Raw genomic sequence first — 115,343 nt, forward strand, 5'->3', positions numbered from 1 at the left:
GAGTTGTTTTACCGTGGTCAACGTGGCCGATAGTACCAACGTTAACGTGCGGTTTTGAACGTTCAAATTTTTCTTTAGACACGACTATATTCCTTAATATCGCTCCCTCAAATAGAGGGAGCGTAAACTAAATTGAACTCGAAAGGATCTTATTTCGCTTTACGAGCTTCGATAATAGCCTGAGCGACGTTGCTAGGCGCTTCGCTGTACTTCAAGAACTCCATAGAGTAAGAAGCACGACCCTGAGTTTGTGAACGCAGGTCAGTTGCATAACCGAACATCTCAGCCAGTGGTACTTGAGCACGGATGATCTTACCGGTAGGCAGATCGTCCATACCTTCAACCATACCACGACGACGGTTTAAGTCACCGATAACGTCGCCCATGTAATCTTCTGGCGTTTCAATCTCAACTTTCATGACTGGCTCAAGCAGAATTGGCTTAGCTTTCATGAAGCCGTCTTTAAATGCCATTGATGCGGCGATTTTAAACGCGATTTCTGAGGAGTCAACATCATGGTAAGAACCATAATGTAAACGAGCCTGAATATCCACAACAGGATAACCTGCTAATGGACCAGATTTCAGCTGTTCTTGAATACCTTTATCAACAGCTGGGATGAATTCTTTAGGAATTACACCACCAACGATATCGTTGATAAATATGTAGTTCTCTTCACCACCTGCTGGTAATGGAGACAGGTCAATAACAACATGACCATACTGACCACGACCACCAGATTGTTTCGCGTGTTTACCTTCGATATCAGTTACTGTATCACGAATAGTTTCACGGTAAGCAACCTGTGGTTTACCTACGTTCGCTTCAACTTTAAATTCACGACGCATACGGTCAACTAACACGTCTAAGTGCAGCTCACCCATACCAGCAATGATAGTCTGACCAGTTTCTTCGTCACTTGATACGCGGAAAGATGGATCTTCCTGAGCCAGACGGTTCAGAGCGATACCCATTTTTTCTTGGTCAGCTTTAGTCTTAGGTTCGATAGCAACAGAGATTACTGGCTCTGGGAATTCCATACGTTCTAAGATGATTGGTGCTTCAATTGCACACAGAGTATCACCTGTAGTAACGTCTTTCAGACCGATAGCAGCAGCGATGTCGCCTGCACGAACTTCTTTAATTTCTTCACGCTTATTAGCATGCATCTGAACAATACGGCCAAAACGTTCTTTTTTGTCTTTAACCGGGTTCAGAACTGTGTCACCTGAGTTTACAACACCAGAGTACACACGGAAGAATGTTAAGTTACCAACAAATGGGTCAGTTGCGATTTTGAATGCCAGAGATGAGAATGGCTCTTCGTCGCTTGAATGACGTTCTGCTGGAGTATCTTTACCGTCTGGTAACATACCTTTGATTGCAGGAACATCTGTTGGTGCTGGCAGGTATTCAATTACCGCATCCAGCATTGCCTGAACACCTTTGTTCTTAAATGCAGAACCACAGGTAACCAGGATAATTTCGTTATCTAGAACGCGTTTACGCAGAGCAGCTTTAATTTCTGCTTCTGTCAGTTCTTCACCGCCCAGATATTTGTCCATCAGTTCTTCTGATGCTTCAGCAGCAGATTCAACCAGGTTGTTGTGCCATTCTTCAGCTAAATCTTGCAGATTTGCAGGAATGTCTTCGTATTCGAAGGTAACACCTTGGTCTTCTTCATTCCAACGGATTGATTTCATTTTAATTAAATCAACAACACCGGTGAAATTTTCTTCAGCGCCTACTGGGATTTGCAGTGGAACTGGGTTTGCTGCCAGACGTGTTTTGATTTGTTCAACAACACGCAGGAAGTTTGCACCCATACGGTCCATTTTGTTAACGAACGCGATACGTGGTACATGATATTTGTTAGCCTGGCGCCATACTGTTTCTGACTGAGGCTGAACACCACCAACTGCACAGTAAACCATAACCGCGCCATCAAGAACACGCATAGAACGTTCTACTTCGATTGTGAAGTCAACGTGACCTGGGGTGTCGATGATGTTTACACGGTGAGGCTCAAACTGTTTAGCCATACCAGACCAGAATGCAGTAGTTGCTGCGGATGTGATAGTAATACCACGTTCCTGCTCCTGCTCCATCCAGTCCATTGTTGCTGAACCTTCGTGAGTTTCACCAATTTTATGGTTTACACCGGTATAAAACAGAATACGTTCACTTGTAGTGGTTTTACCGGCATCGATGTGCGCACTAATACCGATATTACGGTAGCGTGCTATGGGGGTTTGACGAGCCATTTTTTCCTCTCTCGTGGGCGTTCAATTCAGGTAAAGGACAGCAGAGCTGTCCTGAAAAGAGTTGCAATACTCCGTGGATTACCAACGGTAGTGTGCGAACGCCTTGTTTGCATCTGCCATACGGTGAACGTCTTCACGTTTCTTAACAGCAGCGCCTTTGTTTTCAGCCGCATCAGATAATTCATTTGCCAGGCGAAGAGCCATGGATTTATCACCGCGTTTACGAGCAGCTTCAACAATCCAACGCATTGCTAATGCATTACGACGAACTGGGCGTACTTCAACTGGAACTTGGTAAGTTGAACCACCAACACGGCGGGATTTAACTTCCACAGTAGGACGTACGTTATCTAATGCGATTTCGAACGCTTCCAGTTCAGTTTTGCCTGAACGCTGAGCCAGGGTCTCAAGCGCATTATATACGATAGATTCTGCAGTAGATTTTTTACCGTCTACCATCAGAATGTTTACAAATTTGGCCAGCAGTTCTGATCCGAACTTAGGATCTGGCAGAATTTTACGTTGACCAATTACACGACGACGTGGCATGGAAATACTCCGTTTAAATTCAGGGTTGTCCAAAACTCAATGAGTTTATTTTGACATTAATAGTGAAAAATGTTTGGCCTTACTTAACGGAGAACCATTAAGCCTTTGGCTTCTTCACACCGTACTTAGAACGAGCTTGTTTACGGTCTTTAACACCGGAACAGTCCAGCGCGCCGCGAACAGTGTGGTAACGCACACCTGGTAAGTCTTTAACACGACCACCACGGATTAAGATTACGGAGTGTTCCTGCAAGTTGTGGCCTTCACCACCGATGTAGGAAGAAACTTCGAAACCGTTAGTCAAACGCACACGGCATACTTTACGCAGTGCTGAGTTTGGTTTTTTTGGAGTGGTAGTATATACACGAGTACATACGCCACGTTTTTGCGGGCAAGCTTCCAGAGCTGGAACGTTGCTTTTAACAACTTTCGAGCTACGAGATTTGCGCACCAGCTGGTTAATAGTTGCCATTTAAAAAAAGCTCCTGGTTTTTGCTTCGTAAACACGGATTTGAACTCTGTCTTGTCAACAAGACAAAACATGAGGACGCAGAATTTTATTGCTGACGGGCTCATGTGTCAAGAATTATACAGCAATTCTACGCTCCCCAATGAATTTGTTGGGGGTGTTTTACCGTTAAATCGACAAAATCACCATAATTGATGAGTTTAATATGATGAGATACTTGATCTTTTAGGCCTCTTGCCAAAACATCATCAATTAATGCGTAAACTGAAATTTGCTGTTGAAGACAATATTTTAATAAGGGATTCTCTTCAAGGACTGCCAGTACACCATCTTGTATTAACAAAACATCATCTTCTTTTGTCAATAAAGATAAAAAAGCCTCTAAATCACTTTGATAAATAGAGACGGAATAAGTATACAACATAACCGTTCAACCTTCCTGACTAACTTCTGTATTAAAAGCGTAATACCACATCATATTCACTCAATTTTTGAGCAATATCTTGTTGGGATATCACCTGCGCATCCAATACAAAAGAAGTTTGAGAGGATAATCCACGATGAACCATGTCTTTTAGTGATATATAGACGTTTGTCACATCATACAAGGGTAGCACTTTGAATGTTGCAGCATGATGACGTGACAATACCCCTTCAGGCTGTTGATTTTCAACAAGTTGAAACACACCATCAGAGATAAAAAAAACACCAATATCTTCTGTTAATGCAGAGGTTGCAAGTAAAGCATCTAAACCTTCTCGCCCTGCACTATTACCATGAGGTGCTTGAGTAAAAAGGAATGCAACTGAATTCATTTTCTTCATTAAAATTGCACCACACGAGAACAAGTCAGCATAGCTTGAGCCAGTGAACCCAAACCACTTAATTCAAATTCAGGTGCCATGTTATAGTTCACTATTTCCAGCTCTTTGGCCTGCTGTTCATCGATAATTCCTCTACGCAATGCGGCAGCAACACAAACATGTAAGGGAATTTGATGTTTTTTCGCCAACGAAACCCACGCTTTAGGAAGATCAAATTCATCATTTGCAGGCGATACCAATTTATTGGCATTCACAACACCTTCTCTATAGAAGAAAATTTGTGTAATTTGATGCCCTTTTTCAATAAGGGCATTTGCAAATAAATAGGCACTTGAAGCTTGTTCAGTTCCGTAATGAGGCCCCGTAACCACTAAACAATATGTCAAGGAACTCATAATGTTACCTTATTCTCCATTTTTAAACTGGCGAATATAAAGATACACAGTATGTTTTGAAATATTTAAGCGGTCTGCAACCTGATTAATGGCATCTTTAATATCAAAAATACCTTTCTCATAAAGGCTTAACACAACTTGCTTATTCTTAGCATTATTCGCGACTTCACGATCATTATTTACTTCTTCAATCGTGAACTCTAATGTTTGAGCCACTAAATCATCAACTGATGAGGCAAAGTTAACATCAGATGCAACTTCATGTGTTTCTTCAGGAATAAAGGTTTTGATTACTTCAGAGAATGGAACATCAAGGTTCATATTGATACACAATAAACCAATGACTCGACGATCACGATTACGAATAGCAATCGTGATCGATTTCATCAATGCACCACTTTTCGCTCTAGTAAAGTAAGCCTTTGAAAAACTTGAATCTTCATCTGTAATATCATGTAACATTTGTAATGCCAAATCGGTAATTGGAGAACCAATCTTACGACCAGTATGTTCTCCATTCGCGATTTTAACCGCTGAACATTTCAAATCTTCCAGAGAGTGCAATACGATTTCGCAATGATTGCCAATGAGCATTGCCAAACCATCCACGGCAGCTTCATAAGACTTTAGTATTTCGTGATCAGTTTGAGTAAAAGGTCGGCTATCTAGTTTTTCAAACTCGCTGCTGTCACCATTAAATAACGGGCTAGACATTTGATTAATAATCCTTAAAGGCTTTAATTATGATAATGACTTGAGGTTCTATTTTTTATAACGATTCGTCATTGCGGATCAATTCAATATTGAAAAAATTTAAATATAAAAACAGAATTAAGAACGATTCTGACGTTAGATCGCCAGAAGATCTACGTCAAGTGACTTAAAATAAGAGCTTTGTGATAGGTCACAGCTTTTTTCATTTTTCTTCATATTTTGTACTCATCCCCTCTTTTTATTTTTTGAAAAATGCCTTTTTTAGGAGTGAGTGGGATAAAAATTGACTCTATTAAATAGATTACCTATATTCCAATTTATTGTTATTTTAACGAATAATTAATCCCGCCAATATACTGATGAAATGCCAATCTCAGTAAACTTCATCAATAATAGGATTAATTTCTGTTGCATCTATACCTATTGAGAGCCTCGCTTCCCCGGCCGATGAAAATCAATACAACAGTTATTGTTGCAACTTACATTGCTTGATTGATTTGCTTGATAACGTAGTTAACCAACATCGATATAATGATATGTTTTTTATATTTATTCATTGATATTTTATCAATTAGCTAATGATCACTAAAAATAATCAAGCTCTCTTATTGCTTATTTTATAGGTATATCATCATGTACTTACGTCAATATTGGGCAAAATTTGGTCCAACGACATTATTCGTTTTATTGTGGAGTAGCGGCGCTATCTTTTCTCGCTGGGGCTTAGATAATGGTAGCTCATTTGCTATTTTAACTTGGCGTTTTATTATCGCATTAGCATTTCTCTCTTTTTTGTGTATTCAGCGCCATCGTTTTTTACCCCCCAAAGGAAGTCGTTTAAAAACGGCATGGGTCGGCTTACTAATTATTGGTGGCTATTCCATCTGTTATCTTTTAGCTCTCGCTAATAGCGTTACCCCGGGAATGTTAGCCACAATTATGGGCGTTCAACCGATTATTACACTATGGATAATAGAACGTAATTTTACAGCAACACGGCTACTAGGGCTTTTAATCGCCTTAGCTGGATTAGTGTTAGTCGTTGCCCAAAGTTTATTTAATACAGCTTTCTCATTGACCGGAATGATTTATGCTTTAGTTGCACTACTTTGTATGAGCTTTGGTGCAATCTCACAGAAAAAACTGCAATTAGCACCAATGGATGCTCTGCCATTACAATATGTTGTTAGCCTAGTATTGTGCTTATTATTTGTGCCATTCCAACCTTTTCATGCCTCATTAGACATAGGCTTTATCATTCCTGTGCTTTGGCTTGCCGTGATCATTTCTGTTGTTGCTCAATTGCTATTATACCGCTTACTCTCAAGTGGTAACTTAGTTAATGTTACAAGCTTATTCTATTTAGTACCCGGAGTGACGGCCTTAATGGATTATATTTTCTTGGGCAATAAGATGTCGCTACTTAGCTTGGCAGGAATGGGGGCTGTTATTATTGGTTTGCTGTTTGTATTTAAAAAAAACAATACAATCATTATTAAAGAAAAAATCGATTAATACTATATAAGTTAATAAATTATATACGTTAATAAATTATGTATTAGAAACAAAAATGCTGACATAAATGTCAGCATTTTTTCTTTAGAAATAAATTACTTGTCGCTTTCAACACTCAGTAATTCAATTTCAAACACTAAGGTTGAGTTAGCTGGGATACCGCTAGTTGCACGTTGTCCATAACCTAATTCAGGTGGAATAACTAATTTGATTTTACCGCCTTCTTTGATGTATTTCATACCTTCAGTCCAACCAGGAATAACGCTCTTCAGGCTGATTGTCAGAGGTTCTTTACGATCATAAGAGCTATCAAATTGTTTACCATCAATCAGCATACCCTTGTAGTTTACAGTAACACGGTCAGCATCTGTTGGTGTTTTTCCTTTACCCGGATTTTCAACTAAATACAGTAAACCGGATTTGGTTTTTACCACACCTTTTTCAGCAGCAAATTCTGTGCGGAATTTATCACCAGCAGCTTTGTTTTCAGTCGCTTCTTTTTCCATTTTTGCCGTTGCTGCAGTACGGACTTGATCTTCAAAAGCCGCTAATGTTAATTCAATTTCAGCATCTGACAATTTAGATTTACTATTAAATGCATCCTGAACACCTGCTAACAGTTGTTTAGAATCTAAAGTGATACCAATATTTTTTTGTTCTTGTAATGCAGCTTCCATATAGCGACCCATCGACGCACCTAACGCATAGGCATTTTGCTCATTTTGAGTTTTAAATGCGCTATTTAGTGTTGGCACTTTAGCGGCTTCTTCAGCGAATGCATGCGGTGCACTGAATGCGAAGGCTAAACTAGTTGCCAACAACGTCGTTTTTATTAAAGATTTCATCCCATTCTCCAGTATATGTTAGTGAGTCGCGACGTTTTGCAAACGATCAACATAGATCTTCACCAAAACGTTTTGCATCACTTCTTGCTGCCGTTGCGGTATATACTCGTCATACTTCAAGTTGTCGCGTTGTTGACTGAGTTTATTTACACGAGTCACATACGATGTATGCGTTCTTAGTGACTTATTCACTTGTCGCCTAGTCGCACCTCGAATATTTAGAGTATAAACCTCATCCACGGGTAGCAATTTTATATGAATTTAAAAAATTTGCCGACACTCTTAACAGTTAATGTTAGGATTTTTGTCAGCACAGAGTGCTACCACATTAGCAAAATAGTCTTTTATCTCAAACCAGATTTATGTCTTCCTGTGTATATATCAGTAAATAAGATTAAATTTCGCAAGTTTGTTAATCATAGTCGTCGTAATAGGACATTTTAAAGGAGGAAAAACACAATGGATATTAAGGAAGTAGAGCGATTGCTCATTCAATTAGAAAGCAAAGTTGCTTTCCAAGATGCGACTATTGAAGAATTAAATCAGGTGGTCACACAGCAACAAATTGAAATTAGTCGCTTTAAAGAAGCCTTAAAAATTGTTTCTGAGCGTCTAAAAAATTCTCAAACCTCAATACTTGCTAGACCTGAGGATGAAACTCCTCCACCTCACTATTGAGTTGTTGTTCGCTGTTAATATCAACGCTGAAAACAAAAAAGGAGCGCTTAAACGCTCCTTTTGATCTTTTCAAAGAAAGATTAGTGCTGACAACCACAACCGCCATTGCCGTGGCCGTGACCACCGTGACCATGACCGCCGCCACAGCATCCACCTTCTTCACCGTGTGAATGACCATGACCGTGACCACCGCCACAGCATCCGCCTTCTTCACCGTGACCGTGGCCACCACAACATTCGTGCTCTTCTTCTTCACCATGTACGTGACCGTGAGCTAATTCTTCTTCAGTCGCTTCACGAATTGCAACGATTTCAACATGAAACTTCAGGTTTTGACCTGCTAACATGTGGTTACCATCAACAATAACTTCGTCACCTTCAATACCTGTAATTTCTACTGGTACTGGACCTTGGTCAGTATCGGCCAGAAAACGCATCCCCACTTCTAACTCATCAACACCCACAAAAACATCTTTTGGTACACGTTGAACTAAGTTTTCGTCATATTGACCATATGCATCATCAGAAGCAACTTCTACGTCGAATTTTTCACCAACTTCTCGACCTGTTAATGCATTTTCTAAACCACTGATTAAAGAACCACGGCCATGCAGATAGTCTAACGGTGCGCTCACCGTGGACTCATCAACTAAAACACCGTCTTCTGATCTTACTTGATAAGCCAGACTAACTACCAAGTCGTTTGCTACTTTCATGACATCTCCTACATACCCGTGGGCAAAATTTTCCCGATTGTAACGAAAAATAAATCTTCTGTATCGGGTTATATCAAAAAACCTATAATTATTGTGGTGTAAAGATCCCAATGACTTGTTCATTTTCACGAACAAGTGAGTTAACTTCCCCCTCTGTTTGCCGTTGTTGATGGCCACATTTCGCACATTCCACAATATCCACTTTATCTTCACGCCACATTTTAAGTGTATCTTGAGCTTGACAGTGTGGGCACACAGCTCCTGCAATAAAGCGTTTACGGGTTGCAGACATGGGGGCAGTTCTCCTATTTATCAATAGATTTTTTTTCTTGATGTATTTGAGGAATGTCTTCTGTTAAAGATTCATCCCAAACATCAGGCTGATGGTGCTCTTGACGAATCTCTTCACTAAAGAGTTCCTCAAGTTCCCGCCTCGCCTCTTTTACTCGTGAAACGTTAGAGACTTCTTCAGGAGATTCATCCACCAGCTTTCTCAATAAGTTAATATCCAGACGACGAAAATGCTGTTGTGCCCGATAAGCTTGATGAGGATGCATGCCTAAGTTAATTAACGTTTTACGTCCTAATTCTAAGGCACTAGAAAATGTTTCTCGGCTAAAATCTGTCACCCCCGCTTTGAGCAACTCATGAGCCTCAACACGACCTCTTGCCCTTGCAATAATATGCAAGTTAGGAAAATGATGTTGGCAAAGATGAACGATTTCCATCGTAGCTTCGGGCTCATTACTGGTGATAACAATAGTTTTAGCATGCTCAGCACCAGCAGCACGTAATAGATTGAGATCGGTGGCATCACCGTAATAAACTTTATAGCCATATTTACGCATGGTGCTTATACTGCCGACATCATGCTCTAATACCGTGACATTAACCTTGTTCGCCATTAATAAACGCCCTACAACCTGTCCCATTCGACCAAATCCGACAAGAATGACCTCAGGGTGGTTATTTTCAACAAAGGGCTGTTCGTCCGTTTTAGCTTCATTATAACGACGAGCAAACACAGCGTCTGTCATTTGCATCACAACAGGCGTTGTCATCATAGAAAGTGTGACAACAACCAACAATAATGCCATTTGCTGACTTTCTAATACGCCCATTGCCATAGATGTCGAGAAAACAACAAACGCAAATTCCCCACCTTGGCTTAATACAGCTGAAAATTGTAAGCGTGTAGAAAAGCGTAATCTGGCTAACCAAGCGATACTATAAAGTATCAATGCTTTTACAATAACTAGAACTAAGACACCCAATAATACTTGGGGAAGATAACGCCATAAAATACCGATATCTAAAGACATACCGACAGAGATAAAAAAGAGTCCTAAAAGTAGACCTTTAAAAGGTTCAATAGAGATCTCCAATTCATGTCGATATTCTGAATCTGCCAATAACACTCCCGCAATAAAGGTTCCCATTGCCATTGAAAAACCTAGCGTTTCCATAAAAATAGCGGCACCTAATACCACAAGTAGCGCAGCAGCAGTAAAAACTTCCCTTACTCCAGATTTCACAACTAAGCGTAGGAGTGGACGTAATAAATAACGCCCACAAATCAGCAATCCAGCAAAAGCAGCCACTTTCAAGCCAATTCGATACCAATCACTGCTTGCCGTTTCTCCGGCTAACAAAGGAATAACGGCAAGGATAGGAATAACCGCCATATCTTGGAAAAGCAAAACAGCAAAACCTAATTGCCCACCTTCATTATGATTCATTCCTTTCTCATTCATAAGTTGCAATGCCATCGCCGTAGAAGACATCGCAATACCCAATCCACCAATAACGGCAGCCTGCCATGAGAAAGAAGTAAAAACGAGAATGAGCCCAGAAAAAATAGAAGCAGTTAATACCACCTGCATTGAACCCACACCAAAAATGGCGCGTCTCAATTCCCATAACTTAGCTGGATTTAATTCCAAACCAATAAGGAACATTAAAAAGACCACACCTAACTCAGCAAAATGTAAGATATTGTCGACATCTTTAAACAGTCCTAATCCCCATGGTCCAATGGCAATACCGGCAATCAAATAACCGAGTACTGCACCAATTTTAAGACGTTGGGCAATAGGTACCATAACTACAGCGGCACACAGGAAAAAGAGCACAGCTTTAATCATCCAATTATCTTCCATTAAGCTTGCTCCCCTTCAAGTGGCGCACTTAACCAATGGCGATAAGCTTCACCAATATGGGTCAGTGTTGTTTTAGATTGTTGTCTTGCTGAATACACAATCATTGGTGATAGCCAGCGCATACCACACATTTCTGCCATTAATTCCAATGGGCGTAATAATTCCGTGAGTGTATAGTGATTCTTCCCATTATGTTGATAAGCTTGCTCTGGCTCGCCCGTTGTAATAACACAACGAAATGACTTACCCTTTAATTGCGCTCTACCTGCTTTGTTAGCAAATGGCCGAGTTAACACTCTGTCTTGCCACTCTTTTAATAATGCTGGGCAACTATATGTTTGCAACGGAAATTGAAAAACGATCACTTGGTGCTGACATAACAAAGATTGTTCATGGTGTATATCAATAAAAAAATCAGGATAAGTAGCATATAAATCATGGATAGTTATATTCTCTAAATCCCTCACCGCTTTTAATAACGCTTTATTGGCAATTGATTGGCGCGGCTCGGGATGAACATACACCAGCAATACATTTGATGCGTTTGACATCATTCCTCCTTACAAAACGTGTCAGAAACTGTTTTTTCCGTTACCATGCACGCATTGTGACCAACTGTTACGAACAACTTACTCTATATATTAATTTACATACTCTTAATAGACGATATTTATGATTGTTTTTTCTTCTTTGCAAATTCGCCGTGGTGTCAGAGTGTTACTGGACAATGCCAGTGCAACCATTAATCCAGGGCAAAAAATTGGTCTAGTCGGTAAAAATGGCTGCGGCAAAACCACATTACTTTCTTTATTGAAAGGTGAACTTCAAGCTGAAGCAGGCAATGTCACCTATCCTAGTACATGGTCAATGGCATGGGTTAACCAAGAAACACCGGCACTTGATGTACCTGCTATTGATTATGTTATTGATGGTGATAGAGAATATCGCCAGTTAGAACAACGATTACAAAAAGCTAACGAGATAAATGATGGCCACGCCATTGCACTAATACACGGGCAATTAGATGCAATAAACGCATGGACAATACAATCTCGTGCAGCGACCTTACTAAATGGTTTAGGTTTTAGCCAACAGCAGCTTAGTGAACCTGTAAAATCATTTTCAGGTGGCTGGAGAATGCGTTTAAACTTAGCACAAGCGCTGATTTGTCGTTCTGATTTACTACTACTCGATGAACCCACCAACCACTTAGATTTAGATGCTGTTATTTGGCTAGAAAAATGGCTGAAAAGCTACACTGGTACACTTATTTTAATTTCCCATGACCGTGATTTTCTTGATCCTATCGTGGATAAAATATTACATATCGAGCAAGAAAAAATCTTTGAATATTCGGGTAACTACTCTTCGTTTGAAATGCAACGTGCAACCAAACTCGCACAACAACAAGCTTTATTTGAAAATCAACAAGCCAAAATTGCACACTTACAGAGTTTTATCGATAGATTTAAAGCAAAAGCGACAAAAGCAAAACAGGCTCAAAGCCGTGTCAAAATGCTTGAACGAATGGAACGAGTCGCGCCGGCACATTCAGATAACCCATTTCAATTTAGTTTCCGTCAACCTGAAAGCTTACCTAATCCACTTTTATCAATGGAGAAAGTCAGCGCGGGTTATGGTGAAAAAGTTATTCTTAATGACATCAAACTCAATTTAGTTCCTGGCTCACGTATTGGATTATTAGGACGTAATGGCGCAGGTAAATCAACACTGATTAAATTACTTGCAGGCGAAATTCAACCATTACAAGGGAAATTAGCTCTTTCTAAAGGTATAAAACTTGGTTATTTTGCCCAGCATCAATTAGAGTTTTTACGTTCTGATGAATCGGCACTACAACATTTAACTCGTTTAGCGCCCAAAGAGACTGAACAAAAATTACGTGATTACTTGGGAGGATTCGGCTTCCATGGCGATAAAGTCACTGATGCTTGTGGTCAATTTTCTGGAGGAGAAAAGGCTCGTTTGGTCTTATCCCTTTTAGTTTGGCAACGTCCTAACTTGTTATTAATGGATGAGCCAACAAACCACCTTGATTTAGATATGCGCCAAGCACTGACCCAAGCTTTAATTAGCTTTGAAGGGGCAATTGTAGTCGTATCGCATGATAGACACTTATTACGCTCTACCACTGATGATCTCTATCTTGTACACGATGGTCAAGTTGAATCATTTGATGGCGATCTTGATGATTATCAACAATGGTTAGTTGATCAAAATCGCCAAGAGACTCAGGCCAATAAGAGCCAACAAGATAACGACAATACCACGACAACGGCCAATTTAAGTGCTCAAGATAGAAAAGAGCAAAAACGCAAAGAGGCTGAATTTAGACAACAAACCCAACCTTTACGCAAGAAACTCACAACATTGGAAAGCAAGATGGATAAATTAAGCCAAGAGCTTAGTGATATCGAAACAGCTCTTTCTGATAGTGGTATTTATGATGCTAGCCGTAAGAGTGAGCTTTCTGATTGCTTAAGCCGACAAAGTGTTACGAAATCCGCACTAGAAGAAGTGGAAATGGAGTGGATGGAGTTACAAGAAACACTGGAAGAAATGACAAACACATTTGAAGCTCAATAATACAACGCAATTTATTAATAAAGGAACTATTTAAGTGGAATAGCTCCTTTATTTTTGCCCTGCAATTCATTCTGAAAATTTATACAATTCATTTCACTTACGGTATTTATATCATTTTACAATAGCACGATTTACACAAAATATAATCTCACTCTATCCGACAATAATCCAATAAAAATAGTTATTTAACATTTATTCTCCACCTATTTATATTAAGTAAGAGAAATAAATTCTTTCTCACTAAAGTTTTTAACATTCCAGCCGAATTAATCATTCTGCTAAGTGGACCTCCCACTTACCAAAGATAAGTCAAAGCTAATAGGTAGGGTTATGTTAAAACGAATTAAAATCTCTCAAGGTTTAATGTGTGTCCTGACTCTGTTTTGTATTATTCAGATCATTTCTGGAGTACAAAGCATTCACGATGCCTACCAGACTCAAAATAAACTCACGAAAATTTCATACAGTTTCGATCAACTACGCACCATGGATAATACCTATGCGGAGTTGAATACATTACGTACTGATATTATTGCACAAGCATTTAGCTATATTTCAAATCCTCAAACCGAGGATGCAAACATTACCGCATTTATGCAAACCATGCCTGCGCGTAAAGCACAAGTTGATGCATTAATGAATGAGTATGTTGAGCTATCCGCGCAAACAGGTTTCGATCAGCAACGTATGGCGCAGATCAAACAGCTCTATCAAAAGAGCCGCGCTGATCTTGATTTACTGGCACAGTATTTAAATGAACGTAACACTAACGCGGTTCGTTTAATTTTAAAAAGCCCTGCAAACACTAACTTTACGAATTCATTGTATGAAGCCACAGACTTTATTACCGATGAAGTGGTTAACCCTTCAGTGATTGAAGCAGAAGATAATTACCATCGCATGTTGTGGATAGCATCACTCTTTATGAGTATCTTCCTCATCTTTACCGCCTTAGTGCTTATTTGGATCCGCAAATACATTATTGTACGCATTAACCAAATGATCGCCTATCAAGAAGCAATTGCTAAAGGTGATTTAGTCAGTCACATTGATATCGATGTTTCAGGTAAGAGTGAAATCGATCAGCTCATGTTTGGCTTACAGCAAATGCGCGCTCAATTAAAAGAGATGGTAAGCTCTATTCGAAATACTAGTGCAACTATTTACACTGGTGTACAAGAAATCACCGCAGGTAATAATGACTTATCAAGCCGAACAGAAGAGCAAGCCAGTGCATTAGAAGAAACGGCGTCCAGCATGGAGCAGATGACCGCAACGATTCGTAATAACACTGAAAGCGCTCGTGAAGTAACAGAGCTCGTTATGAGCACTGCCGATATTGCCGTTCAGGGTGGTGAGCATAGTAATAAGATGGTCATGACAATGACCGACATCGCCGATCGCTCACAAAAAATTGGTGAAATCACTGCGGTTATTGATGATATTGCTTTCCAAACCAATATATTAGCCCTTAACGCTGCCGTTGAAGCAGCCAGAGCTGGTGAACAAGGTCGAGGTTTCTCTGTTGTAGCAAGTGAAGTTCGTAATTTAGCACAGCGTAGTGCAGAAGCAGCAAAAGAAATCAAAGAGCTAATTGAATCAACAATATTACGTGTTAGACAAGGTAACGATCTCGTCGAACAAGTCAGTCTATCAATGGGCGAAATTGTGACATCTGTTAATCATGTCTCGGGTTCGATGAAAGAGATTTTATCGGCATCAGAAGAGCAAACGCGCGGTATTACACAAATCAGCCTTGCTGTTAATGAGATGGATAAAGCAACTCAGCAAAATGCAGCGATGGTTGAACAATCAACCGCAGCTTCTGCCACATTAAGTGAACAAGCAAGTATATTGGATACTATTGTGAATACATTTAAAGTTGGGCATGAAAAAGTTGCCCCCGTGAAAGCAATATTGCCTACATTATCAGCTAAGTCACAAGATACTGAAACACTTAAAACACCAACAATCAAAACCAATAATCATGAAACAGACGATAATTGGGAAAGCTTTTAATGAAATCTCTCACACAACATCGTACGAGAGCACTGTGTAGAAAATAGTCCAAAGCATATAACAAAACCTCTACCTACCCTACTCCCAGTGATTTTTCTGGGAGTATTTCGTCTGTTATCGTACATAAACGCCCAAAACAGATCGTTTTTCATACAAAATAAAGAATTTTTTTAAGAAAAATTAAGAGCGTTTATGAAATTGAAAATTTTATTTTACTTATCATAAGATAAAAAAATAAATAAAAATAAAATACTGCTTATTATCGTTTTAATATTAAACAATGCATTATTAACATTTATATATTAGCAATTAACACAAAAAATAAGTAAGGCAATATACTTATGGTTTTTTCTATTAATCATTAGAAAATTTTAGCCATTAGCTGACAATTAAAGCTAAAAAAAGAAATATAAGTTGTCTTTACTATCAAACTGAGTAGAAAAGATAAAGTTTTTAAATATCTAGCCGAATAAGTTTAATTGATAAATAGTTATCGCTCCTTGCTGTGTGTCCTATAAACCAATTAAATAGGTAAGGCTATGCTGAAACGAATAAAAATATCTAATGGCTTAATGTTTATCTTAATACTGTTTTGCGCTATTCAACTTTTTTCAGGTGCAATGAGTATCCGTGATGCGAGTTTAACAAATAAACGGATCTCACAATTAGCGAATGGTTTTGAACAGATAAAAACGATGGATTATGGTTATGCTGAGTTAAATAAATTACGTGAAGATATGCTAAATGTTATGTTTGAAGCTCATCTCACACCCGATATAGCAGAAAATAAAACCTCTGATTTCCTTTCCTCTTATCCACAAAGAAAACAAGAAGTTATACGTATTATTACCGAATATTTTACGGCTACCGAAGAAGCCGATTTTGATCCCGAAAAAATAGAGAGCATGAAAAAACTCTTTAATCGTGTACTTTACGACCTTGATCAACTTGCATCATGCCTAGAGATCCGCGATTACTACGGTTTTCAATCTATTTATGCACATAATACCAATGAACGCTTTACTCAATCCCTTTATGAAGCAACAGATTATCTCAGTGATAACGTTGTTACTCACGCAATAAAAGCCGCTCAAGGTAATTATGAACGTTCCTTGGTCTTAGCTTTTGTCTTTATGTTTATTTTTATTCTTTTCACTATTCTTGTTGTAGTTTGGATACGTCGAAATATTGTTTTACGTATCAATCAAATTGTCGATTATATGTCGGAAATTTCACAAGGAAATTTATTAGAAAATAAAGATGTCACAGCAAAAGGAAATAATGAAATCGACCAATTAATTACAGGTATTCAATATATGCGTACCGAACTGTCATTAATTGTGAATGCGATCCGAGGGACAAGTCATCATATTTATACAGGTGTTCAAGAGTTATCAGCAGGAAATACCGATCTATCTTGTCGTACTGAAGAGCAAGCGAGTGCATTAGAAGAAACCGCCTCAAGTATGGAACAACTCACAGCAACAGTGAGAAACAATACAGAAAGTGCTCGTGAAGTTTCACACCTTATCAGTCAAACCTCCAATATTGCCAGCAAAGGGGGCGATGTCACCAATAGAATGGTGAAAACGATGACTGACATAGCCGATAGCTCACAAAAAATAGGTGAAATCACTGCCGTTATCAATAGCATCGCCTTCCAAACCAATATTCTCTCGTTAAATGCTGCGGTTGAAGCAGCCAGAGCGGGTGAACAAGGCCGAGGTTTCTCAGTCGTGGCAACCGAAGTCCGGGAACTGGCACAGCGTAGTGCCGAAGCTGCAAAAGAAATCAAAGAGCTAATTGATGCCTCTATTAGCCGTGTTCGTCATGGTAATGATCTTGTTGAACAAGTTAGCATTTCTATGGGAGAAATACTGACATCTGTAAAACATGTTGAAGATTCAATGACTGAAATTTTATCTGCGTCAGAAGAACAAACTCGAGGTATTACTCAAGTGTCTCTTGCTGTCACTGAAATGGATAAAGCTACACAGCAAAATGCAACGATGGTTGAACAATCCTCCGCTGTTGCCAGCTTATTGACTGAAGAAGCAGGTAATCTTGAGCAAATCGTTGAACAGTTTAAAACAGCGGAAAGTGAACAGTTCAATAAAAAGGCACAACACAAAGCAAGAGAAAAACAGTTCTCATCTGAAAAATTACTACAGACAAAAAATGAGGAAATAAAAAATACAGCCAAAGATGAAGTGAAAGAGAGAAAATCGGCAAAAGAAACAGCGACTGTAAATGACGATGAAGATGATGATTGGACAAGTTTTTAACCCATTAATTTGGTCATAATAAAAACGTGATTTAGATAAACAGAAGACACCTATTTTTAGTCGGTGTCTTCTATTTTTTAACTTATGACAAATTAATGAAATACATTGATTGCACTAACTAAGTAGTTAGTTTGTACTTTCATTTCACCTGAAATCATTGAGGCTTTGGAAACATAATTCGCATTTTCATGCGTAATCGATTCTAATTTTTCAACCGCACGACCAAGCTCTTTTAACCCCGCACTCTGCTCTGATGAGGCAAGACTAATTTCACCAATTAAATCAGTCACATTTTTAACATGCACCACAATATCTTCCATAGTCCCGACTGTTTCATTGACTTGCTTTGAACCGACTTTGATATTGCTACTTGAAGCACTGATCAAGGCTTTGATCTCTTTAGCCGCTTCTGCACTACGCTGTGCCAGTTCCCGGACTTCGGTTGCCACGACTGAGAAACCTCGACCTTGTTCGCCTGCCCTAGCCGCTTCTACAGATGCATTAAGTGCAAGAATATTAGTTTGGAAGGCAATGCTATCAATAACACCAATGATATTACTAATACGATCAGAGCTTTTCGCAATATCATTCATTGTATTAACAATACTATCCATTGCACTACCTCCTTTTATCGCAGCCTCACAAGTGATATTAGAAAGACTGTTTGCCTGCCCCGCCGTTTCACTATTGCTGCTTACCGCTGTCGTTAATTCATTCATGGTCGAGGCAGTTGCTTCAACATTACTGGCAGTTTGCTCCGTTCTCACATACAGATCGCGATTACCTGCGGCTAATTGATCACAAGAGATATCGACTTGATGAATTTGATGGCTCACATCACTAACTAACCAACGAAACATACGCCCTAATTGATTAACTGAACGCTGTGTCATACCCACTTCATCAATACGATTTATATAGGTAACGTTATGTTCATCGCCAGTTGCAACACGATTTGCTTGTTCATTAAGCAGTCTAATTGGCTTAACAAGCTGAAAATAGAGAATACGCTCATTTGCCATCAGTAATACCAGCAAAATCATAATATGCATAAAAAGAGCATACCCCGATAAACCAGCAAACCATGCACTTAACAACATGAAAGGTAGGGGTAATAGGATAAAAAAACGGAGTCGTTTTTTTAATGAAATGGTTTGATTCCATGAGCGCCAACATTGCCATCCTTTATAAACAAAAGCGCCTTTTAAAAACCTATGTGAAGGATACTTACCTTGATTAAATGCAGCATAAAGTGCTGAAGCCTGTGCTATTTCCTCTTTTTTTACTGAAGTCCTTACCGACATAAAACTTTGAATTTTACCCTGACGTATAATTGGGGTGATATTCGCTCTTACCCAATAGTAATCCCCATTTTTACGTCGATTTTTCACGATCCCAGTCCAAACTTCTCCTTGCTTTAACGTTTGCCACATATCCTTAAAGACTGCTGAAGGTATATCTGGATGCCGAACAATATTGTGGGGTTGCCCCACAAGCTCTTCCATTGAAAATCCACTGACTTCAATAAAGTCCTCATTGGCATAAATAATATTGCCATCAAGATCTGTCGTCGACATCAGTGTTGCGTTTTCAGATACCGGGTATTCTCGCTGTGTCACCGGTTGATTGTTACGCATTAGTTACTCTCCTCGATATTGAAATCAAAACATCTCAACAAAAAAAGACTGCCTAAATAACTATCGTTTCGGCCGTTAAGAGAATAACTTTAGTAATAAGTGTAAATACCTATGTTTAAATATTAGTTTTTTGAATCAGTTCAAATTTTTTAATTATCCAGGCTATTAATTAATGCCTGTGAACTCAATACTAATGTCTTCGCACACTCATCGCGTTTCTTTAATAACGCCATGAAAATAAGGTCAGTGATCGTGTTTTGTGCTGTACGTGAAGAGATTGAAGCGCTTCGCCACTCCCCCTCATCCGCAATTGTTTCTAATATATAATCAGAAATTTGGCCCAATGGTGAATGTTTTTCTCCTGTAATAGCAATGATTTTAGCTCCCTGTTTTTTAGCCACAGAGGCCGCAACCAACATGTCTTTTCTTTTACCGCTATAAGAAATTACAATCTGTAAATCCTTTGGACTTAACATCTGAGCAACAGATATTTGTACATGATGATCTGTTTCAATCAGCGTTGTTATTCCTATTTTTTGCAATTTATAACTTAGATCTCTTGCAACTAATCCTGAACCACCAATACCAATAATTTGAACACGTTGTGCTTCATCAATAAGCTGAACGACTTTTTCAAAATGAAGATAATTAATTTGACGAGTCGTATCACAAATTGAATTACTTTTCTCTTGAGCGAGTTTCTGAGCAATAACAACTAAACTATCATCGGCATCTATTTGGTTATGTAATATATTAGAGTTTGTTCCTGGATTCGCATTTTTCCTGCCAAGATCTTCACTGATTGCAAGTTTCAAAGAAGGAAAACCTTTAAACCCTATTTTTTGGCTAAATTTAACAATTGCCGATTGACTCACCCCCATAATTTGAGCAAGTTGTTGTGAGGAAAGAGTCACTGTTTTTTCCGGATTGTCTAAAATATAGTCTGCTATTTTGCGCTGATTTGTAGCCATACCTGGCTTTATCCAGGCAATTTTTGTTAATGTTGGCATAATGACAATATCCACTTCGAGTTCTATATAGTTATATCTGGAATAGTTCTTGGTACAGCGTTTACTACCTAAAAAAATTAAAATTTTAGAATAAAATCAATTAAAAATAGAAAATGAACAATAATAAAGTATAGGGGAAATTACCTTATTATTGGAATACTTATTTTTATAATTGTTTTATAATTATCTTTTCAATCCAATCTATGTTTATCGCCCCGAGATTTTTATAATACTTAATTTATTTTTCTCTCTTTTTTTAATAATAATTTATTCTTTTAGGTCAATAGGACGATATAGGCTTATTCTATTTACATTTAATTATTTATTATTTTTAAATATTTTCATTAAGTTAACAACCTTTCAAAAACATAAACGTAATATAATTTATTTTAAAAAGAAAACCATCAAAAAAGAATAAATAATTCTCTATAAAATAGTTATTTTTACATTTAAATTATGTAAATAATAAAAAAATAAAAAATCAAGTAGCTAAATAATAGGATTAGCATCGCGACTAAAAATTTAGTCATCTGTTTATATAAAGTCGTATTTTAACACGAATAATTGTGTCAGTGGGCGATCGTAGCTCTCTCTTTTTATAGCGGAATACTCTTTTTTTGATACATACCAAAAGATATCATTTCAACCAATCTTAAAAAAACATTATTTACAGCAAAAAAGTTTTATTAATTATTGATTTTAAACTATTTTATTAATTTACTCTATCCAGATCAAAGGTACACAGAGCGCCGTTAATAATCCCATTAAGATATTGAAAATAAACCATGTACGTCTGCTTTGTAAAAATAGGCTAATCAATGTTCCGCCTAATATCCAAACAACACCCGCAACGAAATTAACAATAACCATAACAATACTAATAGTAATAATCGAACTAAAATAAGCATCGCCTGATAAACTGAAGCTTCCTACAGCACCTAATCCCATCATCCACGCTTTTGGATTTAGAAATTGCAATAATCCACCCTGAAACCAACTTACTGCCTGTAAGGCTTTTGCTGGAATATCTAAACGCTGATAAGATGGTGCCGCGGTTTTCCAAGCAAGCCAAAGCAAATACGTACTCCCAACTATTTTCAATCCGATATGCAGAGCAGGATAAATTATCAATAAAGTGGCAACACCAAATGCAGAGCTCAATAAAACGCATTGCATACCTAACATAATGCCAGCCATTAGTTTTAACGAGCCTTTAAAGCCTACATTTGCCCCTGATGAGGTAAGCAGTAAGTTGTTTGGTCCGGGTGTTATCGCGGCAATAAACAGGAAAATAGTTAAGGAAGAAATAAGGCTAATTGTCATGATAAAGACTCAAAAATGTGACAGGCGTTTTATTTTCACCGAAAATAGCAGTATGTTATTTAGCAAACAAGTGTTAATTCATTTTGATAGACGGAAAATATGTCTCAATACTTTAATCCAATGCGTTGGGCTAAAAATCCACACTTACAGACGCTCTTACCAAGAATTGTACGTAGAACGCCACAATTGACGCCACACTGGCAACGACTCAATCTTCCAGACAACGATTTTGTTGATTTAGCGTGGAGTGAAGATCCGACAACGGCACTCAATAAACCGCGCTTAGTCATCTTTCATGGCTTAGAAGGTGGATTTAGCAGCCCTTATGCTCACGGCATGTTAACCGCAGCAAAAGAGAGAGGCTGGCTAGGTGTTGTGATGCACTTTAGAGGATGTAGTGGTGAACCCAATAGACAAAACCGTATTTATCACTCAGGTGAAACGGAAGATGCTCGCTACTTCTTAAATTGGTTGAAAAAGGAATTGGGTGAGCAACCTACAGCTGCGGTTGGCTATTCTCTTGGTGGAAATATGCTTGCCTATTATCTAGCGGAAAGTGGTGAAAATGCGGTTGTAGATGCGGCCGTTATTGTCTCTGCACCATTAATGCTAGAACCATGCTCAACAAAAATTGAACATGGCTTTTCTCGTTTTTATCAATGGTATCTGTTAAAAGAACTCAAAAATAACGCAACACGAAAACTTATTCGTTATCCAGAGTCCTTACCGATCAGCTTATTGACGATAAAATCCATCAAAAAACTACGCCAATTTGATGATCTTATTACCTCTAAAATTCATGGCTTTAAAGATGCGTTAGATTATTATCGCCAATGCAGTGCATTACCTTTATTAAACAAAATAAAGAAAGCCACGCTTATCATTCATGCTAAAGATGATCCATTTATGTCTGCAGATGTGATCCCTGATGTCAGAACACTCCCCAATAATATTGAATATCAACTTACAGAATTTGGTGGACATGTGGGATTTGTTGGTGGAAAACTATCAAAACCAGTGATGTGGCTTGAAAGCCGAATACCTGACTGGTTATCCGCTTATTTGGAGAAAACCCAATGATAATTCCTTGGAATGAGCTTTCCACAGAGACACTTGATAATCTTATTGAAAGTTTTGTTTTACGAGAAGGCACTGATTATGGTATCCAAGAGAAAACGCTTGAACAAAAAGTCGCCGACGTAAAAAAACAACTTAAATCTGGTGAGGCCGTGTTGGTTTGGTCTGAACTTCATGAGAGCGTTAATATTATGCCTGCATCGCAGTTTCGCTCTGATTAGTTATTCAAAGCAAGCGATGCATCGCCATCAATAAGGGCCAACCTTATTTAGCAAAAGGATAACCTATGTCAATCAAGCATCCTATCATCGCAGTGACTGGCTCAAGTGGTGCAGGAACTACCACAACAAGCCAAGCTTTTCGTAAAATATTCCAACAACTCAATGCAAATGCCGCATTGATTGATGGCGATAGTTTCCATCGCTATACCCGTCCCGAAATGGATATGGCGATAAGAAAAGCCAGAGAACAAGGTAGACATATCAGTTATTTTGGCCCTGAAGCAAATGATTTTAGCTTACTGAGCAAAACATTAAGTCAATATAGTGATACTGGGCAAGGTCAATCTCGCAAATATCTACACTCTTATGATGAAGCAACACCTTACAATCAATTACCAGGAACATTTACCCCTTGGGAACCCTTAGCCGATAATACTGATGTTCTCTTTTATGAAGGATTACATGGTGGCGTTGTTACCAACGAGCATAATGTAGCTCAACATGTTGATTTATTGGTCGGTGTTGTTCCTATCGTAAACCTAGAGTGGATACAAAAGCTTATTCGAGACACCACAGAAAGAGGACACTCGCAAGAGGCAGTAAGAGACTCAGTTGTACGCTCAATGGATGATTATATTAGCTACATTATTCCTCAATTCTCACGCACTCACATTAATTTCCAGCGAGTCCCAACTGTTGATACTTCGAATCCTTTTTCTGCTAAAGCAATTCCCACTCTGGATGAAAGCTTTATTGTTATTCGTTTTCGAGGCTTAACCGATATTGATTTTCCCTATTTACTTGCAATGCTACATGGCTCATTTATGTCGACAATAAACACGATTGTTGTACCAGGAGGGAAATTAGGATTAGCGATGGAATTAATTATGGCGCCATTAGTCAAAAAATTATTAAATGGCGAAAAGATAAGTTAACCAAAATAAAAATTATCTCTATAAAAATAATATCCCATTAATTAAGGGATATTATTTTTCAAATTAAACTTTATTTTAAAATATCAAAATTAGTCAGCATTTTTTATTTCAAATGAATGCGTAATATTGGCTGCTTTTCCTAGCATTAAAGAAACAGAACAATATTTTTCTGCCGATAATTGAACCGCTCGTTCTACAATTTTATCCGTTAACTCTTTACCTGAAACAATAAAATGTAAATTGATATCAGTAAATAAACGAGGAGCTTCTTCACGTCGTTCTGATGTTAATTTTACTTCACAATCAGTCACTTGGTGACGACCTTTTCGTAAAATGCTTACAACATCAATAGCGCTACACCCACCCGCAGCAATTAAAACCATTTCCATTGGGCTTGGGGCTTTATCTCCTGAATTCCCATCCATCATAATTTGATGGCCAGATGAAGATTCACCGACAAAAGATAAATCTTCAACCCACTTAACTCTCGCTTCCATTTATTTTCCCCTAAAGATGACAGAAACTAAAAGAGTACATTCTCATAATTCAACTAGCAATTAGCAAATAGGTTTATTATGCTGACTGCGTAAAACGAGACTTAATGCACTAATTGTGTTAAAAACAATATCTGCTTGATGATAGTGGTTAAGATCAATGCATTATTTTCTCATTTATTATAATCTATTCCATATTAACTTACCGTGTTCTCAGGAAGTTAATAGGTAAAGATAGGATTTTTAAGCACGCTGTCTCAAAAGGGAACCTATCCGTTTTGAAAGGCTGCATTTAACGTACAGAGGATAACGCGAATGGTTCTCGGCAAGCCGCAAACAGACCCGACTCTTGAATGGTTTTTGTCACACTGCCATATTCACAAATATCCATCCAAGAGCACGCTGATCCACCAAGGTGAGAAAGCGGAAACACTTTATTATATTGTTAAAGGTTCCGTGGCTGTTCTTATTAAAGATGAAGAAGGAAAAGAGATGATCCTCTCCTACCTAAATCAGGGGGATTTCATCGGTGAACTTGGATTATTTGAAGAAGATCAAGAACGTAGTGCATGGGTTAGAGCAAAAACAGCCTGTGAAGTAGCAGAAATTTCCTATAAAAAATTCCGCCAATTAATTCAGGTTAACCCTGATATTCTGATGCGCCTTTCTGCTCAAATGGCGAACAGATTACAAACGACATCAGAAAAAGTAGGTAATCTTGCTTTCCTTGATGTAACAGGTCGTATTGCACAAACCTTATTAAACTTAGCAAAACAACCCGATGCAATGACGCATCCTGATGGCATGCAAATTAAAATTACACGTCAGGAAATTGGTCAAATCGTTGGTTGTTCACGCGAAACTGTAGGCCGTATTCTGAAAATGTTGGAAGATCAAAACTTGATCTCCGCACACGGTAAAACTATCGTTGTTTACGGGACTCGCTAAGTTTCCCTCTCGAACAAACAATAGCCCATAAAAGGGCTATTGATATACTTTTGTATAAGCCCCATCTTCGTTGATGGGGTTTTTCGTTGATACTACCCTTTTACAAATTCTGCAATAGCCGCTTTTAATGCCACCATTCCTTCTTGTAGCTCTTCTTGAGTAATAATTAACGATGGTGTAAAACGCATCACATCGGCTCCTGCGTTTAACATCATTAAACCATGTTTGGCTGCAAGACCGAGTAACTCTTTGGCTTTACCTTCATATTGCGGTGCCAATTGTGCACCAATCAATAAACCTTGTCCTCGAATTTGCGAAAAGACATTATACGTTTGATTGATTGCCACCAGTTCATCCACAATCCATTGATAACGCTTTTCTACACCTTCAAGTACTTCAGATGTATTAATTAAATCAAATGCAACATTACCCACTGCACAAGCTAATGGATTACCACCATAAGTTGTACCATGAGTCCCTACGCCCATGACAGAAGCTATCTCATCTGTTGTTAACATCGCACTGAGTGGAAAACCACTCCCTAGCGCTTTTGCAGTTGTAATAATATCGGGTGTCACATCATAGTTCATATAGGCGAAAAGCTTACCTGTACGCCCCATACCTGTTTGTACTTCATCAAGGACAAGCAGAGCTTGATGCTTATCGCACAACTCTCGTAGCCCTCTCATAAACTCAGGTGTTGCTGCTGTTACGCCACCTTCACCCTGAACTGGCTCTAAAACAATGGCACATGTGTGATCATCTATTACTGCTTTAACAGCCTCTAAATCATTAAAAGGAACATGTACGATATCAGCGGGCTTAGGGCCAAAACCATCGGCATATTTAGGTTGTCCACCAACAGATACTGTAAACAACGTTCTGCCATGAAATGCATGGTGAAAAGCAATAATTTTAGTTTTATAAGGACTATGGCGAGTGATGGCATAATGGCGAGCCAATTTAAATGCTGCTTCATTCGCTTCTGCGCCAGAATTGGCAAAAAAGACACGTTCTGCAAATGTGTTATCTATTAATTTTTGAGCTAAACGTAATGCAGGTTCATTAGTAAAAATATTACTAACATGCCAAAGTTTTTCACTTTGTTCTTTCAAGGCTTGATTTAGAGCCGGATGAGCATGCCCCAATGCTAAAACAGCAATACCACCAGCAAAATCAATATACGATTTTCCCTGCTGATCCCAAACACGACTCCCCACCCCTTTGACAGGAATAAATTCTGCGGGTGAATAAATTGGCAACATTACTTGATCGTAAGTTGCCCTGTTAATGCTTTGCTTTGTCATTACCCCACCTGATCGTTATTCACATTCAATATGAAAATATAATCACTAAATATGAATAAAAAATCAAATGTGGTTTTGTATAAAAAGACGTTATTTCACTATTTAAATGCTATCCATTTAATATTTAAGGAAATTATTTAATAGCTCATGCCCTTGTTCACTTAAAATACTTTCCGGGTGAAATTGAACCCCTTCAATTGGTAGAGTACGATGGCGAATTCCCATAATTTCATCAACATTTCCATCATGTTGGCTCCATGCCGTCACTTCAAAAGGTACAGGCAATGTTGTCGCATCAATCACTAAAGAGTGGTAACGCGTCACACTTAACGGTCGATTAAGCCCTTTAAAAACACCTTGTTGATTATGATGTATTAATGAATTTTTACCATGCATCACTTCTCGCGCTCTAACAACCGACGCACCAAAAGCTTGCCCTATTGCTTGATGTCCAAGACAAACACCAAGAATAGGAATTTCACCGGCAAACCGCTGTATAGCCTCAAGAGAGATCCCAGCTTCATCAGGAGTACAAGGTCCTGGCGAGATCACAAGATGTGCTGGCATCATCTTTTCTATCTCTTTAAGTCCGATCTCATCGTTACGCTTAACAACAACCTCAGCACCCAATTCACAGAAATACTGATAGAGGTTGTAAGTAAACGAATCGTAATTATCAATAAGTAACAGCATATTAGCCTATCCGACTGATTTTCTTATCATTATCTATTTTATTACTATTTTAAAGCGAGTGTAGATTTGCCAAAATAGCTCGTTGTTTAACCGACTTGGGTACAACAAAGCCGATTATCATAGCACAGGTATAAAATATGAATAGTAAGCAAGAAAACCTGCTGGTTTATTGCGCAATAACAAGAATGACGATAATTGATGATGAATAGAGTGATTAATAGTGTAATGAATACTTATTGCAGGAGATCACACGAAAAAAAGAAGGATAAAAATATTTTTTTCGTACTAAAACCCCCGGAATGAAAACATTCATTCCGGTTTATATGCTTTCTATCTTATTAGAATAAGTAAATATCCTATCCTAATAATGCGTTTATTGTTTTACAACTTCCGCAGATAAAATAGTGACCGTTTTTACTGGCACATTTTGGTAAGGTCCAATATTCCGAGTCGGTGTTTGTGAAATTTTATCAACTACATCCATTCCTTTCACAACTTTACCAAAAACAGCATAGCCAAAATCACGTTGACCGTGATCTAAAAATGCATTATCAGCCACATTAATAAAGAACTGGCTGGTTGCGCTGTCTTTATCTGACGTGCGCGCCATGGCAATAGAACCTTTTACATTACGTAATCCATTGTCGGCTTCATTTTTAATTGGCGCTCTGGTTTGTTTTTGCTGTAAATCAGCAGTAAAACCACCACCTTGAACCATAAAACCAGGAATAACGCGATGAAAAGTAGTGCCGTTATAGTACCCATCTTCAACATACTGAATAAAATTTTTCGTTGTAATTGGCGCTTTTTTATTATCCAGTGATATTTCAATATTACCTTCAGAGGTGACTAATTTAACGAAGGTTTCTCCCGTTGCCATTGCAAAAGTCGCTGTTGTTAAAGTGCAAGCGGTAACGAAGGTGACAAGAAAACGTTTTAACATGCAGGGATCCTTTACTTTAATAGTCTACAACTTACTTAATATGCAGCGATTCTAATTCGCTGAGGTAAATAGTGCCAATCATTTACCTTTATTTACGCTCAATAAGTCTAATTACGTTATAACAGAGTAAATTTTAATTTTTAATCGCTGTTATAAGTCATTAAATTGCGCCAAAATAGAGCAAATAAATATTTTAGATATTCATTTTCATGCAAAATTGAAATGAGTATGCATGAAAAGCCGCATTATTTCAGAGAGGTTTATACCATAATGACCCAATTTAATTACCAAAAAGCACATTTCATCATCAGTGCACCTGATATCCGTCATTTACCGCCAGATTCAGGAATTGAAATTGCCTTTGCGGGTCGCTCTAATGCCGGTAAATCCAGTGCTTTAAATGCGTTAACCCAACAAAACGGATTAGCCAGAACCAGTAAAACCCCAGGCCGTACTCAATTAATCAACCTTTTTCAAATTGAAGAAGGTTTACGCTTAGTCGATTTACCAGGCTATGGCTATGCCCAAGTTCCTGAGGAAATGAAGCGTAAATGGCAACGCTCTTTAGGTGAATACCTACAAAAAAGAGAGTGCTTAAAAGGTGTAGTTATTTTAATGGATATTCGTCATCCATTAAAAGATCTCGATATGCAAATGATTGACTGGGCTGTAGGCTCAGAGCTACCTACTCTCGTTTTACTGACTAAAGCAGATAAACTAGCATCAGGCGCGCGTAAAAAGCAGCTCATGAGCGTACGTGAAGAACTAGCAAATAAAGTAGGTGATATCCGCGTAGAATATTTTTCATCATTGAAAAAAATTGGCATTGATAAACTACGTAACACGCTTAATGAATGGTTTTCAGGCTCAGAAGAGCAACCTATAAATGATGATAACGCCTAATTATCTTCTTTTTCTCAACGATAGCGCTCTGATCTTCTTTTGATAAAAGGGAAATCACTTTTCCCTTTCACTTCTCGCACAAACCATATCAGTGAATTTTAGATAAAAAAATGCCCCAGTCGAAATAAAGTCGACTGGGGCAGCTAATATTCAGCTAAATCCGATTACGTGAAGTAAAAGGTCTGAAAGATAGAACATCTTACCTCTGTACCCTACGAGAGATAATGTACTCTATTTTATTGGTTAATAAAAGCCCTTTTGTAATTTTTTTTCACATGCAGACACGATTCAGCTATGTATTTATGTATTCAAATCATAAATAAATGTAGTTTAATTACATAATTATGAGACTTTAATCACTCGCATGAATATGATTAAAAATAGAACAAATCACACAAAAGGTGCGGTTTCTCCTTAATGATTTTGTGATACGCTTATCGCGAGACCGTAGTAAATATGTAATTAGCGATAAAATGAGGTATCCATGGCTGTATTACCGCTCCTGCGTTTTCCAGATGAGCGTCTGCGCAGAGTCGCAGTACCAGTGGAAAAAGTAGATGACGAAATACGCACATTAATCGATAACATGATTGAAACCATGTATGCAGAACGAGGTATTGGCTTAGCAGCACCTCAGGTTAATGTATCTAAACGCATTGTTGTAATTGATGTTTCTGAAAACCGAGATCAACCGATTGCACTTATCAATCCTGAAATTATCAGCACTGAAGATGAAGTGATGGATATGATGGATGGGTGTCTATCTATTCCAGATTCTTTTGCGCCAACACAGCGTTACCGTTTCTTAAAGGTTAAGGCATTGGATAGAAATGGTGATGTAATTGAACTAGAAGCCTCTGATTTGTTTGCAGGCTGCATTCAACATGAGTTAGACCATCTTGATGGTAAACTCTTTATTGACCATTTATCTCCGTTAAAACGTCAACGTATTGAGAAAAAACAGAAGAAATTGAGCAAACTGCTAGACTCACAAGTTGCTTAATTATTCACTTATCTCTTTTTCACATTTTGATAAGTTTTGACATAAAAAAGCTCGGTATTAACCGAGCTTTTTCTTTTAGTACACAGAAATTTGATAACCCAGTTAAAAATTAATGTGCTTCATCCCAGTTATTACCAACACCCACTTCAACTTTCAACGGAATAGCTAATTCCATACTACTTTCCATCAATTTATGGATCATGGTGTTTGCGTTCTCTAGGTAAGACTCGCGCACTTCAAACACTAATTCATCATGTACTTGCATAATCATATGCACATCAGCAGGACATTGATTGCAAATCCAATTATCCACAGCGATCATTGCTTTTTTGATAATATCCGCCGCTGTACCTTGCATTGGCGCGTTAATCGCTTCACGCTCTGACGCTTTACGGCGAATTGCATTCTTTGAATTAATTTCTGGTAAATAGAGGCGACGACCATCTAAGGTTTCAACATAGCCTTGTTCAGAAGCTTGTTTACGTGTACGTTCCATATAGTCCAAGACACCAGGATAACGTTCAAAGTAAAGATCCATATAACGCTGAGCTTCTCTTCTCTCAACACCAATCTGTTGTGATAAACCAAATGCACTCATGCCATAAATAAGACCAAAGTTGATCGCTTTCGCACTACGACGTTGTTCAGAGGTTACTTCCTCTAAAGGAATACCAAATACTTCAGATGCCGTTGCACGGTGAATATCTTTACCTTGAGCAAAGGCATCTAACAAACCTTTATCTTGCGATAAATGCGCCATGATCCGTAATTCAATTTGTGAATAGTCGGCAGCCACAATTTTAAAACCTTCACGCGCAATAAATGCTTGGCGAATTCGGCGTCCTTCTTCATTTCTTACTGGGATGTTTTGAAGATTTGGATCACGAGAAGATAAACGCCCCGTTGCCGTCACCGCTTGATGATAGGAAGTATGTACACGTTTCGTTTTGCTATTCACCATTAATGGCAATTTATCCGTATAGGTAGATTTTAGTTTCGCCAGACCACGATGCTCTAAAATTAAACGAGGTAATTCATGACTATGCGCTAATTCTTCCAATACTTCTTCATTGGTAGATGGTGCCCCTTTTGGGGTTTTCTTGATAACAGGTAATTGCAGTTTATCAAATAAGATTTCTTGTAACTGTTTAGGTGAAGAGAGATTAAATTCTTGCCCCGCTAACGCAAACGTCTCTTTTTCAATTTCAGCTAAACGCTGTGTGATCTCTTGAGATTGAACTGCTAACACTTGAGCATCAATTAATACTCCCTTGCGTTCCATTCTAGAAAGCACTGGGACTAATGGCATTTCAATATCGCAGTAAACATGTTTAAGAGGCTCAATAGCTTCTATTTGAGGATATAGCGCTTGATGGAGTAATAAAGTAATATCGGCATCTTCAGCAGCATATAACGTTGCTTGCTCAACCTCAATTTGGTTAAAAGTCAGTTGACCTTTACCTTTACCCGCAATCTCTTCAAATGTTGTGGTTTTATGATTTAAGTGCTTTTCAGCCAAAGTATCCATATCGTGTCGATTACTTACGCTATTTAATATGTAAGATTCCAACATCGTATCAAAATGAATACCGTTTAATTCGATACCTTCATTTTCCATAATGCCACGGTCAAACTTCAAGTTCTGCCCAATTTTTAGAATGTTCTTATCTTCTAAAATAGGTTTTAATGCCGCTAGCACATCATCAACAGGAAGTTGCTCTGGTGCATCTAAATACTCATGACGTAATGGAATATAAGCCGCTTTACCCGGTTCAATAGCAAATGACAGCCCCACTAAACGCGCATCAATATTGTTTAAGCTGTCCGTTTCTGTATCGAATGCAAACGCAGGTGCTTTTTTGAGAAGCTCAACCCATCGCGCTAGGCTTTCATGTGTCAAGATAGCTTCATAATTCTCTTGTGTAATAACAGGGAAATTAGCTGATACAGAGGCTTCTTTCGGTTTAACGGCTTCAGAGGTGTAAGGCACAGCAACTTTGTGTGTGCTACGTTGTGCTAACCACCCACCATTTTGAAGATCACTTATCCAGCGTTTAAATTCATAACGCGTGAACATCTCTAGTAATTGCTCTAAATTTGGCTCACTAACCACTAAATCATCAAACGTTTTATCGAGTTCAACATCCGTTTTAATTGTTGCCAACTTATAAGAAAGTTTTGCCACTTTCTCATGCTCTGCCATTTTAGCGCCAAGTGTTTTAGCGCCACGGAAACTCAACGTTGCGATATTATCAAGCTGTTGATAGATATCATCTAAACTACCAAGCCCTTGTAAAAGGCCTAATGCCGTTTTTTCCCCCACTCCCGGAACACCAGGAATGTTATCGGACGAATCGCCCATTAATGCGAGAAAATCAATAATCAATTCAGGAGGAACACCATATTTTTCTTTAACTTCATCAGGGCCTAAAATAACGTTGGTCATGGTGTTAATTAGCGTGATCTTTGGCGTCACTAATTGCGCCATATCTTTATCACCAGTACTTATTAAAACATCACGACCATCTGCTGCCGCTTTTAGTGCCAATGTTCCAATAACGTCATCCGCTTCCACACCTGAAATAGATAACAATGGTAAACCCATTGCTTGCACCATCTCATGTAAAGGCGCTATTTGCTCACGTAAATCATCCGGCATCGGAGGGCGATTAGATTTATATTCCTCATACAACTCATCACGGAATGTTTTACCTTTAGCGTCAAACACAACCGCTACATGACTTGGTTTATACTGTATTATCAGGCTACGTAACATGTTCAACACGCCGTACATCGCACCTGTTGGCTCACCTTGGCTATTGGTTAGTGGTGGAAATGCATGATAGGCGCGGTAAAGATATGAGGAGCCATCTACAAGGATAAAGGGGTTTTCTGCTATCTGGACCATAATCTGTTCATCATTGTTCTGAGGTTCGTTGATATGACTAGAATGCCACATCACAGCCCAATAGACGAATATTACCTGTTCTTAAATGCAGAAATTCGGCTTAAATACTCAATTATTTATTATTAATCGAACTTAACAAAAAGAATAAGTATGAATGATAAGTTAATATTTATTAAGGTCATTTTTGTCAGAGTACATACCCATTAATCTGGCTTGAATTAAAAACAAAGAATAAACAGTAAACTTATTGTGTAATTTAGAAAGTATTTAAGATAGAGCCATTTACTCATCATTAATATTAACGTTCATATTAGTGTCATCTTTTTTATTAAGAATTTATTTTCTAACCAACACCAAAACAACCTGTGGATAACTCTGTGAGTAGTTTTGTAACCCTCTCTATATTAATAAGTTAGCTTTCTTTTCAATTTGTTAACATAAGTAAAAAATCAATCACTTAGCGAATTTATTAAGATATTATAAATTAATCGCTGTATTTTTTATTAATGTGGATAGTTATATTATGACAAAATTATGAAAGTAAAAAAATAGCACTCCTATTTCTTGAGTGCTATTTTTCATATAAATATCTATATACTTTTACTTAATCCATATGGGAAAAGTTAAGCCTATATTATTTTTTCAGCAATAACTGATTCACAATATCAGAATATGTCTTTGCATACTCTTCTGGTGATTTTGCGCTGATACCATCATTTTTCATTTTATATTTACCACCAATTATCATGGCAGGAACACCATTAATTTGGAAATCAGCAACAGCATTTTGTTGTTGGCTAACTAAAGAGTTCACCACAAAGCTATTCATTGCAGCATCATAATCTTCGCCTTTAACGCCAGCCTTAATAAAGGCATTACGGATATCGTCAACAGAACGAATAGATTGAGTTTCTTGAATACCTTTAAATAAAACAGGAGAAACTTGATCTTCAACACCTAAGGCCATTGCCACAGCCCATGAACGTGTTAAATCTTTACCTAAAGGCCCTAAGAAATCAACGTGATAGCGGACAAGATTAGTATTTTCTGGTGCATTCTTTTCAACAGTACTATTGACTTTATACACTTCAGAAAATTGATAACAATGTGGGCAATAAAAAGAGAAAAACTCAACAACATCAGGCGCAGATGCAACAGGTTTAGAAAGGTTAGTGTACTGTTTTCCTTCAGATATATCAGCGGCAGAAACACTGAATGCTAACACCATACTTGCTAACGCCAGCCAAATCTTTTTCATTTCTCATCGTCTCCTAAGAATTAATACATTGGACTAAGTTGTAAAGGAGGCTCATTTAGTTGCTCCACTTGTCCCTTGAATAAGGCTAATTGTTTAAACCAAAAATCTTCTTCTTGAAACCAAACAAAAGCGCGAGGAAAAGCAGGATCATTCCAGCGTTTTAATACCCACGCGAGATAATGCACCATTCTCATTGCTCTTAATGGTTCAATTAATGACAATTCACGTAAATCAAAATCTTGGTATTCATAATAAGACTCAAGGATCGTATCTAATTGTATAACCTGCTCTTGCCGTGAGCCGTTTAATAACATCCAAAAATCTTGTACTGCAGGTCCCATTCGGGAATCATCAAAATCAACCATTACAACTTCATCACGCCACAATATATTACCGGGATGGCAATCACCATGTAGCCGTAACATTTGCCATGCAGAGTCCCCTATTTTAGGACGTACATCATGAATAAGTTTATCTATAACCTCTATAAATTGAGGTTTCAGGTTATTAGGAATTAACGCACTACTTTCAAATTCTAATTTTGGCGCTATCAGATATTCTGCTGTAGAAACTGTCGGTCGATATTCATAACTCTTTTTTCGGCCTATTTGATGAATGCACCCTAATGTGCGTCCAACTTCTTCTAACTGAAATAAATTATCAGTTTCATATGCTCTTCCCCCTATACTAGGGAATATTGCAAAATAAAAGCCACCATCAGAAAGATGAACTGTTTCACTATTAATCATTAAAGGAGCAGCAACAGATACCTCAGCCTCCTTTAATGCTAAAACAAACTCATGTTCTTCTTTTATTTGTTCATACGACCAGCGTTGGGGGCGATAAAATTTCACCACATAACGTTGTCGATGCTCATCTATAAATTGAAAAACACGATTTTCATAGCTATTTAATTCTGTTAACCCTGACTCAGGATAAAAACCAATTTTAACTAACGCGTCCCAAATGTTGTCAGGTGTCAGTCCCTGAAAATTAAATGAGGCAGACATTTCCATTTTCTATCCTGAATTTAATCTTTAATCACACCACGAGCACGTAAAATGGCGGTTTTAAAATCTTCTTCGTAATCTTTTTTCAGTCCTGGGATCACATCTGTCGGCGCTGAACCGCGCATTTTCAGATGGTAAATCAAAATATCATCAGTCAGATCAGATAATTGACCTTTAAAACCCGCTTCATCAGCCAGTTTCTGCAATAATTGAATTAAGTTTAAATCAGAATTTTCTTCCCAAACTGGGTGCAGTAATTCCATAACTTCATTAAGACGGTGACATTTCATACAAAAAATCCTTATTATTAATTACAACAACAAAGTACCAATTATTATCCGATAGAAAAAGGAAACCTCTGTCAATATGCGTAAATATTACGCTTTTTTGATAAAAATTGCTGTCGCTTTACATGAAATCTCATGATGTCGATATTTTTTATTAGTATATCGTCTTTATTTGATAAAAATCGTTCGGAAATTTTAGCCAATTTATTCACAAATATTGAATATGAAAATGAAGAATATTACAGGTGGTATACTTGCAGGTGGTCAAGCGACACGAATGGGTGGAGCTGATAAAGGGCTTCAAATTCTACATGGACAGCCTTTATACCGCCATATAGCCCAAAAACTAGCACCTCAAGTTGATAGCATATTGATTAGTGCTAACCGCAATTTAGAACAATATCGCCAAAGCCAATATCCTGTTATTACAGATGAAATAGAAGGATTTTCAGGGCCTTTAGCTGGCATGCTCACATTATTAAAGCAAGCCCCAACACCTTGGGTTGCCTTTGTACCTTGCGATGTTCCCTATTTCCCTCTTAATTTAGTTGAAAAACTCTATGAGCAAAGAGGCGAAGCATTAGCCGTTTATGTTGATGATGGTGAAAGAGAACATCCTACCTTAGCACTGCTAAATCGTCGTATTATTCCTATGCTAGAAGCTTATTTAGCACAAGGTGATCGAAAATTAATGTTATTTATGAAGCAAATAAATGCACACCCGGTTTTATTCGCGGATCAAGCAAGTGCTTTTATTAATTTAAATACCCCTGACGATATTGAAAAAGCCAATAAATTAAAAAAATAGGAATGAAAAATATGGCACAAGTTGATCTCCCCCTTTTAGGGATCACGGCATGGAGTGGAACCGGTAAAACAACACTACTAAAACAACTGATTCCACAATTACGCAAAAGAGAAATTCGTGTAGGCATGATCAAACACACTCATCATGATATGGATGTGGATAAGCCTGGTAAAGACAGCTATGAACTAAGAAAAGCTGGAGCAGATCAGACATTAGTCGCAAGCCAACAACGCTGGGCATTAATGACAGAAACACCAGAACTACCAGAATTAGATTTGTATTACCTCGCATCTCGTTTTGATGCAAGTAAGCTAGATTTAATCTTAGTTGAAGGATTTAAAGGCGAAACCATTCCTAAAATTGCACTTTATCGCCATATCAACGAGCGTGATTTTAATGATTTACTTGATGAGCATGTTATTGCCGTCGCCAGTGATTGTGATTTAAGAGTGGATTTTCCACTACTAGATATCAATGCACCCGAGGCTATTGCTGAATTTATTGCAGATTGGCTGAAACCGACGAAATAAAAATCGCAAATAATAAAGCGCCCTATAAAGGCGCTTATTATCAATTACATAGAATAAATTAAGCAAAAATAATGGCTTGATAAGGTTGAAGGATAAGATCACCTTGTGCATTTTCCACTATTGGACTGTTATGCAAATAGATATCCTTAGCTTTAATGGTTAGTGCTTTTTCTTCACCACTAAAATTACAATAAATATTGATTGAGTTACCTTTATAAGTACGCTTAAAAGCAATCACATTTTCTGGTGCATCTAATGGAAAAAACTCACCATAAATCAAAATATCACTGATCTCTGAATGACGTCTTAATGCGATCAATTGCTGGTAATAAGCGAAAAGAGAGTGATTATCTTGTGTTTCTCTCTGTGCATTAATATCGACATAGTTAGGATTAACTTTTAACCATGGTTTAGCTGTACTGAAGCCACTATTTAATTCACTATTCCATTGGAAAGGTGTTCTTGAATTATCACGGCTACGGTGATTAAAGTATTCAATGATTTGCTTATCGCTATAACCTAATTTATTACCCCATTCATACAATTTAAAAACATGTAAATCATCATGTTCTTCTAATGTCATAGGACAATTTGTCATACCGATTTCTTGCCCTTGATAAATAAAAGGCGTTCCTCGTTGAGTTAATAAAAATGTCGCTAACATTTTGGCACTAATAGGATTAATGTCTCCTTTAGGGAGGAATTTATTTAATGAGCGAGGTTGATCATGATTTTCTAAATAAGGTGCTCCCCAGCCTACTCGTTGAGTATCTAATTGGCTTTTAATAAATACAGGTTTCAATCTTTCACCTGTAATTGGATTAATAGTGAATGGCTTTTCATTGCGAATATCTAAGTCAGCAATACTAAAATCAAATACCATGGAAAAATAACCATTTTCACCAACATAAGCACGTAAATCTTTCTCAGGCACATCAATTTCTGCAACCGTCATACTATTTGCAGGCTTAAACGTGTTCTCAGCTAATTCAGTTAAGAACTTATCAATACCTGGTTGATTTAAAACCCAAGGCACTAAAGATGCAGAACCATCATCTTTATCAGGTTCAAATTGATATTCAGATAAAGCTTCAGGGGATTTTTTTAAATTACCAATCGCATCAATGCGAAATCCTGCGACACCTTTTTTGATCCAGACGTTTATCATGTCGATAATATCTTTACGTAATTGTGGGTTTTCCCAATTTAAGTCAGGTTGTTCCGGACCAAATGAATTAAAGTACCAGCGATTAGTTTTTCCAACACGACTCCAAACAGAGCAATCAAAATAAGTGCGTAAATTATTAGGAGGAGTCGGCTTATCCCATTGTTTAAAAATATAATAATCGTTATATGGACTATTAGGATCTTCAATTGCCGATTTAAACCATGGGTGCTCATCAGAAGTGTGATTTAATACTAAATCTAATAAAATTTTAATATCACGTTTTTTAGCTTCGCTAATCAGTTTATCTAACGCATTATTATCACCAAAGATAGGATCGACAACAGAATAATCAGCAATATCATAACCATTATCTTTCATTGGCGATTTAAAAATAGGGCATAGCCAAATAACATTTGTACCGAGTGACTGAATATAATCTAACTTCTCTGTGATCCCCGCTAAATCTCCAACACCATCCCCGTTACTATCATAATAACTCTTAGGATAAATTTGATAGACCACTGCTTCTTTCCACCAAGTATTAGACATATTCACCTCACCAAGGTAATTAGCATATATGGAACTGTTCCATATTTAATATAAGATACTATAAGCACTAAAAAGGAGGGTAAGGTAATTAACATACTAAAATGTGAAATAGCTCATACTAAAAAAACACAATTACCTCAATAAAGATGGGTTTGTCATAATCATATTAAGATATATTAGGACATCAACGAATTAAAAGGAGCAACAGCATATTCAATGGCCGGGATCCGTGATGTCGCAAAAAAAGCCAATGTCGCAGCAAGTACTGTTTCCAGAGCATTAAATAACAGTGGTTATGTGTCTCAAGCTGCACGAGAAAAAATAAAAAAAGCGGTAGAGGAATTAGATTATATTCCTGATACTTGGCTAAGAAATTTATATCAACAAAAAAGTGCCGTTGTTGGTGTCATTATTAATAGCCTTGAATACCCTTATTTTGCGACAGTGACACGTTTTATTGAAAATAAACTCGCTGAACATGGCTATAGCATGATGTTATGTGCAACCCAAAATAGCAAAGTACGTGAGCGTATATTTTTTGATATGCTTAAACGTGGTCAGATCGACGGTATTATTGCAGAATATCTATTATTGGATGATAGTGAATATCAGCATATTCAAAGACCCGTGGTAACACTAGATCGTCATCTTCGTGATATTCCATTAGTTTGTTCTGATCACCACACTGGTGGTCGATTAGCAGCAGAACACCTTATTCAAAAAGGTTGCCAAAAAATCCTCTATATTGAAGATAACTCAAGTTATTTATCATCAACCCCTTCATATCAAAGCTGTTTAGCCTTTAAAGAAACGCTTATTCAGGCAGGTATTAAACCTATTCCTTGCAAAGTAAATTGGAAAGAAGAAGAGAAAGACTATTTTCACTCTTTCGCAACAAAAATACTTTCTTTGCATTCAGATATCGATGCTATTTTTGCTGCTGATATTCCTGCCATGGCATTATTTAATGAAGCAACAAGGCGAAATATTGCCATTCCAGAACAATTAAAAATTGTTGCTTATGATGGCAGCCCTTGGTTAAACCAAACACTGCGCCAATTAACTTGTATTGAACAACCCTTTGAAAAGCTAGCTGAAAAAAGCGTAGAAGTGATTAGTACATTAATTGAGAATAAAGAAATAACAGATAATGTCTCTGTTATTCCAGTGAAGTTTATTCAAGGTGAAAGTAGTTAAAATATAGATTAGATTGCTATCGCCGTGTTGGTACAAAGTGGATAAGTTTCAAGATGAGTATAACCATCATAAACAGCAGTACGATAACGAAGTGCTTCTTTGGTTGCGGGATCAGCGCCGACTTGATAATCAATAGACTGAAAAAGCTGAACACTTGTTACAATGTTTTCAATACGTGAAGAGTCTTTTGCTTCCAATATTGGAAGGATATTTATCAATAATTCCTGATCAGGAATTAACTCTCTTACTGTTTTTAATTCAGTAATTGCTGAGCGCACATTGATGCACGCTTTCAATATTTCACGTGTTTCAATAAGTTCCAGATCTGCTGGTAATAGTGGTAGATCATTATAGGGTGTTTTAGGAGACCAGCTCATATGTTTATAAAAACGCATTTTATCGACATATCGCCATAACATATCGATACCATAAAAAAACGCCAAAGAAAGTCCCCCTTCTCTAGCGTTTTAATCGATTATGTTTTACGTCGAAATTGAGTAAAAGCTATCGTTCTTATTTTGCAGGACGAACCGCAATCACTTCAATTTCTACACGCCATGCTGGATTTGCCAGTTTAGCGATTTGGAAAGTTGAACGTGCTGGCAGTTGGTCAGTTTTCGAAGCATCAAAGTACTTAGAATAACCATCCATAAAGCCTTTAAAGTCCATCTCACCTTTAGTTTCTTCACCACCAACTAGGAAGACTTGCATTTTAACAACGTCTTTCATGTCTAGGCCAAGTTCATTTAAGTGAGTTTTGATTTGTTCTAATACACTGATCGTTTGTTCTTCAGTGTTACCATAAGATGCTAATACACCTTCTGGTGCATCTGCTGATTTCTTAGCAGGTACTTTACCGCTTAAGAATACAAGATTGTTACCTGCACTCACTTCAACAGATTCTGAAATAGGCATACCATTTAATTTATGGTGCACAACACCCTCCGCATTCGCGCTTGCTACACCAAAGATAAAAGGCAGGGCAACAAGTAGATTTTTATAACGCATGAAAACTCCTTAACATGTTTAATTTACAGTAAAACAAGGGGTTATTTACTTCTTAAAGCGATCCATACTAAATGGTGTTGGATCAATAACTGGTTTTTTGCCCGTTACGATATCAGCAGTCACTTCACCTGCTGCAGGGCCTTCGGTCATACCCCATACCGTCGCCGTATTAATGACTAGACCAGGGTATTCTTTAACCTCAGAAATAATTGGTAACTCATCGAAGGTTGGGCTAACAACAGCACCCCAACGTTCAACAACTTGTGATTTTTCAAATACTGGGAATTCAGCTTTCATTCTTTGGAATACCGCATCTAAGTGCTCAGTATTTTGTGTTGCTGTTGCAATGCGATATTGTTCAAACGGTGTTTTTTCATCTAATTTCCAAGATGTTGGCATCTTGAATGAATTAAACAAGTCTTCACCGATAGAGAATTCTAATGGTAGCTCACCACCACCTAATAAGTGCATGAACTTAGGCCCCAATAAGAAGCTATCTTTCACAATAGAGCTGGTGAAAATACGCGGTGCGACAGCATAAGTGCCATCGGCTTGTTCACGGAAGTGAATACCATTTGGTAGATGCACGTTACCACGAGGTGCGCCAGGAACACCTGATACACGTTGTTGTGATAAGTAAACATTCAGCGTTGGAATATCAATGCCCATGTTACCCATAAATAAACGTGACCAAATACCACCAGCAAGAACAACGTGAGATGTTCTAATCGCGCCTTTTTCTGTTACAACATCAGAAATTTTACCACCAGCAGTTTCAATGCCCCTTACCGCGCAGTTGGTATAGATTTTTACGCCAATTTGTTTAGCGTAGCGTGCTAATGCAGGTGTTCCTGTTTCGGGATCAACAGAACCTGAGTCTTCTTCAAAAGCAGCAACAGTCCATGGTGTTTGAGCACCAACAAGACGGTTTGATAACTCTTCACCTTTAATAATGCGAGTATTTAATGGTGTATCAAATCCTGCAGTTTCTTTTGCTGTTTTGATCCACGCTTGAGCTTTATCAAATGCTTTTTCATCGGCAAGCGCTTCTACACGACCTTGTGTACGATAACTAGTATCAGCACCAATTTTCTCATTCATTCCGCGCCATAAGATTTTCCCGTAATGGTGCAATGGGAAAATTTCTGGTGATGTTTGATAACTAATAATTTGGCTGTATGCACGGCCAGATTGTTCACCACCAATCTCGCCTTTTTCTAAAATAGTGACACTCATGCCACGTTCTGCAAGGTTGATAGCAGTCATGATACCTTGAATACCACCACCAATAATCACTGCATCAGACTCTTTAGGCAGCGCACCCTCTGTACCTTCGACAAATGATGCTCTAGATTTAGCTTCAACGAATTTGCCATCACGGCGCACCATTGGAACTAATGCAGCACCACCGGCTAAAACACCCGCAGCACCAACACCTAAAAGCAGCTTTCTCCTTGAAATTTTCATCTTCTACCTCAGTAATGGATTTACCATTTATATTTATAATGTTATTCATTTATTGCCTTAAAATTGAATAATACCATAGTTCATTATATTGTTAATAATTATAATTACTTGTTAATCATTTCTTAGAATAACAATATCCATAGATACAATATGGTTACTTCAATCGTTTTTTTTCATAGAAATTCATCACTTAATGAGATAACAATGAGAGTTTTACATTTGTTATTTATTGATAAATAAGGAAATAATGAGAATAGAATAAGTTTTAAATAGAAAAAGTAATTGTTTAAATAATTAACATTTTGATACAAATAACAAGGAGAGACTGTAAAAAATTATTTACAAAACCAGCAAAATCGATAGCACAATTACATAAATAAAAAGATGATCCCAACCCTGCAATAACCTTTTTTTTACAAAATAAGTAATTTCACTTAATAACTGGTTTATTGGTCAGTAAGTAGACGAATATGCTTTTTGGTAAACACATAGAAAAGAGGATGTTTGAGTTCGAAATAGAGTTGGGTTAAGTCAAAATTTTCAATAAAAAAGCCAGAGCATAAACTCTAGCTTTTGCATATTAATACCAAAGTAAGCTGTATTACATGCTTATCTCATCGTAACAAATTCTTCTGCAGCCGTTGGGTGGATTGCCACAGTATCATCAAAGTCTTTTTTCGTGGCACCCATTTTCAGAGCCACAGCAAAACCTTGTAGCATTTCATCCATACCAAATCCAATACCATGAATACCAACAATTTTTTCATCGGCACCAACACAAACTAACTTCATACGACATGGTTGACGATGACGAGTCACAGCACTATACATGGCGGTGAAAGACGATTTATACACTTTAACTTGATCAGCACCATATTGCTCAATCGCTTGAGGCTCTGTTAAACCAACAGTACCAATCGCAGGATGACTAAATACAACTGTTGGAATATTTGAATAGTCTAAATGTTCGTTAGGTTTGTTGTTAAATAAACGCTCGGATAACCGACGCCCAGCAGCAACAGCAACGGGCGTTAATTCAACCGCACCAGTATTATCGCCGACAGCATAAATCCCTTTTACATTGGTATTTTGGAATTTATCGACTTTGATATAACCTTTTTCATTTAACTCAACACCCGTTACTGCCAGATTCAAGTTATCTGTTGCAGGCTCACGACCAATTGCCCAGATTAAAGTATCAACAATCTGCTCTGTACCGTTTTCCAGTTGTAGCGTTAAACTTCCATCTGCATTTTTAATCACAGCTTTAGGAATGGCATGTGTATGTAACTTAGGCCCTTCGGTTTCCATCACTTCTAACAGTGTTTCAACAATTAATGGGTCAAAATTACGCAGTGGTGCATGTTTACGCACAAATAAATGAGTTTCACTACCTAAAGCATTTAATACACCAGCAAGTTCAACAGCGATATAACCCGCACCAACAACAGCAACGCGTTTTGGTAAGGCCTTTAATTCAAAGAAACCATCAGAATTAATACCATACTCAGCACCTGGAATATTAGGTTGAACAGGACGGCCTCCTGTTGCGATCAGAATATTATCAGCCGTGATCTTTTCACCATTGACTTCAATAGTGTTAGCATCAACAAAACGAGCAAACCCTTGGATAACATCAACTTTGTTATTACCTAAAACACGGTCATAAGATTGATGAATACGGTCAATATAAGCCGAACGGCTACTGATGAGTGTATCCCAATCAAAGCGGTTCACCGTAGTGTCAAAACCATAATCAGGACCGTATTGATGAATAGCTTCAGCAATTTGCGCCGCATGCCACATCACTTTTTTAGGTACACAGCCCACGTTAACACAAGTGCCACCTAATGCTTTCGCTTCAATTAATGCACATTTTTGTCCATACATTGCTGCTCTATTAATTGACGCGATACCGCCACTACCGCCACCGATGGCGATGTAATCGTAATGTTTGCTCGTCATTTCTCTGATCCATTTATCTGTAGAAAAATAGGTAACTCACAGGCTAAGTCTTTCATATCATGATATCTATTATGACAAAATTTAAAACATAGCTCGTCAGATTTTAGCTTTTACAGTAATAGGCAAAAACAATAATAAAGATGCTTATTCTGGTACAACCCACTCAACTAATGTATGTCCAATACCCTCAGGAACTAAGGTTTTATGTAACCAAGGGAGTATTGATTTCATTTGTGATTCTAATTTCCAAGGCGGATTAATCACAATCATGCCTGATGCCGTCATCCCGAGTTGATCACTATCAGGTTTCACGGCTAATTCAATTTGTAAAATTTTACGGATCCCTGTTGCTTCAAGCTCTTTTAACATGCGTTTGATTTGCTGACGATGAACAACAGGATACCAAATCGCATAAGTTCCAGTTGCAAAGCGCTTATGACCTTCAACAACACCTTTAACAACAGCAGAATAGTCTTGTTTAAGTTCATAAGGTGGATCAATTAATGCGAATCCACGCCGACTTGGCGGAGGTAACTTAGATTTTAATTGGCCAAAACCATCTTCACGAGAAACTCTAACTCGCTCATCACGAGAAAATTCTGTACGTAATAAAGGAAAATCTGTTGGATGTAATTCTGTTAGCATTAAAGAATCTTGTTCTCTTAGTAATTTACCCGCTAACAGAGGTGATCCTGGATAATAACGCAGTTCCCCATTTGCGTTTAATTCTCCAACCGCTTCAAGGTAAGGCAAAATAAGCTCTGGCACTTCTTCTTGCTGCCATAAACGCGCAATCCCTTCTAAATATTCACCGGTGCGAGTCGCATGAGCATTGGTTAATTGATAACGTCCAGCGCCAGCATGAGTATCAAGATAAAGGAAAGGTTTCTCTTTCTCTTTTAAAGACTCAATGATGAGTGTTTGAACAATATGTTTTAAAACATCGGCGTGGTTGCCAGCATGGAAACTATGGCGATAGCTCAGCATTCTTTATCTTCCGTTAGAAATAAGTATAGCTTAGTAATTAATTTACTCTGAAATAGTGATTGAACTCAGTGTATCAGAAAAAGCCGAACTTCTTCATTGAAAGCGAAAGAAACGTTGTGTCTTAGTCCCCAGCCGTTATGATAAGTCCATATTTCACTTAAGTTTAAATAGGATAGAAAAATGAAAAAATTACTTTTTACTGCCATAACCTTAAGCTTATTCGCAAGCCATGCGTATGCAGATAGATCAATCAATGGCTGTGATATAAAAAAACAGAATATCCAAAAACAAATTGAGTATGCAAAAGCACATGGTAATCAATATCGTATTCAAGGCTTAGAACGAGCATTACAAAATGTTGAACGCTATTGCACACCAGAAAAAGTGGTTGAAAACACCCGCCTTGAATTACGTGAAAAACAACTTGATGTTAAAGAGCGTGAGCTCGAATTAAAAGAAGCACAACTTAAGGGTGATGCAGATAAAATTGCTAAACAAGAAAGAAAGCTAGCTGAAGAAAAAGCAGATTTAAAGGCCATTGAAGAAGAATTAAATCTACTGACAAAGTAATTATCATCAGTAATTAATGTCTACTCCTTATTTGACGCTGAAACGCAGAATAAAACAATAAGTGAGTAGCCATTCTCTTATTAAACCAAACTTAATAGCAGAATTGCTGTATTGGTTTTCTATCTTTTATTAAGTACAAGATTACCTACACCTTTTGGTAGAGCATCATCTACACTTAAGCCAGAACAAACAAATACATCACCTAAAATAGTGGCTAATGACAAGAAGCATAAGGTGTGTAATAGAAATTAAGCTATGATATTTTTGAGTGAAAACTATAGTAGTGACACTCAGTTATTAAAAATGGACAGATCTAATTAAAGAGGATATATGTCAGAAGAGCAACAACCCAAAACAGAGAACGAAAAAACTCAACTGACTCAGCCACTCAAAAAAGGGCTGGAAAAAGGGATCCATGGTGGAAAAAAGGCCATCGGTATTGGAATAAAAATCAGTAATTTTATTACTAACATTCCTTTTATTGCACATCTTATTCGCACTGCCGAACGCTTTACTGACAGAATGGGAAATCAGTTTGGCGCCGCTATTACCTATTTTTCATTTTTATCATTAATCCCCGTATTAATGCTTTCCTTTGCTTGTGCGGGTTTCATTTTAGCCTCAAATCCAGATTTACTCGCTAAATTAATCACCGGTGTCGCAAATAGCATTGACGATCCAACGCTTGCATCTACGGTTCAACAAAGTATTGATACCGCAGTTCGCCAGCGTACAACCGTTGGTTTAACCGGTTTAGCGATTGCACTTTATTCTGGTGTTAATTGGGTGGGTAATTTGCGCCAAGCTATTCTGGCGCAATCGCGCCCCGTTTGGGAAAGAAATAAAGAAGAACAAGAGAAAATCTATTTCCGTTATTTTCGTGACTTTTTAGCGCTAATTGGCTTACTTTTCGCGTTAATTTTTACTATTACGCTAACATCTGTGGCGGGTTCAGCCCAAAGAATGATTGTTCATACATTGGGATTAGACGGTATTGAATGGCTAACGCCAGTATGGACAACAATAGGTTTAACTATTTCCATCACTGCAAACTACTTACTCTTTTTATGGATATTATGGATCCTACCTCGCCATCAGCCAAAACGAATTTCACTTATTAAAGGCACACTTATCGCTGCTATTGGTTTTGAAATATTGAAATCAGTCATGACATGGATGCTACCGAAAATCGCAAGCTCACCTTCAGGTGCTGCATTTGGTTCAGTGATAGGTTTGATGGCTTTCTTCTACTTTTTTGCCCGATTAACACTCTTTTGTGCCGCGTGGATCGCCACTGATGGCCCAAATATGCGTAAAGAACAGTTGTCTGAAACGCAATCAACATCTTAACTTTATGATAAAACTATATGGTTAATTCCCTACATTAACCGTCTATAAATAACATAATAAGGAAAAACAATGCCATACGTTAATATTAAAATTACACGCGAAGGTGCAACCGCTGAGCAAAAAGAGCAACTGATTGCGGGAGCAACACAACTTTTGGTTGATGTATTAGGCAAAAATCCAGCAACTACCGTTGTAGTCATTGATGAAGTTGAAACAGATAACTGGGGAATAGGCGGTAAAACAGTAACAGAATTACGAGCAGCAACAAAAAGTAAATAAAAAGTTTCTGCAATATAAATAAAGGGTGTCAAAGTACACCCTTTTTGCTGATTTATTTTCCTGACAGATAAGGAAGTAACTATGGTTAAATCAATGACTGATGCTTTTCATGCTTTACCTTCAGCAAGCGCTATCTATATTACAGGTGCAGGCATTCAGTACCCTTTTGGTATGGCTCACGGGTTTGCTGACGAAAGTACCCAGAAAAAATTAACTGTAGATACCCCCTTTCGCATCGCTAGTAATACAAAAACCTTTCTCGCAGCCGCTTTTTTACGTTTATGGGAACAAGGTGCTTTATCCCTTGATAATGATATAACTAAATATTTAAGTGCTAATTATCAACAGACATTATTAGAGCTAGGGTATGATCTTAAAACCATTACACTACGCCATTTATTAAGCCATAGCAGTGGTTTACTCGATCATGCAAATGAATCTTACCTTGAAGAAGTGATTAAAGATCCCTCTCATAAATGGACACGAGAAGAACAAATAGCGCGCTATGCTCAACAAGGCTTTCCCATTATTCCTGCGGGAAAACGCTTCATTTATTCAGATACTGGATACATTTTGTTAGGTGATATCCTTTCTCAGTTTATGAGAAAAAATATGGCCACCGCTGTTCGTGAATTATTGCATTTTCAAGACTTAGATTTACCACAAACGTGGTGGGAAGATTTAGAACAACAACCTAAGCATCCTAAAGCGCGAGCTAGACAATTTGCAGGTGAGCATGAAGGTACTCATATTGATGCCTCAATGGATGCTTTTGGCGGTGGCGGGCTTGTGATGACAACCCTTGAGTTAGCTAAATTTACAGCTGACCTCTTCGAAGATAGAGTTTACTTGCATCCATCAACCTTAAAAGAGATGAAATGGCAAGGCTCACATACAGGTGCTGCAAATTATCGTTTAGGTCTAATGGCCGAAGAAACTGAGCTAGGCACACTTTACTATCACCTGGGTTATTGGGGCTCGGCAGCTTACTATTTACCTGAAAAAAAGATTGCTATTGCAGGTTTTACAACTCAAAGAAATAATCGTGATGATCTAATAGCCATTATTAAAGAAGCGTTTAAACGCCTTTAAAATCAAAAAACAAAAAGCCAAAAATGTATCAATAACACTTTTGGCTTTTTGTTTATTTTATGACTGATATATTTTCAATATCTGTCTATCTCTGTTCTATTACTGTTTATTTGGCGCTGTTGTTACCACTGGCGTTGTTACAGCAGACGCAGGTGTATTTGCCGTTTCTGGATGAACTTGCTTTTCAAATTGAATACGTAATTCACCTAAATTTACGGTTGGCGTTTCACCACTTTGTGTTAATACAAAAGCAATATCTTCAGATAAAATTCTTGAAAGTTCCTGATTTAATGTCTCTTTTGTTAAACCCGCTAAAAAGGCTTGGCGTAAACGTTGATATTGTTCAGGAGGAATATCAATAATATTGCTTTGTTGTGATAACAGACGCTGATTAATTAAAATCGCCGTGCTGGTTTTTGCATAACGTGCAAACAACTGAGTTAATTGGAGTTGTTTCTCTTGTTGCAACTCTTGATATAACTCATCGCTGATACCTTGATTACGCAAACGACCTAATTCTTCACCTACCCATGATGCTAACGCAGGAATGTGCGCTGTGGCAGTATCAAGATTTAAAGAACAGCTTGCTCGTTGATATTGTACACGACAATCTATGTTAATCTGAGTGCTGTCGTTTTCTTTACGTTGTTCAAGGCTACGACCTAAATGCACAAAAATCACTTCACGAGCTAAATCACTTAACCAATATTTATTTAACGTGTCAGAGTCTTTTACTGGCGACCAGTCTAAATCCCAAATTAAAGCAATTTGGTCTTTTGCACGCATAGGCTCTTGCACATATAACGTTTCAGGTTTCATATCGGCAAGAACAGGTACTGGAACGGGTGTGACACGCTTACCTGATAGTGATGAAAAGGCCTGATTAATACTTTCAGTTAATAATCGATTATCAACATTACCTGCAACATAAAGCGTCATCATATCTGGGGTATACCAACGTTGCTGATAATCTGACAACTCTTTAGTATTTACAGATTGATTAACAGGTTTTCCCGGATTGTGGCCTTTTAAATTAGAGCCTTCAAGACGTGAACGCCAGATAGGATCTTCAATATTAAGAGGAAACGTTACAATTGGAAGTGGCGATTGCACTGCGTTACGAACCGCATCTTCAGTATATTGTGCAGGCTTAGCAATTCCTGCTAACAATGCAAAAGCATCCTTTAACAGCTCAGGCTGATTATTCGGTAAGCTTAAATTATAAACAGTAAAATCATATGAAACGATCATTGGAGGCAGCGGATAGTCAGGATCTAACGCATTTTTCCATAAATTATCGCGTTTTTCTGGTGTTAAACCTGTATTTTCCAAAACGTTAAGTTTGGACACTAAGGATGAAAAACCCGTTTCACTGCTTTTTTCTGACAAAGAGCCCGTATTGACTAATAAACGGATCTGTATTCTATCATTTGGGCGTTGCGGTGTTTGTAAGATTTGCCACTGAAAGCCATTTGCTAGTCGCCCTTCTTGCCAAGCCGGATCAGGCTGTAAAGCCTCCGCTTGAACTTGGCAAACAACAGCGCCAAACATAACGCTTCCCAATAAAATTCGTGTCATTACACCCTGCATGTGAACCTCTGTTGTATTAATCCTTGGTATTAAACCACTTATGAGGTTTAACAATAAGTGCCAAAAGACATGTTAGATGTTGGATATCTATTTTTTGTATTATCATTCTTTATCACCACAGAAACATGAAATAAAATCACTATAGTGATTAGACTCATTATGGCGTAAGAAGGTTCAGGTCTTCGGCAATTTTTGATCAGATTTTTGATGATTATATCCTTTAACCAGCAAACCAATCTCATCATCACAATGTGATTTTGGACAAGATAACGCTGAAACTTGGCTATCTTTATTGAGAGTGACGGCAATTTGGCGTAACGGTTTCACAACAATACGATTAATACACCAACTAATAGCAACCGTTAGAATAAGCCCCATCAACAGATATGTTGTTAGCATCAATGCAACTGTATTACTGGCAAAACGATAAAAACGATTTGTGTCAGCCTGTAAAATGAGATGACCACCATAGGACTTATCATCTGTTGAAGTAATACCTAAAGGCTGTAAAGGAATAACAGCTTCAACGGGAATACCAAAAAGCCAACTTGAGAATTCAGAGACTTCTTTCTTAGGTGCAAAATCTAAATTCATCACTTGCACATTTTCGGGTTGCATGACAATCGCTTTACCCAAAATACCCGTCGCTTTTAGTGCAACTATTTGTTGTTTAGCATCGCTCAAATCTGATCGTAACAATGCATCAGCGAGTGGTTGCTGAATACTTACACCGGCATTAAAAAGCTGATTTTGATAATCTTCACGGCGTTGATCAATCAAATAAACAAGTTGAATACTGATAAAAATAGCAATAGTCACCAACGTAACGCCCGCAACAGCGGCCATCTGTTTTATTGTTAATGAATGTTTAAGATGAGGTTTCATCGTTGCTATTTCCGGTAACCATGCTTGAACAAAGGGGATTATACTGTATTTTTTCGATTATGTATCACTCTCAATAAAGAAAATAACATTATAAAAAGCGCCTATCCATTAAAATGGAAGTAGATAAATATATAATTATTATTATTTGAGTATAGTTATAAGATAAAAATAGTAAAATAAAAATAAAACCTTACTCTCTCTTTATTATTTACAACAAATCCACTTTATTTTAATAAAAAGATACAATTCACTAAAAAGCAGTATAATATATAAAATTAAACGCTACAAACTGCTTATTTCCAAGTTAAAAAACAAGGTTAAGCGTAATGCAATTATTAATAAAAAACATTATTTTCCTTTAATATCATGAGGTTTACACTTTATAAAAAACTACATAAATATAATATTTTATATTTATAAAATTATTATTAGATTGTTTAATTAAAATTAACCAAAAATTATTAAATAAAAAAATAAGAACAATATAAATCAGTATATTGTTCTTATTTAATGAGATAAATTTATTTAAACTATCGCGCTATCTTGCTCCACCGCAAAACAAGCAATAAGCTGACCGTTATACTCTTTTAATGTTGGCTGTAATTGATTACATGGACCAAATGCGCGACGACAACGTGCCGCAAAAGCACAACCTGGTGGCGGATTTAATGGGCTTGGTAATTCTCCCGTTAATTTAATACGCTCTCTTCTTAATTCAGGCGTCAGTCTTGGTGTTGCTGATAATAATGCCTGCGTATAAGGATGTTGTGGGTTTTCAAAAATTTGCGCTTTTGTTCCTTTTTCTACACAACGTCCTAAATACATCACAATAACTTCATCTGCAATATGCTCAACAACCGAAAGATCATGGGAAATAAAAACATAAGAGAGCCCCATGTCTTGTTGTAGATCCATCATCAAATTCAGTACTTGAGCACGAACTGATACATCCAGAGCAGAAACCGGCTCATCCGCTACCACAATGTCTGGATCAAGCATCAAGCCACGCGCAATAGCAATACGCTGACGTTGACCACCAGAAAACATATGTGGGTATCGGCTATAATGTTCTGTTTTTAATCCCACTTTAGCCATCATTGATAATACTTTCTCTTTACGTTCAGAGGCATTCAGTGTTGTATTGATCAATAAAGGCTCTTCTAAAATTTGCCCTACTTTTTTACGCGGGTTCAATGAGCCATAAGGATTTTGAAACACAATTTGGATCTTTTGGCGACGTAACTTCTCAGCCGATTTATCTTTAATTAACAGATTTTGCCCACGATAAGAAAGTTCACCTGAAGTAGGAACCTCAATCATTGTTAATAATCGACCTAATGTGGATTTACCACATCCTGACTCACCAACAACAGCCAACGTTTTACCGCGCTCTAATTCAAAAGAGACACCATCAAGAGCTTTAACTGTTCTTTCTTTTGAAAACAACCCGCCTTTTACGCTGTAATACTTCGCTAAATTAACCGCTTTTAATAAGGGAGTTGATATATTTAGATTAACTTCAGCCATGGGTAGGTTCCCCTGCATTATCTAACGGTGTATGGCACTTCACACGGTGCATTCCTAATTCTTTTAATTCAGGCTCAATCTTATAACACTCATCATGAGCATATGGGCAACGAGGATTGAGTAAACAACCTGTTGGTCGATCATAACGCCCCGGTACAACGCCCGGTAACGATGCTAATCGCGATTTATTACTCGCGAACTCAGGAAGTGCTCTTAATAATGCTTGTGTATAAGGATGACGAGGCGCTTTAAAAATTTCTGATGCTTTTCCGGACTCCACGACTTGCCCCGCATACATCACAATAATGGTGTCTGCCGCTTCTGCCACTAATGCTAGATCATGGGTGATCAACACTAGCGCCATATTTTCTTGTTTTTGTAAATCAAGCAAAAGCTCTATAATTTGAGCCTGAATAGTCACATCCAGTGCCGTAGTCGGTTCGTCAGCAATCAATAATTTAGGGCGACAAGCGATCGCCATTGCGATCATTACACGTTGACTCATTCCCCCCGAAAGCTGGTGTGGATAGACATCTAAGCGAGAAGCAGGATCAGGAATCCCCACCAGCGTTAAAAGGTCGATAGCACGTTGTTTACGCGTTTTACGACTTCCTCCTTGATGGACTTTTAACGCTTCCATAATTTGGTAGCCAACCGTAAAGCAAGGATTTAAGCTTGTCATCGGATCTTGGAAAATCATCGCAACATCAGCACCGACTAAATTGCGTCGTTCTGATTCAGAGATTTTCATCAGATCTCTACCATCAAAATAGAGCTCTTGTGCACTCACTCGCCCTGGGAAATCGATAAGCCCCATAATCGCCAATGAACTGACTGATTTGCCTGAACCTGATTCCCCTACAATACCGACCACTTGCCCTTCTTCAACTTGATAACTAATTCGGTCTACCGCTTTAAACGGAGTATCTTCATTACCAAAGTGAACAGATAATTGATTAATATTTAGCAATGTCATGTTCTTACTCCGTTACTGCTTTAATTTCGGATCAAGTGCATCTCGTAAACCATCACCCATTAAGTTAAAGGCTAATACGGTAAACAAAATCGCCAAACCAGGAAACGTCACAACCCACCATGCACTTTGTGTAAACTGCAACACATCAGATAACATGGTTCCCCATTCAGGTGTTGGTGGTTGCGCGCCCATGCCTAAAAAGCCCAATGCCGCCATATCTAAAATGGCATTAGAAAAACCTAAAGAGGCTTGAACAATTAAAGGTGCAAGGCAGTTAGGTAAGATATTGATAAACATCTGACGCAGTGAACCCGCGCCTGCAACACGAGAAGCAATCACATAATCGCGATTAACTTCAATTAACACAGCAGCACGAGTGAGTCGAACATAATGCGGTAAAGCAACAAAAGTTAACGCGATAGAAGCATTAACAATAGAGGGGCCAAAAATAGCGACCAATACTAACGCCAATAATAAACTGGGTAATGCCAGCATGATATCAACGACACGCATAATGCCGATATCCACAAGTCCACCAAAATAACCCGCGACCAGCCCTAGAATAATTCCTAAAATAAGTGATAGCACGACAACAATACAGCCCACCAATAATGAAAGGCGAGCACCAAACATTAATCGAGAAAGAATATCGCGCCCAACATCATCAGTACCTAGAATAAATTGCCAACTTCCCCCTTCTTGCCAAACAGGAGGTGCTAATAAGAAGTCACGAAATTGCTCATTAGGGGCATGAGGTGCAAGAAAACCAGCCAGTAATGCAATAAGCAACATAATTACAATATAGATTAACCCTACAACGGCACCTTTATTTTGTTTAAAGTAGTGCCAAAATTCTTGGAAGGGCGTCATGGGAGCCGGTGCACTGATGACCGGTGTTACTTTATTTTCAGTCATTATGCATTCCTTATTTTTTATGGCGAATACGAGGATTCACAATGCCATAAAGAACATCAACCAACAGATTGACAAAGATAATCATCGTTGCAATTAAAAGCACACCACCTTGAACAACGGGATAGTCACGTCGCTGTAAGGCATCAATTAACCAGCGTCCTAATCCCGGCCATGAGAAAATAGTCTCTGTTAAGATTGCACCAGCCAGCATTGTTCCGACCTGTAATCCAATAACAGTGACAACAGGCAACATCGCATTGCGTAGTGCGTGGATAAGAATGACGCGAGCGCGGCTTAAGCCTTTTGCTCGAGCAGTACGAATATAATCTTCACCTAATACTTCAAGCATTGAAGAACGCGTCATACGCACAATAACAGCTAAAGGAATAGTTCCTAATACAATGGCAGGTAAAATAATGTGATGAACTGCATCTAAGAAATCCCCTTCTTCACCCCAAATAAAGGTATCAATCAGCATAAATCCCGTAAGTGGATTACTGTCATCTAAAAAGACACTATCAGCGAGGCGTCCAGAGACAGGGGTTAGGTCTAATTTAACAGACACTAACATGATTAACATGATCCCCCACCAGAAGATTGGCATAGAATAACCGGCTAATGACACACTAATCGCAGTATGATCAAAGATAGAGCCACGTTTTACCGCAGCCAAAACACCAACAGGGATCCCAACCGAAACCGCAAAAATCATGGCGCAAACACCAAGTTCTAAAGTGGCTTTAAAGCGAGGTAAAAATTCATCCCATACAGGAATACGACTTTTTAATGAGATACCTAAATCACCGTGGAAAATGCCATTTAGGTAATTGATATATTGTTGCCATAAAGGCTTATCCAGCCCCAACTCTGCCATTAAATAAGCATGTCGTTCTGGAGATAGTCCACGCTCACCCGCCATAATCATTACCGGATCACCGGGAATAAGATGAACGAAAATAAAGGTCAGTAATGTAATTCCGATAAACGTAGGGATCACAAGTCCCAAACGTTGAAGGATAAATTGCAGCATATCCTAATTCTCTTTTCAAACATCAGCTGAAAGATAGCGCTGATAAATCAGGGGAAAGTCCCCTGCGCTCACAGTGTACTGAATGTATTCGTTATTATTGAATAGCGGTGTCTTTCATAAAGAAAGACACCGTACTTAAAGCAACCCAACGATTAGGTATTGCTCTTATTTAAGGGAGACATTCTCGAAGTGATGTTTGCCTAATGGATCAACCACGTAGTTTTCTACTTTTTTACTCACTGGTTCATAAACAGTCGAGTGAGCAATAATTAAAGCAGGTGCTTGATCATGCATCACAACTTGAGCTTGTTTGTAAAGTTCAACACGTTTGTCGTGATCGGCAGTGATCCGTGCTGGCTGGATCAGATCTTCAAATGGCTTATAGCACCATTTTGAATAGTTCGAACCTTGCTCTTTTGCTGCACAGCTAAATAGCGTAGCGAAGAAGTTATCAGGATCCCCGTTATCACCAGTCCAACCCATCATAACCGCTTGGTGTTCACCGGATTTAGCACGCTTGAGATATTCTCCCCACTCGTAACTGACAATTTTGGTTTTAACACCAATTTTTTCCCAATCCGCTTGTACCATCTCAGCCATACGACGAGCATTTGGGTTATAAGGGCGCTGTACTGGCATTGCCCATAAATCAATAGTAAAACCTTCTGCAAGACCCGCTTCTTTTAACAATGCTTTCGCTTTTTCAGGGTTATATTCGTAATCGACGATCTCATCGTTATAACTCCACATTGTAGGAGGAATGAGGTTTTTGGCTTTCTGGCCCGCACCTTGATAAACCGCTTCAATAATGGCGTCTTTATTCACCGCCATACTTAATGCTTGGCGAACTTTTTGGTTATCCAGTGGTTTTTTCTCAACGTTAAAAGAGATATAGCCCACATTTAAGCCAGGTTGTTCTAACAAATTGATATCGCTATTTTGTTTCATCTTCGCAATATCAGCAGGATTTGGGAAAGGCATCGCCTGACACTCACCTTTTTGCAGTTTTGCATATCGAACGGAGGCATCAGGTGTAATAGAGAAGACTAAACGGTCAATATCTGGTTTTTTACCCCAATATTGGTCATTGGCTTTATAAAGAATACGAGAATCTTTTTGATATTGTTGTAATTGAAAAGGGCCTGTACCGATAGGATCAAGATCTACTTTCTCAGGTGTACCTGCTTTCATCATATTATCCGCATATTCAGCAGATAATATGGATGCAAAGTCCATTGCCATATCAGCAATAAAAGGGGCTTCTGAACGAGTTAAAACAAAGCGAACGGTATGATCATCAACTTTCTCGATCTTCTCGATCATGTTGTTCATATCCATTCCGGAGAAATATTCGTAACTTCCACCAGAGACTTTATGGTAAGGGTGTTTTGGATCCATTTGACGCATAAACGTGTACATCACGTCATCCGCATTAAATTCACGAGTTGGCTTAAAAGTCTTACTACTATGCCAATTCACCCCTTTACGTAAATGGAAGGTATACACTTTACCATCATCGCTCACATCCCAGCTTTCAGCTAAGCCTGGAATAATTTCTGTTGTACCCAATTTAAATTCAACTAAACGGTTATAAATAGGCACTGAACTTGCGTCATAGGTTGTTCCTGAGGTAAATAACTGTGGATTAAATCCTTCAGGTGAACCTTCAGAGCAATACACCAATGTTTTAGCCTGCACACCCGCAGAAACAGCTAATGCGAGCAATCCAATTGTGGCGGTCAAAATTCCTGTCTGTTTTTTGGAGCTTTTCATCATTACTCTCCGAAATTGTTCTGTTGTGTTTTGGTTTCCTGTTTAAAAACGGAATACCTTTTTATTTTGTCATTGTTCAATTAACCAACTGTATTCCCTTACGTCAATAAGGTATTAGAAGGTAAAAAGAACTCGTTATAAACACAAATGAAACAAATATCGAACAAACTCAGAATAAAAAAATAAGTATCTGGCTAATATCTAGTCAAAAAAACCACATATCAAAAAATACTTAAGTGAAATAACTATTTTAAAAAAAGCCATAATTTGTGATTGAACGCTTAAATATTAAACGAATATATTGAAATGAAACAAAGAAATGGATGATTTATTCTGTTAGTCCTAAAAAATAGCACCACTACATAGAAGATAATCAGTGCAATACTAAGTTAACTTAAAAAGAGAAAAATACCTTTTTCTCTTTTTAACTACGAGTATGCTATATAACCCAATAATCTATAGTTATTTATCAAATAACTTATAAAATCAATGGTAGAAAATATAAAATAAACGGCCAAAATCAGAAGTTAAATTGGGCATTGAAATTGAACTGTGATCCTGTTGCTTTGCTACTAGAAGGTGCCGATAACGGTATGCTCCATATTAACTGATAACTCAGTTGCTTAAAGCTCCCTTCTAGTCCTGTTGCCGCACCAACCAAATATTTATTTTTATTATAAAAAACGTTTTTTCTCTCTTCTGATACGGAACCATAATCTATTGCAGAGAATAGCATTTGATTATTAAAGGGTGTAAGCCAAGTAACCTTATGTCGGGAAACAAACTGATTTGCATCAGAATAACCTTTGCCTGAGTCAAAACCATACACACTATATAAACCGCCAATATTTGCTTTATCTAATAACCCATCAATATCCGATCGAGTGAGTTGAAACATTATTTCTGGCTGATAAAAAAATAACTGTGACTTAATTTTAAAAGGAATTAACGCTTCTAAATTAATATTAAAGATTGGCACACCATTAAGTGAATCTATCGGAGAAAGTTTAGCGCCAGGAATAAAAACGCTCTGCTTATAATTAAATTTAGTATTAAGATAACCCCCTCTCATAAAACGATAATTTTGCTCAATACCAGCATTAACATAAGGGCTACGACGCTCATGTACTGATAAGCGATAGCCTGACATTTCATTTCGATAAGTGTAATATTGAATTCCTCCTTTTAAAGTCACTGTACGCTGCGTTGAGGGTCTAAACTGACGCTGGATCTCAAAGGAAAGAAGTTGTTGACGCGTTTTTTGTAACTCTTTTGTCGTTTCCGATATTCTACGTTTTGATCCAATATCATAACCAAATAATGTCGCACGCCAATAATGATAAGGCACCTGCCATAAAAAGATCTGCTTTTTGATACCTCTTGATTTTAAGGTATCAAGTTGACTTGAAAGAATAACCATTAATGAGTCATTAAGTTGCGCTAAATTACCAAAGCTTAGCCTTGTAGTACCAAATAGATCCCCGTAAATTTTTTGCTCTTTATTATCAATCGATACCGAGCCCGCCATTGTTCTTTTTCCAACTTGAGAAAGAGAAATTATCGACTCATTTTCTTTTGATGATGGTTCTATCTGAATTTTGACATTACTTTTAGGAACAGCTTTGAAATTTTCAGCGCCCTGTTCAATATCTTTAATATTTAAAATATCGCCTTTTTTTATAGGCATAGCCTGTGAGATCAAATAGTGTTTATCTGTCGCTATGTTGGAAACAATATCTTGCACTCTCCCGACATTTAATATGATATCCAATACCTTATCATCAGCATAAAGATCAACGTTACCCACCTCACTCGTTACATAACCGGCATCATAAAGCATCGCATTAAGAATATTGATATCTTGTTCTAATAATGACTGCGAATGACAATGCCCTATTAATGCAGCTTGCCATTTCGCAACTTGGCGTTGTAATGATGGAGAAGAAAATTCCTCCAAATGATGAATTTTTACCTGTTTGATTGAAAAACATAGCAAAGAAGGCGTGACAAACTCCATTTTATTTTGTTGCGCTAAATTCACTAAAGAGACTCTGTCATTTTGTTGTAGTAAGTCATCTCTAAGTTGTGTCTCTGTTGGTAAATCTACTGGTACGGGAAGATCGATATGACTTTCATTCGCTACAGAGAAAAAGGCACAACACCATAAAATACAGTAGATTAGAATAGACAACTCAATACGCATTCAATTTACACTCTTATATAGGAAATAGGAGTGTTATGTATATTTAAAGAGAAACCAAAAAGATTTATAAAAAACGTCTTTTACCTACATAGGTGCCAATAATGCAACCATGCTTATTTATCTGAAAGTAAAACGAGATGATTAATGAAGAGATGCCCAAAACGACAAAACCCCGCTTTAAAAGCGGGGTTTCTTAATATGGTCGGCGAGAGAGGATTCGAACCTCCGACCCACTGGTCCCAAACCAGTTGCGCTACCAGGCTGCGCTACTCGCCGAAAACGAGGTGCATCTTACTGCCAGAAACCCACTCCGTCAATACTTTTTTAGTATCACCTGACTGTTCGTATGGTTTTCGACCAAAATGGTTGATTTTTAACTTTTTTATCATAAACAAGAGGGGATTTTTAGCGTTATTGTAACAAGCTTAGCTTTCTTTCTTCGCTTTACTATGGCTTTCTTTACGTTATCTATAAAATATGAAGAAAAATAACAAATTTATTCTTAATTATTATCGTCTAATTAGTGTACTTTTTATATAATTCCATTATGTCAAATAAGGTGGGTAATTTAGAGAATGAAACAATGTTGGTGGGGTGTCGCATTACTTTTATTGTCAATCACACTTCCAGCTCAAGCATCTACAGCTCATGCTTGCCGAGTGTACTTTAAAGAAGCGGATAAATTTATTCAGTACATTTCTGAAAGAGAAGATCTAAAACATAATATGCCGGAGATTAAAGCTAACTTCGAGCAAAGCAAAAAACAGATAATGACAGCACCTCTGGCAGAACAAAAAGTGATATGTGACAAGGAAATGCAAGAGCTTAATAGTTTGAATAAAATGTTTGGCCCTAAAGAAGAAACAGCACTAAATAAATAATCAAATAGATAATGACTAAATATAATTACTTATTTAGTATTTAGTCATTAATTTGATATTAATTCTTATTTTCATGATTATTATTCGCCGTTTTACTTTCCAATCTTTTTATACGTTCTTTAGGTGAATTATCACTTTTATCATCACCTTGAGTATAATAATCATAGGGTAATAATAAAGTATCTAATACGGCACTAAAAGGGAGATCGAGAATAACCAATGGCTTCATAGCCCATCCGGTTTCATCATCTTTTAGCATTGTCATGTTATTTTTTGTCCCTGAATAAAGTTCTTTATTCGGGCCTGCATGAGTCATAACACTTGAGCAGCCTGTCAGTAATGTCGTCAAAAATGTGACTAATGTTAAATTTTTACTTGTCGTTCTGAATATCATAGGGCACCTATAAAACGAGAGCTGTAGTCAACGCTTTTTATCATATAGTTAAACCTGTTTTCTCTTATAGGACAAGAGAAAGATGATATAAAAAAGCTTAATTTTTCAGTCATTAAATAAATAATTTTAGTGTAAGAAAGTTTCATTTTATCTAATTAAAAAAAACATAATAATATTATTAATGATTATGTTTTGATGATATTAAAATTCAACCTTCATTATTTTAAATTAACACTTTAACGCTATATTTATCTTTCTTGTCGGTTTGATCTCTATATATGTTGAATCTGTGCGATAAGACACAGCAGTTTTCATTATTCTTTGCCAAAATAGGTTTATCGTTTTAGCTCAAATTTTCTCTTTTTTTAGTTTTTGAGTACAGGATCTTTTTTATGAGTGATATTGCATTAACAATGGTGATGTTGTCATTAGCAGGCGCTCTAGGTCTTTGGATTGGCAATATCAAAATTTATCGGGTCAGCCTAGGGATAGGTGGTGTTCTTTTTGGTGGAATTATTATTGGCCACTTTGCTCAGCGCTATAATTTCTTACTCAATGCACAAACCCTTCACTTTATTCAAGAATTTGGGCTTATCCTTTTCGTTTATACTATTGGTATCCAAGTCGGTCCTGGTTTTTTCTCCTCATTACGTGTTTCGGGCTTAAAATTAAACGCCTTTGCTATCTTAATTATTCTTCTCGGCTCAATCATAACCGCGTCTATTTATCGTCTATTTGATGTTCCTTTACCTATTATTTTGGGTATTTTTTCTGGTGCGGTTACCAATACCCCTTCTTTAGGGGCAGGACAGCAAATACTGACTGACCTGAATATCGACCCAGCATCAGTGGGACAAATGGGAATGGGCTATGCCATGGCTTACCCTATGGGGATCTGTGGCATTCTGCTAGTCATGTGGCTTATTCGTGTGTTCTTTAAAATCAACATTGATGAAGAAGCAAAAGCCTTTAGCAACCAACAAAACAGCACTAAAGATGCACTACATACCATTAATATTGCGATTAAAAACCCCAATCTAGATGGCTTATTAATGCAAGATATTCCTCTGCTCAATGAAGATGCCATTGTCTGCTCTCGCTTAAAGCGCGGAGATAATATTATGGTACCTATGCCATCAACAATTATTCAGTTGGGAGATTTACTGCATATTGTAGGTTCAAAAGAAGATCTGAACAAAGTACGCCTAGTTCTTGGTGAAGAGGTCGATGCTTCACTTTCAACATCAACAAATTTATTGCAATCAGTACGGGTCGTTGTAACGAATGATTCTGTTCTCAGTAAGCGTTTAAAAGATCTGGATCTTAAAAGAAAATACGATGTTGTCGTGACTCGACTGAACCGCACAGGTATCGAACTTATTCCAAGCAATAATAGTATGTTGCAGTTCGGGGATATTCTGAATGTCGTTGGACGCCCTGAGTCTATTGAAGCCATTACAGCTCTGTTAGGTAACGCTCGTCAAAAATTAGAACAAGTTCAAATGCTTCCTGTTTTTATTGGTATCGGTTTAGGGGTTTTACTTGGCTCTATTCCTATTTTTATTCCTGGTATTCCTGTGGCACTTAAACTGGGATTAGCAGGTGGTCCTCTTGTTGTTGCCTTAATTTTAGGTCGTATTGGTACATTTGGTAAACTCTATTGGTTTATGCCTCCAAGTGCGAACTTGGCATTACGAGAGCTCGGTATTGTCATGTTTCTTGCGGTGGTAGGGTTAAACTCTGGCGGTGAATTTGTCGAAACATTAATTTATGGTCAAGGCTTGAGTTGGATTGGCTACGGCATTTTGATTACGCTATTACCGTTATTGATTGTTGGCGTGATCGCCAGAGTCTTCTTTAAGCTTAATTATTTAAGCCTCTGCGGAATGTTAGCAGGTTCAATGACAGATCCGCCGGCATTGGCCTTCGCAAATTCAATTCATAGCTCAAGTGGAGCTGCCGCGCTTTCCTATGCGACAGTGTATCCTTTAGCTATGTTTTTACGCATTATAACACCACAATTAATGGCACTTATTATATGGACTTTGTAGTGAAAATAATAAATATATTAAATAGTTGAACCAAACTTGTTATCAAAATCTACATTTAGCTTAGCAGAGTGATAATTAAGGCAATGAATGGCTCCTATTTAAGCCATAGATTTTATAAATGTCTGTTTTAATAGTTCTCGTGCTAAGAAATTTAGATTGAGACGGATTACTAAATTTTTAGTAATCAATTTCTTTCCGTCAAACTTATGCTCAAAAGTCCTCGTTATTGTCTTTGCCCCTTCTTCTCGCTGAAGGGGCATTTTTATTAGATATTCACTGGCTGATAGATGTTCTCGATTTCTTCAGCCAGAATTTTTATTCCTTTCTCAATCAACTCAGGCTCAGGTACATAATTCATTCTCATACATTGATGAGCATGCTCCCATGAATCTTCTAATCCCGGAAAAAAGTAATGTCCCGGCACCATTAATACACCACGTTTTTTCAAACGGCGATAAAGGTCTTCACAAGACACTGGTAAATCTTTAAACCAAAGCCATAAAAAGATCGCACCTTCAGGCTTATGAATAAGGCAACGCTCTTCAGGTAAATAACGACGAATAATATTAATAGTTTCAAGTACTCGTTGATGATAAAAAGGCCCTATCACATCTTGAGATAACCGCATTAAATCATCGCGTTTTAGCATTTCTAATGCCATTGCAGGCCCAATTCCACCGGGTGCGAGGCTAATAATGCCGTTGACATTTGTAATCGCTGAAATCAGCTCTTCATTAGCGATAATAATGCCACAACGAGCACCCGGTAAGCCTAACTTAGACAGACTCATACAGAGAATAGTGTTGTTATTCCAACAAGGTGTTGCTTGAGTGAAAATAATGCCTGGGAAAGGGACGCCATAAGCATTATCTATAATCAGAGGAATATTATGCCGTTTAGCCAAAGCCTCTAGCTTCTCAACTTCATCATCTGTAATAACATTACCCGTTGGGTTTGTTGGTCTTGAAACACAAATAGCCGCAATGTCATCACTGATTTCAAGATGAGCAAAATCAACATGATATTTAAATTGTCCATTCGGTAACATTTCTATTGTTGGCTTATTCGCAACAAATAGATCTTCTTCTAATCCAGAATCAGTATAACCGATGTATTCAGGGGCAATTGGGAAAAGAATTTTCCGTTTTTTCCCATCTTTGGTTGTGCCACCTAATAAATTAAACAGATAGAAAAAAGCACTTTGGCTACCATTAGTTAATGCAATATTTTTCGCCGAGATATTCCAGCCTAGTTTCTCTTTTAAGCATGCTGCCAACGCTTGTAACATGGCATCCTTACCTTGTGGGCCATCATAGTTACAAACCGCATCACTTAATGAGCCATTTTCTGTCATCTCTTTAAGTAATTGGCGAAAATAGCTATCCATTTCAGGAATATGAGCAGGATTTCCGCCCCCAAGCATTACAGCGCCGGGAGTGCGTATCCCTTCATTTAAGTCTTGCATCAAGCGAGCAATGCCTGAATGCTGAGCAAATTTTTGCCCAAATTGCGATAGTTGAGTCATCTTTGCAGGTATCTTCTATGTTGCTTTCTCGTTAAGAAATACCATACCGCGAGCTTTAATTTGCATCAATAGTTATAATTGAAATGATAAAACAGTAATACTAATATGATTTTACATATTGAAACGCAAAACTAAAAATATTCAAGATTAAAGATAACTCAACTCATGTTTTACTTTTTATTGGTGTTCTCATTCTCGCCTTGGCGACAAAAACAAGAGAGAATATGGTCATTTACCATACCAACGGCTTGCATAAAAGCGTAACAAGTTGTTGTACCAACAAATTTAAAACCTTTTTTCTTTAACGTTTTTGCCATTTTATCTGAGACTTCAGTCGATGCAGGTACTTGGGATATATCGTTCCACTGATTAATAATGGGTTTATTATCAACAAATTGCCAAATAAACTGACTAAAATCTTCACCTTGCTCTTCCATTGCCATGAAAATACGTGCGTTATTAATAATGGCTTTAATTTTTCCTTGATGACGAATAATTGCCGGATCTTGCAGTAAAGCTTCAACATCCTTATCTGTCATTTTGGCTATTTTTTCAGGTGAAAAATCAAAAAAGCAGCGACGAAAACCGTCTCTTTTCTTTAGCACGGTATACCAAGATAGACCAGCTTGTTGACCTTCAAGGCAGATCATTTCAAAAAGCTTATATTTATCTCGTTCAGGTTTACCCCATTCTTCATCATGATATGCCAAATATTCAGGATCACTGGTCACCCAATCACAACGCTGCTTATTCATTTTTTCATTCCTTGTTACCAATAACTTTAATAGCATCATTTATATACTGTATAAATATACATGTAAATAGACAAAAAAAATTCAATCCAATTCTTTGAGCATAGTCATAAACTCAATTAAGGGATTATTTTTTTGATCGAGGGAAAATTGCCCGCATTCCTTGCTGTATATCTTTCGTCTAGAAGGTATACTGAAACCTTTCTTTTTATTCTATGTATCGCCATGCGGATATAACATGCAAAAGTTTGATACCAAAACCTTTCAAGGTCTTATCCTGACACTGCAGGATTACTGGGCTCGCCAGGGCTGCACCATTGTCCAACCATTAGATATGGAAGTGGGCGCAGGCACATCACATCCAATGACTTGTTTACGAGCATTAGGTCCAGAGCCTATCGCTGCGGCTTATGTACAACCTTCACGTCGTCCAACAGACGGACGTTATGGTGAAAACCCTAACCGCTTACAGCACTATTACCAATTCCAAGTTATCATTAAACCATCGCCTGATAATATTCAGGAGCTTTATCTTGGCTCATTAAGAGAGTTAGGTTTAGACCCTACAGTCCACGATATTCGTTTTGTGGAAGATAACTGGGAAAACCCAACTCTAGGTGCTTGGGGCTTAGGCTGGGAAGTTTGGCTCAACGGCATGGAAGTGACGCAGTTTACCTATTTCCAACAAGTAGGTGGATTAGAGTGCAAACCAGTTACAGGTGAAATCACTTACGGCTTAGAACGTCTTGCCATGTATATTCAAGGTGTTGATAGCGTTTATGACTTAGTTTGGTGTGATGGCCCATTAGGCAAAACCACCTATGGCGATATCTATCATCAAAACGAAGTTGAACAATCAACTTATAACTTTGAATACGCAGATGTAGACTTCTTATTCTCTTGCTTTGAGCAATATGAAAAAGAAGCTCGTGAGTTGTTAGAGTTAGAAAAACCTCTGCCTTTACCTGCCTATGAACGTATTTTAAAAGCAGGACACACCTTTAACTTATTGGATGCACGTAAAGCTATCTCTGTGACAGAGCGTCAGCGTTATATTTTACGTATCCGTACTTTAACCAAAGCGGTTGCTGAAGCATATTATGCTTCTCGTGAAGCGCTTGGTTTCCCTATGTGTAAAAAGTAAGAGGCTATCATGACAACTGAGACTTTCCTCGTGGAAATCGGCACAGAAGAATTACCGCCGAAAGCGCTTCGTTCTTTAGCCGAATCTTTTGCTGCTAATTTTACTACTGAGCTGGATAACGCAAATATCACCCATGGTGATGTATCTTGGTTTGCAGCTCCTCGCCGTTTAGCCCTTAAAGTGGCGAATATGGCAAAATCACAAGCAGATAGAACTATTGAAAAACGTGGTCCTGCGATTGCTCAAGCATTTGACGCTGATGGCAAACCAACAAAAGCAGCTGAAGGCTGGGCAAGAGGTAATGGTATTACTGTTGACCAAGCAGAGCGCTTATCAACTGATAAAGGTGAATGGTTATTTTATCGTGCAGAAGTAAAAGGTGAAGCGGTTAATCAATTACTGATTGGCATGGTAAATAGTGCATTATCAAAATTACCTATTCCAAAATTAATGCGCTGGGGCGATAAAGAAACTCACTTTGTACGCCCTGTTCATACTGTCACTTTATTATTAGGTGATACTGTTATTGATGGTGAAATTTTAGGTATCCAAAGCGATCGCGTTATTCGTGGTCACCGCTTTATGGGTGAAGCTGAATTCACTATCGATAATGCGGATCAGTATCCTGAAATTCTTTATGAGCGCGGGAAAGTGATTGCTGATTACGAAACGCGTAAATCAATTATTCTTCATGATGCTCGTCTTGCAGCTGAAAAACTTGGCGGTATTGCAGATTTAAGTGATAGCTTAGTTGAAGAAGTCACTTCACTGGTTGAATGGCCGGTTGTGTTAACAGCAAAATTTGAGGAAAAATTCCTTGAAGTGCCTGCTGAAGCACTGGTTTATACCATGAAAGGTGACCAAAAATACTTCCCTGTTTATGACAAGCAAGGCAATTTATTACCTAATTTTATTTTCGTCACTAATATTGAATCTTCTGATCCACAACAGATCATTAACGGTAACGAAAAAGTAGTACGCCCTCGTTTAGCGGATGCTGAGTTCTTCTTTAAAACTGACCGTAAACAACGTTTAGAAGATAACTTACCACGCCTTGAAACCGTATTATTCCAAAAAGATTTAGGTACACTGCGAGATAAAACAGACCGTATTCAAGCATTAGCTGGCTTTATTGCGGGCAAAATGGGTGCTGATGTTAATAAAGCAACCCGTGCAGGCTTACTGTCAAAATGTGACTTAATGACCAATATGGTGTTTGAATTCACAGATACCCAAGGTGTTATGGGTATGCATTATGCTCGTCATGATGGTGAAGCCGAAGAAGTCGCCGTTGCATTGAAAGAACAATATCAGCCTCGTTTTGCAGGTGATGAATTACCGTCTAATCCTGTCGCTAGTGCGCTCGCTATTGCAGAAAAGATGGATACACTTGCGGGTATTTTCGGTATTGGTCAACATCCTAAAGGGGATAAAGACCCATTTGCTCTACGTCGTGCATCATTGGGTGTTTTACGTATTATCGTTGAGCAAGATTTACCGTTAGATATTGCAGATCTGACACAAGAAGCGGTTCGCCTTTACGGTGACAAACTGACGAATAAAAATGTCGTCAGTAATGTGGTTGAATTTATGTTAGGCCGTTTCCGTTCTTGGTATCAAGAACTAGGCTACAGTATTGATACTATTCAAGCAGTATTAGCACGTCGTCCAACACAACCTGCTGACTTCAATGCGCGCGTTAAAGCAGTCACTTATTTCCGTACATTAGAAGAAGCCTCTGCATTAGCAGAAGCCAATAAACGTGTTTCTAATATCTTAGCCAAATCAGCTGATGTAAAACTAAATGACACGGTTTTAGCTTCTGTCTTAAAAGCGCCAGAAGAAGTTCAGTTAGCGGCTAATCTTTCTGTTTTACAAGATAAATTAGCCCCATTATTTGCAGAGCGTAAATACCAAGAAGCTTTAGTTGAACTGGCTTCATTACGTGATGTAGTCAATAACTTCTTTGATAAAGTCATGGTGATGGATAAAGACGATGCGGTTCGTATCAACCGTTTAACCATGTTAAGTCAATTACGCGAACTGTTCTTAAAAGTCGCAGATATTTCTGTTTTACAATAAGTTGTAAAGCTCAGAAAGCGTAAACCGGCATTGTGAAAGCAATGCCGGTTTTTTTATCAAATATCATTATTTTTACTTGAGTTATCTTTGAGAGGATGATGAACAAGCTCCATAATTCTTATCGATTCTCTATCAATGATATTCACAATAATATGTAATAAATCATCAATATCTTTTGCATGAAAAGATTCAATTTCAGTTTCTATTTCAATAGGAAACCCATTTATTTTACTAAAACTATAACCAAATAGTATAAACCCAGACTCATCACTTACATTTACTTTATCGATATAAATAAGCCTTTCACTATTAATAAATTTAGGACAGTAATGATGATTATCTTTAAATAAGATTTTAATTTTATTATTAGTGATCATTTCTAGTTTTTCGATAACTATGCTTATTTTATTTTCTATTTGTTTTTTTATATCAATGATAGATGATGCCCTATCCAATGAAGCCTTTATCTTTTCAAAAAAATTATTTTCATCGTTCATGTGAAATCCTACAAAATATTGGATAATGATCAAACTTTTTAAAGAAAACATCATCAAGGCAGTGATTGTCATCATTTAGTATCCGATAAAAATCAATCTGCTCGAGATCTAACTTAAAACAGTCTTCTCTCCCATATAAAAATGATGAAGAGAAGATCATTTGATCAAAAACATACCATCGACTCATTGAAGCTGAATTATAATAATACGTACCTAAATTATTTGTTTTCTTATCAGACAAAAGATACCAAAATGGATTAAATAATAACTCTCTTTTCTTTTTTATTATGTGGTAATCTCTCGTTGCATATAATGTATTAATCATCGAATCAGAATAAGGTTCTGTATTATAATCTCCCATACAAATAATTTGAGCATCTTTCCCTTGATTTTCAAATAGCTTATCAATACTATTCCTCAACTCTTGGGCTGCTATACGTCTGATTTTATCATCAGCACTGAGTACTGATGGCCAGTGAGATAAAAAGAGTGTGATTATTTTTTGATTTTCAATCTCTTTAAATACAACACTTACACCTACTCTTATTGTTCTATTATCAGGTTGAAGCTTAGTTAAAAATTTACTTGAGATAAACTCTAACTTACTCATCTTATACATTAAAGATATATCAATAAATATACGCCCTATTCTTCCTGATAAATCAATATATTCCATATTTAATTCACAGGCTAATTGTTTAAAATCTAGGTTTTCTTTTTTAGAAATCTCACAAAGTGCAACTATATCCAGTGCTCTTTTTTTTATCATTTTACCAAGGTATTGTTTTGCTAACCCAATATCTTCTATATTTATTTTCTTATTTGATCTTATTGGTGGAGATAATCCCAGATTCCACCAGCATAAATTCAATTCCATTTTTATATATTATTCCATTAATAATAAATTACTTTTAAATATTACTAGTTATTATCTCACTAAAGTTTATTAACTTAGCACAATAAATAAAAATAGAAAAAACAATAAAATAAATCAAAACAAATAAATATTTTAATTCATATTTTAATTATTAGTTTATTATTAAATATGAAGGTATCTTATTATTTAAGATACCTTTTCAATATATTGTAAAGTTTTACAACCCTGTCTCTACTGTAAATATCTGACGATAACCATCAACATCACGCATAAAGGCAATATATTGGTCATCAGGAGAGAATACGACAGCATCACTACTTGGTGCTTGTGCTGTTTTTTCTGTTAGTCGAGTTAACTCACCCGTTTTCACATTACATAACATCACACTATTATCACAAATAAAGGTGAGATATTGTCCGTTACTGTTCCACGTAAACGCTGACTGAATATCCCAATCCTGCGCGGTGACTTGCTTTATTTCTTTCGTAGTTGGCGAAACGGTATATAACTGCACAATACCATGATCATCTTTCATTAAAAAAGCAATCGCATCGCCTTGTGGCGAGCTTCTTAACCAGTGGCGAGGCTGATTTAAAACACCTGCATATTTTCTATTAGTGGTATTCGTTAGGCGAATTTGATGGATGCCTTTAGCCACTGCTGGCATTGTTGTTTCAGTTCCTGCCAGTGGTTTATCACCTTCAATACTGAAAGCCTGATTATCATCCGGTAAATCCACTAAAAAAATTTCAGAAACTTTATCACCCGTTTCACTCACGGTATCGCCAATAAATGCAATAGCCCAACGTTGTTGTGAACCATCCGCCTTAATATAACCCTGAGTACCAACCCAACACTCTTCATAAGCTTTATTAATTTCATCGCTCCCCTTTTGTGGATGAGCGACGGTTTGGCTTATTACAGTGCAAAAATATTCACCGTCATATTCACGTGGGTGTTTTTTAGCAACGTTAACCGCTTTCAGTGGCACAGCAACAGCGACATTACGTTGATCATATTCGCCACCAAGTTCATGCATAATATGATCATTGTAAGTAAAACTTAAACGTGTGCCGTCGGGACTAAATACATGAACATGCGTACCGCCACGTAATGCACCAGCTTGATAAGGTGATGTCAGTGAACAAGCATCAATATTAAATGCACAGTTGTTTTCTGACTCATCAACAATCACACCTCGTCGATGATGAAAGTCATAATGCCATTCATTATCTGGATTTTCTGGTCCATGAATAAAAGCGTAACGCACAGGCTCTGTTGGGCTTACTGTCACAACACCTGCATGCGCTCCTTGTGTCGCGGTGTAAATGATCTGTTGCTGTTTTGTTTTCGCATGAATTTTTTCTATGGTTAGACCTGTAAAAGATCCTCCATTGGGACGTACATCATAGACTAACCACTGGCTATCTGGCGTCCAAACATTTATATTAGTTAGCTGATGATGACGGCTATCAAACGTAATCTGGTGTTCCTGAAAAGACATATTTATCCTTATCGGGAAATAAATTTCCACATTATAAAAACTAATTAATTTTACCTGGCACTAAAAAAATTCAGTCGAGACTTTTTCGCAAGGTAATTATTCTACCCTCACTAAATAGTCAAAAAATTAGAAAATCATGTTACTTAGTGTTCTCTATATTATTGGTATTACTGCAGAAGCCATGACCGGTGCACTTGCTGCTGGTCGTCGTAAAATGGATGTTTTTGGCGTTATTATTATCGCCTCTGCAACTGCCATTGGTGGTGGCTCTGTCAGGGACATTCTACTCGGCCATTACCCGCTGGGCTGGGTAAAACACCCTGAATATATCGTCACTGTTGCATGTGCTGCTGTTATCACCATGTGGGTTGCTCCGATGATGAAACACTTACAGCGACTCTTTCTTATCTTAGATGCCATTGGTCTAATGGTTTTCTCTATTATCGGTGCACAAATCGCACTCGATATGGAGTATGGCCCAATTATTGCTGCTATTGCCGCAGTGATTACAGGTGCCTTTGGTGGTGTATTAAGAGATATGCTTTGTAATACCATTCCTCTCGTATTCCAAAAAGAAATTTATGCCGGTATCGCTTTTGGTGCTGCGTGGCTTTATATGGGATTACTGTTTTACACACCGTTACCAAGAGACGTCATTATCATCATTACCCTAATTGCTGGGTTAACAGCTCGACTTCTCGCTATTCGTTATAAATTGGGCTTACCTGTCTTTAATTACGAGAATCAAGATTAACGAATCGCTATTTTAACGACAGCGGTTCTTTTTGATTCTGTGGGGTATCTCAAAATATAATCTCTTTTCACTATTGTGATAAAAGGTAATTCCTATCACTGAGCCTTTAATTGTATGTTAATATTGACATAGTTTAATTTTTCTCTTGTTTCTATATTAAGAAAATAGAATGTAATAAGAAAAAAATGGCCCTGTATTAAACATGGGCGCTGTATGTCATTCATTGTATGTGTATACTATATGGGGGATTTGCTCCCTAAACATGTATTTATACTTAATTCTCCAGTCAAATTCAGAAAGTCATCATGATCCAAGGAACACTTTATATTGTTTCCGCTCCAAGCGGTGCGGGTAAATCAAGTCTTATTCAAGCGCTGTTAAAAACACAGCCTTTATATGACACGCAGGTTTCTGTCTCTCATACAACCCGCCCAATGCGACCGGGAGAGAACCATGGTGAACATTACTTCTTTGTTACTGAAGAAGAATTTAAAAGCATGATAGAGAGTGGGGATTTCCTCGAACATGCTTGTGTTTTTGGTAACTATTACGGAACATCCGGCAAAGTTATCAAAGAAATTTTAGCCAGTGGTGTCGATGTCTTTTTAGATATCGACTGGCAAGGCGCACAGCAAGTGCGTAAAGCGATGCCAGAAGCTCGCAGTATTTTTATTTTGCCACCGTCAAAAGAAGAGCTTTATCGCCGACTTCGTGGACGAGGGCAAGATAGCGAAGAAGTGATTACAAAACGTATGTCACAAGCTGTATCGGAAATGGAACATTTTAATGAGTATGATTATTTGCTGATTAATGATGATTTCAATACCGCGCTTGCTGATTTACAATCAATTATTCGTTCTGAAAAATTACGCCTTGATCGTCAAACGCTACGACATGGTGATTTAATCAGCAAATTATTGGCAGACTGAGTTAACTTTCAGTATTATGCCCAGTCATTTCGTTAATGGTGGAGTAACACAAATATGGCACGCGTAACCGTTCAAGACGCTGTAGAGAAAATTGGTAACCGTTTTGACCTCGTTCTGGTCGCAGCACGTCGTGCGCGTCAGTTACAAGTTGGCGCTAAAGACCCTTTAGTTCCAGAAGAAAATGATAAAATGACTGTTATCGCGCTACGTGAAATTGAAGAAGGACTGATTAACGGTAAAATTCTTGATGCTCGTGAACGTCAAGAGCAGCAAGAGCAAGAAGCAGCAGAATTACAAGCTGTTTCAGCGATTGCGGAAGGTCGTCGTTAATCGTTTTATAAAATAGGGGTAGGTCTGCCTTGTACCTGTTTGAAAGCCTGAATCAAATCGTTCAAAAATACTTGCCATCGGAGCAAGTTGAACAACTTAAAAAAGCCTTTATCGTCGCCCGAAATGCCCACGAGGGACAAACTCGTTCAAGTGGTGAGCCTTATATTACTCACCCTGTTGCGGTTGCGTGTATTCTTGCAGATATGCGATTAGACCACCAAACGCTGATGGCGGCGCTGTTGCATGATGTTATCGAAGATACACCTGCAACCTTCCAAGATATCGAAAACCTGTTTGGTAGTACGGTGGCCGATCTTGTTGAAGGCGTGTCTAAACTTGATAAATTGAAGTTTAGAGACAAAAAAGAGGCTCAGGCTGAAAACTTCCGTAAGATGATTATGGCGATGGTAAAAGATATCCGCGTCATTTTGATCAAGCTGGCAGACCGAACTCACAATATGCGCACTCTGGGATCATTACGCCCAGATAAACGTCGCCGTATTGCTCGTGAAACACTCGAAATTTACAGCCCTCTTGCACATCGTTTAGGTATACACCATATCAAAACAGAGCTTGAAGAGCTGGGTTTCGAGGCACTACATCCTAATCGCTACCGTGTAATCAAAGAAGTCGTTAAAGCTGCTCGAGGCAATCGTAAAGAGATGATTAATAAAATCCTCTCTGAAATTGAAGGTCGCCTGACAGAAGCGCATATCGAATGCAAAGTTAATGGTCGCGAAAAACACCTTTACTCTATCTATCGGAAAATGTTGTTAAAAGAGCAACGTTTTCACTCGATCATGGATATTTACGCCTTTCGCGTTATCGTGAAAGAAGTCGATACCTGTTATCGCGTTTTAGGTCAAATGCACAGTCTTTATAAGCCACGGCCTGGTCGAGTTAAAGACTATATTGCAATCCCAAAAGCCAATGGCTACCAATCTCTTCATACTTCACTAATTGGTCCTCATGGAGTACCCGTTGAAGTGCAAATTCGTACAGAAGATATGGATCAAATGGCCGAAATGGGGGTTGCTGCACATTGGGCTTATAAAGAGCAAGGTGAACAACCAGGCACAACGGCACAAGTTCGAGCTCAACGCTGGATGCAAAGTTTACTTGAATTGCAACAAAGTGCGGGTAGCTCATTTGAATTTATTGAGAACGTAAAATCCGATCTCTTTCCTGATGAAATTTACGTTTTCACCCCCGAAGGTCGCATTGTTGAATTACCTACAGGTGCTACTCCTGTCGATTTTGCTTATGCCGTACACACAGATATTGGCCATGCCTGTGTGGGAGCAAGGGTTGATAGACAACCTTACCCACTTTCACAATCGCTACGCACTGGACAAACGGTTGAAATTATTACCGCGCCAGGCGCAAGACCAAATGCAGCTTGGCTAAACTTTGTCGTCAGTTCAAGAGCACGCTCTAAAATTCGACAACTACTGAAAAACCTAAAACGTGAAGACTCTATTAATTTAGGTCGCCGTTTACTTAATCACGCATTAGGTGAGCACAAGCTTGCTGATATTTCAGCTGAAAATATTGAGCGCGAGTTGAAGCGTATGAAGCTTCATTCAATCGACGACTTAATGGCTGAAATTGGTTTAGGTAATACTATGAGTGTTGTTGTTGCGCGTAATTTATTAATTGATAGCCAAAATCAAGATGAAAACGCACAAACCGAAACAACCAATGATGCCCCCCCTAAACTCCCAATTAAAGGTGCTGATGGCGTATTGATCTCCTTCGCTAAATGTTGTCGCCCTATTCCGGGAGATCCTATCGTTGCACATATTAGCCCGGGCAAAGGTTTGGTTATTCACCATGAGTCTTGTCGTAATATTCGTGGTTACCAAAAAGAGCCTGAAAAATTCATGCCTGTCGAGTGGGACAAAGAGATCAACAGCGATTTCATTACTGAAATTAAAGTCGATATGATTAACCACCAAGGTGCTTTAGCAAACTTAACCGCAGCTATTAATGATGCAAATTCAAGTATTCAAAGTATGAATACAGAAGAGAAAGATGGTCGCGTGTATTGTGCTTTTATTCGCTTAACAGCAAAAGACCGAATTCAATTAGCCAATATCATGCGTAAACTTCGTATCATGCCAGATGTTCTGCGCGTTAGCCGTAATAAAAATTAGTCATGAATTCAATTCGATATGCCCGCATCTGCCAAATGATGGCGATGCGGCAGCCTGATCTTACCGTTTGTCTTGAAGAAGTACATAAATCCCATAATGTTGCTGCCGTCATAAGAACGGCTGATGCTGTAGGGATCCCTAAAATTCATGCTATTTGGCCTGAAGAAAAAATGCGGATGTTAGTCTCCCCAGCAGCAGGAAGTAACAGTTGGGTCAATGTAGAAACGCATCCTACTATTACAGACGCAATTAGCGCCTTTCGTGCCCAAGGTATGCAAGTTCTTGCGACTCATCTCTCAGATAAAGCGGTTGATTTCCGTGAGATTGATTACACTCGCCCAACTTGTATTATTATGGGACAAGAAAAAACAGGTATCTCACAAGATGCTATCGCGCTTGCAGATCAAGATATCATTGTGCCGATGATGGGAATGGTACAATCCCTAAATGTTTCTGTCGCCAGTGCACTAATTTTATATGAAGCACAACGCCAACGTCAGGCTGCGGGTATGTATAATCGAACAGAGAGCGCCTTAACAGAAGAAGAACAACAAATTCTTCTTTTTGAAGGCGGATACCCAGTATTGGCAGAAGTTTCTCGTCGAAAAGGGCTGCCTCGCCCATATATCAATGATAGCGGTGGGATTGAAGCACCTGAGTCATGGTGGGCAGAAATGCAAATGACGCAAAAACAACTTAGGAAATTAAAAAAGACGGAGTATTGATCCCATGAAAGGAAAACTGCTTGATGCAATCCCCTTAACCACTCTTCACGGCGTAGGTGCAAGTCAGGCAGACAAGCTGGCAAAAATAGGGCTTGTGACTATTGAGGATTTATTACTCCACCTTCCTTTGCGTTATGAAGATCAAACGCATCTTTATGCTATCAGCGATCTCCTTCCCGGTATTCCTGCCACAGTTTCTGGCGAAATATTAAGAACAGAAGTTAGTTTTGGTCGGCGCAAAATGATGACCTGCCAAATTTCTGACGGCTCTGGAATTTTAACACTTCGCTTTTTTAACTTTACAGCAGCAATGAAAAACAACCTTGCTCAAGGTAAACAAGTCACTGCATACGGCGAAGTTAAACGGGGAAGTCGCGGACCAGAAATTATTCACCCTGAATACAAAATCAAAGTTGCAGGCTCTGAAATTAAACTGCAAGAAACGCTCACCCCCATCTATTCAACAACGGAAGGCTTACGCCAAACATCACTACGTAAATTAATAGAGCAAGCGTTAGAATTACTTGATACCTGTGCAATTAACGAATTATTACCCGATCAATTTATTCACGGTTTGCCCCCACTAGCCACCGCGCTACGTACACTACATAATCCTCCTCCTGATATCGCTTTTGCAGAGCTTGAAAAAGGACAGCACCCCGCACAAAAAAGGCTAATTATTGAAGAGTTACTGGCTCATAATTTAGGTATGCTCAATGCAAGAGCTGGCGCACAATCTTATCGAGCAGAGCCATTGTTTATGCCAAATACGTCAACATTACGTCAGCAATTTCTTGCATCGCTCCCTTTTACCCCTACGAATGCACAGCAACGTGTCGTCAACGAGATAGAAACAGATTTAGAAAAAGACTATCCGATGATGCGATTGATCCAAGGAGATGTTGGTTCAGGTAAGACTTTAGTTGCCGCACTTAGTGCATTGCGTGCGATTGCTAATGGCAAACAAGTAGCTTTAATGGCCCCAACAGAATTGTTGGCAGAGCAACATGCATTAACCTTTAAAAAATGGTTTGAGCCTTTTGGTATCCAAGTAGGTTGGCTAGCTGGAAAACAGAAAGGAAAAGCACGCGAAACACAGCAAAATGCCATTGCGAATGGTGAAGTATCGATCATTATTGGAACGCACGCTATTTTCCAAGAACAAGTTAAATTCCACTCTCTAGCCTTAGTGATTATTGATGAACAACACCGATTTGGTGTACATCAACGCCTCGCATTATGGAAAAAAGGTGAAGAGCAAGGCTTTCATCCTCATCAATTAGTGATGACAGCAACGCCTATTCCTCGAACATTAGCGATGACGGCCTACGCTGATATGGACACCTCTATCATCGACGAATTACCACCGGGACGCACACCTGTTACCACTGTCGCTATCCCTGATACTCGCCGTAATGACATTATTGAACGCATTAGATTAGCTTGCACAGAAGAAAAGCGACAAGCCTATTGGGTATGTACCTTAATTGAAGATTCTGATGTTCTTGAAGCGCAAGCCGCCCAAGTTATCTATGATGAGCTGACAATTGCGCTCCCTGAAATTAAAGTGGGATTGGTACATGGGCGAATGAAACCCGCAGAGAAACAGGCCGTAATGGCCGCTTTTAAAGAAAATGAACTCCAACTTTTAGTTGCAACAACAGTGATTGAAGTCGGCGTTGACGTCCCTAATGCAAGTTTAATGATCATTGATAACCCAGAACGACTGGGGCTAGCACAGTTACATCAACTACGTGGACGTGTTGGCCGAGGCGCTATCGCCTCGCATTGTGTCTTGTTATATAAAACCCCCCTCACTCAAACAGCACGTTTGCGATTGCAGGTATTAAGAGATAGCAATGATGGTTTTGTGATTGCACAAAAAGATCTCGAAATCCGTGGCCCTGGTGAGCTTTTAGGCACTAAGCAAACGGGTAATGCACAATTTAAAGTCGCTGATTTATTACGTGACCAAGGACTTATTCCCGAAGTTCAGCGTATCGCTCGTTACCTACATCAGCACTATCCTAAGCATTCTCAAGCCTTAATCGAACGCTGGCTACCAGCCAAAACACAATACAGCCAAGCTTAAGGTTACTCTATTGTATGGCTTAGCGTGCGTTTAAACACGCCTGTGAGTGATTTTGAAATATCTGTAAGTTAACACCACATAGAAAAACACCTCAATATCGATATTCAACATTGAGGTGTCCTTTGACGTTTTGACGCTATTTTAATTTATAGCAACTAAACTACCCTGCAACGATAGGCGTGAAAAACGGTAGCATCAGATACAGTTTAATCACTATTGCATTCACAATATCAATGAAGAATGCGCCGACCATAGGTACAACTAAGAATGCAAGATGAGACGGTCCAAAACGGTCTGTTACCGCTTGCATATTCGCAATCGCCGTTGGTGTAGCACCTAAACCAAAACCACAATGACCCGCTGCTAAAATCGCCGCATCGTAGTTTTTACCCATGACCCGGAAAGTGACAAAAATTGCATAAAGTGCCATTACACCAGCTTGAACACCAAGGATAACCAACATTGGTATCGCCAGTGAGGCCAGTTCCCATAATTTCAAGCTCATTAATGCCATCGCTAAGAATAACGATAAACTCACGTTACCTAAGACTGACACCGCTCTATCAAAAACACGGTAGAACCCAAGCATTGAAAGGCTATTACTTAAAATAACGCCAATAAACAGAACACACACAAAGGTCGGTAGTGAGAATGCCGTACCTTCTAACAGCTGAGAAAGGAACGTACCTGCCATTAAACAGATAGAGATCATCGCAATCGTTTCTAATAAAACCATTGAAGTGATCATTCGGCCTGTTGTCGGCTTCTCAAACGCAGTTGGCATTTCATGGTCATCGGCGCCTAATCCCGGTGTTGGGATATTTTTGATTAAGTAGCGGGCAACTGGGCCACCAATTAATCCACCTAAAACTAAACCAAAGGTAGCACACGCCATCGCGACTTCAGATGCGCTCATAAAACCATAACTTTCAACGAACGTTTTACCCCAGGCTGCCCCTGTACCATGACCACCTGATAATGTAATAGAGCCCGCCAATAATCCCATCAGAGGATCAAGACCTAACATTTCCGCCAATGCAATACCGACTGTGTTTTGCACTAGCAATAACCCAACAACAACAAAGACGAAAATAAAAAGCGCTTTTCCCCCCGCTTTTAAGCTTGCGAGGTTCGCGTTTAAACCAATTGTTGCAAAGAAGGCTAGCATTAATGGATCTTTAAGTGAGAGGTCAAAACTGACTTCCCAGTCCATAAATGATTTAAATGCTAATAGCAGAACTGCAACAAGTAGCCCACCTGCAACGGGTTCTGGGATCGTATACCGTTCTAAAAAAGGAACAGATTTCACTAACTTACGTCCGATCAAGAGAACCAAAGTGGCCGCAACCAGCGTGCCATAAACATCAAGATGATACATTTATGTACCCCGTCTTATTTGTTAATTTTATATAAAAATACTACGACGCTAAGTTCATCCATAAACAACGCCAAAAGCAGGTATCCCCGATTAGAAAAAAAAACGGAGACAAACACAAGTTAAAACATATAAAAATGTGAGCGCCTCTTATGCATTTTGATAACATCATTTTTACGCAAACGATTGCTTTTGTGGCGCAGATCATTAAAATACGGTTTTTGCCGAATAAGAAATTCACACCATGGTTACTTCAGAAAATCAAAATTTGCCTAAAAATAGTGATGTTTCAATTAAAAAAAACAGCGAACTTCTTTTTGCTTTAGAAGAAAAGCCGCCATTACCACAAACACTTTTTGCAGCTTGCCAACACCTTTTAGCGATGTTTGTCGCAGTTATCACACCCGCAATCCTCATTTGCCAAGCATTAGGATTACCTGCACACGATACTCAACGCATTATCAGCATGTCTTTATTTGCATCAGGCATTGCCTCTCTTATTCAAATTCGGGCATGGGGACCGATAGGTTCAGGATTGTTATCAATCCAAGGAACAAGCTTTAACTTTGTTGCTCCACTGATTATGGGGGGATTAGCACTTAAAAATGGAGGCGCCGATATTCCAACAATGATGGCAGCCCTTTTTGGCACATTAATGGTCGCCTCATTAACCGAAATCATCCTTTCTCGTGTTCTTCACTTAGCAAGACGTATCATTACACCGTTAGTTTCAGGTGTCGTAGTGATGATAATCGGCCTCTCTTTAATTCAAGTTGGATTAACCTCTATTGGTGGTGGTTATGCGGCCATTGAAAATAATACCTTCGGTTCACCACAAAATCTGTTATTAGCAGGCTCTGTTCTTATTGTTATTATTTTACTTAATCGACAAAAAAATCCTTATTTACGTGTTGCGTCTTTAGTTATTGCCATGGCTGTGGGTTATGTTCTTGCTTGGGCGTTAGATATGTTGCCCACACCAGTAGAACATCAAGAAACGCCTTTTATGACTATACCTGAGCCGTTTTATTATGGACTGTCATTTGACTGGCATTTACTTATTCCTTTAATGCTGGTGTTTATGATCACATCACTAGAAACTATTGGAGATATCACGGCAACTTCAGATGTTTCAGAGCAACCCGTTAGTGGTCCTTTGTATATGAAACGGATTAAAGGGGGCGTATTGGCTAATGGAATTAACTCTATGGTTTCGGCATTTTTCAATACCTTCCCAAATTCTTGTTTTGGTCAAAATAATGGCGTTATTCAATTAACAGGCGTTGCAAGTCGCTATGTAGGTTATGTTGTTGCCGCAATGCTTGTTATCTTAGGCTTATTTCCATTCGTTGCAGAATTTGTGCAAAGAATTCCTGAACCTGTATTGGGCGGAGCCACATTAGTCATGTTCGGTACCATAGCTGCGTCTGGTGTACGCATTGTTTCTAAAGAAGCGCTAAACCGCCGAGCTATCATGATCCTTGCGATTTCACTTGCGGTAGGACTAGGCGTTTCACAGCAACCTCAAATATTGCAGTTTGCACCTGATTGGTTAAAAACTTTGCTGTCATCTGGTATTGCTGCTGGTGGTTTAACAGCCATCATCTTAAACCTAGTTTTTCCACCAGAAAAATAATCATTAACTAGTAACAGAATAATAAAGCGCTATTTTCATGATCAAAAATAGCGCTTTATTTATTATATTTAAACCAATGATATTTTTATGAAAGCATTTTCCTGTGAGTTGCGGTAACTATTTAGCTCAATACTGAAAATCAAAGGAAAATAGAATGGCTACACCCTTGACCCCAATTAAAAACCCCGCACTCGAATACTTAAAAAGTCACTCATCTACTAAAGATTTCCATATACAAACTATTGGGCAATTTTTTACTTATCTCAAAGATTCCATTCTTTCATTGTTTAATAGTGATCATAAATTTACTCATTTAGGAAATAAGTCTATTTCTGAGTTCAACTTAGAACATATTAAAACAGACTTAGTGGCGTTTTTAAAAAATCCTTCCCTTAATAATCAGCAAAATAAAGATAAAGAAGGATTCCTAGTATATCAGTTTCAATACTTATCAACACAAGCGGGTATTCTCCCTAATTTTTACGATATTTATCACTCAGGTAGCATTGATCCTAATGAATTAATTTCTCAACTTATTAACTATGGTAATAAATTAAAAAAAGGAGAATTAAATGATAGAGAGCAAAGGCATAAAGGCATTATAGAAAAAATATTGAATCATATTAAAACCAATTTACAACAGAACAATATTCCATCCCACGCAGCATTGATAAAAAAGATATCCTCTATCACAAAAACATAAGCAGTTAAATAATCTTGTTTTATAGAGTGATGAATACTTGAGCATCGTCTAGTTTTCAGGCATAACTGTATACTGTTTTGATGGAGTATAAAACAGGAGACGGGTTATGCGCTGGCTGATGAAAAGTTTGGTATCTCTGATACTTATCGTTATTTTATTTATTATTATAATTTACGCTTTTATTCAGACTCAGTGGGGCGCACAAAAAACCAGTGAATGGCTGACACAGTACACTGACTATGATATTCACTTCTCGGGTATTGAGCATGATCTTATGCAACCCGAGCAAGTCATTGTTTATGATCTTCTCGTTAATCCTAAGCAAGATAAAGCTATAGTATCGGCAAAATCAGCACAAATCCGATTTAATTGGCAATTTTTTACTACCCCTTCTCATCTGCAAAAAATTACATTAGAAAATGGTAATATTGATTTGGCAGACAAAGCACCGTCAATACCATTAAGTGCCGACATATTACAATTTAAAAATATGGCGTTACGTAGTGAAAAAACTGATTTTTCTTTTGATGCAAAAAAAATAACGGGAGGGATCACACCATGGATCCCGACATCAACCGACTTAATTGGAGCCGGTCATTTTCAATTTTCTATTGCTGATGGAATGATAAATAATAATGAATTCAGTAACTTCATTATTTCTGGTCAATATCAACCCAATAATATTCAAATAGAAAAATTGGGTACTCGCCTACTTAATGGCTCACTCTCCTTGAGCGGACAATATCAAGATAATCAATGGAAATTTGATAATGTTTATATGAATGGCTTGCGCTGGCAATCCTCGCAAAACTTTAATGAATTAATTCAGTCTCTCTCTGAATATCCCCGTATTAGCATAAGATCACTCAATATTGTTGATTTAACTGCTGAAGGAAAACAGTGGGCAATTAGTGGTTTTGATGGACAATTTTCTCAGTTTAGTTGGAACAACGACCTTTCATTTACAACTGGCGAATTCAATACAAATGATGTTGTTTTTCAAGATGAACACATCACTGATCTTATTGCAAAACTCAACCTGCAGAACAATCAACTCAATCTAGATAATCTCAGTCTGCGCTATGAAAAAGGCTTAATTAAGCTTTCTGGTCATTGGAATAAAAACAATAAAACCCTCACGATCCAAGATGCCACACTATCAGGCCTTTTATATACACTACCTGAAAATTGGCTCACTTTTTTAGCGAAACCAATAGATAACAAGAGTAATATTCAAAATATCACTATCGAACAGTTATCTATCAACCAATCTATTTTGATTGATATCACGCCGGAATTCCCATTTCAATTCACCAACTTAACAGGAAAACTGCAAAATTTAATGGTGGCAAAAGAAGGTGAATGGGGATTATGGCAAGGCTCAGCCGTATTAAATGCCGATAGTGGTACGTTAAATCGCATTGAATTACGTCGCCCTGATTTAAAAATTGTCACTCAGCAAGATAACGCTATTGTTGAGCAATATTCAGCATTTATTGGTGACGGTATTGTTCGAGGTTCAGCCGGTTTAATACAGTCTAACCAACAACGTCAATTTTCACTGATTGCTAATGGTTTAAATGTACCTTTATCAATACCTTATACATTAGGTTTAAAAACAACCTACTCTGATGATATAGGCCAGTTTACACTAAAATTGAAAGGCGATTTACGTTCAAGCCCAGTGAGCTCAACACTTAATGGCACATTAACTGGAAGTAAAAATGAGCAACAAATACTCAACTCACTGATACAAAATGGCGAGATTATTAATCACCTATAATATTGATCTTTCTTAGGAGCACGGATTGCTCCCTTTATAAAAAGCGTTACAATGCGCTATTGCCCTTTTCTTTATTGTGGAGTTTTCATGTCTGACGAAGATTTTTCCCCTGAAAAAATATCTTTAAATGTGTTTCAACAATCTCCTTTAACTGCACTTGAAGATAACAGCACACTGCTTGTGTGTGATGACAACAAAACTCCGTTATTCTATTGTCTTTCTAAAGAAGACTATGATGCATTGATTGAGCGAGTTATGGATGCAGAACTTGCAGCGATCGTTCTTGAACGTCGCCAAAATAAATTAGATGAGCTAAATTTAGACTAATTTTATCGATGCTATAATTTGTCGTAAATAGAACAAACAAAAAACACCCTTTCAGGTGTTTTTTTGTTTTTATCGCATCTTTAACAATGAAATTAACGTTTTTTCTTTTTACGACCCGGCTGAACAAAACGCTTACGGGAATTATTTTCCGTTTCTTTGGTTTTTGTTTGAGGAATATGAATACCCAATGCTTTCGCATTACTACTGATCTGTTTCTTCGGCTTATTTTGCTTCGCTTTAGGTGGTGCTTCTGATGTTGATTTTTCAATCGCGTCAAAGAGTTTGATCAGCTCATCATCCGTTAGGTCTCGCCATTCACCGACTGGTAATCCAGATAGACTAACATTCATAATACGAATACGTTCAAGCTTAGTGACTTCATAACCAAAATATTCGCACATACGACGAATTTGGCGATTTAACCCTTGAACTAAGGTGATACGAAACACCATCGGCGCTTCTTTCTTAACCTTACATTTCTTAGTTTTTTGTCCCATGATAGGAACACCCGCACCCATTCCACGAATAAACTCATCTGTGATTGGTTTATTCACTGTCACAAGGTACTCTTTTTCATGATCATTACCCGCACGTAGGATTTTATTGACTAAATCACCGTGGTTGGTCAAGAAAATCAATCCTTGTGAATCTTTGTCCAAACGCCCAATTGGGAAAATGCGGGTACTGTGGTTAACATAGTCAACAATATTATCTTTTTCGCCATCATCTGTGGTACTCACAATACCCACTGGCTTATTCAGCGCAATCAAAACCAGCTCAGAGTTATCCTGTGCTTCAATCAATCGACCATTGACTTTGACTTCATCACCAGCAAATACTTGGTCGCCAATACTGGCGCGTTTGCCATTAATAAGAACAAGCCCTTGCTCAATATAACGGTCAGCCTCACGACGTGAGCAGATCCCGCTTTCACTGATATATTTATTAAGACGAGTAGATAAATTGGTGTCCATGCTTCCCTCCGTAAACTGCGAAATATACATCAATTGGATAGGGATAGAAACTCTATAACACCAGCATTCAAGAATAGATTTTTTATACTCTGTTTTTTTAATTAAAAACGCAAAAAATAGAAAAAGTAACCCAAAAGAAAATAGTAATTTCCCTTTAAATTACTTTAAAGATAGCGAGATGAATTAGCACTGCTTATTTTGTGAAGGTAAAACAATATAAGTACCACTAAAAACAGCACCGACACCTTCATCACCACAAATATCAACATCTAGCTTAATTCGTGCCTTGCTCCCTTTCGCTAATCGCCCTAAATCTCCACTTAAATTTTCCATATCGGCAACAGCAGCAGGACGCCCTGATACAGGTTTCCGATAACGAATATGAGCATCCACCAGCACAATATCACCTTGCAATTTATGCTCTTGCATTAATAGCCAAATCAATCCCCAACCCGTTAATGTTGCGAGTGAAAATTGGCTGCCTGCAAAAATAGTGTGATGAGGGTTTTGGTTCCCCGCTTCTGGAATAGTGGTATAAAAACGCGTTCCCGTATATTGAGTAATACGTAACCCCATTTTTTCACTTAATGGGATATGTTGATGCCACTGTTTTTGTAATTCAGCGCACCAATCTGGTCGATGAAGAATATCATCTAAAGACTCAATACTTTTTTTCATAAAAAAGTGCTTAATGGGTGTTGTTTGCGGGCCTGTGACTAGACCACAATTTTCATAACCCAATTTTTCAAAGAAGCTTACAGATTCTTCCCTTGCACTGCACACTATTCGTTTTATACCTTCTTGACGAGCAAGTGATTCTAACGCCATAGCGACTAATGAGCCTAAACCTTTTCCTTGTGCGTCTGTACGCACCGCCATAAAGCGAATAGCACCTTCGTTATCAGCATTGATATAAAGTCGTCCAATCGCAACAGGTTGTCCTGTTTCATCGACAACCATTTGGTGATGTGCAAAGGTGTCATAACCGTCTTTTTCAGAGCCTTCAGGTTGATGTAGAGGTTTACGAAGCATTTCCCAGCGAAAAGCATAATAGGCATCAAATTCTGCCTCTGTTTTTGGGGTTCGTAAATGGTACATATCTGAGCTCCTTTTAACATCACTGCACGTTCGATGTTATACCTGTAACCAAAAGGTGACTGGGCCATCATTAGTCAGTGTGATTTGCATATCCGCGGCAAACTGGCCTGTTTGAGTTTCCAAACCTTGTTGCTGACATTGTTCAATAAAGTAATGATAGAGATTTTTCGCTAATTCTGGGGGAGCGCCATTCGAAAACCCAGGACGCATCCCTTTTTGTGTTTCCGCGGCAAGTGTGAATTGAGATACAACTAACAGACTACCACCCGCTTGTTGCACATTTAGGTTCATCTTGTCATTTTCATCACTAAATACGCGATAGCCACATACTTTTTCACATAATCTTTTGGCTTTCTGTTCGTTGTCGTCTTTCTCTACACCTAATAACACCAATAAGCCTTGATTAATAGCACCGACTGTTTCACCTGCAATATCCACCTTTGCCTGCGTCACTCGTTGAATTAATGCGATCATACTCTCTCCAAAATAAATCAATAAAAAAGGATAACAAACTCAATCCATTGTTATCCTTACGATAGCACTATTCTTCTACTGGGAGAGAAAAATCATAATCTTTGAAGTAATCGATAATGGTATTTTTATCAACCACATGCACTGCTTTCATACCAACCGAAAGAGCTGCATCGACATTAGTTTGTAAATCATCAAAAAAAATGGCGTCTTGTGCTTCAACATCTTCAGACTCCAAAACATACTTAAAGAGTTCAGGATCTGGTTTTCTCATACCAAGATCTTGTGATAGGTAGAGAAAATCAGCAGAAGCTGCGATTTCAGGATAATGCTCGGGCCAGTAATCATGATGCAAGCGATTTGTATTTGATAACACCACAACCCGATGTCCTTGCTCTCTTAATTTATTCATTATATCAATGACTTCAGGTCTTACTGCGATAAAAATAGCCTGCCATCCTTCAGCAAATTGCTCAAAACTTAAGTTCATGCCAAGTTCTGAGTTAATTTCTTCAGCAAATTCGATATCTGTAATATTACCGCGCTCATGTAATTTAAAAACTTCGCCGGCGGTGAAGTTCTTTTTTATACTTGCTAATGGAACACCACTCAGCTTACTCCATACTGCGAATACTCGGTTAAAATCGATATCAATAATCACATTACCCATATCAAAGATATAAAGCATAAATCCTCTCCATAATAGAAAACTCATTTTACTTTAATCATAAATCGCTTTACTGAACAGGCTTAAACGCTAAAAAAGTACAATAATCACACTTAATTTTTTTGTAAAACATAAAACCAGAAGAGGGAGAAATAAAAAAGAGATGAGAAAAAAGAAAGGATTGATAGAAAACTTATGCGGCAGAGATTATTTTCCACCGCATTCGTCTTTTATAGCAACATATACTCATCAAGAGTATAAACTCAGGGCGCTAACGCGCCCTAAGAATTATGTTATCAAAATAACGAATTAGTCTTTGCTACGATAAGCACGACGACGATCGTTTTCTGACAGATAACGCTTACGCAGACGAATAGACTGCGGAGTGACTTCAACTAACTCATCGTCATCAATAAATTCTAATGCTTGTTCTAATGTTTGTTTCAGGTGTGGAGTCAGCGTTGTCGCCTCATCTGTACCAGAAGCACGCATGTTAGTCAGCTTCTTACCAGTTAAACAGTTTACTGTTAAGTCATTAGAGCGAGTATGAATACCAATCACTTGGCCTTCATAAACTTCTGCACCATGAGTAACGAATAATTTACCACGGTCTTGTAAGCTATACAGTGCGTAAGCAACGGCTTTACCTTGGCCATTAGAGATCATAACACCGTTATTACGGCGACCGATTTCACCAGGACGAACATCATCATAGTGACTGAATGTTGCATACAGTAAACCAGTACCTGATGTCATGGTCATAAATTCAGTACGGAAACCAATCAGACCACGGCTAGGAATGATGTAATCTAAACGTACACGTCCTTTGCCATCTGGTTGCATATCACGCATTTCGCCTTTACGCTCACCCATCGCTTGCATCACATCACCTTGGTGCTGTTCTTCAATATCGATAGTCACTTGTTCGAAAGGCTCTTGTTTACGACCGTCAATATCACGGAAGATAACTTTAGGACGAGATACACCTAATTCGTAACCTTCACGACGCATATTTTCAATCAGAACTGACAGGTGAAGCTCACCACGACCTGATACACGGAATGCATCTGGATCTTCAGTTTCTTCTACACGTAATGCTACGTTATGGACTAACTCTTTTTTCAGACGATCTAAAATCTGACGAGAAGTCACAAACTTACCTTCACGGCCACAGAAAGGTGAAGTATTAACACAGAAATACATGCTAACAGTAGGTTCATCAACAGCTAATGCAGGTAATGCTTCAACAGCACCTGTTTCACAAATCGTATCAGAGATATTCAGTTCGCCTAAGCCTGTAATAGCGATGATATCGCCAGCTTCTGCAACTTCAACTTCAATACGTTCTAAGCCTAAGTGACCTAATACTTTACCGACTTTACCGTTACGAGTATTACCTTCACTATCGATGATAGTCACTTGTTGGTTAGGTTTAACCTTACCACGTTTGATACGACCGATACCGATAACACCTAGGTAATTGTTGTAGTCCAACTGAGAAATTTGCATCTGGAATGTGCCTTCCAGATCCACTTTTGGTGGCTCTACATATTTGACAATAGCTTCATATAACGGAGTCATATCTTCAGCCATGTCATTGTAATCTGTTCCCGCAATACCGTTTAATGCAGATGCATAGATAATTGGGAAATCAAGTTGTTCGTCAGTTGCACCTAAGTTTACGAACAGGTCAAATACCTGATCAACAACCCAGTCTGGACGTGCACCAGGGCGGTCAACTTTATTGATAACAACAATAGGTTTTAAGTTGTTAGCAAACGCTTTTTGTGTCACAAAACGAGTTTGTGGCATTGGGCCATCCATCGCGTCAACCAGCAATAGAACGCTGTCTACCATAGACATAACGCGTTCTACCTCACCACCGAAGTCGGCGTGTCCTGGGGTATCTACGATGTTGATACGATAGTCATTCCATTTAATCGCTGTATTTTTCGCAAGAATAGTAATTCCGCGCTCTCTTTCGAGATCATTTGAGTCCATCACGCGCTCAGCAACGGTTTCACGTTCACCGAACGTACCAGATTGCTGTAGTAATTTATCGACGATAGTTGTTTTACCATGGTCAACGTGGGCGATGATGGCGATATTACGCAAGTTTTCGATCACAAAATTTGCCTCAGGCATTGTAGAAATAAGCGCAGTATTGTACACGCTTTAGACGAGAGACTAAACAAGATCACAATAATGATTGCTTAACAATATGCAATTAATTGAATTGTGATCCTTTTCACGCCTCAGAATTTAGTAGTATCCGTTCGATTGCACCAAAATAGTGCAGCTAATTAGGCTTAATTTGCACCAATTTTGTGCAATAATTAAAAAATCACAGGAGATATTCTACACTAAACTTCATCAATACAGTATATATCCCTTTTTAGATAAGTTGGCATGCTTTTCGCAATAGAATTTGGGTGAGCAAAAAATTCACCGAAAAATGTGTAAGGCCACTGCACTCAATAAAACCATTCGCCAGGAGAGTTCCTATGTCCCTTGAACATGTATTATCCATGATTGAAGAACATAAAGTTAAATATATTGACTTACGTTTCACTGATACCCGCGGTAAAGAACAACATCTTACTATTCCGGCTCATCAGGTTAACGATGATTTCTTTGAAGAAGGAAAAATGTTCGATGGTTCCTCTATTGGTGGTTGGAAAGGCATTAACGAATCAGACATGGTACTGATGCCAGACGCAACAACGGCAATGCTTGACCCATTTTTCCAAGATCCAACCTTGATTATTCGTTGTGACGTTTTAGAACCCGGCACAATGCAAGGTTACGATCGCGACCCTCGCTCTATCTCAAAACGTGCTGAAGATTATTTAAAATCAAGTGATATTGCAGACACAGTACTGTTTGGACCAGAACCAGAATTCTTCCTATTTGATGATATTCGTTTCAAAAATGATATTTCAGGCGCATCTTACGCTATCAATGATATTGAAGCGGCATGGAACACCAATACCAAATATGAAGATGGCAACAAAGGTCACCGCCCAATGGTTAAAGGGGGTTATTTCCCATTACCACCGGTTGACTCATCACAAGATATTCGTTCTACCATGTGTAACATCATGGAAGAAATGGGCTTAGTCGTTGAAGCACACCACCATGAGGTAGCAACTGCTGGTCAAAATGAAGTGGCAACTCGCTTTAATACCATGACTAAAAAAGCAGATGAAACCCAAATTTATAAATACGTGGTACAAAACGTGGCTCACGTATTTGGTAAAACAGCGACCTTTATGCCAAAACCATTAGTTGGTGATAACGGTTCAGGTATGCACTGTCATATGTCACTGTCTAAAAACGGTGTAAATCTGTTTGCGGGTGATAAATATGGCGGATTATCTGAAATGGCGCTGTATTACATCGGTGGTATTATCAAGCATGCTCGTGCATTAAATGCATTTACTAACCCAACCACTAACTCTTACAAACGTTTAGTCCCAGGTTTTGAAGCACCTGTAATGTTGGCTTACTCTGCACGTAACCGTTCAGCGTCAATTCGTATTCCAGTTGTCGCTAGCATGAAAGCACGCCGTATTGAAGTACGTTTCCCAGATCCTTTAGCAAACCCTTATCTTGCGTTTGCCGCACAGTTAATGGCTGGTCTGGATGGAATTATCAATAAAATTCATCCTGGTGATGCTATGGATAAAAACCTCTATGACTTACCGCCAGAAGAAGCAAAAGAGATCCCAACTGTCGCAGGTTCATTAGAAGAAGCATTAAATTCATTAGATGCAGATCGTGAATTCTTAACCCGCGGTGGTGTATTTACTGATGATGCTATTGATGCTTATTTAGAGTTATTACGTGCGGATGTTCAACGTGTACGTATGGCTCCACATCCTCTTGAATTTGAAATGTATTACAGCGCTTAAGACTATTTTTATTGATAAACACTTAAGCCTAAATGTAAAACTGTTTTTTTTGCCGTGAAGCTATTTTGCCCATCTTCGGATGGGCACTTTTCTCCCATTTAAGGAGTCAGTCTTTTCACTTACGCATTGGTTCATCAATGTAATAAAGGTAAGATGCACTAAAATGGTGCAATGGGGTATTCAATATGGAAACGGCAGACTTACCTGACAACACATTAATTTTAGACTCATTGATTCACTCTGTATTAGTTATCAACAAAGAGTTTATTATTTGCTACGCAAATCATTCTGCGTTACAGGTTTTAGCACAAAGCCGTCGAAAATTATTTGAAACGCCTTTCACTGCCCTTTTCAGCTATTACTCTTTTGATGCTGATTTAATGCGTGAAACATTAGCGAATGGACAAAGCTTTACTGACAATGAAGTGATATTGGTGGTAAATAACCAATCACACACAATGTCGCTCAGTGCCCAACCGATTTCCGAACAACATATTTTGCTGGAACTGGCGCCTATGGATAGTCAACGCCGGTTAAGCCAAGAGCAGATACAACAAGCCCAGCAAATGGCTGCTAGGGAATTGGTTAGGGGGCTGGCACATGAAATTAAAAATCCGTTGGGAGGATTACGGGGTGCGGCTCAATTGCTAGCAAAATCCTTACCTGATCCTGCTTTAACGGAATATACGCAAGTCATTATTGAACAAGCTGATCGCCTACGTGTGCTGGTGGACAGATTACTCGGCCCCCAACATCCAGGGACAAAAACACATCAGAGTATTCACCATGTTGTTGAGCGCGTTGCTCAACTTATTTCGCTCGAATGTCCTGACAATGTTACCTTACTAAAAGATTACGATCCCAGCTTACCTGAGTTATCACATTACCCAGATCAGATAGAACAAGTACTGCTAAATATTACTCGTAACGCCTTACAAGCCGTTGAAAAAACAGGAGGGACGATTATTTTGCGTACCCGTACGGCTTTTCAAATCACACTGCATGGTGAACGTCATCGCCTTGTTGCTCGTATAGATGTGATTGATACTGGTGATGGCATTCCTCCTCATCTACAAGATACGCTTTTTTATCCTATGGTGAGTGGTAGAGAAGGTGGTAATGGATTGGGGCTCTCTATTGCGCGTAATTTAGTGGATCAACATGCAGGTAAAATCGAATTTACCAGTTGGCCCGGAAATACTGAGTTTTCTATTTATTTACCAATTAAGTAGGAGATAACCAATGCAAAAAGGAAATGTATGGGTTGTTGATGATGACAGCTCTATTCGCTGGGTACTTGAACGTGCCATTTCTCGTGAAGGTATGTCTTGTAAAGCCTTTGAACATGCGAATGATGTGCTTAATGCACTCAATACAGAAATACCTGATGTGTTGTTATCAGACATTCGTATGCCTGATATTGATGGTTTATCTCTTTTAAAAATAATTAAAGAACAATATCCAACTCTGCCCGTTATTATTATGACGGCACATTCTGATCTCGATGCTGCTGTTAATGCCTATCAACAAGGGGCTTTTGATTACTTACCAAAGCCATTTGATATCGACGAAACATTAGCATTAATTGACCGCGCCATTACTCATTATCGCGAACAAAAACAACCGAATACCGACGAAACCTCACTGCAATCAGTTACCGATATGATTGGTGAAGCTCCTGCAATGCAAGAGGTTTACCGTATTATTGGTCGGCTTTCTCGCTCTTCAATTAGTGTCCTTATTAATGGAGAGTCGGGTACAGGAAAAGAGTTAGTGGCACATGCATTACATCGCCACAGCCCAAGAGCATCCTCCCCTTTTATCGCCCTAAATATGGCGGCAATTCCTAAAGACTTGATTGAATCAGAGCTTTTTGGTCATGAAAAGGGAGCATTTACAGGGGCTTCTCAAGTACGCCACGGTCGATTTGAACAAGCGAATGGTGGTTCACTATTTCTTGATGAAATTGGCGATATGCCTCTTGATATTCAAACACGTTTACTACGAGTCCTTGCTGAAGGGCAATTTTATCGAGTCGGCGGTTATGCACCTGTAAAAGTCGATGTGCGTATTATTGCCGCGACACACCAAGACTTAGAAAAGCGGGTTCAAGCTGGTGATTTTCGTGAAGATCTCTATCATCGACTCAATGTAATACGTATTCAGCTACCACCATTACGCGATAGAACCGAAGATATTCCCAGCTTGGCGCGCTATTTTCTGCAAAAAACAGCAAAAGAATTAGGTGTTGAAGCCAAAGTATTGCATCAACAAAGTTTGCAAATAATGATGGAATACAACTGGTCAGGCAACGTTAGACAATTAGAAAATGTGTGTCGCTGGTTAACGGTAATGACGGCAAGCCAAGAGATTATGCCTCAAGATTTACCACAAGAAATTCGCCAACCTGATGAGAAAGCGAAAAATATCAATCGAATTGCTTCTTCTCAACATTGGTCACAACATCTTTCATTATGGGCAGATGAAGCATTAGGGGAAGGAAAAGAAAACATTTTAACAGATGCTCTACCTCAATTTGAACGCACACTATTACTCAGTGCCTTGGCATATACACAAGGGCATAAACAAGATGCAGCAAGATTATTAGGTTGGGGCAGAAATACACTAACCCGTAAATTAAAAGAGTTGGGGATAGAGGAATATTAATCCTCAATCCCTTCATCAATTAAATGACACGCGAAAATTGGCGTTGGCGCATTTGATTTCGTAAATAGGTGTCAAAACACATGCAGATATTACGAATAAGCAAACGCCCGCGTGGTGTAACTTGAATACCGTCTACCGCTATTTCAACTAAACCGTCATCTTTCATTGGCGCAAGTAATTCTAAATCTTCTTTAAAATAGTCATGGAAGACAATATTGTGCATTTTTTCAATATCAGAAAAATGCAGATTAAAATTACAAATTAAGGTTTTAATCACATCACGGCGAATACAATCATCCTGAGTCAAGGATAAACCTCTCCATAGTGCATTTCCTTCACTATTGACTCGCGCATAATACTCTTTTAATACTTTTTCATTTTGCGCATAGTTATCACCTAACATACTTATTGCAGAAACGCCCATGCCTAATAAATCACACTCTTCATGAGTGGTATAACCTTGGAAATTACGGTGTAAAATACCTTTACGTTGAGCAACCGCTAATTCATCATCAGGTTTAGCAAAGTGATCCATACCAATAAACTGGTAGCCGTTTGTTGTCAGTGTAGAAATTGTCTCTTGTAATATTTCTAACTTTTCTTCTGCTAAAGGGAGATCTTCATCTTTAATTTTACGCTGAGCCGCAAATAAATTAGGTAAGTGCGCATAATTAAAAACACTCAATCTATCTGGTGATAGCTCAATAACACGTTTTAATGTAAAGGCAAAACTCTCTTTGGTTTGCTTAGGTAAGCCATAAATTAAGTCAATGCTGGTGGAGTGAAAACCCACTTCACGTGCACGTTCTACCAATGCAAAAATAAAGGCTTCATCTTGCTCACGATTTACTTTTTGTTGCACTTCTTTATTGAAATCTTGCACCCCCATACTCAGGCGATTAAATCCTTCGTAACGTAGATGATCGATAACATCCAGCTCAATTTCACGAGGATCAATTTCAATAGAGAGTTCGGCATTATCAACAAAATGAAAATGCTGACGTAATAGCGAAACCAATCGGCTAATCTGTTGTTTATCCAGAAAGGTCGGTGTTCCCCCACCCCAATGCATTTGAGTCACTTTTCTGTCTTTAAAATAGCGAGCTCGATTAATAATTTCTTTTTCTAAAACATCAAGATATTCATCTGCTTTGTGTTTATGGCGCGTAATAATTTTATTACAACCACAGAAATAGCATAGCTTATGGCAGAAAGGGATATGAATATAAAGCGATAAAGGGCGCTCAAGATAACGTTGCGTTGCTTTGATAAAATCATCATCGCCATATTGCTGATTAAACTCTAATGCTGTTGGGTATGATGTATAGCGAGGACCTGAATAGTTATACTTATGGATCAGGTCAAGATCCCAAATAATTGTTTGTTCTGACATGCCTCTACCTTCCAAAAGTGAACCGCTGATATTTCATACCAGCAAACAGACATTATGAATATCTGAAAGAATAGTGTAACCAATAAATCAGGAACTGAATATGATCGAAAGAGGTATCGCATAAATCTCTATCTTCTTATTGATAGACGATAACTCTCAAATATACGACGTGATGTAAATCACATTATATAAAAATAATCTTACCCATTAAAGATATTCATGAATAAATTAAGTTTATTCAATATGTTAGTCGTTTTAATTCATTATGGAATATCAGAAGAAAACTTTTACACCGAGTTTAAAGCGATATATTACTCAAAATACGATTTAAATTAATTAAATATCTCGTTATATTAGTTTTATTATTCTTTTATTCCCTCTTAATTCGATGATTATAATAATAGTAACATTTATATCTTTACCTAAATTATAATATTACATATCCTAGAGACAAACATTGATTAATATCCAACTAAGTCGTGTTTTGATTTAAATTTGAGGACGATATAAAGAATAAAGGTCGCTATATTACAAGGAAAGATAGCATCCCCATACCTTATCTTATTCTAATAGACGTTTCTCTTATCTAATCAGTCTCTTTTATATACCCGATTATGGATTATTAACCACGGAAGGAAACGGACTAGCAACCAAGGATGGTTTATCTTTTCAATAACGTCACTTCTTTTTATTTACTCTCTATCTCATACTTATTCTATTATTAATATAGGTGGTATTACCTAACATTAAATAAGAATAATTATTATCTGTAAATAAAATAAGGCTCTGCTTATTTTAAACTAATTAAACAGAGCCTTTTCATTATTATGCTTATTTTAGTGCATTTACTTATTCTGCATCTTTACCATAATTAGGAGAACGAGGACCATATAGAATACCGTTCGCATGTCCTGCTGAAAGTAAACGTACACTTGTTATGCCAGCTATTTGGTAGCTTTTGTCTGACACTGTATTCACAATTTGATTCACAACGGCTGAAACCAACATCCCGACTAAACTACCTGATGAACCTTCTGTTTCTGTGCTTGATGCCGTTGCAGAGCTGCTCCACAACACGCCACCATTACGAAGATCAACAAGCTTAGCAGTAACAGTCACTCTCGTATCACTAGAAATAATTTGATATGACGTACCAAACTCAGTGATATCTAAGTATAAAACAGCATCAGCCCCAAAGATTTCACGTAATTTATTAGGACTTACTGCATGAATATCCCCAGCCATGGATAAACCATTTTGCTTAAATGTCTCTTCAACGACAGCAACAGGGAAAACATAATATCCCGCTTCTGCCAAAGGATATGTCACTTGAGATAAGAAACTGTGCCCAGCTCCAACTTCCGTTGTGTGATTTTGAGGCACTAAGACTAAAATACTTTTTGGTTTACTCTGTTTAAATGCCGTGTAATCTGTTTTAACCGGTTGGGTGCACCCCGTTAATACCAACGCAAAAGCCAAGCAAATTAAAGTAAATAAGCGACTCATTTTTGTATTCCTTTATTTTTCATCAGGCGATCCATAAATTCCGCTGATTCAGGGTAAAGTACTTTTTCCTCATTAAATTCTGCCATCGCTAAATCTAACGCGCCCGTCGCACCATATAACATTCCTAAATGCGCATGTAATCCTGGTGGAATACCTAATGATTTAGCTCGAGAAAGCTCAATGCTTTTCTTCAATGCATCAATTTGTGCTTGAGGATCACTTTCACTTTGTTGATAGTATTGATATACCACTTGTTGATAACTGTCCCAGTTATAAAGTGGTTTAGGACCACTTGAACAACCCGTCAGTAAAAATGCGCCCAAAACAAGAGTTATTAATGATTTATACATCGTTATATCCTTATAAACGCGCATTATTTTGAAGGTTGCCAAGCATTACTCTCAATACCTGCAACTAAGTTATTAACCGCTTCACGGATCGCTAAATCAAGCACTTTACCGTTAAGTGTTGAGTCATAGCTTGCTGTTCCACCAAATCCAATGATTTCACGGTTAGAAAGCTCATATTCACCCGCACCTTGAGATGAGAATACCACTTCAGATGTATTCACATTCACAACATTTAAATTCACTTTTGCGTAAGCAACTTGTGTTTTTCCACGACCTAAAATGCCGAATAATTGGCGATCACCGACTTCTTTACGACCAAATTCTGTCACATCGCCAGTGATCACATAAGTGGCGCCTTTCAATTGCTGATTTTGCCCTTTAATGCCAGCTTCTTCTTTTAATTCAGATAAATTAGCTCTGTCTAATACATTAAAACGCCCTGTTTGTTGTAAGTGCGTCATTAAAATAGTTTTGGATTGATTCCCTAATCTATCAACACCATCAGAGAATATTCCATTCATATAACTAGAACGGTTATCAAACTTACCAATAGAAATAGCACTTTTAGTGCCTGTATAAGTTGTGTTATAGGTTGCAACTTTAGCAACATCTACAGAACGTGAAGATTCTGATGCACAGCCTGCTAGTAAGGAAGCCGAAATCATGATCAAACCAAACGATAATTTATTTAAATTCATATTAATAACCCAATAAAGGTGAAATAAACCCATAGATATTCATTCTATTAATTGAAATAGAGTTGATATAAACGGAAGTAATTGCTTTCAGTTTTAACTCGTAGAAGTCACCTTTAAAAACCTCAATGATAATAAGGTTAAAAGGCTATCAACGCTTATTTTATAATATAAAGGCAATCGACAATAGGGAAAATAGAAGATGAATGATAAAAATAATAACAAATAAATATAGAGATAAAACAGAGAATATTTTGTCTATTATTTTTTCAATATCACTTAAGTCAGCTTAATATTAAACCTATAAAAATGGAAGAGAATTTATATTACCTTGCTATTTAATTAATTCTTATAAATATTTTTATCCAAAGAAAACATCTAAACAACGTGTAATAAAAAGGCGATATAACCTATATTAGTTATATCGCGCTTATTATTTTCGTTCTTTTTACCAACTAATATGGTAGCAATAATTGCACTATTAGCGTTTTTTTCCAAATGCTGCGGCTAAAGCATCTCCCATTGCGCTATTTCCTGCATTATTACCATTACTCATTGGCTGACGGTTATTACGAGCTGGTTTTTGCCCTTTGTTATTTCTAACAGAATTCGTGTTATTTGATGACGATGATTTTTTATCACTATCACCCGCAACTTCATCTAAACGCATAGTCAGTGCAATGCGCTTACGAGCTAAGTCAATCTCAAGAACTTTAACTTTAACAATATCCCCGGTTTTCACCACTGTATGTGGATCTTCAATAAATCGATCCGCTAAAGAAGAGATATGAACCAAGCCATCTTGGTGTACACCGATATCAACGAATGCACCGAAATTAGTCACGTTAGTCACAGTTCCTTCGAGGATCATACCACTGACTAAGTCATTCATCGTTTCAACACCTTCAGCAAAAGTCGCCGTTTTAAATTCTGGACGTGGGTCGCGCCCCGGTTTTGCTAACTCTTTTAAGATGTCATTAATCGTTGGTAGACCAAACTGCTCCGTAATAAATGCTCTTGCGTCTACTTGTGAAATTAAAGCACTATTCCCCATTAAATCATCAATTTTTTGATGGGTAGCTTGTAGAATATTTTCAACTATAGGATAGGCTTCAGGGTGAACCGTTGAGGCATCAAGTGGGTTTTTACCATCTCGAATACGTAAGAAACCAGCACATTGTTCAAAGGCTTTTGGCCCTAAACGCGCCACTTTGAGTAACTGTTTTCTATCAACAAAACGTCCGTTTTCATCGCGCCAGCTAATAATATTTTGAGCGATAGATTGGCTAAGTCCTGCAACACGCGTTAATAATGGTACTGATGCGGTATTTAAATCAACACCCACACCATTCACACAGTCTTCCACAACAGTATCCAGTTTTCTCGCTAATAATGTTTGGCTAACATCGTGTTGATATTGACCAACACCAATTGATTTAGGATCAATTTTTACAAGTTCAGCCAACGGATCTTGTAAGCGACGAGCGATAGAAACCGCACCACGGATAGAAACATCTAAATCTGGGAATTCATTAGCCGCAAGCTCTGACGCTGAATACACTGAAGCACCCGCTTCACTGACAATCACCTTTTGCGCTTTCACTTCTGGGTAACGTTTTACGGTTTCAGCAAAAAAACGCTCTGTTTCACGAGAAGCCGTACCATTACCAATCGCCACCAACTCAACGTTATGCTTAATACATAACGCAGCGACACTTGCTGCCGCTTTATCCGCTTGTCCTGTATGCGGATAAATGGTATCTGTGGCAATTAATTTACCTGTGCTATCCACAACAGCAACTTTAACACCGGTACGTAAGCCAGGATCAAGCCCCATCGTGGCACGCATGCCGGCAGGAGCGGCCATCAATAGATCATTAAGGTTACGAGCAAAAACATTAATTGCTTCTTCTTCCGCTTTTTCTCGTAATTGGCTCATCAGTTCTGTTTCAATATGCATTAAAACTTTAATGCGCCAAGTCCAACTTACAACGGCTTTACGCCAGCTATCTGCGGGAAGATTATTTAAACGTAGCCCTAAATGCTCCGTAATCAGCTGTTCACCGTAGCTCTCTTTGGGCGCTTCTTCAAATTGTGGATCTGGATTAAGTGATAATTGAAGAATACCTTCGTTTCGGCCACGAAACATCGCTAATGCGCGGTGAGAGGGAACATTAGCGATAGGTTCATGGTGATCAAAATAATCACTAAACTTCGCCCCTTCCGCTTCTTTACCTTCAATCACTTTGGCAACAAGATGGGCATTTTTCCATAGATATTGACGGACTTTCGCTAATAATCCGGCATCTTCTGAAAAGCGTTCCATTAAAATATAACGTGCACCATCTAAAGCGGCTTTTGTATCATCAACCCCTTTTTCTGTATTGATATAAGCGGTTGCCACTTCTTCTGGATTATTTTGTGGTTCATTCCACAATAAATCCGCTAAGGGTTCTAATCCATTTTCAATCGCAATCTGACCACGAGTACGGCGCTTAGGCTTATAAGGAAGATAGAGATCTTCAAGCTCTGTTTTACTTTGAGTGTCATTAATTGAAGAGCGGAGTTCTGGCGTCAGTTTTCCTTGTTCTTCAATTGATTTTAAAATTGTTTGGCGGCGATCGTTGAGTTCCCGTAGATAACTGAGGCGAGTTTCTAATTGACGTAATTGCGTATCATCTAATCCGCCTGTGACCTCTTTACGATAACGGGCAACAAATGGCACCGTATTCCCTTCATCCAGTAACGTTATAGCCGAAAGGACTTGCTGGGGCTTAACTGAGAGCTCATCTGCAATAATTCGGCTTAATGATTCATTCATAAAATATTTACCTACCGAGAGGAATAGTTAAAAAAGATGGCTATTATACACGCAGAGCGCTAAAAAAATTTGGCAAATTTCCTATCTAGCTCGACAATTATGAGGAAATTAACAGATTATTTTAACATTCACGCTATAGTATCTTTATGAAATTCAATGTTGATGATAGTTTTTATTTGTAATGGCAAAAAGTAACTATATTACTCGTGAAGGCTGGTATGCCTTAGACAAAGAGCTAAAATATCTTTGGAAAGAAGAACGCCCTCGTGTCACACAATCGGTTTCAGAAGCTGCGGCACAAGGTGACCGTTCAGAAAATGCTGAATATATTTATGGAAAGAAGCGATTACGCGAAATTGATAGACGTGTTCGTTTTTTATCAAAACGCCTTGATGAGCTAAAAATCGTTGACCCAGATCCTCGCCAAGAAGGAAAAGTCTATTTTGGTGCTTGGGTTACGCTTGAAGATGATGACGAAAATGTCAAAACCTTTAGACTTGTGGGTCCCGATGAATTTGATCCAGCAAAGCAGTGGATTTCTATTGATTCCCCTGTTGCCAGAGCGCTTATTGGTAAGCAAGTTGATGATGAAATTGGTGTGCAAACACCAGGTGGTGTAGTTAATTACTGCGTATTATCTATCAAGTATCATTCGGAATAAGACAAATAAATAGATTTATTCTCTTTATCCTCACTAAAGAACAAGTTTTATCTATAAATTATTAACATTTATTCTTTGGTTTTGGTTTAATATTCTTAACGATGATAGAATTCGCTAATAAAAGCATTTGCACTCCGGGAGCTTAAAAATGCAAGAAAGTTATAAAGTGCTAATCGTGGATGATGATTTACGTCTACGTTCACTACTCGAGCGCTATTTGACAGAGCAGGGTTTTCAAATCCGTACAGCTGCAAACGCTGATCAAATGGATCGTCTGCTCACTCGTGAATCTATCCACCTTATTGTGCTCGATTTAATGCTTCCAGGTGAGGATGGCTTATCTATTTGCCGTCGCTTAAGAAGCCAAAATAACCCTATTCCTATTATTATGGTTACTGCAAAAGGAGAAGAGGTTGATAGAATTGTAGGGCTTGAAATTGGCGCAGATGATTACATCTCAAAACCTTTCAACCCAAGAGAATTACTCGCACGCATTCGCGCCGTTCTTCGTCGCCAAGCGAACGAACTACCCGGTGCACCATCACAAGATAATGCCATTGTCTCTTTTGGTAAATTCAAGCTAAACCTTGGTACTCGTGAGATGTTCCACGAAGAAGAGCATATGCCTCTGACAAGTGGTGAATTTGCTGTATTGAAAGTGTTGGTATCACATCCTCGTGAACCGCTTTCTCGTGATAAGTTAATGAGCCTTGCTCGTGGTCGCGAATACAGTGCAATGGAGCGCTCAATTGACGTGCAAATTTCTCGTTTACGCCGCATGATTGAAGAAGATCCAACGCATCCTCGTTACATTCAAACGGTTTGGGGTCTTGGTTACGTCTTTGTTCCTGATGGAACCAGCGTTCAATGAGAAGGCTGAGGCTTTCCCCTCACAATAAACTAACACGCTCATTATTTCTGGTTATCTCGCTACTTTTTTTTAGCTTGATAGCCAGTTATATCGTTGTTCAGCACCTTATTGTTGGGCCAAGCCTTCAGCAATTTAATAAAGTATTAGCGTATGAAATACGCACTTTAATGCCTGAAGAACTGATCCTAATTGACGGAACCCCGCTAAAAATATCCCCAGCTTTACGCAATAAAATCTATAACGAATTAGGCATTTCTTTCTTTGATAAAGAAGCAGCTCTTAAGGAAGGGCTCTATTGGGCCAAAATAGACGATGAATTAAGTGAACAGATGACTGAATATCTTGAAGGGAAAACTGAAATTTGGATCGAAAATACGTTAGAATATCCTGTTTTATGGGTCAATACACATATTTCTCCTTCTCTTTGGATCCGTGTACCACTGACTGAATTAGGACAAAACTTCTTACTGCCTGTGTATCGACAAGCGATTATTTTTATTATTATCGTTGTCGCTTTTTTCTGGCTTTATAGTCGTTTTCAAAATCGTCCACTCAATGAAGTAGAGTATGCAGCGCGCCGGATCGGAAAAGGCGTTATTCCTCCTCCTATTCCTGAGTCTGGCTCTTCAGAAATGCGCTCAATCATTCGTGCCTTTAACCAAATGTCATCAGGCATTCGCTCATTAGACAATGATAGAACACTTGTTATGGCGGGTGTTAGCCATGATTTGCGTACACCACTAACTCGTATTCGTTTAGCAACTGAAATGATGAGCCCCGAAGATAGTTACCTCGCAGACTCGATCAATAAAGATATCGAAGATTGTGATGCTATTATTGGGCAATTCTTAGACTATATGCGCACAGGTAAAGAGATATCTTTAGAACTGTGTGATATGAATAATCTATTACAAGAAGTCATTTCAGCTGAATCTAATTCAGGAAAAATCAGTGAAGAACATCTTTATCCTGAACCTATTAATATCACGGCTAATCCCATTGCGGTAAAACGAGCACTTGCCAATATGGTTGTCAATGCCACTCGCTATGGCAATGGCTGGATAAGCGTTTCAAGTGGAAAAAATGAAGAATATGCTTGGTTCCAAGTCGAAGATGATGGCCCGGGTATTCCACAAGAAGATAGACAGCGTCTTTTCCAACCTTTTGTTCAAGGTGAACAAGCACGTAGCTCAACGGGGGCTGGTTTAGGATTATCCATTATTCGCCGTATCATGGATGCTCATGGTGGTTATGTTGAGCTTGATGATAGTGTTAGAGGTGGATTATTAATTCGAGCTAACTTTCCATTAAAAGAGCGCGAAGACGAAGACGATTAAGGCGTATCTTAATCTATCTCTTTTTATCTTTCTCACTTCCTCTTTTCTTTTTCCCCTATAAATATTTCATCATTTTTATGCTTTGTCATAAAACTGTCACAATTAAGACATTTAATTGTCATCAAACTGACCTATTGTCTGTGCGTACCGTAACCGAAGTTGATAGATGTCGAAAATTATTCTACCTATCCCACAGGAGGGATTATGAAACTGATGCGTACCACCCTGACTAGTGTCATTGCCGCTGCGTTTTCAATGACCGCTCTTTCTGCACAGGCAACGACCTCGCTGACTGGTGCTGGCGCAACGTTCCCTGCCCCAGTTTATGCTAAATGGGCAGATTCCTATCAGAAAGAAACGGGTAACAAAATTAACTACCAAGGCATTGGATCCTCTGGTGGTGTTAAACAAATTATTGCCAATACCGTTGATTTTGGTGCTTCTGATGCGCCATTAGCAGACGACAAATTACACGCTGACGGTTTATTCCAATTTCCTACTGTGATTGGTGGCGTTGTTATGGCAGTCAATATTCCTGGTATCAAATCAGGTGAACTGACCTTAGATGGCGACACTATCGGTAATATCTATCTAGGCAAGATCCAAAAATGGAACGACCCTGCCATCACTAAACTCAATCCAGGCGTAAAATTACCAGACCAAAATATCGCGGTTATTCGTCGTGCTGATGGTTCAGGAACATCTTTCGTTTTCACTAGCTACTTATCAAAAGTAAACAGTGCATGGAAAGATGGCGTGGGTGCCGGCTCTACCGTTAAATGGCCAACAGGCTTAGGTGGAAAAGGGAATGATGGTATCGCAGCATTCGTTCAACGTGTACCTGGTTCAATTGGTTATGTTGAATATGCTTACGCTAAACAAAACAATCTTGCTTATACTAAATTAGTCACAGCTGACGGCGAAGTCATTGCGCCTACAGCAGACAGTTTCAGTGCTGCAGCAAGAAAAATTGATTGGAGCAAAAGCTTTGCACAAGACCTGACTAACCAGAAAGGTGAAAATGCATGGCCGATTACTTCAACCACCTTTATCCTTGTGCATCAAACACAAAAAGATGCAGCGAAAGGTAAAGAAGTACTGAATTTCTTCAACTGGGCTTATGAGAAAGGTAATCAGGAAGCGAAAAATCTTGATTATGCTGTCTTACCAACCGAAGTTGTAGAACAAATCCGCACAGCGTGGAAAACAAGTATTAAAGACAGTAATGGTAAACCGATTTACTAATAAAACGGCAACCATTAAGAAATTAGTTAACGTTCACCCCCTGTAAAACAGGGGGTAATAAATTAAAAGAGGCTTTATGGCCGAGCACACAACGGTAATAAAGGCCCCTAGTAAACGAGGGGACGTTATTTTCAGCGCACTGGTTCGTCTAGCTGCGTTGATTACGCTTTTGCTTTTAACAGGTATCATTGTTTCACTGATTTTTGCTTCATGGCCAAGTATTCAACAATTTGGCCTGTCATTTTTATGGTCTAAAGAGTGGGATCCTCCTGCACAGGAATTTGGTGCATTAGTACCGATCTACGGTACCATTGTGACCTCAGTCATCGCATTGATTATTGCTGTTCCTGTCAGCTTTGGTATCGCCCTTTTCTTAACTGAATTAGCACCTAATTGGTTAAAACGCCCATTAGGTATTGCGATTGAGCTACTGGCCGCTATCCCAAGTATTGTTTATGGTATGTGGGGACTGTTTGTCTTTGCACCGCTATTTGCAACCTATTTCCAAGAGCCTGTCGGTAATGTGCTCTCTTCTATACCTATCGTTGGTGAGCTTTTCTCTGGACCGGCTTTTGGTATCGGTATCTTAGCTGCGGGCGTTATTCTCGCTATCATGATTATTCCTTATATCGCTTCAGTAATGCGTGATGTGTTTGAACAGACACCGGTCATGATGAAAGAGTCGGCCTACGGCATTGGCTGTACAACATGGGAAGTGATTTGGAATATTGTTCTACCTTATACCCGTAATGGTGTTATCGGTGGTGTTATGTTGGGATTAGGACGTGCCTTAGGTGAAACCATGGCAGTAACCTTTATCATCGGTAATACCTACCAATTAGACTCAGCCTCACTGTTTATGCCAGGTAACAGTATTACGTCTGCATTAGCAAACGAATTTGCTGAAGCAGAAACGGGATTACACACCGCTGCATTAATGGAATTAGGGCTTATCTTATTTGTCATCACCTTTATCGTTCTTGCGATTTCTAAGTTTATGACATTACGTTTATCAAAAAATGAAGGGGCGCGCTGATATGTCTAAAACATCCTCTTCTTCATTACGAGTTCAAACAGAAAACGAACTGCGTGTACGCCATAAACGCCAACTTTGGCGTCGTCAAAAAAACCGTATCGCGCTGTTTTTATCTGTCTCGACTATGGCATTTGGCCTTTTCTGGTTAACGTGGATTTTATTCTCTACGTTCACCAAAGGCTTTGATGGCATGTCAATTGCGCTTTTTACAGAAATGACTCCTCCGCCGAATACTGATGGTGGTGGATTGGCGAACGCCATTGCTGGTAGTGGATTACTGATTTTGTGGGCGACAGTTATTGGAACACCGTTAGGTATTCTTGCAGGCATTTATCTTGCTGAATATGGTCGTCGTTCATGGCTTGCTGAAACTACACGTTTTATTAACGATATTTTGCTGTCAGCGCCATCAATTGTTGTCGGACTCTTTGTCTACACCATTGTTGTTGCACAGATGCAGCACTTTTCAGGATGGGCGGGAATTATCGCATTAGCGTTACTGCAAATTCCTATCGTGATACGTACCACTGAAAATATGTTGAAGTTAGTACCTGATAGCTTACGCGAAGCCGCTTACGCATTAGGAACACCAAAGTGGAAAATGATCTCTAAAATCACCTTAAAAGCCTCGGTATCAGGCATTATCACGGGTGTGTTATTAGCGATTGCACGTATTGCAGGTGAAACGGCACCACTGTTATTTACTTCACTATCAAATCAATTCTGGAGCACAGACTTAAACGAACCGATAGCTAACTTACCTGTGACTATCTTTAAGTTCGCCATGAGTCCTTTTGCACAATGGCAAGAGCTTGCTTGGGCTGGCGTATTACTTATCACCCTCTGTGTTCTATTTATCAATATTATTGCGCGCGTGCTGTTTGCTAAACGCAAGCACGGTTAACGCAGAAAGTTAAGCAAGAGAGACGTTGAATGATTATGGCTAATGATAACGCAGGAAATAAAATTCAAGTTCGTGATTTGAACTTCTACTACGGTAAATTCCATGCGCTGAAAAATATCTCTTTAGATATTGCCAAAAATAAGGTGACTGCATTTATCGGCCCTTCTGGCTGTGGTAAATCGACCTTACTGCGTACTTTTAATAAAATGTATGAGCTTTATGGCGAACAACGTGCAGAAGGCGAAATCCTGCTAGATGGCAACAATATCCTGACAGATAAGCAAGATATCGCACTATTACGTGCCAAAGTCGGCATGGTATTCCAAAAGCCAACACCTTTCCCGATGTCGATTTATGACAACATCGCTTTTGGTGTACGTTTATTCGAAAAATTGTCTCGCGCTGATATGGACGAGCGTGTTCAGTGGGCTTTGACTAAAGCCGCATTATGGAACGAAACCAAAGATAAATTACATCAAAGTGGATATAGTCTATCTGGCGGTCAACAACAGCGTTTATGTATAGCACGCGGTATCGCTATTCGTCCTGAAGTTTTATTACTTGATGAGCCTTGTTCAGCACTTGACCCAATATCAACAGGTCGTATTGAAGAACTTATCAGCGAACTCAAATCAGAATATACCGTGGTTATCGTGACACATAACATGCAACAAGCGGCACGTTGTTCTGATTACACTGCATTTATGTATTTAGGCGAGTTAATTGAATTTAGCGATACGGATACGTTATTTACGCGTCCTGCGAAAAAACAAACTGAAGATTACATCACTGGGCGTTATGGCTGATAACGAGGCAATCAATGGATAATTTAAACCACAACAAGCATATTTCTGGTCAATTTAATGCTGAGTTAGAGCATATCCGTACCGAGCTGATGGTTATGGGTGGGCTTGTTGAAGAGCAACTGAAAAAAGCCATTATGGCAATGCATAATCAAGATCAGGCATTGGCAAATGAAGTTATTCAAGGTGACCATAACGTCAATATGATGGAAGTCGCCATTGATGATGCGTGTATGCGAATTATTGCTAAACGCCAGCCAACCGCGAGTGACTTACGTTTAATTATGGCGATATCAAAAACGATCGCTGAACTAGAACGTATCGGTGATGTTGCTGAAAAAATCTGTAAAACTGCGCTTGAAAAGTTTTCACACCAGCATCAACCTTTACTCGTGAGTTTAGAATCTTTAGGCCAACACGCCATACAAATGCTTCATGATGTTCTTGATGCGTTTGCACGTATGGACTTGGATGAAGCCGTCCGCATCTATCGTGAAGACGCTAAAATTGATAACGAATATGAGGGAATTGTCCGTCAATTAATGACTTATATGATGGAAGATCCTCGCACTATTCCAAGTGTGTTAACCGCACTATTTTGTGCACGTTCAATTGAACGCATTGGCGACCGTTGCCAGAACATTTGTGAGTTTATTTTCTATTACGTAAAAGGTCATGATTTCCGCCATTTAGGTGGCGACCAAGTAGAAAAAATGCTCACCAAAAGTGACGACAGCAACACCTCTAATTAAATTTATCTCTCTTTTTCTTTTCTTCAAAACAGCGACGCTTATGTCGCTGTTTTTTTATTTTCTCATCAATTAATCCCCTTATAGCTCAACACGTTTTCTCATCTTATTCCTTAAAAGCATATAGATATCAATTTTTATTATTTTATGAACTTAGATCAACTTGATAGCGTGATATCCAACATAACGATGATAATTCTTTTCTTTGGGGTGAATAATGAAATTACGTGTTTTGGCAACAGCATTAATTGCAGGCTCGGTGCTTTTCTCAGGTATTGCAAAAGCAGATAAACTCGATGATATAAAAAAAGCAGGTGTAGTACGTATCGCGATCTTTGATAGCAATCCTCCTTTTGGTTTTATTGATCCTCAAACCAAAAAACTGGCAGGTTATGATGCGGATATCGCTAATGAAATCGCCAACGATTTAGGTGTAAAACTGGAACTGCGTCCAACAAACCCAGCAAACCGTATCCCTCTTTTAAGTTCTAAGAAAGTTGATTTAATCGCAGCTAACTTCACTATTACCGATGAACGCGCTAAGCAGGTTGATTTCTCTATTCCTTACTTTGCAACGGGGCAAAAATTTATTGCTCGTAAAGGGGTGTTAACTAATCCAGAACAAATTCATTCACTGCGTATTGGTGCCGATAAGGGTACCGTTCAAGAAATCACTTTACGTGAACGTTATCCTGACACCAAAGTCATCTCTTATGACGATACACCACTCGCTTTTGCTGCATTACGTAATGGTAACGTACAAGCCATCACACAAGATGATGCAAAATTAGTGGGTTTATTAGCAAATCTTCCTGATGCCATTAAAGCAGATTTTGAAATTTCACCGTTTAGCATCACCCGCGAATACCAAGCAGTTGCAGCAGCTAAAGGTGAAGAGCGTTTAATTAATGAAATTAATAACACGCTATTAAGATTGGAAAAAGAAGGTAAAGCAGACGAAATCTACAACCGTTGGTTTGGCCCTGAAACAAAATCAGCTCAGCCTCGTGGCGATTTCAAATTTGCTCCACTATCAGAGCAAACACCACAATCTTGATCCTTAAAGCGTAATAACTTTCTTCTTCCATTAAAAACAAAGTTATTCCTTTATTAAAACACCTACCCCGCATCTGCGGGGTTTGGTGCCTACAATAGGCCTACTATATGTTTGAGCAATTTCTTTCACAGTACCTTCTTGAGTCACACTATTTAAGCTGGCTCTGGAACGGTTTTCTAATCACCTTGCTTATCTCTTTTTGGACTATTGTCATTGCAACATTAATGAGTTTCGCCCTTAGTGCTGCAAGAGATAGTGCGTTTGCACCATTACGCTGGTTAGCCACTGCTTATACTTCACTATTTCGTAATACTCCACTGTTAGTACAGTTGTTCTTTTGGTATTTCGCCTCAGGAGAAATTCTGCCACAAAGCGCCATGATGTGGTTAAACACACCTCATGAGATTGTATTCTTAGGTGTAACGCTTTCTTGGCCTTCTTTTGAGTTTTTAGCTGGTATTGTGGGTCTGACATTTTACTCAACGCCATTTATTGCCGAAGAGCTAAGAGCGGGTATTCAAGGTGTTAAACAAGGGCAAAAATATGCCGCTTTAGCTCTAGGCTTAACACCGTGGCAATCTATGCGTTATGTGATTTTACCTCAAGCCTTTCGTATTGCTCTGCCTCCTTTGTTAGGTCAATACATGAATATAATAAAAAACTCATCACTGACTATGGCTATTGGTGTTGCGGAGCTTTCTTACGCATCAAGACAAGTCGAAACAGAATCATTACGAACCTTTGAAGCCTTTGGTGTCGCAACCATTCTTTATATTGCGGCGATAGCTTTAATGGAGGCTTGGGGACAATGGCATCAGCAACGTAAATTAGCACAAGGGTATTAATATGGACTTTACTGTTATTGCTGATAACTGGCAGTACTTACTCTTCGGTGCTTATCCTGATGGGCCTTTAGAAGGTGCAGCGCTGACCGTGTTTATCAGTATCATTGCGGGTATTGCATCTATTATTTTAGGTACCTTAGGTGGTATTGCTCTGGCTATGCTCCGAGGTATCTGGGTTAATCTTTTTGCGGCTTTTTTAGGCTTTTTTCGTGCTATTCCTGTCATTATGTTGATATTTTGGGTCTATTTTATCTTACCTGTTGTATTAGGGATGGAAATACCTGAAATCACGACTGTAATTTGTGCATTAGCGTTAATTACATCGTCTTATATTGCACATGGCGTGAAAGCGGGGATTTTGGCGATTGGAAAAGGGCAATGGCAGGCTGGATTATCTTTAGGCTTTAATCGCTGGCAAGTGCTGTGGTATATCGTATTACCACAAGCATTACGCATGATGGTACCTTCGTTTATTAATCAGTGGATAGCCTTAATCAAAGATACTTCATTAGCTTATGTAGTCGGTGTAGGTGAGCTTTCGTTCTTAGCGACACAAGTCAATAACCGCAGCATGGTTTATCCAATGGAAGTCTTTCTGTTCGTTGCTTTTATCTATTTTGTTCTCTGTTTTTCATTGGAAATTATTGCCAATAGAATTGCGAAATTATTTTCCACACAAAAAGAAAAACGCCCTTTTTGGCAAATGATATTACCGTTTAGAAAAAAATATTTCACCGAAAAAAGTTTAGGCTAATAATATGATAAGGCTAAAGCAATTTAGCCTTATCATTATGTTTAACTTCAACAAAGCCTAATGGATGCTAATCACGACATAACATTGGTGATACTACATAAGCATTTGATTTAGCGAAGGATCCCTTTTCACAAACAACATACCCCTTAGAAAGTAAGTCTTTTTCAACATAGCGAGAAAAGAAAAAGCTAAAGAGACATCCAAAAATAAAAAATAAGAGAAAAGAGAACATTATTTTTTTACTTTCTTTTAGTGTCCTTTTTTTAGGGGGCGGAAAAACCAGCAAATAGAGAAGATAAAAAACAGATGGCACCGTAAATAAAAAAACTGATGTTTTAAATGAGGATCTGATTTTTTCAGAAAGAGAAAAATAATCAACATAACTTTCTATTGAGATAAATAATTCAATAGAGAAAAAAACGAATAAGATACCTGAAACTAAATAGATTATCTTTATTATATTCTTACCTGACACTCCCTATCTCCTTTTTTATTCCTAAAAAGATATTAAAAGAACACCGTTTAGCGGAATAGGTAAACTCGAGCCCTTGAAACATAATTTAACAGGTTTTTGGTCAAGACGGATCACGGATGAACATCGTCTCATCTACCGTATTACTGATCCCGCTATAGAAATTGCATCATGTCGATACCATGACTAGCCTCCTTACATTTATCCCGTTTAACTCTTAAAGGATCTCAACCTATTTTTAAGCTTTAGATTTTCCCCTCCACGCAATCGATTACTTTTTTAGGTGCAGTTCTGATTTTATTTGTGTAGGATAAAGCGAAAAACATTTTTTTTGGGATCTTTTGTCTATGAGCATGTCATCACCAAATTCTGGTTCACAGGGTTTGCTCCAACGTGTGTTTAAGCTACAGGAACACGGTACAAACGCTCGCACTGAACTGATTGCGGGTATCACGACTTTCTTAACGATGGTTTATATTATCTTCGTTAACCCTCAAATTCTCGCCGCTGCCAATATGGATATCAAAGCCGTCTTCGTAACGACCTGCTTAATTGCGGCTTTTGGTAGTATTTTAATGGGATTAGTGGCTAATTTACCTATCGCCGTTGCCCCAGCTATGGGTCTAAATGCCTTTTTTGCCTTTGTCGTTGTTGGCGCAATGGGCTACTCATGGGAAGTTGCGATGGGCGCGATTTTCTGGGGTGCAGTAGGCCTGTTTTTACTAACTCTCTTTCGTATTCGCTATTGGATAATTGCCCATATTCCACTGAGTTTGCGTGTTGGTATTACGAGCGGTATCGGCCTTTTTATCGCCATGATGGGCTTAAAAAATTCCGGTATTATTGTTCCTAATAATGACACTATCGTGACTATCGGTAATTTTGCGTCTCATAACGTATTATTAGGTGCATTAGGCTTTTTCATTATCGCTATTCTTGCTGCTCGTAATATCCATGCCGCAATCCTTATCTCAATTGTTATCACCACTGTCATTGGTCTTCTCTTAGGGGATGTTCAATATCAAGGTATCTTTGCTATGCCACCTTCCATCACGACCGTGGTAGGTAAAGTGGATATTGTTGGCGCGTTAGATATCGGCCTTTCTGGTGTGATTTTTGCCTTTATGTTGGTTAACTTATTTGACTCATCAGGCACTTTAATTGGTGTCACTGATAAAGCGGGTTTAACTGATGACAAAGGCAAGTTTCCACGGATGAAACAAGCATTATATGTCGATAGCTTAAGCTCTGTTGCAGGCTCCGCAATGGGAACATCGTCTGTCACGGCTTTTATCGAAAGCACTTCGGGTGTTTCTGTCGGCGGTCGTACAGGTTTAACTGCAGTTGTTGTCGGTATTCTTTTCTTACTCGCGATCTTCTTATCACCACTCGCAGGCATGGTACCAAGCTACGCAACGGCTGGCGCACTGATTTATGTGGGCGTATTAATGACATCCAGCCTTACGCGCGTGAAATGGGATGACTTAACAGAATCTGTTCCAGCCTTTATTACCGCTGTCATGATGCCATTTAGCTTCTCAATTACTGAAGGTATTGCACTTGGTTTTATTGCCTATTGTGTGATGAAAGTGGGTACTTTCCGTTGGAAAGAAATTAATCTATGCGTTGTGATTGTTTCACTGCTATTTATTTTAAAAATATTACTGATTGATACTCATGTGATTGATTTAAATTCTTTATTCTAATATTCAATAAATTAAGATCACGATGATACAGATAAAACGGCACCAATAACGTGCCGTTTTTTATAAGAAAAGAGGTAATTATGAATGTAATTCTACAAGTCGATTTCCCGTATCATGGTCCTTTCGATAATGAAATGACACAAGCTATGGATGCATTATCTGCATCAATCAACCAAGAGCCTGGCTTTATTTGGAAAATTTGGACTGAAAATAAAGAAACACAAAAAGCGGGAGGTATTTATCTTTTTGATTCAAAAGAAAACGCTCAAGCTTATTTAGAGAAACACAGCGCTCGATTAAAATCTTTTGGTATCACAGAAGTGCGTGGTGATATTTTTGCAGTAAATCAAGCGTTAAGCTTAAAAAATCACGCCTCTTTTTTGGCTAAATAGCTAAAAGCACAAGTGTTATATACCACTTGTGCCTTTCTATTTGCTGCAATCACTCTACTTTCGAAGGCAACAACAAACCAAAAATAATCGAATCAGAAATCTCATCACCAACTATCCAACGCTGTTTTAGATATCCTTCTTGTTCAAAACCTAATTTCATTAACAACGTAGCTGAAGCTTTATTATCAGGGTGAATATCGGCTTCTAAACGACGAACAGATAAATGCGTTTGGAGATACGTGATAAACGCAACCATAGCTTCTTTCATTATCCCCCTGCCTTGATAAGCCGTATCAAGACAATATCCAATTTCACCACGTCGTGAATTAGGGTAATGATTAAAGAAAACACACATCCCCATAAGTGCATTTGTTGCTTTATCTATCACGGCTAAACGCAGATACTCTTTTCTTTCCATATGAGTGATATCTTGAATGATATCTTCCTGCGCCTCTTGCAGTGATTGCCAAGGAAGATGACTCCAGTAGCGCGTCACTTCAGGTGAGCTCATGATCTTAAACCAATTTTCGGCATCCCCCATTTCAAAAGGACGCAATCTTAATCTTTCTGTTTCAACCTGAATATCAGCGTAACGCATCTCTACTTTTCCTTATGTGTTTTTGGCGCCACAAAAGCAATACAAACCGGCTCGGCAATGGCATCGGGTTCAGCACGAAACATTATCTCTTGAGTATCCGCTATTTTTAAACTCGGCCAGTGCTTTAATCCTTCATTAAAATGCGCTTTTTCACAGTAATAACCAACTTCACTCACCAAGACGACGCCTTTTTCTTCTAATTGTTGAAGTGTAATATGTCGATTATAAATATTAGGTGGTTGCACGTTTTCTTCTAGCACCCAAGGCTGAGAAGATAATGGTCTATCTTTACCATAAAAAGTCACCCATTCATGCATATACTCACCACCAACATATGCAAGTGGCGTGTGATAATGCTGATGCCATGCTTGTTCAACATCTTGCACAAAGGTTTTTACGCCAATAAATTTTTGTCCTGCATTACGCACATTAGCGGCTTGAACAACGGTATAACCCGAAACCACTAGCATTCCCAAAACACCTAAACCATACAGTGCTCCGCGAAGTGAGCGCTTCGGCATTACATTAATTGAACCAACAAAAAGTGCAGTTGCAACTGACATAAAGGGTTGTAACCATTCCGTGATACGTCCACCTTCATGGAAGCTAAACCAGACAAAAATAATGGCCAACGGGAATAACAATACAAAATTCAACAACTGACTATCTTTAGATGCAGACCAACTTACTCGCCCACCATAAAAACGTAAAATTCCCCACATTAAAATCACAGGGTAAAAAACTGCCAGTGCTGCGCGAGTTGTACGTAAATTAAAACGGTTTTCTATTTGTGAATTGACCCACTTAAAAGCGGCAAAATCGGTTTGCCATAACCAAATAAAATTGGGAATAACAAAAGCAAACCAAATAGCCAACGCTAAATAGAAATAGGGGGAGCCGTAACTTGCTCGAACTTTAGGTACAAAAAGGCTTGATAAAAACACAGAACCAATAAAAGCTAACGATGAATATTTC

Annotated in this window: 106 protein-coding genes, 1 tRNA gene and 3 pseudogenes (1 of these 110 running past the window's edge); 49 read left to right on the forward strand and 61 right to left on the reverse strand. The window is 38.3% G+C overall.

Annotation, left to right across the window (positions count from 1 at the left end):
- The 8 genes and pseudogenes from DK858_RS01050 to DK858_RS01085 form a co-directional block, all read right to left on the reverse strand.
- Nucleotides 1-82 (reverse strand): annotated as a pseudogene (locus tag DK858_RS01050) (GTP-binding protein); the annotation flags it as partial.
- A 67-nt stretch (nt 83-149) separates the two neighbouring features.
- Nucleotides 150-2,264: an elongation factor G gene (gene fusA / locus DK858_RS01055; protein WP_109395850.1), complete on the reverse strand. Its 2,115-nt coding sequence runs from the start codon at nt 2,262-2,264 to the stop codon at nt 150-152.
- 78 nt (nt 2,265-2,342) lie between these two features.
- Nucleotides 2,343-2,813 (reverse strand): 30S ribosomal protein S7, encoded by a 471-nt coding sequence (rpsG, locus tag DK858_RS01060; protein WP_004246897.1) that lies wholly within the window; start codon nt 2,811-2,813, stop codon nt 2,343-2,345.
- Nucleotides 2,814-2,910: 97 nt separating this feature from the next.
- Nucleotides 2,911-3,285, reverse strand: a complete 375-nt coding sequence (gene rpsL, locus DK858_RS01065; RefSeq protein ID WP_004236497.1) for a 30S ribosomal protein S12 — start codon at nt 3,283-3,285, stop codon at nt 2,911-2,913.
- 127 nt (nt 3,286-3,412) lie between these two features.
- Nucleotides 3,413-3,706 carry a sulfurtransferase complex subunit TusB gene (tusB, locus tag DK858_RS01070; RefSeq protein WP_109395851.1) on the reverse strand — a complete coding sequence of 98 codons (294 nt, stop codon included), beginning with the start codon at nt 3,704-3,706 and terminating at the stop codon, nt 3,413-3,415.
- A 31-nt stretch (nt 3,707-3,737) separates the two neighbouring features.
- On the reverse strand, nt 3,738-4,106 hold the full coding sequence (gene tusC, locus DK858_RS01075; RefSeq protein WP_006534697.1) for a sulfurtransferase complex subunit TusC: 369 nt from the start codon (nt 4,104-4,106) through the stop codon (nt 3,738-3,740).
- The gene (tusD, locus tag DK858_RS01080) at nt 4,106-4,501 is read right to left on the reverse strand and encodes a sulfurtransferase complex subunit TusD (RefSeq protein WP_109395852.1); all 396 of its coding nucleotides are present in this window, start codon (nt 4,499-4,501) and stop codon (nt 4,106-4,108) included. The genes tusC and tusD overlap by 1 nt, the downstream gene beginning before the upstream one ends.
- A 9-nt stretch (nt 4,502-4,510) precedes the next feature.
- Nucleotides 4,511-5,215: a helix-turn-helix transcriptional regulator gene (locus DK858_RS01085; protein WP_109395853.1), complete on the reverse strand. Its 705-nt coding sequence runs from the start codon at nt 5,213-5,215 to the stop codon at nt 4,511-4,513.
- A 633-nt stretch (nt 5,216-5,848) separates the two neighbouring features.
- Here DK858_RS01085 and DK858_RS01090 point away from each other — a divergent pair.
- The gene (locus DK858_RS01090; protein WP_109395854.1) at nt 5,849-6,730 is read left to right on the forward strand and encodes a DMT family transporter; all 882 of its coding nucleotides are present in this window, start codon (nt 5,849-5,851) and stop codon (nt 6,728-6,730) included.
- Nucleotides 6,731-6,825: 95 nt separating this feature from the next.
- On the opposite strand, the gene fkpA is transcribed toward DK858_RS01090, so the two are convergent.
- Together fkpA and DK858_RS18010 are read right to left on the reverse strand one after the other, a co-directional pair.
- Nucleotides 6,826-7,575: an FKBP-type peptidyl-prolyl cis-trans isomerase gene (fkpA, locus tag DK858_RS01095; protein WP_109395855.1), complete on the reverse strand. Its 750-nt coding sequence runs from the start codon at nt 7,573-7,575 to the stop codon at nt 6,826-6,828.
- A gap of 18 nt (nt 7,576-7,593) precedes the next feature.
- Nucleotides 7,594-7,767, reverse strand: coding sequence for a hypothetical protein (locus DK858_RS18010; protein WP_162556438.1), 174 nt, complete (start codon nt 7,765-7,767; stop codon nt 7,594-7,596).
- A 267-nt stretch (nt 7,768-8,034) separates the two neighbouring features.
- Between DK858_RS18010 and DK858_RS01100 the strand changes: the two genes are divergently transcribed.
- The gene (locus DK858_RS01100) at nt 8,035-8,253 is read left to right on the forward strand and encodes a SlyX family protein (RefSeq protein ID WP_023583298.1); all 219 of its coding nucleotides are present in this window, start codon (nt 8,035-8,037) and stop codon (nt 8,251-8,253) included.
- 80 nt (nt 8,254-8,333) lie between these two features.
- Here the strand turns inward: DK858_RS01100 and slyD are convergent, their stop codons facing one another.
- From slyD to kefG, 4 genes are all read right to left on the reverse strand, one after another.
- A complete protein-coding gene (slyD, locus tag DK858_RS01105) occupies nt 8,334-8,969 on the reverse strand; it encodes a peptidylprolyl isomerase (protein WP_023583297.1) in 636 nt (211 codons plus the stop codon).
- 88 nt (nt 8,970-9,057) lie between these two features.
- Nucleotides 9,058-9,261 carry a YheV family putative zinc ribbon protein gene (locus tag DK858_RS01110; RefSeq protein WP_036914399.1) on the reverse strand — a complete coding sequence of 68 codons (204 nt, stop codon included), beginning with the start codon at nt 9,259-9,261 and terminating at the stop codon, nt 9,058-9,060.
- Nucleotides 9,262-9,274: 13 nt separating this feature from the next.
- Nucleotides 9,275-11,128, reverse strand: a complete 1,854-nt coding sequence (kefB, locus tag DK858_RS01115) for a glutathione-regulated potassium-efflux system protein KefB (protein WP_109395856.1) — start codon at nt 11,126-11,128, stop codon at nt 9,275-9,277.
- Entirely contained in the window at nt 11,128-11,679 is a 552-nt protein-coding gene (kefG, locus tag DK858_RS01120; protein ID WP_109395857.1) for a glutathione-regulated potassium-efflux system ancillary protein KefG, read from the reverse strand. Before kefG ends, kefB begins: the two co-directional genes overlap by 1 nt.
- Nucleotides 11,680-11,800: 121 nt before the next feature.
- Between kefG and DK858_RS01125 the strand changes: the two genes are divergently transcribed.
- The 3 genes from DK858_RS01125 (at nt 11,801) to DK858_RS01135 (ending at nt 18,039) form a co-directional block, all read left to right on the forward strand.
- Nucleotides 11,801-13,735, forward strand: coding sequence for an ABC transporter ATP-binding protein (locus DK858_RS01125; RefSeq protein WP_109395858.1), 1,935 nt, complete (start codon nt 11,801-11,803; stop codon nt 13,733-13,735).
- A gap of 330 nt (nt 13,736-14,065) precedes the next feature.
- Nucleotides 14,066-15,754 carry a methyl-accepting chemotaxis protein gene (locus tag DK858_RS01130; protein ID WP_109395859.1) on the forward strand — a complete coding sequence of 563 codons (1,689 nt, stop codon included), beginning with the start codon at nt 14,066-14,068 and terminating at the stop codon, nt 15,752-15,754.
- 539 nt (nt 15,755-16,293) lie between these two features.
- Nucleotides 16,294-18,039, forward strand: coding sequence for a methyl-accepting chemotaxis protein (locus DK858_RS01135; RefSeq protein ID WP_109395860.1), 1,746 nt, complete (start codon nt 16,294-16,296; stop codon nt 18,037-18,039).
- Between the two features lie 92 nt (nt 18,040-18,131).
- Here DK858_RS01135 and DK858_RS01140 read toward each other — a convergent pair whose 3' ends face one another.
- The 3 genes from DK858_RS01140 to DK858_RS01150 all read right to left on the reverse strand — a co-directional run bounded on the left by DK858_RS01140 (nt 18,132) and on the right by DK858_RS01150 (nt 22,009).
- Nucleotides 18,132-19,676 carry a methyl-accepting chemotaxis protein gene (locus tag DK858_RS01140; RefSeq protein WP_109395861.1) on the reverse strand — a complete coding sequence of 515 codons (1,545 nt, stop codon included), beginning with the start codon at nt 19,674-19,676 and terminating at the stop codon, nt 18,132-18,134.
- A gap of 149 nt (nt 19,677-19,825) precedes the next feature.
- Complete coding sequence (locus DK858_RS01145; RefSeq protein WP_109396014.1) at nt 19,826-20,686, reverse strand: SIS domain-containing protein; 861 nt, start codon at nt 20,684-20,686, stop codon at nt 19,826-19,828.
- Between the two features lie 717 nt (nt 20,687-21,403).
- Complete coding sequence (locus DK858_RS01150; protein WP_109395862.1) at nt 21,404-22,009, reverse strand: LysE family translocator; 606 nt, start codon at nt 22,007-22,009, stop codon at nt 21,404-21,406.
- Nucleotides 22,010-22,108: 99 nt separating this feature from the next.
- Between DK858_RS01150 and DK858_RS01155 the strand changes: the two genes are divergently transcribed.
- From DK858_RS01155 to DK858_RS01165, 3 genes are all read left to right on the forward strand, one after another.
- A complete protein-coding gene (locus DK858_RS01155; RefSeq protein WP_109395863.1) occupies nt 22,109-23,089 on the forward strand; it encodes a hydrolase in 981 nt (326 codons plus the stop codon).
- Nucleotides 23,086-23,307 carry a YheU family protein gene (locus tag DK858_RS01160; RefSeq protein WP_036933921.1) on the forward strand — a complete coding sequence of 74 codons (222 nt, stop codon included), beginning with the start codon at nt 23,086-23,088 and terminating at the stop codon, nt 23,305-23,307. The genes DK858_RS01155 and DK858_RS01160 overlap by 4 nt, the downstream gene beginning before the upstream one ends.
- A gap of 65 nt (nt 23,308-23,372) precedes the next feature.
- Nucleotides 23,373-24,242, forward strand: coding sequence for a phosphoribulokinase (locus DK858_RS01165; protein ID WP_109395864.1), 870 nt, complete (start codon nt 23,373-23,375; stop codon nt 24,240-24,242).
- A gap of 89 nt (nt 24,243-24,331) precedes the next feature.
- Here the strand turns inward: DK858_RS01165 and DK858_RS01170 are convergent, their stop codons facing one another.
- Nucleotides 24,332-24,739 (reverse strand): OsmC family protein, encoded by a 408-nt coding sequence (locus DK858_RS01170; RefSeq protein ID WP_072064790.1) that lies wholly within the window; start codon nt 24,737-24,739, stop codon nt 24,332-24,334.
- Nucleotides 24,740-25,051: 312 nt separating this feature from the next.
- Between DK858_RS01170 and crp the strand changes: the two genes are divergently transcribed.
- Complete coding sequence (gene crp, locus DK858_RS01175) at nt 25,052-25,684, forward strand: cAMP-activated global transcriptional regulator CRP (protein ID WP_004246872.1); 633 nt, start codon at nt 25,052-25,054, stop codon at nt 25,682-25,684.
- A gap of 92 nt (nt 25,685-25,776) precedes the next feature.
- Here the strand turns inward: crp and argD are convergent, their stop codons facing one another.
- The 3 genes from argD to ppiA form a co-directional block, all read right to left on the reverse strand.
- Nucleotides 25,777-26,991: a bifunctional acetylornithine/succinyldiaminopimelate transaminase gene (gene argD, locus DK858_RS01180; protein ID WP_109395865.1), complete on the reverse strand. Its 1,215-nt coding sequence runs from the start codon at nt 26,989-26,991 to the stop codon at nt 25,777-25,779.
- A gap of 117 nt (nt 26,992-27,108) precedes the next feature.
- On the reverse strand, nt 27,109-27,684 hold the full coding sequence (locus tag DK858_RS01185) for an aminodeoxychorismate synthase component II (RefSeq protein ID WP_006534660.1): 576 nt from the start codon (nt 27,682-27,684) through the stop codon (nt 27,109-27,111).
- A gap of 373 nt (nt 27,685-28,057) precedes the next feature.
- The gene (gene ppiA / locus DK858_RS01190; RefSeq protein ID WP_072064793.1) at nt 28,058-28,627 is read right to left on the reverse strand and encodes a peptidylprolyl isomerase A; all 570 of its coding nucleotides are present in this window, start codon (nt 28,625-28,627) and stop codon (nt 28,058-28,060) included.
- A 270-nt stretch (nt 28,628-28,897) separates the two neighbouring features.
- Here ppiA and yihA point away from each other — a divergent pair, with 270 nt between their 5' ends.
- Nucleotides 28,898-29,530: a ribosome biogenesis GTP-binding protein YihA/YsxC gene (yihA, locus tag DK858_RS01195; protein ID WP_109395866.1), complete on the forward strand. Its 633-nt coding sequence runs from the start codon at nt 28,898-28,900 to the stop codon at nt 29,528-29,530.
- A gap of 150 nt (nt 29,531-29,680) precedes the next feature.
- Here the strand turns inward: yihA and DK858_RS18545 are convergent, their stop codons facing one another.
- The gene (locus DK858_RS18545; protein ID WP_438361642.1) at nt 29,681-29,728 is read right to left on the reverse strand and encodes a hypothetical protein; all 48 of its coding nucleotides are present in this window, start codon (nt 29,726-29,728) and stop codon (nt 29,681-29,683) included.
- A gap of 286 nt (nt 29,729-30,014) precedes the next feature.
- On the opposite strand from DK858_RS18545, the gene def reads away from it, so the two are divergent.
- On the forward strand, nt 30,015-30,533 hold the full coding sequence (gene def, locus DK858_RS01200) for a peptide deformylase (protein WP_109395867.1): 519 nt from the start codon (nt 30,015-30,017) through the stop codon (nt 30,531-30,533).
- A gap of 109 nt (nt 30,534-30,642) precedes the next feature.
- On the opposite strand, the gene polA is transcribed toward def, so the two are convergent.
- From polA to DK858_RS01220, 4 genes are all read right to left on the reverse strand, one after another.
- Nucleotides 30,643-33,441 (reverse strand): DNA polymerase I, encoded by a 2,799-nt coding sequence (polA, locus tag DK858_RS01205; RefSeq protein ID WP_109396015.1) that lies wholly within the window; start codon nt 33,439-33,441, stop codon nt 30,643-30,645.
- Between the two features lie 634 nt (nt 33,442-34,075).
- On the reverse strand, nt 34,076-34,699 hold the full coding sequence (gene dsbA, locus DK858_RS01210; RefSeq protein WP_109395868.1) for a thiol:disulfide interchange protein DsbA: 624 nt from the start codon (nt 34,697-34,699) through the stop codon (nt 34,076-34,078).
- Between the two features lie 20 nt (nt 34,700-34,719).
- Complete coding sequence (locus DK858_RS01215; RefSeq protein ID WP_109395869.1) at nt 34,720-35,715, reverse strand: serine/threonine protein kinase; 996 nt, start codon at nt 35,713-35,715, stop codon at nt 34,720-34,722.
- 14 nt (nt 35,716-35,729) lie between these two features.
- Nucleotides 35,730-35,999: a YihD family protein gene (locus DK858_RS01220; RefSeq protein ID WP_023583277.1), complete on the reverse strand. Its 270-nt coding sequence runs from the start codon at nt 35,997-35,999 to the stop codon at nt 35,730-35,732.
- A gap of 220 nt (nt 36,000-36,219) precedes the next feature.
- Here DK858_RS01220 and mobA point away from each other — a divergent pair, with 220 nt between their 5' ends.
- Together mobA and mobB are read left to right on the forward strand one after the other, a co-directional pair.
- Nucleotides 36,220-36,804: a molybdenum cofactor guanylyltransferase MobA gene (mobA, locus tag DK858_RS01225; protein ID WP_109395870.1), complete on the forward strand. Its 585-nt coding sequence runs from the start codon at nt 36,220-36,222 to the stop codon at nt 36,802-36,804.
- 11 nt (nt 36,805-36,815) lie between these two features.
- On the forward strand, nt 36,816-37,334 hold the full coding sequence (gene mobB / locus DK858_RS01230; protein ID WP_109395871.1) for a molybdopterin-guanine dinucleotide biosynthesis protein MobB: 519 nt from the start codon (nt 36,816-36,818) through the stop codon (nt 37,332-37,334).
- A 58-nt stretch (nt 37,335-37,392) separates the two neighbouring features.
- Here the strand turns inward: mobB and DK858_RS01235 are convergent, their stop codons facing one another.
- The gene (locus DK858_RS01235) at nt 37,393-39,051 is read right to left on the reverse strand and encodes an alpha-glucosidase (RefSeq protein ID WP_109395872.1); all 1,659 of its coding nucleotides are present in this window, start codon (nt 39,049-39,051) and stop codon (nt 37,393-37,395) included.
- Between the two features lie 216 nt (nt 39,052-39,267).
- Here DK858_RS01235 and DK858_RS01240 point away from each other — a divergent pair, with 216 nt between their 5' ends.
- Complete coding sequence (locus tag DK858_RS01240) at nt 39,268-40,248, forward strand: LacI family DNA-binding transcriptional regulator (RefSeq protein WP_109395873.1); 981 nt, start codon at nt 39,268-39,270, stop codon at nt 40,246-40,248.
- A gap of 11 nt (nt 40,249-40,259) precedes the next feature.
- Here DK858_RS01240 and DK858_RS01245 read toward each other — a convergent pair.
- From DK858_RS01245 to DK858_RS01265, 5 genes and pseudogenes are all read right to left on the reverse strand, one after another.
- Nucleotides 40,260-40,625: pseudogene (locus DK858_RS01245) on the reverse strand (Fic/DOC family N-terminal domain-containing protein); the annotation flags it as partial.
- A 136-nt stretch (nt 40,626-40,761) separates the two neighbouring features.
- Nucleotides 40,762-41,256, reverse strand: coding sequence for a RidA family protein (locus DK858_RS01250; protein WP_109395874.1), 495 nt, complete (start codon nt 41,254-41,256; stop codon nt 40,762-40,764).
- A gap of 45 nt (nt 41,257-41,301) precedes the next feature.
- A complete protein-coding gene (locus tag DK858_RS01255) occupies nt 41,302-42,723 on the reverse strand; it encodes an NAD(P)/FAD-dependent oxidoreductase (protein ID WP_006534641.1) in 1,422 nt (473 codons plus the stop codon).
- Between the two features lie 609 nt (nt 42,724-43,332).
- Complete coding sequence (gene gorA / locus DK858_RS01260) at nt 43,333-44,688, reverse strand: glutathione-disulfide reductase (RefSeq protein WP_072064809.1); 1,356 nt, start codon at nt 44,686-44,688, stop codon at nt 43,333-43,335.
- A 144-nt stretch (nt 44,689-44,832) separates the two neighbouring features.
- Nucleotides 44,833-45,675, reverse strand: a complete 843-nt coding sequence (locus DK858_RS01265) for a 23S rRNA (adenine(2030)-N(6))-methyltransferase RlmJ (RefSeq protein ID WP_109395875.1) — start codon at nt 45,673-45,675, stop codon at nt 44,833-44,835.
- A gap of 180 nt (nt 45,676-45,855) precedes the next feature.
- Here DK858_RS01265 and DK858_RS01270 point away from each other — a divergent pair, with 180 nt between their 5' ends.
- The 4 genes from DK858_RS01270 (at nt 45,856) to DK858_RS01285 (ending at nt 48,966) form a co-directional block, all read left to right on the forward strand.
- Nucleotides 45,856-46,245, forward strand: a complete 390-nt coding sequence (locus tag DK858_RS01270; RefSeq protein WP_109395876.1) for a DUF1090 domain-containing protein — start codon at nt 45,856-45,858, stop codon at nt 46,243-46,245.
- Nucleotides 46,246-46,575: 330 nt separating this feature from the next.
- Nucleotides 46,576-47,595, forward strand: coding sequence for an inner membrane protein YhjD (yhjD, locus tag DK858_RS01275; RefSeq protein ID WP_109395877.1), 1,020 nt, complete (start codon nt 46,576-46,578; stop codon nt 47,593-47,595).
- Between the two features lie 69 nt (nt 47,596-47,664).
- Nucleotides 47,665-47,874, forward strand: a complete 210-nt coding sequence (locus DK858_RS01280) for a 2-hydroxymuconate tautomerase family protein (protein ID WP_006534633.1) — start codon at nt 47,665-47,667, stop codon at nt 47,872-47,874.
- Nucleotides 47,875-47,955: 81 nt separating this feature from the next.
- Nucleotides 47,956-48,966, forward strand: coding sequence for a serine hydrolase domain-containing protein (locus DK858_RS01285; RefSeq protein ID WP_109395878.1), 1,011 nt, complete (start codon nt 47,956-47,958; stop codon nt 48,964-48,966).
- 99 nt (nt 48,967-49,065) lie between these two features.
- On the opposite strand, the gene DK858_RS01290 is transcribed toward DK858_RS01285, so the two are convergent.
- The 9 genes from DK858_RS01290 to DK858_RS01330 all read right to left on the reverse strand — a co-directional run bounded on the left by DK858_RS01290 (nt 49,066) and on the right by DK858_RS01330 (nt 60,141).
- Nucleotides 49,066-50,556 carry an insulinase family protein gene (locus DK858_RS01290; protein ID WP_109395879.1) on the reverse strand — a complete coding sequence of 497 codons (1,491 nt, stop codon included), beginning with the start codon at nt 50,554-50,556 and terminating at the stop codon, nt 49,066-49,068.
- A gap of 174 nt (nt 50,557-50,730) precedes the next feature.
- Nucleotides 50,731-51,441 (reverse strand): HAMP domain-containing protein, encoded by a 711-nt coding sequence (locus DK858_RS01295; RefSeq protein ID WP_109395880.1) that lies wholly within the window; start codon nt 51,439-51,441, stop codon nt 50,731-50,733.
- A gap of 525 nt (nt 51,442-51,966) precedes the next feature.
- Entirely contained in the window at nt 51,967-52,968 is a 1,002-nt protein-coding gene (dppF, locus tag DK858_RS01300; protein ID WP_109395881.1) for a dipeptide ABC transporter ATP-binding subunit DppF, read from the reverse strand.
- Complete coding sequence (gene dppD / locus DK858_RS01305; protein WP_109395882.1) at nt 52,961-53,944, reverse strand: dipeptide ABC transporter ATP-binding protein; 984 nt, start codon at nt 53,942-53,944, stop codon at nt 52,961-52,963. Before dppD ends, dppF begins: the two co-directional genes overlap by 8 nt.
- Nucleotides 53,945-53,956: 12 nt before the next feature.
- Entirely contained in the window at nt 53,957-54,859 is a 903-nt protein-coding gene (dppC, locus tag DK858_RS01310; protein WP_109395883.1) for a dipeptide ABC transporter permease DppC, read from the reverse strand.
- Nucleotides 54,860-54,869: 10 nt separating this feature from the next.
- Nucleotides 54,870-55,889 carry a dipeptide ABC transporter permease DppB gene (gene dppB, locus DK858_RS01315; RefSeq protein ID WP_075671336.1) on the reverse strand — a complete coding sequence of 340 codons (1,020 nt, stop codon included), beginning with the start codon at nt 55,887-55,889 and terminating at the stop codon, nt 54,870-54,872.
- 165 nt (nt 55,890-56,054) lie between these two features.
- A complete protein-coding gene (dppA, locus tag DK858_RS01320) occupies nt 56,055-57,662 on the reverse strand; it encodes a dipeptide ABC transporter periplasmic-binding protein DppA (protein WP_109395884.1) in 1,608 nt (535 codons plus the stop codon).
- Between the two features lie 520 nt (nt 57,663-58,182).
- Nucleotides 58,183-59,865, reverse strand: a complete 1,683-nt coding sequence (locus tag DK858_RS01325) for a ShlB/FhaC/HecB family hemolysin secretion/activation protein (protein ID WP_109395885.1) — start codon at nt 59,863-59,865, stop codon at nt 58,183-58,185.
- A gap of 199 nt (nt 59,866-60,064) precedes the next feature.
- A tRNA-Pro gene (locus DK858_RS01330) sits at nt 60,065-60,141 on the reverse strand.
- 299 nt (nt 60,142-60,440) lie between these two features.
- Here DK858_RS01330 and DK858_RS01335 point away from each other — a divergent pair.
- Nucleotides 60,441-60,746, forward strand: coding sequence for a DUF5339 family protein (locus tag DK858_RS01335; protein ID WP_109395886.1), 306 nt, complete (start codon nt 60,441-60,443; stop codon nt 60,744-60,746).
- 58 nt (nt 60,747-60,804) lie between these two features.
- On the opposite strand, the gene DK858_RS01340 is transcribed toward DK858_RS01335, so the two are convergent.
- Nucleotides 60,805-61,140 carry a YceK/YidQ family lipoprotein gene (locus DK858_RS01340; RefSeq protein ID WP_109395887.1) on the reverse strand — a complete coding sequence of 112 codons (336 nt, stop codon included), beginning with the start codon at nt 61,138-61,140 and terminating at the stop codon, nt 60,805-60,807.
- Between the two features lie 392 nt (nt 61,141-61,532).
- Between DK858_RS01340 and DK858_RS01345 the strand changes: the two genes are divergently transcribed.
- On the forward strand, nt 61,533-63,191 hold the full coding sequence (locus DK858_RS01345) for a putative transporter (RefSeq protein WP_109395888.1): 1,659 nt from the start codon (nt 61,533-61,535) through the stop codon (nt 63,189-63,191).
- 265 nt (nt 63,192-63,456) lie between these two features.
- On the opposite strand, the gene DK858_RS01350 is transcribed toward DK858_RS01345, so the two are convergent.
- Nucleotides 63,457-64,716 carry a valine--pyruvate transaminase gene (locus DK858_RS01350; RefSeq protein WP_109395889.1) on the reverse strand — a complete coding sequence of 420 codons (1,260 nt, stop codon included), beginning with the start codon at nt 64,714-64,716 and terminating at the stop codon, nt 63,457-63,459.
- 170 nt (nt 64,717-64,886) lie between these two features.
- Nucleotides 64,887-65,471: a DNA-3-methyladenine glycosylase I gene (locus tag DK858_RS01355; RefSeq protein ID WP_109395890.1), complete on the reverse strand. Its 585-nt coding sequence runs from the start codon at nt 65,469-65,471 to the stop codon at nt 64,887-64,889.
- A gap of 235 nt (nt 65,472-65,706) precedes the next feature.
- Between DK858_RS01355 and glyQ the strand changes: the two genes are divergently transcribed.
- A complete protein-coding gene (gene glyQ, locus DK858_RS01360; protein WP_109395891.1) occupies nt 65,707-66,612 on the forward strand; it encodes a glycine--tRNA ligase subunit alpha in 906 nt (301 codons plus the stop codon).
- 9 nt (nt 66,613-66,621) lie between these two features.
- A complete protein-coding gene (gene glyS, locus DK858_RS01365) occupies nt 66,622-68,694 on the forward strand; it encodes a glycine--tRNA ligase subunit beta (RefSeq protein WP_109395892.1) in 2,073 nt (690 codons plus the stop codon).
- Nucleotides 68,695-68,750: 56 nt separating this feature from the next.
- On the opposite strand, the gene DK858_RS01370 is transcribed toward glyS, so the two are convergent.
- From DK858_RS01370 to DK858_RS01380, 3 genes are all read right to left on the reverse strand, one after another.
- Nucleotides 68,751-69,191, reverse strand: a complete 441-nt coding sequence (locus DK858_RS01370; RefSeq protein WP_109395893.1) for a hypothetical protein — start codon at nt 69,189-69,191, stop codon at nt 68,751-68,753.
- Complete coding sequence (locus DK858_RS01375; RefSeq protein ID WP_109395894.1) at nt 69,181-70,068, reverse strand: endonuclease/exonuclease/phosphatase family protein; 888 nt, start codon at nt 70,066-70,068, stop codon at nt 69,181-69,183. Before DK858_RS01375 ends, DK858_RS01370 begins: the two co-directional genes overlap by 11 nt.
- Before the next feature lie 217 nt (nt 70,069-70,285).
- A complete protein-coding gene (locus tag DK858_RS01380) occupies nt 70,286-71,572 on the reverse strand; it encodes a DUF3748 domain-containing protein (protein WP_109395895.1) in 1,287 nt (428 codons plus the stop codon).
- Nucleotides 71,573-71,708: 136 nt separating this feature from the next.
- On the opposite strand from DK858_RS01380, the gene DK858_RS01385 reads away from it, so the two are divergent.
- The 6 genes from DK858_RS01385 to recG all read left to right on the forward strand — a co-directional run bounded on the left by DK858_RS01385 (nt 71,709) and on the right by recG (nt 78,558).
- On the forward strand, nt 71,709-72,326 hold the full coding sequence (locus tag DK858_RS01385) for a trimeric intracellular cation channel family protein (RefSeq protein ID WP_006534609.1): 618 nt from the start codon (nt 71,709-71,711) through the stop codon (nt 72,324-72,326).
- Nucleotides 72,327-72,631: 305 nt separating this feature from the next.
- Nucleotides 72,632-73,255 (forward strand): guanylate kinase, encoded by a 624-nt coding sequence (gene gmk, locus DK858_RS01390; protein WP_109395896.1) that lies wholly within the window; start codon nt 72,632-72,634, stop codon nt 73,253-73,255.
- Between the two features lie 54 nt (nt 73,256-73,309).
- Nucleotides 73,310-73,585 (forward strand): DNA-directed RNA polymerase subunit omega, encoded by a 276-nt coding sequence (gene rpoZ, locus DK858_RS01395; protein ID WP_004246820.1) that lies wholly within the window; start codon nt 73,310-73,312, stop codon nt 73,583-73,585.
- A gap of 29 nt (nt 73,586-73,614) precedes the next feature.
- Nucleotides 73,615-75,741, forward strand: a complete 2,127-nt coding sequence (gene spoT, locus DK858_RS01400; protein WP_109395897.1) for a bifunctional GTP diphosphokinase/guanosine-3',5'-bis pyrophosphate 3'-pyrophosphohydrolase — start codon at nt 73,615-73,617, stop codon at nt 75,739-75,741.
- Nucleotides 75,742-75,743: 2 nt separating this feature from the next.
- Nucleotides 75,744-76,466 carry a tRNA (guanosine(18)-2'-O)-methyltransferase TrmH gene (gene trmH / locus DK858_RS01405; RefSeq protein WP_109395898.1) on the forward strand — a complete coding sequence of 241 codons (723 nt, stop codon included), beginning with the start codon at nt 75,744-75,746 and terminating at the stop codon, nt 76,464-76,466.
- Nucleotides 76,467-76,470: 4 nt separating this feature from the next.
- Complete coding sequence (gene recG, locus DK858_RS01410; protein WP_109395899.1) at nt 76,471-78,558, forward strand: ATP-dependent DNA helicase RecG; 2,088 nt, start codon at nt 76,471-76,473, stop codon at nt 78,556-78,558.
- Between the two features lie 160 nt (nt 78,559-78,718).
- Here the strand turns inward: recG and gltS are convergent, their stop codons facing one another.
- Complete coding sequence (gene gltS, locus DK858_RS01415; RefSeq protein WP_109395900.1) at nt 78,719-79,936, reverse strand: sodium/glutamate symporter; 1,218 nt, start codon at nt 79,934-79,936, stop codon at nt 78,719-78,721.
- A 241-nt stretch (nt 79,937-80,177) separates the two neighbouring features.
- Here gltS and DK858_RS01420 point away from each other — a divergent pair, with 241 nt between their 5' ends.
- From DK858_RS01420 to DK858_RS01435, 4 genes are all read left to right on the forward strand, one after another.
- Nucleotides 80,178-81,569, forward strand: a complete 1,392-nt coding sequence (locus DK858_RS01420; protein ID WP_109395901.1) for a uracil-xanthine permease family protein — start codon at nt 80,178-80,180, stop codon at nt 81,567-81,569.
- A 154-nt stretch (nt 81,570-81,723) separates the two neighbouring features.
- Entirely contained in the window at nt 81,724-82,272 is a 549-nt protein-coding gene (locus DK858_RS01425) for a hypothetical protein (RefSeq protein ID WP_109395902.1), read from the forward strand.
- A 106-nt stretch (nt 82,273-82,378) separates the two neighbouring features.
- On the forward strand, nt 82,379-84,055 hold the full coding sequence (locus DK858_RS01430) for an AsmA family protein (RefSeq protein ID WP_109395903.1): 1,677 nt from the start codon (nt 82,379-82,381) through the stop codon (nt 84,053-84,055).
- 87 nt (nt 84,056-84,142) lie between these two features.
- A complete protein-coding gene (locus DK858_RS01435; protein ID WP_069369557.1) occupies nt 84,143-84,382 on the forward strand; it encodes a hypothetical protein in 240 nt (79 codons plus the stop codon).
- Nucleotides 84,383-84,474: 92 nt separating this feature from the next.
- Here the strand turns inward: DK858_RS01435 and rluF are convergent, their stop codons facing one another.
- The 5 genes from rluF to typA form a co-directional block, all read right to left on the reverse strand.
- Nucleotides 84,475-85,356 (reverse strand): 23S rRNA pseudouridine(2604) synthase RluF, encoded by an 882-nt coding sequence (gene rluF, locus DK858_RS01440; protein WP_109395904.1) that lies wholly within the window; start codon nt 85,354-85,356, stop codon nt 84,475-84,477.
- A gap of 183 nt (nt 85,357-85,539) precedes the next feature.
- A complete protein-coding gene (gene fabY, locus DK858_RS01445) occupies nt 85,540-86,454 on the reverse strand; it encodes a fatty acid biosynthesis protein FabY (protein WP_109395905.1) in 915 nt (304 codons plus the stop codon).
- 36 nt (nt 86,455-86,490) lie between these two features.
- Nucleotides 86,491-86,928, reverse strand: a complete 438-nt coding sequence (gene dtd / locus DK858_RS01450) for a D-aminoacyl-tRNA deacylase (protein WP_109395906.1) — start codon at nt 86,926-86,928, stop codon at nt 86,491-86,493.
- 67 nt (nt 86,929-86,995) lie between these two features.
- Nucleotides 86,996-87,613, reverse strand: a complete 618-nt coding sequence (gene yihX / locus DK858_RS01455) for a glucose-1-phosphatase (RefSeq protein WP_109395907.1) — start codon at nt 87,611-87,613, stop codon at nt 86,996-86,998.
- Nucleotides 87,614-87,901: 288 nt separating this feature from the next.
- The gene (gene typA / locus DK858_RS01460) at nt 87,902-89,737 is read right to left on the reverse strand and encodes a ribosome-dependent GTPase TypA (RefSeq protein WP_069369552.1); all 1,836 of its coding nucleotides are present in this window, start codon (nt 89,735-89,737) and stop codon (nt 87,902-87,904) included.
- A 359-nt stretch (nt 89,738-90,096) separates the two neighbouring features.
- On the opposite strand from typA, the gene glnA reads away from it, so the two are divergent.
- From glnA to glnG, 3 genes are all read left to right on the forward strand, one after another.
- On the forward strand, nt 90,097-91,506 hold the full coding sequence (gene glnA, locus DK858_RS01465; protein ID WP_109395908.1) for a glutamate--ammonia ligase: 1,410 nt from the start codon (nt 90,097-90,099) through the stop codon (nt 91,504-91,506).
- A 185-nt stretch (nt 91,507-91,691) separates the two neighbouring features.
- Nucleotides 91,692-92,738, forward strand: a complete 1,047-nt coding sequence (gene glnL / locus DK858_RS01470; RefSeq protein WP_109395909.1) for a nitrogen regulation protein NR(II) — start codon at nt 91,692-91,694, stop codon at nt 92,736-92,738.
- A gap of 10 nt (nt 92,739-92,748) precedes the next feature.
- Nucleotides 92,749-94,173, forward strand: a complete 1,425-nt coding sequence (gene glnG / locus DK858_RS01475; protein WP_109395910.1) for a nitrogen regulation protein NR(I) — start codon at nt 92,749-92,751, stop codon at nt 94,171-94,173.
- Nucleotides 94,174-94,192: 19 nt separating this feature from the next.
- On the opposite strand, the gene hemN is transcribed toward glnG, so the two are convergent.
- The 5 genes from hemN to DK858_RS01500 form a co-directional block, all read right to left on the reverse strand.
- Nucleotides 94,193-95,566, reverse strand: a complete 1,374-nt coding sequence (gene hemN, locus DK858_RS01480; protein WP_109395911.1) for an oxygen-independent coproporphyrinogen III oxidase — start codon at nt 95,564-95,566, stop codon at nt 94,193-94,195.
- Between the two features lie 849 nt (nt 95,567-96,415).
- Nucleotides 96,416-97,072 (reverse strand): DUF799 domain-containing protein, encoded by a 657-nt coding sequence (locus DK858_RS01485; RefSeq protein WP_109395912.1) that lies wholly within the window; start codon nt 97,070-97,072, stop codon nt 96,416-96,418.
- A complete protein-coding gene (locus tag DK858_RS01490) occupies nt 97,069-97,422 on the reverse strand; it encodes a DUF4810 domain-containing protein (protein ID WP_109395913.1) in 354 nt (117 codons plus the stop codon). The genes DK858_RS01485 and DK858_RS01490 overlap by 4 nt, the downstream gene beginning before the upstream one ends.
- A gap of 23 nt (nt 97,423-97,445) precedes the next feature.
- Nucleotides 97,446-98,120 carry a CsgG/HfaB family protein gene (locus DK858_RS01495; RefSeq protein WP_109396017.1) on the reverse strand — a complete coding sequence of 225 codons (675 nt, stop codon included), beginning with the start codon at nt 98,118-98,120 and terminating at the stop codon, nt 97,446-97,448.
- 478 nt (nt 98,121-98,598) lie between these two features.
- Nucleotides 98,599-100,938 (reverse strand): Tex family protein, encoded by a 2,340-nt coding sequence (locus DK858_RS01500; RefSeq protein ID WP_109395914.1) that lies wholly within the window; start codon nt 100,936-100,938, stop codon nt 98,599-98,601.
- Between the two features lie 181 nt (nt 100,939-101,119).
- On the opposite strand from DK858_RS01500, the gene greB reads away from it, so the two are divergent.
- The 11 genes from greB (at nt 101,120) to DK858_RS01555 (ending at nt 111,200) form a co-directional block, all read left to right on the forward strand.
- Entirely contained in the window at nt 101,120-101,599 is a 480-nt protein-coding gene (greB, locus tag DK858_RS01505; protein ID WP_109395915.1) for a transcription elongation factor GreB, read from the forward strand.
- A gap of 148 nt (nt 101,600-101,747) precedes the next feature.
- A complete protein-coding gene (gene ompR / locus DK858_RS01510; RefSeq protein WP_109395916.1) occupies nt 101,748-102,470 on the forward strand; it encodes an osmolarity response regulator transcription factor OmpR in 723 nt (240 codons plus the stop codon).
- Nucleotides 102,467-103,807, forward strand: coding sequence for a two-component system sensor histidine kinase EnvZ (gene envZ / locus DK858_RS01515; RefSeq protein WP_109395917.1), 1,341 nt, complete (start codon nt 102,467-102,469; stop codon nt 103,805-103,807). Before ompR ends, envZ begins: the two co-directional genes overlap by 4 nt.
- A 204-nt stretch (nt 103,808-104,011) precedes the next feature.
- Nucleotides 104,012-105,052, forward strand: a complete 1,041-nt coding sequence (gene pstS, locus DK858_RS01520) for a phosphate ABC transporter substrate-binding protein PstS (RefSeq protein ID WP_109395918.1) — start codon at nt 104,012-104,014, stop codon at nt 105,050-105,052.
- A gap of 76 nt (nt 105,053-105,128) precedes the next feature.
- Entirely contained in the window at nt 105,129-106,088 is a 960-nt protein-coding gene (gene pstC / locus DK858_RS01525; protein WP_109395919.1) for a phosphate ABC transporter permease PstC, read from the forward strand.
- Nucleotide 106,089: 1 nt separating this feature from the next.
- Nucleotides 106,090-106,992, forward strand: a complete 903-nt coding sequence (gene pstA / locus DK858_RS01530) for a phosphate ABC transporter permease PstA (RefSeq protein ID WP_109395920.1) — start codon at nt 106,090-106,092, stop codon at nt 106,990-106,992.
- Between the two features lie 29 nt (nt 106,993-107,021).
- Nucleotides 107,022-107,798, forward strand: a complete 777-nt coding sequence (gene pstB / locus DK858_RS01535; RefSeq protein WP_006534565.1) for a phosphate ABC transporter ATP-binding protein PstB — start codon at nt 107,022-107,024, stop codon at nt 107,796-107,798.
- Nucleotides 107,799-107,812: 14 nt separating this feature from the next.
- Complete coding sequence (gene phoU / locus DK858_RS01540) at nt 107,813-108,547, forward strand: phosphate signaling complex protein PhoU (RefSeq protein WP_109395921.1); 735 nt, start codon at nt 107,813-107,815, stop codon at nt 108,545-108,547.
- Between the two features lie 214 nt (nt 108,548-108,761).
- A complete protein-coding gene (locus tag DK858_RS01545) occupies nt 108,762-109,601 on the forward strand; it encodes an ABC transporter substrate-binding protein (protein ID WP_109395922.1) in 840 nt (279 codons plus the stop codon).
- A 107-nt stretch (nt 109,602-109,708) separates the two neighbouring features.
- Complete coding sequence (locus tag DK858_RS01550; RefSeq protein ID WP_109395923.1) at nt 109,709-110,446, forward strand: amino acid ABC transporter permease; 738 nt, start codon at nt 109,709-109,711, stop codon at nt 110,444-110,446.
- A gap of 1 nt (nt 110,447) precedes the next feature.
- The gene (locus DK858_RS01555; RefSeq protein WP_109395924.1) at nt 110,448-111,200 is read left to right on the forward strand and encodes an amino acid ABC transporter permease; all 753 of its coding nucleotides are present in this window, start codon (nt 110,448-110,450) and stop codon (nt 111,198-111,200) included.
- 67 nt (nt 111,201-111,267) lie between these two features.
- Here the strand turns inward: DK858_RS01555 and DK858_RS18470 are convergent, their stop codons facing one another.
- Nucleotides 111,268-111,675, reverse strand: coding sequence for a DUF1240 domain-containing protein (locus DK858_RS18470; protein WP_109395925.1), 408 nt, complete (start codon nt 111,673-111,675; stop codon nt 111,268-111,270).
- A 25-nt stretch (nt 111,676-111,700) separates the two neighbouring features.
- Here DK858_RS18470 and DK858_RS01565 point away from each other — a divergent pair.
- The 3 genes and pseudogenes from DK858_RS01565 to DK858_RS01575 all read left to right on the forward strand — a co-directional run.
- Nucleotides 111,701-111,862, forward strand: a pseudogene (locus DK858_RS01565) (Txe/YoeB family addiction module toxin); the annotation flags it as partial.
- Between the two features lie 157 nt (nt 111,863-112,019).
- Nucleotides 112,020-113,378, forward strand: a complete 1,359-nt coding sequence (locus DK858_RS01570) for an NCS2 family permease (protein ID WP_109395927.1) — start codon at nt 112,020-112,022, stop codon at nt 113,376-113,378.
- 80 nt (nt 113,379-113,458) lie between these two features.
- A complete protein-coding gene (locus DK858_RS01575) occupies nt 113,459-113,770 on the forward strand; it encodes a monooxygenase (protein ID WP_109395928.1) in 312 nt (103 codons plus the stop codon).
- A 49-nt stretch (nt 113,771-113,819) separates the two neighbouring features.
- On the opposite strand, the gene DK858_RS01580 is transcribed toward DK858_RS01575, so the two are convergent.
- Nucleotides 113,820-114,368: a GNAT family N-acetyltransferase gene (locus DK858_RS01580; RefSeq protein ID WP_109395929.1), complete on the reverse strand. Its 549-nt coding sequence runs from the start codon at nt 114,366-114,368 to the stop codon at nt 113,820-113,822.
- 2 nt (nt 114,369-114,370) lie between these two features.
- On the reverse strand, nt 114,371-115,343 hold the 3' portion of the coding sequence (locus DK858_RS01585) for a glycosyltransferase family 39 protein (protein ID WP_109395930.1). The gene runs 500 nt beyond the window's last position; the window shows 973 of its 1,473 coding nt (coding positions 501-1,473); its start codon lies beyond the right edge, outside the window; its stop codon occupies nt 114,371-114,373.

This window comes from Proteus faecis (genome assembly GCF_003144395.1).
Classification (GTDB): domain Bacteria; phylum Pseudomonadota; class Gammaproteobacteria; order Enterobacterales; family Enterobacteriaceae; genus Proteus; species Proteus faecis.

Excerpts from the sequence above, each read along its gene's own strand:
- ompR (WP_109395916.1), top strand. The coding sequence starts at position 101,748 with ATGCAAGAAAGTTATAAAGTGCTAATCGTGGATGATGATTTACGTCTA.
- DK858_RS01350 (WP_109395889.1), bottom strand. The coding sequence starts at position 64,716 with ATGACTCAACTATCGCAATTTGGGCAAAAATTTGCTCAGCATTCAGGC.
- DK858_RS01435 (WP_069369557.1), top strand. The coding sequence starts at position 84,143 with ATGTCTGACGAAGATTTTTCCCCTGAAAAAATATCTTTAAATGTGTTT.
- DK858_RS01355 (WP_109395890.1), bottom strand. The coding sequence starts at position 65,471 with ATGAATAAGCAGCGTTGTGATTGGGTGACCAGTGATCCTGAATATTTG.
- rluF (WP_109395904.1), bottom strand. The coding sequence starts at position 85,356 with ATGGACACCAATTTATCTACTCGTCTTAATAAATATATCAGTGAAAGC.
- DK858_RS01235 (WP_109395872.1), bottom strand. The coding sequence starts at position 39,051 with ATGTCTAATACTTGGTGGAAAGAAGCAGTGGTCTATCAAATTTATCCT.
- DK858_RS01420 (WP_109395901.1), top strand. The coding sequence starts at position 80,178 with ATGGTTACTTCAGAAAATCAAAATTTGCCTAAAAATAGTGATGTTTCA.
- DK858_RS01575 (WP_109395928.1), top strand. The coding sequence starts at position 113,459 with ATGAATGTAATTCTACAAGTCGATTTCCCGTATCATGGTCCTTTCGAT.
- DK858_RS01215 (WP_109395869.1), bottom strand. The coding sequence starts at position 35,715 with ATGGAAATGTCTGCCTCATTTAATTTTCAGGGACTGACACCTGACAAC.
- pstA (WP_109395920.1), top strand. The coding sequence starts at position 106,090 with ATGTCTAAAACATCCTCTTCTTCATTACGAGTTCAAACAGAAAACGAA.
- DK858_RS01345 (WP_109395888.1), top strand. The coding sequence starts at position 61,533 with ATGAGTGATATTGCATTAACAATGGTGATGTTGTCATTAGCAGGCGCT.
- DK858_RS01160 (WP_036933921.1), top strand. The coding sequence starts at position 23,086 with ATGATAATTCCTTGGAATGAGCTTTCCACAGAGACACTTGATAATCTT.
- rpsL (WP_004236497.1), bottom strand. The coding sequence starts at position 3,285 with ATGGCAACTATTAACCAGCTGGTGCGCAAATCTCGTAGCTCGAAAGTT.
- DK858_RS01570 (WP_109395927.1), top strand. The coding sequence starts at position 112,020 with ATGAGCATGTCATCACCAAATTCTGGTTCACAGGGTTTGCTCCAACGT.
- DK858_RS01545 (WP_109395922.1), top strand. The coding sequence starts at position 108,762 with ATGAAATTACGTGTTTTGGCAACAGCATTAATTGCAGGCTCGGTGCTT.
- glyQ (WP_109395891.1), top strand. The coding sequence starts at position 65,707 with ATGCAAAAGTTTGATACCAAAACCTTTCAAGGTCTTATCCTGACACTG.
- argD (WP_109395865.1), bottom strand. The coding sequence starts at position 26,991 with ATGACAAAGCAAAGCATTAACAGGGCAACTTACGATCAAGTAATGTTG.
- DK858_RS01580 (WP_109395929.1), bottom strand. The coding sequence starts at position 114,368 with ATGCGTTACGCTGATATTCAGGTTGAAACAGAAAGATTAAGATTGCGT.
- DK858_RS01485 (WP_109395912.1), bottom strand. The coding sequence starts at position 97,072 with ATGAGTCGCTTATTTACTTTAATTTGCTTGGCTTTTGCGTTGGTATTA.
- greB (WP_109395915.1), top strand. The coding sequence starts at position 101,120 with ATGGCAAAAAGTAACTATATTACTCGTGAAGGCTGGTATGCCTTAGAC.
- glnA (WP_109395908.1), top strand. The coding sequence starts at position 90,097 with ATGTCCCTTGAACATGTATTATCCATGATTGAAGAACATAAAGTTAAA.
- DK858_RS01265 (WP_109395875.1), bottom strand. The coding sequence starts at position 45,675 with ATGCTGAGCTATCGCCATAGTTTCCATGCTGGCAACCACGCCGATGTT.
- pstC (WP_109395919.1), top strand. The coding sequence starts at position 105,129 with ATGGCCGAGCACACAACGGTAATAAAGGCCCCTAGTAAACGAGGGGAC.
- mobB (WP_109395871.1), top strand. The coding sequence starts at position 36,816 with ATGGCACAAGTTGATCTCCCCCTTTTAGGGATCACGGCATGGAGTGGA.
- hemN (WP_109395911.1), bottom strand. The coding sequence starts at position 95,566 with ATGTCAGAACAAACAATTATTTGGGATCTTGACCTGATCCATAAGTAT.
- DK858_RS01165 (WP_109395864.1), top strand. The coding sequence starts at position 23,373 with ATGTCAATCAAGCATCCTATCATCGCAGTGACTGGCTCAAGTGGTGCA.
- DK858_RS01250 (WP_109395874.1), bottom strand. The coding sequence starts at position 41,256 with ATGCGTTATAAAAATCTACTTGTTGCCCTGCCTTTTATCTTTGGTGTA.
- DK858_RS01430 (WP_109395903.1), top strand. The coding sequence starts at position 82,379 with ATGCGCTGGCTGATGAAAAGTTTGGTATCTCTGATACTTATCGTTATT.
- DK858_RS01130 (WP_109395859.1), top strand. The coding sequence starts at position 14,066 with ATGTTAAAACGAATTAAAATCTCTCAAGGTTTAATGTGTGTCCTGACT.
- tusB (WP_109395851.1), bottom strand. The coding sequence starts at position 3,706 with ATGTTGTATACTTATTCCGTCTCTATTTATCAAAGTGATTTAGAGGCT.
- fabY (WP_109395905.1), bottom strand. The coding sequence starts at position 86,454 with ATGTACCATTTACGAACCCCAAAAACAGAGGCAGAATTTGATGCCTAT.
- trmH (WP_109395898.1), top strand. The coding sequence starts at position 75,744 with ATGAATTCAATTCGATATGCCCGCATCTGCCAAATGATGGCGATGCGG.
- DK858_RS01385 (WP_006534609.1), top strand. The coding sequence starts at position 71,709 with ATGTTACTTAGTGTTCTCTATATTATTGGTATTACTGCAGAAGCCATG.
- DK858_RS01150 (WP_109395862.1), bottom strand. The coding sequence starts at position 22,009 with ATGACAATTAGCCTTATTTCTTCCTTAACTATTTTCCTGTTTATTGCC.
- mobA (WP_109395870.1), top strand. The coding sequence starts at position 36,220 with ATGAAAATGAAGAATATTACAGGTGGTATACTTGCAGGTGGTCAAGCG.
- fusA (WP_109395850.1), bottom strand. The coding sequence starts at position 2,264 with ATGGCTCGTCAAACCCCCATAGCACGCTACCGTAATATCGGTATTAGT.
- DK858_RS01495 (WP_109396017.1), bottom strand. The coding sequence starts at position 98,120 with ATGAATTTAAATAAATTATCGTTTGGTTTGATCATGATTTCGGCTTCC.
- polA (WP_109396015.1), bottom strand. The coding sequence starts at position 33,441 with ATGGTCCAGATAGCAGAAAACCCCTTTATCCTTGTAGATGGCTCCTCA.
- DK858_RS01280 (WP_006534633.1), top strand. The coding sequence starts at position 47,665 with ATGCCATACGTTAATATTAAAATTACACGCGAAGGTGCAACCGCTGAG.
- DK858_RS01170 (WP_072064790.1), bottom strand. The coding sequence starts at position 24,739 with ATGGAAGCGAGAGTTAAGTGGGTTGAAGATTTATCTTTTGTCGGTGAA.
- DK858_RS01100 (WP_023583298.1), top strand. The coding sequence starts at position 8,035 with ATGGATATTAAGGAAGTAGAGCGATTGCTCATTCAATTAGAAAGCAAA.
- pstS (WP_109395918.1), top strand. The coding sequence starts at position 104,012 with ATGAAACTGATGCGTACCACCCTGACTAGTGTCATTGCCGCTGCGTTT.
- DK858_RS01425 (WP_109395902.1), top strand. The coding sequence starts at position 81,724 with ATGGCTACACCCTTGACCCCAATTAAAAACCCCGCACTCGAATACTTA.
- dppD (WP_109395882.1), bottom strand. The coding sequence starts at position 53,944 with ATGACATTGCTAAATATTAATCAATTATCTGTTCACTTTGGTAATGAA.
- DK858_RS01155 (WP_109395863.1), top strand. The coding sequence starts at position 22,109 with ATGTCTCAATACTTTAATCCAATGCGTTGGGCTAAAAATCCACACTTA.
- gmk (WP_109395896.1), top strand. The coding sequence starts at position 72,632 with ATGATCCAAGGAACACTTTATATTGTTTCCGCTCCAAGCGGTGCGGGT.
- pstB (WP_006534565.1), top strand. The coding sequence starts at position 107,022 with ATGATTATGGCTAATGATAACGCAGGAAATAAAATTCAAGTTCGTGAT.
- dppF (WP_109395881.1), bottom strand. The coding sequence starts at position 52,968 with ATGGCTGAAGTTAATCTAAATATATCAACTCCCTTATTAAAAGCGGTT.
- tusD (WP_109395852.1), bottom strand. The coding sequence starts at position 4,501 with ATGAGTTCCTTGACATATTGTTTAGTGGTTACGGGGCCTCATTACGGA.
- DK858_RS01085 (WP_109395853.1), bottom strand. The coding sequence starts at position 5,215 with ATGTCTAGCCCGTTATTTAATGGTGACAGCAGCGAGTTTGAAAAACTA.
- def (WP_109395867.1), top strand. The coding sequence starts at position 30,015 with ATGGCTGTATTACCGCTCCTGCGTTTTCCAGATGAGCGTCTGCGCAGA.
- DK858_RS01380 (WP_109395895.1), bottom strand. The coding sequence starts at position 71,572 with ATGTCTTTTCAGGAACACCAGATTACGTTTGATAGCCGTCATCATCAG.
- DK858_RS01370 (WP_109395893.1), bottom strand. The coding sequence starts at position 69,191 with ATGAACGATGAAAATAATTTTTTTGAAAAGATAAAGGCTTCATTGGAT.
- crp (WP_004246872.1), top strand. The coding sequence starts at position 25,052 with ATGGTTCTCGGCAAGCCGCAAACAGACCCGACTCTTGAATGGTTTTTG.
- DK858_RS01240 (WP_109395873.1), top strand. The coding sequence starts at position 39,268 with ATGGCCGGGATCCGTGATGTCGCAAAAAAAGCCAATGTCGCAGCAAGT.
- dppA (WP_109395884.1), bottom strand. The coding sequence starts at position 57,662 with ATGAAAAGCTCCAAAAAACAGACAGGAATTTTGACCGCCACAATTGGA.
- dppB (WP_075671336.1), bottom strand. The coding sequence starts at position 55,889 with ATGCTGCAATTTATCCTTCAACGTTTGGGACTTGTGATCCCTACGTTT.
- glnL (WP_109395909.1), top strand. The coding sequence starts at position 91,692 with ATGGAAACGGCAGACTTACCTGACAACACATTAATTTTAGACTCATTG.
- typA (WP_069369552.1), bottom strand. The coding sequence starts at position 89,737 with ATGCCTGAGGCAAATTTTGTGATCGAAAACTTGCGTAATATCGCCATC.
- gorA (WP_072064809.1), bottom strand. The coding sequence starts at position 44,688 with ATGACGAGCAAACATTACGATTACATCGCCATCGGTGGCGGTAGTGGC.
- DK858_RS01335 (WP_109395886.1), top strand. The coding sequence starts at position 60,441 with ATGAAACAATGTTGGTGGGGTGTCGCATTACTTTTATTGTCAATCACA.
- DK858_RS01500 (WP_109395914.1), bottom strand. The coding sequence starts at position 100,938 with ATGAATGAATCATTAAGCCGAATTATTGCAGATGAGCTCTCAGTTAAG.
- DK858_RS01285 (WP_109395878.1), top strand. The coding sequence starts at position 47,956 with ATGGTTAAATCAATGACTGATGCTTTTCATGCTTTACCTTCAGCAAGC.
- phoU (WP_109395921.1), top strand. The coding sequence starts at position 107,813 with ATGGATAATTTAAACCACAACAAGCATATTTCTGGTCAATTTAATGCT.
- slyD (WP_023583297.1), bottom strand. The coding sequence starts at position 8,969 with ATGAAAGTAGCAAACGACTTGGTAGTTAGTCTGGCTTATCAAGTAAGA.
- DK858_RS01340 (WP_109395887.1), bottom strand. The coding sequence starts at position 61,140 with ATGATATTCAGAACGACAAGTAAAAATTTAACATTAGTCACATTTTTG.
- DK858_RS01490 (WP_109395913.1), bottom strand. The coding sequence starts at position 97,422 with ATGTATAAATCATTAATAACTCTTGTTTTGGGCGCATTTTTACTGACG.
- rpsG (WP_004246897.1), bottom strand. The coding sequence starts at position 2,813 with ATGCCACGTCGTCGTGTAATTGGTCAACGTAAAATTCTGCCAGATCCT.
- DK858_RS01125 (WP_109395858.1), top strand. The coding sequence starts at position 11,801 with ATGATTGTTTTTTCTTCTTTGCAAATTCGCCGTGGTGTCAGAGTGTTA.
- gltS (WP_109395900.1), bottom strand. The coding sequence starts at position 79,936 with ATGTATCATCTTGATGTTTATGGCACGCTGGTTGCGGCCACTTTGGTT.
- yihX (WP_109395907.1), bottom strand. The coding sequence starts at position 87,613 with ATGCTTTATATCTTTGATATGGGTAATGTGATTATTGATATCGATTTT.
- DK858_RS01270 (WP_109395876.1), top strand. The coding sequence starts at position 45,856 with ATGAAAAAATTACTTTTTACTGCCATAACCTTAAGCTTATTCGCAAGC.
- DK858_RS01145 (WP_109396014.1), bottom strand. The coding sequence starts at position 20,686 with ATGCCAACATTAACAAAAATTGCCTGGATAAAGCCAGGTATGGCTACA.
- DK858_RS01375 (WP_109395894.1), bottom strand. The coding sequence starts at position 70,068 with ATGGAATTGAATTTATGCTGGTGGAATCTGGGATTATCTCCACCAATA.
- DK858_RS01295 (WP_109395880.1), bottom strand. The coding sequence starts at position 51,441 with ATGAAACCTCATCTTAAACATTCATTAACAATAAAACAGATGGCCGCT.
- DK858_RS01555 (WP_109395924.1), top strand. The coding sequence starts at position 110,448 with ATGGACTTTACTGTTATTGCTGATAACTGGCAGTACTTACTCTTCGGT.
- ppiA (WP_072064793.1), bottom strand. The coding sequence starts at position 28,627 with ATGTTAAAACGTTTTCTTGTCACCTTCGTTACCGCTTGCACTTTAACA.
- recG (WP_109395899.1), top strand. The coding sequence starts at position 76,471 with ATGAAAGGAAAACTGCTTGATGCAATCCCCTTAACCACTCTTCACGGC.
- dppC (WP_109395883.1), bottom strand. The coding sequence starts at position 54,859 with ATGACTGAAAATAAAGTAACACCGGTCATCAGTGCACCGGCTCCCATG.
- DK858_RS01550 (WP_109395923.1), top strand. The coding sequence starts at position 109,709 with ATGTTTGAGCAATTTCTTTCACAGTACCTTCTTGAGTCACACTATTTA.
- DK858_RS01140 (WP_109395861.1), bottom strand. The coding sequence starts at position 19,676 with ATGCGTAACAATCAACCGGTGACACAGCGAGAATACCCGGTATCTGAA.
- glyS (WP_109395892.1), top strand. The coding sequence starts at position 66,622 with ATGACAACTGAGACTTTCCTCGTGGAAATCGGCACAGAAGAATTACCG.
- glnG (WP_109395910.1), top strand. The coding sequence starts at position 92,749 with ATGCAAAAAGGAAATGTATGGGTTGTTGATGATGACAGCTCTATTCGC.
- dtd (WP_109395906.1), bottom strand. The coding sequence starts at position 86,928 with ATGATCGCATTAATTCAACGAGTGACGCAGGCAAAGGTGGATATTGCA.
- DK858_RS01090 (WP_109395854.1), top strand. The coding sequence starts at position 5,849 with ATGTACTTACGTCAATATTGGGCAAAATTTGGTCCAACGACATTATTC.
- DK858_RS01185 (WP_006534660.1), bottom strand. The coding sequence starts at position 27,684 with ATGCTGTTACTTATTGATAATTACGATTCGTTTACTTACAACCTCTAT.
- fkpA (WP_109395855.1), bottom strand. The coding sequence starts at position 7,575 with ATGAAATCTTTAATAAAAACGACGTTGTTGGCAACTAGTTTAGCCTTC.
- kefB (WP_109395856.1), bottom strand. The coding sequence starts at position 11,128 with ATGGAAGATAATTGGATGATTAAAGCTGTGCTCTTTTTCCTGTGTGCC.
- DK858_RS01255 (WP_006534641.1), bottom strand. The coding sequence starts at position 42,723 with ATGAAAATTTCAAGGAGAAAGCTGCTTTTAGGTGTTGGTGCTGCGGGT.
- envZ (WP_109395917.1), top strand. The coding sequence starts at position 102,467 with ATGAGAAGGCTGAGGCTTTCCCCTCACAATAAACTAACACGCTCATTA.
- DK858_RS01220 (WP_023583277.1), bottom strand. The coding sequence starts at position 35,999 with ATGAAATGTCACCGTCTTAATGAAGTTATGGAATTACTGCACCCAGTT.
- rpoZ (WP_004246820.1), top strand. The coding sequence starts at position 73,310 with ATGGCACGCGTAACCGTTCAAGACGCTGTAGAGAAAATTGGTAACCGT.
- yihA (WP_109395866.1), top strand. The coding sequence starts at position 28,898 with ATGACCCAATTTAATTACCAAAAAGCACATTTCATCATCAGTGCACCT.
- DK858_RS01110 (WP_036914399.1), bottom strand. The coding sequence starts at position 9,261 with ATGTCTGCAACCCGTAAACGCTTTATTGCAGGAGCTGTGTGCCCACAC.
- yhjD (WP_109395877.1), top strand. The coding sequence starts at position 46,576 with ATGTCAGAAGAGCAACAACCCAAAACAGAGAACGAAAAAACTCAACTG.
- DK858_RS01135 (WP_109395860.1), top strand. The coding sequence starts at position 16,294 with ATGCTGAAACGAATAAAAATATCTAATGGCTTAATGTTTATCTTAATA.
- tusC (WP_006534697.1), bottom strand. The coding sequence starts at position 4,106 with ATGAAGAAAATGAATTCAGTTGCATTCCTTTTTACTCAAGCACCTCAT.
- DK858_RS01290 (WP_109395879.1), bottom strand. The coding sequence starts at position 50,556 with ATGCAGGGTGTAATGACACGAATTTTATTGGGAAGCGTTATGTTTGGC.
- kefG (WP_109395857.1), bottom strand. The coding sequence starts at position 11,679 with ATGTCAAACGCATCAAATGTATTGCTGGTGTATGTTCATCCCGAGCCG.
- dsbA (WP_109395868.1), bottom strand. The coding sequence starts at position 34,699 with ATGAAAAAGATTTGGCTGGCGTTAGCAAGTATGGTGTTAGCATTCAGT.
- DK858_RS01325 (WP_109395885.1), bottom strand. The coding sequence starts at position 59,865 with ATGCGTATTGAGTTGTCTATTCTAATCTACTGTATTTTATGGTGTTGT.